The 113,351-nt window shown below is 58.8% G+C and carries 106 protein-coding genes and 2 pseudogenes (1 of these 108 cut by a window edge); 63 read left to right on the top strand and 45 right to left on the bottom strand.

What is annotated here, in order from left to right; translation table 11 throughout:
- Positions 1 to 2, top strand: partial view of an NUDIX hydrolase gene (locus tag ACYZTS_RS18625; RefSeq protein ID WP_461991121.1) — a 2-nt sliver only. 361 nt of this gene lie to the left of the window's left edge; only 2 of the gene's 363 nt are visible here; the start codon falls outside the window, past its left edge; only part of the stop codon is in view: it crosses the left edge, with 2 bases visible at positions 1 to 2.
- A gap of 7 nt (positions 3 to 9) precedes the next feature.
- On the opposite strand, the gene ACYZTS_RS18620 is transcribed toward ACYZTS_RS18625, so the two are convergent.
- Genes ACYZTS_RS18620 through benA form a run of 4 tightly spaced genes read right to left on the bottom strand, consistent with a single transcriptional unit; the run spans position 10 to position 3,668 of the window.
- Positions 10 to 783, bottom strand: a complete 774-nt coding sequence (locus ACYZTS_RS18620) for a 1,6-dihydroxycyclohexa-2,4-diene-1-carboxylate dehydrogenase (RefSeq protein WP_461991119.1) — start codon at positions 781 to 783, stop codon at positions 10 to 12.
- Positions 784 to 794: 11 nt separating this feature from the next.
- Positions 795 to 1,808, bottom strand: a complete 1,014-nt coding sequence (gene benC / locus ACYZTS_RS18615; RefSeq protein WP_461991117.1) for a benzoate 1,2-dioxygenase electron transfer component BenC — start codon at positions 1,806 to 1,808, stop codon at positions 795 to 797.
- A gap of 10 nt (positions 1,809 to 1,818) precedes the next feature.
- On the bottom strand, positions 1,819 to 2,307 hold the full coding sequence (gene benB, locus ACYZTS_RS18610) for a benzoate 1,2-dioxygenase small subunit (RefSeq protein ID WP_461991116.1): 489 nt from the start codon (positions 2,305 to 2,307) through the stop codon (positions 1,819 to 1,821).
- Positions 2,304 to 3,668: a benzoate 1,2-dioxygenase large subunit gene (gene benA, locus ACYZTS_RS18605; RefSeq protein ID WP_461991114.1), complete on the bottom strand. Its 1,365-nt coding sequence runs from the start codon at positions 3,666 to 3,668 to the stop codon at positions 2,304 to 2,306. Before benA ends, benB begins: the two co-directional genes overlap by 4 nt.
- 192 nt (positions 3,669 to 3,860) lie before the next feature.
- Here benA and ACYZTS_RS18600 point away from each other — a divergent pair, with 192 nt between their 5' ends.
- On the top strand, positions 3,861 to 4,346 hold the full coding sequence (locus ACYZTS_RS18600; protein WP_461991112.1) for an Hcp family type VI secretion system effector: 486 nt from the start codon (positions 3,861 to 3,863) through the stop codon (positions 4,344 to 4,346).
- Positions 4,347 to 4,646: 300 nt separating this feature from the next.
- A complete protein-coding gene (locus ACYZTS_RS18595) occupies positions 4,647 to 5,156 on the top strand; it encodes a hypothetical protein (protein WP_461991110.1) in 510 nt (169 codons plus the stop codon).
- 348 nt (positions 5,157 to 5,504) lie between these two features.
- On the opposite strand, the gene ACYZTS_RS18590 is transcribed toward ACYZTS_RS18595, so the two are convergent.
- The 5 genes and pseudogenes from ACYZTS_RS18590 to ACYZTS_RS18570 form a co-directional block, all read right to left on the bottom strand.
- Positions 5,505 to 6,667, bottom strand: a protein-coding gene (locus ACYZTS_RS18590) for an IS3 family transposase (RefSeq protein WP_461991109.1) whose coding sequence is annotated in 2 segments (ribosomal slippage) — positions 5,505 to 6,412 and positions 6,412 to 6,667 — 1,164 coding nt in all. Because the reading frame shifts where the segments join, the coding sequence is not laid out codon by codon here.
- Positions 6,668 to 6,979: 312 nt separating this feature from the next.
- A pseudogene (locus tag ACYZTS_RS18585) lies at positions 6,980 to 7,846 on the bottom strand (AraC family transcriptional regulator); the annotation flags it as partial.
- A gap of 144 nt (positions 7,847 to 7,990) precedes the next feature.
- Complete coding sequence (catA, locus tag ACYZTS_RS18580; RefSeq protein WP_461991107.1) at positions 7,991 to 8,920, bottom strand: catechol 1,2-dioxygenase; 930 nt, start codon at positions 8,918 to 8,920, stop codon at positions 7,991 to 7,993.
- Positions 8,921 to 8,971: 51 nt separating this feature from the next.
- Entirely contained in the window at positions 8,972 to 9,262 is a 291-nt protein-coding gene (gene catC, locus ACYZTS_RS18575) for a muconolactone Delta-isomerase (protein ID WP_461991105.1), read from the bottom strand.
- A 10-nt stretch (positions 9,263 to 9,272) separates the two neighbouring features.
- Complete coding sequence (locus ACYZTS_RS18570; RefSeq protein ID WP_461991103.1) at positions 9,273 to 10,421, bottom strand: muconate cycloisomerase family protein; 1,149 nt, start codon at positions 10,419 to 10,421, stop codon at positions 9,273 to 9,275.
- Positions 10,422 to 10,544: 123 nt separating this feature from the next.
- Here ACYZTS_RS18570 and ACYZTS_RS18565 point away from each other — a divergent pair, with 123 nt between their 5' ends.
- Positions 10,545 to 11,429: a LysR family transcriptional regulator gene (locus tag ACYZTS_RS18565; protein WP_461991101.1), complete on the top strand. Its 885-nt coding sequence runs from the start codon at positions 10,545 to 10,547 to the stop codon at positions 11,427 to 11,429.
- Between the two features lie 81 nt (positions 11,430 to 11,510).
- Here ACYZTS_RS18565 and ACYZTS_RS18560 read toward each other — a convergent pair whose 3' ends face one another.
- A complete protein-coding gene (locus ACYZTS_RS18560; RefSeq protein ID WP_461991099.1) occupies positions 11,511 to 12,410 on the bottom strand; it encodes a polysaccharide deacetylase family protein in 900 nt (299 codons plus the stop codon).
- A 128-nt stretch (positions 12,411 to 12,538) separates the two neighbouring features.
- Between ACYZTS_RS18560 and ACYZTS_RS18555 the strand changes: the two genes are divergently transcribed.
- Positions 12,539 to 12,940, top strand: a complete 402-nt coding sequence (locus ACYZTS_RS18555) for a hypothetical protein (protein ID WP_461991098.1) — start codon at positions 12,539 to 12,541, stop codon at positions 12,938 to 12,940.
- A 13-nt stretch (positions 12,941 to 12,953) separates the two neighbouring features.
- Here ACYZTS_RS18555 and ligD read toward each other — a convergent pair whose 3' ends face one another.
- From ligD to ACYZTS_RS18535, 4 genes are all read right to left on the bottom strand, one after another.
- Entirely contained in the window at positions 12,954 to 15,653 is a 2,700-nt protein-coding gene (gene ligD / locus ACYZTS_RS18550; protein WP_461991096.1) for a DNA ligase D, read from the bottom strand.
- Positions 15,650 to 16,642, bottom strand: coding sequence for a methyltransferase (locus ACYZTS_RS18545; protein ID WP_461991094.1), 993 nt, complete (start codon positions 16,640 to 16,642; stop codon positions 15,650 to 15,652). The genes ligD and ACYZTS_RS18545 overlap by 4 nt, the downstream gene beginning before the upstream one ends.
- 9 nt (positions 16,643 to 16,651) lie before the next feature.
- A complete protein-coding gene (locus tag ACYZTS_RS18540) occupies positions 16,652 to 18,037 on the bottom strand; it encodes an iron-containing redox enzyme family protein (RefSeq protein WP_461991092.1) in 1,386 nt (461 codons plus the stop codon).
- Between the two features lie 153 nt (positions 18,038 to 18,190).
- Positions 18,191 to 18,916 carry a tellurite resistance TerB family protein gene (locus tag ACYZTS_RS18535; protein WP_461991090.1) on the bottom strand — a complete coding sequence of 242 codons (726 nt, stop codon included), beginning with the start codon at positions 18,914 to 18,916 and terminating at the stop codon, positions 18,191 to 18,193.
- A gap of 241 nt (positions 18,917 to 19,157) precedes the next feature.
- Between ACYZTS_RS18535 and pcsA the strand changes: the two genes are divergently transcribed.
- The gene (pcsA, locus tag ACYZTS_RS18530; protein ID WP_028623478.1) at positions 19,158 to 19,877 is read left to right on the top strand and encodes a phosphatidylcholine synthase; all 720 of its coding nucleotides are present in this window, start codon (positions 19,158 to 19,160) and stop codon (positions 19,875 to 19,877) included.
- Positions 19,878 to 19,978: 101 nt separating this feature from the next.
- Here pcsA and ACYZTS_RS18525 read toward each other — a convergent pair whose 3' ends face one another.
- Positions 19,979 to 20,794 carry a class I SAM-dependent methyltransferase gene (locus ACYZTS_RS18525; RefSeq protein ID WP_028623477.1) on the bottom strand — a complete coding sequence of 272 codons (816 nt, stop codon included), beginning with the start codon at positions 20,792 to 20,794 and terminating at the stop codon, positions 19,979 to 19,981.
- Between the two features lie 299 nt (positions 20,795 to 21,093).
- Here ACYZTS_RS18525 and ACYZTS_RS18520 point away from each other — a divergent pair, with 299 nt between their 5' ends.
- Positions 21,094 to 21,555 (top strand): GNAT family N-acetyltransferase, encoded by a 462-nt coding sequence (locus ACYZTS_RS18520; RefSeq protein ID WP_461991087.1) that lies wholly within the window; start codon positions 21,094 to 21,096, stop codon positions 21,553 to 21,555.
- 18 nt (positions 21,556 to 21,573) lie between these two features.
- On the opposite strand, the gene ACYZTS_RS18515 is transcribed toward ACYZTS_RS18520, so the two are convergent.
- The 3 genes from ACYZTS_RS18515 to ACYZTS_RS18505 form a co-directional block, all read right to left on the bottom strand.
- Positions 21,574 to 22,785, bottom strand: a complete 1,212-nt coding sequence (locus tag ACYZTS_RS18515) for a cytochrome c biogenesis protein DipZ (protein ID WP_461991085.1) — start codon at positions 22,783 to 22,785, stop codon at positions 21,574 to 21,576.
- A gap of 91 nt (positions 22,786 to 22,876) precedes the next feature.
- Positions 22,877 to 23,128, bottom strand: a complete 252-nt coding sequence (locus ACYZTS_RS18510; RefSeq protein ID WP_461991083.1) for a hypothetical protein — start codon at positions 23,126 to 23,128, stop codon at positions 22,877 to 22,879.
- Between the two features lie 48 nt (positions 23,129 to 23,176).
- The gene (locus ACYZTS_RS18505) at positions 23,177 to 23,440 is read right to left on the bottom strand and encodes a DUF2790 domain-containing protein (protein ID WP_028623473.1); all 264 of its coding nucleotides are present in this window, start codon (positions 23,438 to 23,440) and stop codon (positions 23,177 to 23,179) included.
- Between the two features lie 305 nt (positions 23,441 to 23,745).
- Between ACYZTS_RS18505 and ACYZTS_RS18500 the strand changes: the two genes are divergently transcribed.
- From ACYZTS_RS18500 to ACYZTS_RS18480, 5 genes are all read left to right on the top strand, one after another.
- Complete coding sequence (locus tag ACYZTS_RS18500; RefSeq protein ID WP_461991081.1) at positions 23,746 to 24,486, top strand: response regulator; 741 nt, start codon at positions 23,746 to 23,748, stop codon at positions 24,484 to 24,486.
- Positions 24,483 to 25,796, top strand: coding sequence for an ATP-binding protein (locus ACYZTS_RS18495; RefSeq protein ID WP_461991079.1), 1,314 nt, complete (start codon positions 24,483 to 24,485; stop codon positions 25,794 to 25,796). Before ACYZTS_RS18500 ends, ACYZTS_RS18495 begins: the two co-directional genes overlap by 4 nt.
- A gap of 94 nt (positions 25,797 to 25,890) precedes the next feature.
- Positions 25,891 to 26,523: a CDP-alcohol phosphatidyltransferase family protein gene (locus ACYZTS_RS18490; protein ID WP_461991077.1), complete on the top strand. Its 633-nt coding sequence runs from the start codon at positions 25,891 to 25,893 to the stop codon at positions 26,521 to 26,523.
- On the top strand, positions 26,510 to 27,109 hold the full coding sequence (locus ACYZTS_RS18485; RefSeq protein WP_028623469.1) for a lysophospholipid acyltransferase family protein: 600 nt from the start codon (positions 26,510 to 26,512) through the stop codon (positions 27,107 to 27,109). The genes ACYZTS_RS18490 and ACYZTS_RS18485 overlap by 14 nt, the downstream gene beginning before the upstream one ends.
- The gene (locus tag ACYZTS_RS18480) at positions 27,106 to 28,053 is read left to right on the top strand and encodes a phosphatidate cytidylyltransferase (RefSeq protein ID WP_461991075.1); all 948 of its coding nucleotides are present in this window, start codon (positions 27,106 to 27,108) and stop codon (positions 28,051 to 28,053) included. Before ACYZTS_RS18485 ends, ACYZTS_RS18480 begins: the two co-directional genes overlap by 4 nt.
- Positions 28,054 to 28,155: 102 nt before the next feature.
- On the opposite strand, the gene ACYZTS_RS18475 is transcribed toward ACYZTS_RS18480, so the two are convergent.
- Together ACYZTS_RS18475 and ACYZTS_RS18470 are read right to left on the bottom strand one after the other, a co-directional pair.
- The gene (locus ACYZTS_RS18475; RefSeq protein ID WP_461991073.1) at positions 28,156 to 28,911 is read right to left on the bottom strand and encodes an HvfC family RiPP maturation protein; all 756 of its coding nucleotides are present in this window, start codon (positions 28,909 to 28,911) and stop codon (positions 28,156 to 28,158) included.
- Positions 28,904 to 29,728 (bottom strand): HvfB family MNIO-type RiPP peptide maturase, encoded by an 825-nt coding sequence (locus tag ACYZTS_RS18470; RefSeq protein WP_461991071.1) that lies wholly within the window; start codon positions 29,726 to 29,728, stop codon positions 28,904 to 28,906. The genes ACYZTS_RS18475 and ACYZTS_RS18470 overlap by 8 nt, the downstream gene beginning before the upstream one ends.
- Before the next feature lie 307 nt (positions 29,729 to 30,035).
- On the opposite strand from ACYZTS_RS18470, the gene ACYZTS_RS18465 reads away from it, so the two are divergent.
- Positions 30,036 to 31,082, top strand: a complete 1,047-nt coding sequence (locus ACYZTS_RS18465) for a class I SAM-dependent methyltransferase (protein ID WP_461991069.1) — start codon at positions 30,036 to 30,038, stop codon at positions 31,080 to 31,082.
- A 435-nt stretch (positions 31,083 to 31,517) separates the two neighbouring features.
- On the opposite strand, the gene ACYZTS_RS18460 is transcribed toward ACYZTS_RS18465, so the two are convergent.
- Positions 31,518 to 31,976 carry an REP-associated tyrosine transposase gene (locus tag ACYZTS_RS18460; protein WP_461991067.1) on the bottom strand — a complete coding sequence of 153 codons (459 nt, stop codon included), beginning with the start codon at positions 31,974 to 31,976 and terminating at the stop codon, positions 31,518 to 31,520.
- Between the two features lie 315 nt (positions 31,977 to 32,291).
- Between ACYZTS_RS18460 and ACYZTS_RS18455 the strand changes: the two genes are divergently transcribed.
- Positions 32,292 to 33,134, top strand: a complete 843-nt coding sequence (locus tag ACYZTS_RS18455) for an NAD-dependent protein deacetylase (protein WP_461991065.1) — start codon at positions 32,292 to 32,294, stop codon at positions 33,132 to 33,134.
- Positions 33,135 to 33,171: 37 nt separating this feature from the next.
- Here the strand turns inward: ACYZTS_RS18455 and ACYZTS_RS18450 are convergent, their stop codons facing one another.
- Positions 33,172 to 34,074, bottom strand: coding sequence for a LysR substrate-binding domain-containing protein (locus ACYZTS_RS18450; RefSeq protein WP_461991063.1), 903 nt, complete (start codon positions 34,072 to 34,074; stop codon positions 33,172 to 33,174).
- A gap of 200 nt (positions 34,075 to 34,274) precedes the next feature.
- On the opposite strand from ACYZTS_RS18450, the gene ACYZTS_RS18445 reads away from it, so the two are divergent.
- The 5 genes from ACYZTS_RS18445 (at position 34,275) to ACYZTS_RS18425 (ending at position 38,643) form a co-directional block, all read left to right on the top strand.
- Positions 34,275 to 34,973 (top strand): CoA transferase subunit A, encoded by a 699-nt coding sequence (locus tag ACYZTS_RS18445; RefSeq protein WP_461991061.1) that lies wholly within the window; start codon positions 34,275 to 34,277, stop codon positions 34,971 to 34,973.
- Between the two features lie 36 nt (positions 34,974 to 35,009).
- Complete coding sequence (locus ACYZTS_RS18440; RefSeq protein WP_150578775.1) at positions 35,010 to 35,675, top strand: CoA transferase subunit B; 666 nt, start codon at positions 35,010 to 35,012, stop codon at positions 35,673 to 35,675.
- 11 nt (positions 35,676 to 35,686) lie between these two features.
- The gene (locus ACYZTS_RS18435) at positions 35,687 to 36,868 is read left to right on the top strand and encodes an acetyl-CoA C-acetyltransferase (RefSeq protein ID WP_461991059.1); all 1,182 of its coding nucleotides are present in this window, start codon (positions 35,687 to 35,689) and stop codon (positions 36,866 to 36,868) included.
- A 345-nt stretch (positions 36,869 to 37,213) separates the two neighbouring features.
- Complete coding sequence (locus ACYZTS_RS18430; protein WP_461991058.1) at positions 37,214 to 37,999, top strand: hypothetical protein; 786 nt, start codon at positions 37,214 to 37,216, stop codon at positions 37,997 to 37,999.
- A gap of 77 nt (positions 38,000 to 38,076) precedes the next feature.
- Positions 38,077 to 38,643, top strand: coding sequence for a DcrB/PsbP domain-containing protein (locus tag ACYZTS_RS18425; protein ID WP_461991056.1), 567 nt, complete (start codon positions 38,077 to 38,079; stop codon positions 38,641 to 38,643).
- Positions 38,644 to 38,646: 3 nt separating this feature from the next.
- Here the strand turns inward: ACYZTS_RS18425 and ACYZTS_RS18420 are convergent, their stop codons facing one another.
- From ACYZTS_RS18420 to ACYZTS_RS18410, 3 genes are all read right to left on the bottom strand, one after another.
- Positions 38,647 to 39,363 carry an alpha/beta hydrolase gene (locus tag ACYZTS_RS18420; protein WP_461991054.1) on the bottom strand — a complete coding sequence of 239 codons (717 nt, stop codon included), beginning with the start codon at positions 39,361 to 39,363 and terminating at the stop codon, positions 38,647 to 38,649.
- A gap of 122 nt (positions 39,364 to 39,485) precedes the next feature.
- Positions 39,486 to 40,265 carry an ABC transporter substrate-binding protein gene (locus ACYZTS_RS18415; RefSeq protein WP_028623455.1) on the bottom strand — a complete coding sequence of 260 codons (780 nt, stop codon included), beginning with the start codon at positions 40,263 to 40,265 and terminating at the stop codon, positions 39,486 to 39,488.
- 151 nt (positions 40,266 to 40,416) lie between these two features.
- Positions 40,417 to 40,851: a rhodanese-like domain-containing protein gene (locus ACYZTS_RS18410; RefSeq protein ID WP_461991052.1), complete on the bottom strand. Its 435-nt coding sequence runs from the start codon at positions 40,849 to 40,851 to the stop codon at positions 40,417 to 40,419.
- 98 nt (positions 40,852 to 40,949) lie between these two features.
- Here ACYZTS_RS18410 and ftrA point away from each other — a divergent pair, with 98 nt between their 5' ends.
- Positions 40,950 to 41,924, top strand: a complete 975-nt coding sequence (gene ftrA, locus ACYZTS_RS18405; RefSeq protein ID WP_461991050.1) for a transcriptional regulator FtrA — start codon at positions 40,950 to 40,952, stop codon at positions 41,922 to 41,924.
- 55 nt (positions 41,925 to 41,979) lie between these two features.
- Here the strand turns inward: ftrA and cobF are convergent, their stop codons facing one another.
- Both cobF and ACYZTS_RS18395 read right to left on the bottom strand, forming a co-directional pair.
- Positions 41,980 to 42,735 carry a precorrin-6A synthase (deacetylating) gene (cobF, locus tag ACYZTS_RS18400; RefSeq protein ID WP_028623452.1) on the bottom strand — a complete coding sequence of 252 codons (756 nt, stop codon included), beginning with the start codon at positions 42,733 to 42,735 and terminating at the stop codon, positions 41,980 to 41,982.
- Positions 42,735 to 43,304 carry a histidine phosphatase family protein gene (locus ACYZTS_RS18395; RefSeq protein ID WP_461991048.1) on the bottom strand — a complete coding sequence of 190 codons (570 nt, stop codon included), beginning with the start codon at positions 43,302 to 43,304 and terminating at the stop codon, positions 42,735 to 42,737. Before ACYZTS_RS18395 ends, cobF begins: the two co-directional genes overlap by 1 nt.
- 368 nt (positions 43,305 to 43,672) lie before the next feature.
- Between ACYZTS_RS18395 and ACYZTS_RS18390 the strand changes: the two genes are divergently transcribed.
- The 6 genes from ACYZTS_RS18390 (at position 43,673) to ACYZTS_RS18365 (ending at position 48,750) form a co-directional block, all read left to right on the top strand.
- Positions 43,673 to 44,689: an arginine N-succinyltransferase gene (locus ACYZTS_RS18390; RefSeq protein WP_461991046.1), complete on the top strand. Its 1,017-nt coding sequence runs from the start codon at positions 43,673 to 43,675 to the stop codon at positions 44,687 to 44,689.
- Positions 44,690 to 44,750: 61 nt separating this feature from the next.
- Positions 44,751 to 45,785 carry an arginine N-succinyltransferase gene (gene astA / locus ACYZTS_RS18385; protein ID WP_461991044.1) on the top strand — a complete coding sequence of 345 codons (1,035 nt, stop codon included), beginning with the start codon at positions 44,751 to 44,753 and terminating at the stop codon, positions 45,783 to 45,785.
- A gap of 136 nt (positions 45,786 to 45,921) precedes the next feature.
- Entirely contained in the window at positions 45,922 to 46,791 is an 870-nt protein-coding gene (locus tag ACYZTS_RS18380) for an isocitrate lyase/PEP mutase family protein (protein WP_028623448.1), read from the top strand.
- 226 nt (positions 46,792 to 47,017) lie between these two features.
- The gene (locus tag ACYZTS_RS18375; protein WP_461991042.1) at positions 47,018 to 47,218 is read left to right on the top strand and encodes a hypothetical protein; all 201 of its coding nucleotides are present in this window, start codon (positions 47,018 to 47,020) and stop codon (positions 47,216 to 47,218) included.
- A gap of 90 nt (positions 47,219 to 47,308) precedes the next feature.
- Positions 47,309 to 48,088: a hypothetical protein gene (locus tag ACYZTS_RS18370; RefSeq protein WP_461991040.1), complete on the top strand. Its 780-nt coding sequence runs from the start codon at positions 47,309 to 47,311 to the stop codon at positions 48,086 to 48,088.
- The gene (locus ACYZTS_RS18365) at positions 48,085 to 48,750 is read left to right on the top strand and encodes a transposase (protein ID WP_461991038.1); all 666 of its coding nucleotides are present in this window, start codon (positions 48,085 to 48,087) and stop codon (positions 48,748 to 48,750) included. Before ACYZTS_RS18370 ends, ACYZTS_RS18365 begins: the two co-directional genes overlap by 4 nt.
- Here the strand turns inward: ACYZTS_RS18365 and ACYZTS_RS18360 are convergent.
- A complete protein-coding gene (locus ACYZTS_RS18360) occupies positions 48,726 to 49,796 on the bottom strand; it encodes a diguanylate cyclase (RefSeq protein WP_461991036.1) in 1,071 nt (356 codons plus the stop codon). The genes ACYZTS_RS18365 and ACYZTS_RS18360 overlap by 25 nt on opposite strands.
- Before the next feature lie 177 nt (positions 49,797 to 49,973).
- Here ACYZTS_RS18360 and ACYZTS_RS18355 point away from each other — a divergent pair, with 177 nt between their 5' ends.
- The 3 genes from ACYZTS_RS18355 to hglS all read left to right on the top strand — a co-directional run bounded on the left by ACYZTS_RS18355 (position 49,974) and on the right by hglS (position 53,924).
- The gene (locus ACYZTS_RS18355; protein ID WP_461991034.1) at positions 49,974 to 51,428 is read left to right on the top strand and encodes a flavin-containing monooxygenase; all 1,455 of its coding nucleotides are present in this window, start codon (positions 49,974 to 49,976) and stop codon (positions 51,426 to 51,428) included.
- A gap of 38 nt (positions 51,429 to 51,466) precedes the next feature.
- On the top strand, positions 51,467 to 52,423 hold the full coding sequence (locus ACYZTS_RS18350; protein ID WP_461991032.1) for an alpha/beta fold hydrolase: 957 nt from the start codon (positions 51,467 to 51,469) through the stop codon (positions 52,421 to 52,423).
- Between the two features lie 109 nt (positions 52,424 to 52,532).
- Complete coding sequence (gene hglS, locus ACYZTS_RS18345; RefSeq protein WP_461991030.1) at positions 52,533 to 53,924, top strand: 2-oxoadipate dioxygenase/decarboxylase HglS; 1,392 nt, start codon at positions 52,533 to 52,535, stop codon at positions 53,922 to 53,924.
- Between the two features lie 52 nt (positions 53,925 to 53,976).
- Here the strand turns inward: hglS and ACYZTS_RS18340 are convergent, their stop codons facing one another.
- Positions 53,977 to 54,654 (bottom strand): type 1 glutamine amidotransferase domain-containing protein, encoded by a 678-nt coding sequence (locus ACYZTS_RS18340; RefSeq protein WP_461991028.1) that lies wholly within the window; start codon positions 54,652 to 54,654, stop codon positions 53,977 to 53,979.
- Positions 54,655 to 55,058: 404 nt separating this feature from the next.
- On the opposite strand from ACYZTS_RS18340, the gene ACYZTS_RS18335 reads away from it, so the two are divergent.
- The 6 genes and pseudogenes from ACYZTS_RS18335 to ACYZTS_RS18310 all read left to right on the top strand — a co-directional run.
- Positions 55,059 to 55,574, top strand: a complete 516-nt coding sequence (locus tag ACYZTS_RS18335; protein WP_461990698.1) for an Hcp family type VI secretion system effector — start codon at positions 55,059 to 55,061, stop codon at positions 55,572 to 55,574.
- Positions 55,575 to 55,705: 131 nt separating this feature from the next.
- Complete coding sequence (locus ACYZTS_RS18330) at positions 55,706 to 57,754, top strand: type VI secretion system Vgr family protein (protein ID WP_461991027.1); 2,049 nt, start codon at positions 55,706 to 55,708, stop codon at positions 57,752 to 57,754.
- Positions 57,755 to 58,627, top strand: a complete 873-nt coding sequence (locus ACYZTS_RS18325; RefSeq protein ID WP_461991025.1) for a DUF4123 domain-containing protein — start codon at positions 57,755 to 57,757, stop codon at positions 58,625 to 58,627.
- Positions 58,624 to 62,046 (top strand): toxin VasX, encoded by a 3,423-nt coding sequence (locus ACYZTS_RS18320; protein ID WP_461991023.1) that lies wholly within the window; start codon positions 58,624 to 58,626, stop codon positions 62,044 to 62,046. Before ACYZTS_RS18325 ends, ACYZTS_RS18320 begins: the two co-directional genes overlap by 4 nt.
- Positions 62,039 to 63,226 carry a hypothetical protein gene (locus ACYZTS_RS18315; RefSeq protein WP_461991021.1) on the top strand — a complete coding sequence of 396 codons (1,188 nt, stop codon included), beginning with the start codon at positions 62,039 to 62,041 and terminating at the stop codon, positions 63,224 to 63,226. The genes ACYZTS_RS18320 and ACYZTS_RS18315 overlap by 8 nt, the downstream gene beginning before the upstream one ends.
- Before the next feature lie 130 nt (positions 63,227 to 63,356).
- Positions 63,357 to 63,617: pseudogene (locus ACYZTS_RS18310) on the top strand (contractile injection system protein, VgrG/Pvc8 family); the annotation flags it as partial.
- Positions 63,618 to 64,135: 518 nt separating this feature from the next.
- On the opposite strand, the gene ACYZTS_RS18305 reads toward ACYZTS_RS18310, so the two are convergent.
- The 5 genes from ACYZTS_RS18305 to ACYZTS_RS18285 all read right to left on the bottom strand — a co-directional run bounded on the left by ACYZTS_RS18305 (position 64,136) and on the right by ACYZTS_RS18285 (position 70,508).
- A complete protein-coding gene (locus ACYZTS_RS18305; protein ID WP_461991019.1) occupies positions 64,136 to 64,378 on the bottom strand; it encodes a hypothetical protein in 243 nt (80 codons plus the stop codon).
- Between the two features lie 61 nt (positions 64,379 to 64,439).
- Complete coding sequence (locus ACYZTS_RS18300; RefSeq protein WP_461991017.1) at positions 64,440 to 65,507, bottom strand: lipocalin-like domain-containing protein; 1,068 nt, start codon at positions 65,505 to 65,507, stop codon at positions 64,440 to 64,442.
- Complete coding sequence (locus ACYZTS_RS18295) at positions 65,497 to 67,968, bottom strand: ABC transporter permease (RefSeq protein ID WP_461991015.1); 2,472 nt, start codon at positions 67,966 to 67,968, stop codon at positions 65,497 to 65,499. Before ACYZTS_RS18295 ends, ACYZTS_RS18300 begins: the two co-directional genes overlap by 11 nt.
- Position 67,969: 1 nt before the next feature.
- Positions 67,970 to 68,638 (bottom strand): ABC transporter ATP-binding protein, encoded by a 669-nt coding sequence (locus ACYZTS_RS18290; RefSeq protein ID WP_461991013.1) that lies wholly within the window; start codon positions 68,636 to 68,638, stop codon positions 67,970 to 67,972.
- A 172-nt stretch (positions 68,639 to 68,810) separates the two neighbouring features.
- A complete protein-coding gene (locus ACYZTS_RS18285; protein ID WP_461991012.1) occupies positions 68,811 to 70,508 on the bottom strand; it encodes a sulfatase-like hydrolase/transferase in 1,698 nt (565 codons plus the stop codon).
- Between the two features lie 388 nt (positions 70,509 to 70,896).
- Between ACYZTS_RS18285 and ACYZTS_RS18280 the strand changes: the two genes are divergently transcribed.
- The 22 genes from ACYZTS_RS18280 to ACYZTS_RS18175 all read left to right on the top strand — a co-directional run bounded on the left by ACYZTS_RS18280 (position 70,897) and on the right by ACYZTS_RS18175 (position 98,811).
- Positions 70,897 to 72,246 carry a UDP-glucose dehydrogenase family protein gene (locus tag ACYZTS_RS18280; RefSeq protein WP_028622111.1) on the top strand — a complete coding sequence of 450 codons (1,350 nt, stop codon included), beginning with the start codon at positions 70,897 to 70,899 and terminating at the stop codon, positions 72,244 to 72,246.
- Complete coding sequence (locus ACYZTS_RS18275) at positions 72,243 to 73,301, top strand: NAD-dependent epimerase (RefSeq protein WP_461991011.1); 1,059 nt, start codon at positions 72,243 to 72,245, stop codon at positions 73,299 to 73,301. The genes ACYZTS_RS18280 and ACYZTS_RS18275 overlap by 4 nt, the downstream gene beginning before the upstream one ends.
- Positions 73,298 to 74,044 (top strand): sugar transferase, encoded by a 747-nt coding sequence (locus ACYZTS_RS18270; protein ID WP_028622109.1) that lies wholly within the window; start codon positions 73,298 to 73,300, stop codon positions 74,042 to 74,044. Before ACYZTS_RS18275 ends, ACYZTS_RS18270 begins: the two co-directional genes overlap by 4 nt.
- Positions 74,045 to 74,692 carry a CpsD/CapB family tyrosine-protein kinase gene (locus tag ACYZTS_RS18265; RefSeq protein WP_461991008.1) on the top strand — a complete coding sequence of 216 codons (648 nt, stop codon included), beginning with the start codon at positions 74,045 to 74,047 and terminating at the stop codon, positions 74,690 to 74,692.
- Between the two features lie 22 nt (positions 74,693 to 74,714).
- Positions 74,715 to 75,740: a polysaccharide biosynthesis/export family protein gene (locus tag ACYZTS_RS18260; RefSeq protein WP_461991006.1), complete on the top strand. Its 1,026-nt coding sequence runs from the start codon at positions 74,715 to 74,717 to the stop codon at positions 75,738 to 75,740.
- A 17-nt stretch (positions 75,741 to 75,757) separates the two neighbouring features.
- On the top strand, positions 75,758 to 77,350 hold the full coding sequence (locus ACYZTS_RS18255) for a GumC family protein (RefSeq protein ID WP_461991004.1): 1,593 nt from the start codon (positions 75,758 to 75,760) through the stop codon (positions 77,348 to 77,350).
- Positions 77,347 to 78,450 (top strand): glycosyltransferase family 4 protein, encoded by a 1,104-nt coding sequence (locus tag ACYZTS_RS18250; protein ID WP_461991002.1) that lies wholly within the window; start codon positions 77,347 to 77,349, stop codon positions 78,448 to 78,450. Before ACYZTS_RS18255 ends, ACYZTS_RS18250 begins: the two co-directional genes overlap by 4 nt.
- Positions 78,447 to 79,814, top strand: coding sequence for an O-antigen ligase family protein (locus ACYZTS_RS18245; protein WP_461991000.1), 1,368 nt, complete (start codon positions 78,447 to 78,449; stop codon positions 79,812 to 79,814). Before ACYZTS_RS18250 ends, ACYZTS_RS18245 begins: the two co-directional genes overlap by 4 nt.
- The gene (locus tag ACYZTS_RS18240; protein ID WP_461990998.1) at positions 79,811 to 80,779 is read left to right on the top strand and encodes a glycosyltransferase; all 969 of its coding nucleotides are present in this window, start codon (positions 79,811 to 79,813) and stop codon (positions 80,777 to 80,779) included. The genes ACYZTS_RS18245 and ACYZTS_RS18240 overlap by 4 nt, the downstream gene beginning before the upstream one ends.
- On the top strand, positions 80,772 to 81,908 hold the full coding sequence (locus ACYZTS_RS18235) for a glycosyltransferase (RefSeq protein ID WP_461990996.1): 1,137 nt from the start codon (positions 80,772 to 80,774) through the stop codon (positions 81,906 to 81,908). Before ACYZTS_RS18240 ends, ACYZTS_RS18235 begins: the two co-directional genes overlap by 8 nt.
- A 15-nt stretch (positions 81,909 to 81,923) precedes the next feature.
- Positions 81,924 to 82,925 carry a polysaccharide deacetylase family protein gene (locus ACYZTS_RS18230; RefSeq protein WP_461990994.1) on the top strand — a complete coding sequence of 334 codons (1,002 nt, stop codon included), beginning with the start codon at positions 81,924 to 81,926 and terminating at the stop codon, positions 82,923 to 82,925.
- Positions 82,922 to 84,226: a lipopolysaccharide biosynthesis protein gene (locus ACYZTS_RS18225; protein WP_461990992.1), complete on the top strand. Its 1,305-nt coding sequence runs from the start codon at positions 82,922 to 82,924 to the stop codon at positions 84,224 to 84,226. Before ACYZTS_RS18230 ends, ACYZTS_RS18225 begins: the two co-directional genes overlap by 4 nt.
- The gene (locus tag ACYZTS_RS18220) at positions 84,223 to 86,142 is read left to right on the top strand and encodes a hypothetical protein (protein WP_461990990.1); all 1,920 of its coding nucleotides are present in this window, start codon (positions 84,223 to 84,225) and stop codon (positions 86,140 to 86,142) included. The genes ACYZTS_RS18225 and ACYZTS_RS18220 overlap by 4 nt, the downstream gene beginning before the upstream one ends.
- A gap of 86 nt (positions 86,143 to 86,228) precedes the next feature.
- The gene (locus ACYZTS_RS18215; RefSeq protein WP_461990989.1) at positions 86,229 to 86,921 is read left to right on the top strand and encodes an N-acetyltransferase; all 693 of its coding nucleotides are present in this window, start codon (positions 86,229 to 86,231) and stop codon (positions 86,919 to 86,921) included.
- 4 nt (positions 86,922 to 86,925) lie between these two features.
- Positions 86,926 to 88,131 carry a GNAT family N-acetyltransferase gene (locus ACYZTS_RS18210; protein WP_461990987.1) on the top strand — a complete coding sequence of 402 codons (1,206 nt, stop codon included), beginning with the start codon at positions 86,926 to 86,928 and terminating at the stop codon, positions 88,129 to 88,131.
- Positions 88,103 to 88,903 carry a ChbG/HpnK family deacetylase gene (locus ACYZTS_RS18205; RefSeq protein ID WP_028624562.1) on the top strand — a complete coding sequence of 267 codons (801 nt, stop codon included), beginning with the start codon at positions 88,103 to 88,105 and terminating at the stop codon, positions 88,901 to 88,903. Before ACYZTS_RS18210 ends, ACYZTS_RS18205 begins: the two co-directional genes overlap by 29 nt.
- 104 nt (positions 88,904 to 89,007) lie before the next feature.
- Positions 89,008 to 89,700, top strand: a complete 693-nt coding sequence (locus ACYZTS_RS18200; RefSeq protein WP_461990985.1) for an N-acetyltransferase — start codon at positions 89,008 to 89,010, stop codon at positions 89,698 to 89,700.
- A 282-nt stretch (positions 89,701 to 89,982) separates the two neighbouring features.
- Positions 89,983 to 91,983, top strand: a complete 2,001-nt coding sequence (locus ACYZTS_RS18195) for a type VI secretion system Vgr family protein (RefSeq protein ID WP_461990984.1) — start codon at positions 89,983 to 89,985, stop codon at positions 91,981 to 91,983.
- Positions 91,980 to 92,846 carry a DUF4123 domain-containing protein gene (locus ACYZTS_RS18190; RefSeq protein ID WP_461990982.1) on the top strand — a complete coding sequence of 289 codons (867 nt, stop codon included), beginning with the start codon at positions 91,980 to 91,982 and terminating at the stop codon, positions 92,844 to 92,846. Before ACYZTS_RS18195 ends, ACYZTS_RS18190 begins: the two co-directional genes overlap by 4 nt.
- Positions 92,843 to 96,439 (top strand): toxin VasX, encoded by a 3,597-nt coding sequence (locus ACYZTS_RS18185; protein ID WP_461990980.1) that lies wholly within the window; start codon positions 92,843 to 92,845, stop codon positions 96,437 to 96,439. Before ACYZTS_RS18190 ends, ACYZTS_RS18185 begins: the two co-directional genes overlap by 4 nt.
- On the top strand, positions 96,423 to 97,553 hold the full coding sequence (locus ACYZTS_RS18180) for a hypothetical protein (RefSeq protein WP_461990978.1): 1,131 nt from the start codon (positions 96,423 to 96,425) through the stop codon (positions 97,551 to 97,553). The genes ACYZTS_RS18185 and ACYZTS_RS18180 overlap by 17 nt, the downstream gene beginning before the upstream one ends.
- Positions 97,554 to 97,851: 298 nt before the next feature.
- Positions 97,852 to 98,811, top strand: coding sequence for an EamA family transporter (locus tag ACYZTS_RS18175; protein ID WP_461990976.1), 960 nt, complete (start codon positions 97,852 to 97,854; stop codon positions 98,809 to 98,811).
- Between the two features lie 174 nt (positions 98,812 to 98,985).
- Here ACYZTS_RS18175 and ACYZTS_RS18170 read toward each other — a convergent pair whose 3' ends face one another.
- The 4 genes from ACYZTS_RS18170 to ACYZTS_RS18155 all read right to left on the bottom strand — a co-directional run bounded on the left by ACYZTS_RS18170 (position 98,986) and on the right by ACYZTS_RS18155 (position 102,626).
- Positions 98,986 to 99,915, bottom strand: a complete 930-nt coding sequence (locus ACYZTS_RS18170; protein WP_461996477.1) for a FecR family protein — start codon at positions 99,913 to 99,915, stop codon at positions 98,986 to 98,988.
- A gap of 17 nt (positions 99,916 to 99,932) precedes the next feature.
- Positions 99,933 to 100,478, bottom strand: a complete 546-nt coding sequence (locus ACYZTS_RS18165) for a sigma-70 family RNA polymerase sigma factor (RefSeq protein WP_461990974.1) — start codon at positions 100,476 to 100,478, stop codon at positions 99,933 to 99,935.
- Between the two features lie 122 nt (positions 100,479 to 100,600).
- A complete protein-coding gene (locus tag ACYZTS_RS18160) occupies positions 100,601 to 101,170 on the bottom strand; it encodes a YceI family protein (protein WP_461990972.1) in 570 nt (189 codons plus the stop codon).
- Positions 101,171 to 101,267: 97 nt separating this feature from the next.
- A complete protein-coding gene (locus tag ACYZTS_RS18155; protein WP_461990970.1) occupies positions 101,268 to 102,626 on the bottom strand; it encodes an MATE family efflux transporter in 1,359 nt (452 codons plus the stop codon).
- Positions 102,627 to 103,065: 439 nt separating this feature from the next.
- On the opposite strand from ACYZTS_RS18155, the gene ACYZTS_RS18150 reads away from it, so the two are divergent.
- A complete protein-coding gene (locus tag ACYZTS_RS18150) occupies positions 103,066 to 103,338 on the top strand; it encodes a hypothetical protein (RefSeq protein ID WP_461990968.1) in 273 nt (90 codons plus the stop codon).
- 158 nt (positions 103,339 to 103,496) lie between these two features.
- On the opposite strand, the gene ACYZTS_RS18145 is transcribed toward ACYZTS_RS18150, so the two are convergent.
- The 3 genes from ACYZTS_RS18145 to ACYZTS_RS18135 all read right to left on the bottom strand — a co-directional run bounded on the left by ACYZTS_RS18145 (position 103,497) and on the right by ACYZTS_RS18135 (position 105,374).
- Complete coding sequence (locus ACYZTS_RS18145; RefSeq protein WP_028624550.1) at positions 103,497 to 103,808, bottom strand: cupin domain-containing protein; 312 nt, start codon at positions 103,806 to 103,808, stop codon at positions 103,497 to 103,499.
- A 186-nt stretch (positions 103,809 to 103,994) separates the two neighbouring features.
- Complete coding sequence (locus tag ACYZTS_RS18140; protein ID WP_461996475.1) at positions 103,995 to 104,963, bottom strand: zinc-dependent alcohol dehydrogenase family protein; 969 nt, start codon at positions 104,961 to 104,963, stop codon at positions 103,995 to 103,997.
- A gap of 246 nt (positions 104,964 to 105,209) precedes the next feature.
- Entirely contained in the window at positions 105,210 to 105,374 is a 165-nt protein-coding gene (locus tag ACYZTS_RS18135; RefSeq protein WP_152635598.1) for a hypothetical protein, read from the bottom strand.
- 213 nt (positions 105,375 to 105,587) lie between these two features.
- Between ACYZTS_RS18135 and ACYZTS_RS18130 the strand changes: the two genes are divergently transcribed.
- From ACYZTS_RS18130 to msrA, 3 genes are all read left to right on the top strand, one after another.
- A complete protein-coding gene (locus ACYZTS_RS18130) occupies positions 105,588 to 106,370 on the top strand; it encodes a nuclease-related domain-containing protein (RefSeq protein ID WP_461990965.1) in 783 nt (260 codons plus the stop codon).
- 548 nt (positions 106,371 to 106,918) lie between these two features.
- Positions 106,919 to 107,167, top strand: coding sequence for a hypothetical protein (locus ACYZTS_RS18125; RefSeq protein ID WP_033051031.1), 249 nt, complete (start codon positions 106,919 to 106,921; stop codon positions 107,165 to 107,167).
- Between the two features lie 310 nt (positions 107,168 to 107,477).
- Positions 107,478 to 107,984 carry a peptide-methionine (S)-S-oxide reductase MsrA gene (gene msrA, locus ACYZTS_RS18120; protein ID WP_461990963.1) on the top strand — a complete coding sequence of 169 codons (507 nt, stop codon included), beginning with the start codon at positions 107,478 to 107,480 and terminating at the stop codon, positions 107,982 to 107,984.
- 87 nt (positions 107,985 to 108,071) lie between these two features.
- On the opposite strand, the gene ACYZTS_RS18115 is transcribed toward msrA, so the two are convergent.
- On the bottom strand, positions 108,072 to 109,082 hold the full coding sequence (locus ACYZTS_RS18115; RefSeq protein WP_461990961.1) for an NAD(P)-dependent oxidoreductase: 1,011 nt from the start codon (positions 109,080 to 109,082) through the stop codon (positions 108,072 to 108,074).
- 112 nt (positions 109,083 to 109,194) lie between these two features.
- Here ACYZTS_RS18115 and ACYZTS_RS18110 point away from each other — a divergent pair, with 112 nt between their 5' ends.
- On the top strand, positions 109,195 to 109,806 hold the full coding sequence (locus tag ACYZTS_RS18110) for a TetR/AcrR family transcriptional regulator (protein ID WP_461990960.1): 612 nt from the start codon (positions 109,195 to 109,197) through the stop codon (positions 109,804 to 109,806).
- Between the two features lie 36 nt (positions 109,807 to 109,842).
- On the opposite strand, the gene ACYZTS_RS18105 is transcribed toward ACYZTS_RS18110, so the two are convergent.
- Positions 109,843 to 110,301: a metallophosphoesterase family protein gene (locus tag ACYZTS_RS18105; RefSeq protein ID WP_028624541.1), complete on the bottom strand. Its 459-nt coding sequence runs from the start codon at positions 110,299 to 110,301 to the stop codon at positions 109,843 to 109,845.
- A 33-nt stretch (positions 110,302 to 110,334) separates the two neighbouring features.
- Positions 110,335 to 110,760 (bottom strand): winged helix-turn-helix transcriptional regulator, encoded by a 426-nt coding sequence (locus ACYZTS_RS18100; protein WP_028624540.1) that lies wholly within the window; start codon positions 110,758 to 110,760, stop codon positions 110,335 to 110,337.
- A 112-nt stretch (positions 110,761 to 110,872) separates the two neighbouring features.
- Here ACYZTS_RS18100 and ACYZTS_RS18095 point away from each other — a divergent pair, with 112 nt between their 5' ends.
- Positions 110,873 to 112,084, top strand: coding sequence for an MFS transporter (locus ACYZTS_RS18095; RefSeq protein ID WP_461990957.1), 1,212 nt, complete (start codon positions 110,873 to 110,875; stop codon positions 112,082 to 112,084).
- A gap of 40 nt (positions 112,085 to 112,124) precedes the next feature.
- Here ACYZTS_RS18095 and ACYZTS_RS18090 read toward each other — a convergent pair whose 3' ends face one another.
- Positions 112,125 to 113,333 (bottom strand): sensor histidine kinase, encoded by a 1,209-nt coding sequence (locus ACYZTS_RS18090; RefSeq protein ID WP_461990955.1) that lies wholly within the window; start codon positions 113,331 to 113,333, stop codon positions 112,125 to 112,127.
- Between the last annotated feature and the right edge of the window lie 18 nt (positions 113,334 to 113,351).

The following is a 113,351-nucleotide window of genomic DNA, read 5'->3' as shown; positions in this document are numbered from 1 at the left end:
AGTTCCCGGTCAGCCCTGATCCCCGCCGCCCACCGGCATGACCATACCCGTGATGTACGAGGCCTCGTCGCTGGCCAGAAACAGGATGGCCGCCGCCTGCTCATCCAGGGTGCCGTAGCGTTTCATCAGACTGCTATCCAGCGTCTGATCGACGATTTGCTGATACCAGATCTTTTCCTGAGCAGTCTGTTCGGTGCTGTTGCGCGGGATCTGCCGCGGCGGCGCTTCCGTACCGCCGGGTGCGGTCGCATTGACCCTCACGCCGCGCCCGGCCGTCTCGAATGCCAGGCACGCCGTCAGCGCATTCACCCCACCTTTCGCGGCGCCATACGGCACGCGGTTGATGCTGCGCGTGGCAATCGACGAAACGTTGACGATGGCGCCGCTGCCCTGCTTCAGCATGAACGGCAGAGCCGCATGGCAGCACCACAGCGTCGGGAACAGCGAGCGGCGGACTTCGGCTTCGATCTGCGCCGCTTGGTAATGCTCGAACGGCTGGGCCCAGATTGTGCCGCCGACGTTGTTGATTAACACGTCAAGACGTCCGAAGCGCTCCACTGCGGTTTGCATCACACGATTGCATTCTTCGTATTGCTCGAGATCGGCCGTTAACGCCAGCACCTGGCCCGCCGCCCCCAGCTGCTTTTGCACCTCGAACACCCGCTCGGAGCGATCGACCAGAATCAGTCGCGCCCCTTCCGCCGCCATGCGTTCGGCGACGCGCAGGCCAATGCCTTGCGCAGCGCCGGTGATCAGCGCGACTCTGTCTGTGAACCTGTTCATGGTCGCTCCGTTCACGCCGCGCTGGCGGAAAATTTTTCATAATGGAAATTCGCCGGCGCGATGCCCTGTTCGCGAATGAACTGACTGACCGCCTCGACCATCGGCGGCGGGCCGCACAGGTAAACGTCGACGTTGCCATCGTTCAGGTGCTTCGGTTCGATGTGCTGAGTCACGTAACCTTTGAGCGGGTGCTGGCTATCAGGGCTGGCGACGCAAGCGCTGAAGCTGAAGTTGGCAATGCGCACCGCGAAAGCTTCCAGGCGGTCCATTTCCACCAGATCGAAATCGTGGGTCACGCCGTAGATCAAGTGCAGCGGATATTCGCTGCCCTGCTCGGCGATTTTCTCCAGCATCGCAGTGAAAGGCGCCAGCCCGGTTCCACCAGCCAAAAGCAGTAGAGGACGCCGAATCTCGCGCAGATAAAAACTGCCCAGGGGCCCGGCCAGGCTAATGCTGTCGCCCGCCTTCGCCATGCCGGTAAGAAAACTGCTCATCAAGCCACCCGGCACGTTGCGGATCAGAAAACTCACCTCTCCATCACGCTGCAAAGAGCTGAAAGAATAAGCGCGCGTCTGCTCGCTGCCGGGAATCCCGAGGTTGACGTATTGCCCTGGCAAAAATGCGAGGGTGCTCAGCGATTCGCCTTTGATCGACAGCGCGATGGTGCTGTCGGACAACTGACGCACAGCGCTGATTGTCGCCTCGTAGCTGGCCTGACGGGTGTGGCAGACTTGTGATGAGGTGGGCACGCGGATCACGCAATCGCTCCGGGCGCGCATCTGGCAGGTGAGGACAAAGCCCTGCTGCGCCTCTTCCGGGCTGAGGGCGTCTTCGATGTATTCCTCGCCCAAGTCATAACGCCCGGCCTCGGCAAAACATTTGCAGGTGCCGCAGGCGCCGTCGCGGCAATCCAGCGGAATATTGATGCCCTGGCGGTACGCGGCATCGGCCACGGTTTCGCCGTTATTGGCGTCGATGAAACGGGTGACGCCGTCTTCGAAATTGAACGCGATGGAATGAGTCATGACGGCCGCCTCAGAGGTGGTAGACATCGATGACCTGTCGAACGTAGTCGTTCTTCAGGATCACTTTCTTGGCCTTGATCAGCGGGTTTTCACCGCGCATATCAAGGGTGTAGAAACTGCTGCCGAAATAGCTGTCGACGGTCTTGTAGCGAAAGCTCAGGGTGTGCCAGTTGAAGCGCACCTTGCACAAACCGCCGGCCTGTTCCAGCAGCTCGATATTGCTGATGTTGTGCGAGGTGCGTGTGTCCGGAATGCTCGCGCTGGAACGCTCGGTCTTGATGCGGAAGATGCGGTCTTCGAGGCCGGTGCGATTGCCGTACCAGATCAGCGAGATTTCCCGCTGCGGGTCTTCGGTCAGCTCGTCATTGTCGTCCCAGGACGGCATCCAGAACGTCGCGTCCGCTGCGTACAGCTGCAGCCAGTCGTCCCACTGTTTGTCGTCGAGATAGCGCGCCTCGCGATAGAGGAAGTCGCGCACGGCATCATGCGAAAGGGTCATTGCACGGCCTCCACTGCGATCAGTTCGGACTGCTGGGCGGCGAGCGCCTTGAGCATGGTTTCCTGCCAGTATTTGTGTTGCAGCACGAACAGGCCTTCGTCCTCGGTACGCACGCCGCTGAGCAGCGGGTGCAGGTCGATTTCCCTGGCGGCTTCGTCGGCCCCTTCGATCCAGTGCTCGGCGCCGCGGGACATGTCGTTCCATGTGGTGACGCTGCCCTCGTAGCTGGTCTGGCAAGAGCGAAACTCTTCAAGATCGTCCGGCGTGGCCATGCCGCTGACGTTGAAAAAATCTTCGTACTGACGAATCCGGCTCGAGCGCGCCTGGTCGCTTTCGCCTTTGGGTGCGATGCAGTAGATGGTGATTTCCGTGCGGTTGACCGAGATCGGCCGGGCGATGCGAATCTGTGAACTGAACTGGTCCATCAGGTACACGTTCGGGTACAGGCACAGGTTGCGCGAGTTCTCGATCATCCAGTCGGCGCGGGCCTTGCCGAAATCTCGCGCCAGCTCGTCACGGCGTTCGTACAGCGGGCGATCCTCGGGGTTGGACCAACGCGTCCAGAGCAGCATATGGCCCCTGTCGAACGAGTAGAAACCACCGCCCTGTTTGGCCCAGGTGCCGGCGCTCATGGTCGGGTTGCTATCCCCCGCTTCGCGCTGTTTGCGTTGATTCTGCGTGGCGGCGTAGTTCCAGTGCACGGAGCTGACGTGGTAGCCATCGGCACCGTTTTCGGCGGTGAGTTTCCAGTTGCCTTCGTAGATGTAGCTGGACGAACCGCGCAGCACTTCTAAGCCATCGGCGGACTGGTCGACGATCATGTCGATGATCTTGGCCGACTCGCCGAGGTGCTCGACCAGCGGCTCGACATCGGCCTTCAGGCTGCCGAACAGAAAGCCGCGATAGGATTCGAAACGGGCGACTTTGGTCAGGTCGTGGGAGCCGTCACAGTTGAAGCTGGCCGGGTATCCCGCTTGCGCCGGGTCTTTGACCTTGAGCAGTGTGCCGGAGTTGTTGAAGGTCCAGCCGTGGAACGGACAGGTGTAGGAACTCTTGTTGCCGGATTTATGCCGACACAGCGTCGCGCCGCGATGGCTGCAGGCGTTGAGGAACGCGTTGAGCACACCGTCTTTGTTGCGCGCAATGAGAATCGACTGGCGCCCCATGGTGGTGGTGTAGAAATCGTTTTTGTTAGGGATCTGGCTTTCGTGGGCGAGGTACAGCCAGTTGCCTTCGAAGATGTGTTGCATCTCGAGATCGAACAGGCGCGGGTCGGTGAACATCTTGCGCTTGCAGCGGTAGATGCCGGTTTCTTTGTCATCTTCGAGCAGGGAATGAAGATATTCGGGTCGCAGGGTCATGGCCGCCGCCTCCATTGTTATTGTTCAGGCAGGGCCATGCTAGGACGGGGCAATGGGGAGGACTATCCGCGGGGTGCAGACCTTTGTCCGATTAATGCAGCACTCATTCCACATCAGCATTTTCGGAATCGGACTACATAACTGCTTACATGTTTTACATAGACTGTCTGCCTGACTACAAGAAGTGGTTCCATGGCTAATCTCGGTTACATGACCATAAATGGCACAGCCCAAGGATTGATTTCAGCAGGCTGCTCGACCCAGGATTCCATTGGCAACAAGTATCAGGCAGCGCACACAGACCAAATCATGGTGCTCGCCTACACCCACAACATCACCACGATCGGGAACCTCAATAGGTCAACACACAACCCGATCATCATCACGAAAGCCGTCGACAAATCATCACCGCTACTTGCTCAGGCGCTTTCCAACAGAGAGGAGATCAACTGCACGATCAGTTTCTACCGAGTGTCACCCGCCGGAATTCAGGAGAAGTTCTATACCGTTTCGATCAATGGCGGGGTTATTGCCGACCTGACGCTTGAGATGCCTCATGCCATTTTTCAAAACGACGCAGAGCCCCAAGAGCAGGTGGCGATTCGTTACCGCGATATCAGCTGGACCCACCATCTGGCGAAAACGGCCGGATACAGCTCGTGGGGCGAGGAGGGATGAATTCAAATCATGACATCAGGGAGGTCAACAGTGCGGCAGGCAAACTTACAGCACAGGCCCGGACAATCAGCGCCCGTCACTTGGTACACGGTGTGGCACGCGAGCGGTTCAATAGAGAAGTCGCTCTCTATGCCAAGCGCATAGCAGATGATGTCGCGCAGGGCCACCGAACGCCGGTGCACGGTTTACATGCCCTACAGCAAGAACAACTGGACTTGATCATCCAATCGCAAAGCCGGGACGCTGATTGTTCTCAGTGATCCAGACAATCATCTCTGTACCTTCGAAGATGCGTTGTTAATGCAAGCGGCGGAAACCGTAAATAAAGCGCTGGAGCCGCTCAGCGCGGAAGAGGCCGACTTCATGGCTCGCCACTATGACGAAATCGCGTTCCTTGTTTCCAAAGGATCGCTCGGAGCCAGCGCCGGGCTGGCGATGTTCTCGAAGAATCTGAATGACGTGGATGCTGTGTTGCGTGCCATCGATAAGCTGCACACAAAAACGTTTCAAGCAAACGGTCACCTCAACTGTCCTGATTTCTATGCCGAGCGCAAACGCCTGCTGACTCAACTGGATACCCAACTCACCAAACTGACAAGGAAAAGCATCGGGTTTCCGGATCATCCCAACCTGAAAAACGTGTTGGGGCTATCGACTAAAAGCCTTGTCCATCGCTGGAAGAAAGCCGGGGCGGCTGGACAGATCCCCGGTTATGCCACGCATATTAATGCTGTTTCCAGGGCGGCGAAGTATGTGAAGTATGGCGGTTTGGGTTGGTACGACGGTGGGCGGTGGAGCGTCAGCGCTTAAGGTTCAGGGTGTTAGTACAGAAGGGAATGTGGAGGCTTGTGAGAAGGTGAAATTCACAGAAAGTGGAGCTTTTTTGGGAGGAGTGTTGGGTGGTGTAACTGCTGGATCAATGTTGACGGCGCCCTTAGCGGACAGTCTATGCGCTGCACTTTCCATACCTACCGGAGGAACGGTCGGCCTGGTGTGTGGCTTATTAATTGTTGGGACCGGATCCTACATGGGTGGTTCTATCGGGGGAATGTCCGGAGAGAGTGCAGCGGAAGTAATATACGAGAATCTAAAATGATCACTAGTCAGCTTGTCTTAGGATTGCTATCCGCGGGTGTATTTTTATGCATGTTGTAGTGGTCAACTAATCCCGGACACGACGTTAAGTTTTTCTTCGGCCCGAGCTGGCGCCAGTCCACCGTTGAATTGATGGGGTCGAATCCAGTTGTAGCGATGCATTAAGAAATGGCTGATATCGCGCTGGGCTTCTTGAGCAGTTCTGTAGCCCACGGTCGGTATCCATTCAGTTTTCAAGCTGCGGAACACCCGCTCCATCGGCGCGTTGTCCCAGCAATTTCCTCGACGACTCATGCTCTGACGCATGCGATAACGCCAGAGCCGCTGGCGAAACAGGCGGCTCGCATATTGCGACCCTTGATCCGAGTGAAACATTAGCCCTTGAGGCCTTCCACGCTGTTCGTAGGCCATGTCCAGCGCCTTGATCACCAACCCAGCATCTGGTTTTTCTGACAATGCCCAGCCCACTATCCGGCGCGTAAAAAGATCCAGCACGACTGCCAGATAGTGCCATTTCCCCTGGGCCCAAATGTAAGTGATGTCGCCGCACCACACCTGGTTGGGTGCCGGGACATCGAACTCCCGATTCAAGATGTTCGGGATATCCAACCGTTCAACCGTTGCTCGTTTATAGGCATGAGAACCAGGTTGTTTACTGACGAGATCAAGCTCGCGCATCAAGCTGCGCACTTTGAACCGACCGAGTTGCTCACCATCATCACGCATCAGCGAGAGAAGGCTACGGCTGCCGGCAGCACTGCGACTTTGTGAAAACAACTCGCTCACCCGGCTGCGCAACCGAAGCCGTTCGACATCAGGCGTTCGCCGCTTGAGGCGGTGGGCGTAGTAACTTGAGCGGTTGATTTCAAACACTTGGCACAGCCAATCAACCGGCTCGTGGACGCTCAGCTGATTGATCAGCGCGTACGCTCGTGATCTTCCGACATCAAGAGCGCGGTAGCCTTTTTTAATATCGATTTTTCCCGTTCAAGACGGGCGATCCGGGCTTCCAGCTCCTGGATTTTCTGCTGCTCCGGTGTCAGCGCTTTGCTCTGCGGAGTGACGCCTTGGCGTTCCTTCTGAACCTGGTCAACCCAACGGCGCAGGGCCGACTCGCCGACGCCGAGTGAACGGCTGGCTTCGATGTAGCTGTAGTTTTGCTTGAGCACGAGGTCGGCAGCCTCGCGTTTGAACTCAGCGGAAAAGGAACGGCGTTGTTTGGTCATCTGACACCTCGATCTGGCGAGCATTCTCGCCTAAATGGGTGTCCGGTTTCATTAGACCACTACATGTTTCTTTGGTGCGGAGTGGCGTTCTATATGGCTTGTAGAAAATTTGAAATGCTTTTGAGCTTATTCCCAAATAGCGTCGGGGTGAAAACTATAACTCCTTTACGGCACGCGGGAATTTGGGGGAAGTTGATGGTGATTGGGGGTATTACCGGTTACGTCGCCTTTCCAAAACTCTATTTGAAAAATGGGCAATTAAGTATTGAAGATCTACAAGCCATTCCAAATTCACTGAGACGAAAACTATTAATCCATGGCGATCTCCGTAACGTTGCGCACGTTGCAGGTCGGGTCGCTGAGGCAGGCGTTGATCCGTTCGAGGCGTTTTTGGCGGATATAGTTTTTCGGCGTAGTGCCGGCGTGGCGCTCAAACAACCCGTACAGTGAACGCAGGCTCATCCGGGCCTGGCGCGCCAGTTCCTCGCTGTCGATGTCGTGCTTGAGGTGGTCGGCGATGTAGTCTGCCAATACGTCGAACGTGGCCGTCCGTGAGCTTAAGCTTATGCGGCTGACATTGGTCTTCATCAGGCTGAGCATCTTGCTGACGATGATTTGCGCGTAATGCTCCTGCACTTTGGGCACCTGATCGGTAGCTTCGGCTTCCTGGCAAATCATCGCCAGCAATCCGACAAATCCTTCCAGCTGATCAAGCTGATAGCGGTTTTCCAGAAACCGCACGCCCTGCCCCGGATAGCGCCAACGCTGCTCCTCACAGACTGACTGGAGCAGATGGGTGGGGATTTTCAGGATGAATTTTTCGCAATCAGCCGAATACGTCAGGTCCACCGTATCGTCGGGATTGATCAGCAGTAATTCGCCGGGAGCGAAGTAATGTTCCTGACCGTGACCGCGCGACAGGCAGTGACCGCGCAGCAGCACTTGCAGGTGATAAACGCTTTCCAGCGCGCCCGATGTCACGCGCACGCTGGCCCCGTAACTGATGCGGCACAGGTCGAGGCTGGCGAACTTGCGATGATCGAGGCTGGCCAAGGGTCGCCCGACCCTGGGCATCCGGATGCAATGATTGCCGACGTGCTGGTTGACGTAGCCCGACACCGCGTACGGGTCGGCATGGTCAAATATTCTGCTGCGCTGACTCAGTAACTGCGCTTGCATCGTCGGGTCACTCTCATTGTTGTTATGGGGTTTCATTGGCAAACACTGTGGGAGCGAGCCTGCTCGCGAAGGCGCAGTTTCAGTCAACATGGATGTTGTTGCTGAACGCCTCTTCGAGAGCAGGCTCGCTCCCACAGTGCGCTGTCAGTCCTCGAGCGCGCGAACCCGCTCGATGCGCTGTTGCTCTTCGGGTTGCGCGGAGCTCTGCAGGGTGAAGTCGAAATCGATTTCGGCAAAGCGCCCGCTCACACCGTACGCCGCTGCACGCTGCTGATCGTCGCTGAAGGTGATTTTCGCAATCAGCTCATCACGTGTGGCGTAGGCGAAATCGTCGTGCAGGTACTGGTCGCCATCCAGGTTGATCTGGGTGGTCAAGTGACGATGATCCGACGCGGAGATGAAGAAATGGATGTGCGCGGGACGCTGACCATGTCGGCCCAGTTGGTCGAGCAACTGCTGGGTCGGACCGTCCGGCGGGCAACCGTAGCCCGACGGCACGATGCTGCGAAAACGGTAACGTCCTTCGGCATCGGTGACGATGCGGCGACGCAGGTTGAACTCCGACTGCGTGGTATCGAAATACGAATAGGTGCCGCCGGTGTTTGCGTGCCAAACATCGACGACCGCCCCGGCAAGCGGCTCACCGGCCGTGTTTTTCACCTGGCCCTGCATGAACAGCACCACGCCAGGATCGACGCCGTCATCCAGGCGCGCTTCGAAATCCGACAACGGCGCACCCGCCACATACAACGGCCCTTCGATGGTCCGTGGTGTACCGCCGGCCGTGCCGTTCTGTTCGTCTTCGGCATCCATCAAGAGGTCGAGGTAGTGCTCCAGACCGAGCCCGGCGACGACCAGTCCGGCCTCCTGCCGCGCACCCAGCACGTTCAGGTAGTTCACGGCTTTCCAGAATTCTTCCGGGGTCACGGCGAGGTCTTCGATGATATTCACCGAGTCGCGCAGGATGCGATAAATCAGTGCCTTGGTGCGCGGGTTACCGGCATCGTTGCTCAGCCCGCTGGCCTCTTCGAGAAACTTCTGGGCGCTGGCAGTGTGGGAAATCTTGACGTTCATGGTGGTTCCTCATCTTGTAATTATTAGCGTAGCGAACTGCACAGGCTCGGTTCAGCGGTCATCCTCGCGAATGGAAGAAGGATGCCGACACATTGCGGTGACTTCGACCGCCATGTACGGGTAAAGCGGCAATTGCATCAGCAGGTCGTGCAGTTCCTGAACGCTGTCGACATCAAACACGCTGTAATTGGCGTAAAGCCCGGCGATGCGCCACAGATGGCGCCACTTGCCCTGATCCTGCAGGCGCTGGGCCAAGGCTTTTTCTTCAGCCTTCAGACTGGCGGCCGCTTCGGGATTCATGTCGACCGGTAGATTCACGGTCATTTTTACGTGGAACAGCATGATGCTCTCCTTAGACTTGATGGACGACAGTAGTTGACTTGTCGCGACGGAAAAACGCCAGGCGCTCTTCATCGAGATTCAGGCCCAGGCCCGGTGTTTGCGGCACGTGCAGCTCGAAATCGCGGTAGATCAGCGGTTCGCCGAGAACATCCTCAGTCAGCAGCAACGGCCCGAACAGCTCGGTGTCCCAAGCCAGTTTGTTCAGGGTGATGAAGGCGTGCGCAGAAGCCATGGTGCCGAGGCCGCCTTCAAGCATGGTGCCGCCATACAGGCCAATGCCGGCAGCTTCGGCAATCGCGGCGGTACGCAGCACGGCGCGTGGGCCGCCGTTCTTGGCGATCTTCAAAGCAAACACCGACGCAGCGCCTTCGCGCGCCAGATTGAACGCGTCCTCCACACACTCGATGGATTCGTCGGCCATGATGGGCGCCAGGCTCATCAGGTTCAGACGCGCCATGCCGGCGCGGTTGTTGCGTGAGATCGGCTGTTCGATCAGGTCGATGCCGTTGCTGCCGAGGATCCGGCACGCGCGCGAGGCAACCGCCTCGTCCCAGGCTTGATTGACGTCGACCCGCACACTGGCACGATCGCCCAGGGCTTTTTTGATAGCGATGACGTGAGCCAGGTCGTGATTGACCTCGCCGGCGCCGATTTTCAGTTTGAAGATGCGATGTCGGCGCAGGTCGAGCATCTGCTCCGCTTCGGCGATGTCCTTGGCCGTGTCGCCGCTGGCAAGGGTCCAGGCCACCGGCAGCGCATCGCGAACGCGGCCGCCCAGAAGTTCGCTGACAGGCAGGCCAAGGCGTTTACCTTGCGCATCGAGCAACGCGGTTTCGATGCCGGATTTGGCAAACGTATTGCCACGGATGCTGCGCTCCAGGCGCAACATCGCAGCGTTGATGTTGCTCGCGTCCTGGCCCAGCAGCAGCGGCGCAAAATGTCGATCAATGTTGGTCTTGATGCTTTCCGGGCTTTCATTGCCATAGGCCAGGCCACCGATAGTGGTCGATTCACCGAGGCCTTCGAAGCCGTCGGCGCAGCGCACACGAATGATCACCAGCGTCTGGTTCTGCATGGTGTGCATCGCCAGCTTGTGTGGGCGGATGGTCGGCAGATCGACAATGATCGTCTCGATCGATTCAATGGCTGTTGCACGCATGGCGATACCCGTCAGGTTCTTAAAATTCTTGAACCGATTCTCGTACGGCTTTTTCCGGGCGGCCAATATAGAATTGGTCTGACTTGATACCTTTAAGGTATGCAAACTCATCTCGGAGGTCCCATGGAACTGCGTCACCTGCGTTACTTCCAGGTGCTGGCTCAAACCCTCAACTTCACCCGCGCCGCCGAGCTGCTGCACATCGCTCAGCCGCCGTTGAGCCGGCAGATTCAGCAACTGGAGGATGAACTGGGCGTGCTGCTACTGGAGCGCGGGCGGCCATTGAAGCTGACTGATGCCGGACGGTTTTTCCACGAGCATTGCACCGCGCTGCTCGAACAACTGGGCAAGGTGTGTGACAACACCCGGCGCATCGGCCTTGGCGAAAAAACCTGGTTGGGCATCGGTTTTGCGCCATCGACTTTATATGGTGTGCTGCCGGAACTGATACGCCGGCTGCGCAGCGGTGAGCCTCTGGAGCTTGAGCTGGGGCTGTCGGAAATGACCACGCTGCAGCAGGTACAAGCGCTGAAGGCCGGGCGCATCGATATCGGCTTCGGTCGAATCCGCATCGACGATCCGGCGATCATTCAGACGGTGTTGACCGAAGACCGCCTGGTTGCCGCCCTGCCCGCCGGTCACCCGTTACTCGCCGGCCCGATCAGCCTGCGGGAACTGGCCAAAGAACCTTTCGTGCTCTACCCCGGCAATCCGCGCCCGAGTTATGCCGACCATGTGATCGCCTTATTCGAATCCTGTGGTGTGAGCATCAACGTAGCGCAATGGACCAACGAGCTGCAAACGGCCATTGGTCTGGTGGGAGCCGGGATCGGCGTAACGCTGGTGCCGGCCTCGGTGCAACTGCTGCATCGCGACGACATCGGCTTCACGCCTTTGCTGGAAGACAATGCCACCTCGCCGATCATCCTAAGCCAGCGCGTGGGCGACGTTTCGCCGGGGTTGAAACATTGTTTGCGGATGATTGAGGAGTTGTTGCCCCGCCAGTGAACTTTTCGGCCCTCCCAACCCTTGTAGCAGCTGCCGAAGGCTGCGTCAGCTATCAAACGATCTCTCTGTTTCAGGAATCACTCAACGGTTATCACTGCCCCAGATCCAGTTCCACATCCCCGGCAATGCCACCGGTTCTGAACTGTCGCGAACCGTGCGCGCCATGGCGGCTCGCTGCAGTTCGGCGTGATCATCGTAAAACGCTTTAGGGGCAAGATTCACGCCAGTGGCCCGGGCACTGTCGATCAGTATCTGCAGGTATTCGCGCAGGTGGCGGGCGGTGTAACGGTTGAGGTCGTGGAAGGTCACGACCACCGGGATCACCCCGTCCACCACAGGCAACTCACCCCGCGCTACCCGCTCGCGCACTTCGGATAACTGGCGCAGCATGTTGGCACGTCGCCGGGGGCTGGCGTTGAAACCCCAGATTTTGCCGTCATGGGCGCTCAGGTCGGTCAGCAGCACATGCAGGCCATGGCGTTGATAAGCTGCGAAGGTGCGTTTGTCGTAGTTCCAGAAAGGTGGGCGAATCAGGCTCGGCGGCGATCCGGTGATTGACGCGATGTCCGCGCGGCCATACCCGAGCGTTTCTTCCAGTTCTGCCGGACTCAGCAGTCGATGGTTGCTGTGGCCGGATGTGGCGGTGTGCAAACCCAGGATATGGCCCTCAGCGTGCTCGCGGCCCATTAGCTCGCGCCCCTGCTCACTGCCGCCCGCGCGGGAAGCGCGAGTCTGGACGAAAAACACCCCTTTGATAGCGGGCTGCAGCGGATTAAGCGCCAGGCTATCGAGCACGGTTGCGGTCGGATTCCACCAACTGGACGCACTGGGGCCATCGTCAAAGGTCAGCAGAAAGCGGCTCGGCGGTTGCTCGCGCAGACGCTGCTCCGTCTGTGGCGTCAGGTCGATGGGCGCAGCAATGCATCCAAACAGGCTGAGTGCCAGGGCGAACATCGAAATAACTTTGAACAACTGCTTCATGTGTACCGTGCGCCCAGATTTTCGTGCGGGTCAGAACAGGGTACACAGATTTCGTTCGTTTTCGGGAGAGATGAATGGGCTTCAGCGGGGATGGGCAAACCCGGGGGCAGCGCTCTATGATTGGCTGCATGACAACCCCGCTTTCGATCCGCCAACCCTGCCCGCCCGGCGCTTGCAACTGCGAGCGCGAACCGCTGCTGGAAAAGCCGGATGCAGACATTCGAATTCTGTTGCTGACGCGCAATGAAGAAAAGCGTCTGCTCGAGCGTCTGGAGAATCTGCAGAGCCTCAGCGATCTCGAACGGCTGCAACAGCGCATGTTTGAACAGCTGGGGATCCGGGTCGCGATCGCGCCCGGTTTCAATGAAGTGCGTACCATGCGCGGCATCGCCATTTCCATCGACGAACTGCCGGGGATGTGTCGCAAGACCCGCCAGGCGATCCCGGCGGCCATCCGTCGCGGCCTCGAAAAGCGCCCGGAAATCGCCTACGAATTGCTTAACGCCAACGACTTGCTGCGCGACGCCTGAGCGGCCATTCCCACTATTTTTTCATCCCGACCCGACGGCGCATCTCAGCGGTGATTGTCTGCCTGGCTTTCTTCCAGTCCGCCCACGGCTCGTTGCCGACCTCGACCAAACGCTCATGGGCGTTGTGCACGTTCCACTGATTGCCGCCCTTGAGCTCCGCCACTTCTTCGCGAAAGATCGGCATGGACACCGGCAGGCCTTCGCGCGTGCGGGCCGCGTAGGCGCAAATGGTGGTCGCGCCCAAGCCGTTGCGCAGGTAATCGATGAAGATCCGCCCTACCCGGTTCTTTGGCCCGGACACGGCGGAAAAACGGTCTGGCAGCAGCTTTGCCATATGGGTGACGATGGCGTGGCTGAAATCCTTCACCTCATCCCAGCCGGCCTTGCGAGTCAGCGGCACCATCAAATGGATGCCCTTGCCGCCGCTGGTCTTGAGAAATGCCGTGAGCCCCAATTCGTCCAGCACTGTGAGCGTAAGTTGCGTCGCCTCGACCATGCTTTTCCACGGCAGTGCCGGGTCCGGGTCGAGGTCGAGAACGAAGCGGTCCGGTTTGTCGAGGTTGACCGAGGTAGCGTTCCAGGTATGCAGCTCGACGGTGCTCATCTGCACCGCGCCGATCAGGGCTTCAGGATTATTGATCAGCATGACCGGCTGACCAGTCAGCGCTTTGTCCAGCGTGCTGATCCCCGGGATCGCCAGGCGCTCGGCGTTCTTTTGAAAAAACAGTTCGCCGGCAATCCCGTCCGGGGCTCGCACCAGCGCCACCGGGCGATCTTTCAGCTCGGGCAGGATCCACTCGGCAACGCTGGCGTAGTACTCGGCCAGCTGCAACTTGGTGGTACCGCTGCTGGCGTCGATCACCCGGTCTGGATGGGTAATGCGCACTTTGCCACCGCCGAGCCCAAGCTGTGAGGGCGCGGTGTCGGCCTTGTCGGATTTCTTCACGGGAGCGGCAGCGGGTTTGTCTGTGCTGGTCTTCTTTGCCGCAGCGGACTTTTTCGCCGCAGCAGCGGGCTTTTCGGCGGAAGACTTTTTCGCCGCAGCAGCGGGCTTTTTCGCAGGATCGGCTTTCACGGCTTTCGGACGCTCCTCAGTGATGTCTTCGGCAGGCTTGTCGTTGCGCAAACCATGGAAAACGGCGTGACGCACCGAGCCCTCTTTGGTCATTTCCGCAAAGGCGACCTCCGCCAGCAGCGTTGGTTTGAGCCAGTGCACGCCTTTAGCCTCGAAGCCGGTCGGCGGGTTGGCCACCGCCGGTTTCTTCGTCTGCAACGGTTTCAGCTGTTCGTAGATTCGCTTGAGGGTCGACTCATTGAAACCGGTGCCGACCTTGCCGGCATAGCGCAACTCGCCGCTATCGCGGTCATGCAGGCCCAGCAGCAACGCGCCGAAAGCGTTACGCGATCCCTTGGGATCGGTAAACCCGACAACGACGAATTCCTGCCGATGTTTGCACTTGAGCTTGATCCAGTCATTGCTGCGCCGCGACACATAAGGCGAGCCGAGACGCTTGCCGATCAGCCCTTCCATTTGCATCTGACAGGCACTGTTGAGCAGCGCTTCGGGTTCTTCGCCAAACGAATCGGAAAAACGCAGCAGCGGGTCCTCATTCGGCTTGAGCACCGTGGACAGCGCCGCCCGCCGCTCTTCCACCGGCACTTCGCGAAGGTCCACGCCGTTGAGGTACGGCATGTCGAACAGGTAGTAAATGATGTTGCCACTGCGTCCCGAATCGAAGGCGTTTTGCAGTGCCTGAAAGTCCGGCACGCCTTGCTCGTTGGCCACCACCATTTCGCCGTCAAGCCAGGCCGATTCAAGGCCTAACGCCGTCAGCGCCTCGGCCTGCTTTGGCAATTTGTGGGTCCAGTCATGGCCATTGCGCGTGAACAGTTTGACTTCACCGTGATCCAGGCGCGCCATGATGCGATAGCCGTCAAACTTGATCTCATAGCTCCACTCGCCGCCCGGGGCTTTTTCCACGAGGGTCGCCAGTTCAGGTTTCAAGGTGTCCGGCAACTTGGCTTTATGTGCGCCGGTCAATGGCGTGGGCTTGGGCTTGGCCTTGGCCTTGGCCTTGGCCTTGGGCGCAACGGCGGCCGGTTTTTTCACCGCTTTAGGTTTGGCCGCTGCTGTTTTCGATTTTTTCGGCACGATGGTGCGATCGCTGAGCACGCTGTCTGGCGCTGCGACTACCACGTCATAGTCACTTTCAGGTTTGGCGGCGCTGTCCTGATGTTTGATCAGAAACCATTGCTCTTGCTTGCCAGGCATGTGCGTCCGCACCAGATTCCATAAACCACCGAGCTTCTCCCCCTGCAGCTCGAACTTGAGCTTGCCTTTGGCATAGGCCGTGGCGGGGTCCTCCTGAGGAATCCACACGCCCCGGTCCCAGACGATCACATCGCCGGCACCGTAATGACCTTCAGGGATGCTGCCTTCGAAGGTGGCATAGTCGAGCGGATGGTCCTCGACATGCACGGCCAAGCGTTTGACGTGCGGATCCAGCGACGGGCCTTTGGGCACTGCCCAGCTTTTCAGCGCGCCGTCGAGCTCCAGGCGGAAGTCATAGTGCAGACGCGAGGCGTCATGTTTCTGGATGCAAAATTGCAACGCATGGTCTTTCGCGGCTTTGCGCTTGGAAGGCCTGGCGGCCGGTTCCGAGGTCGCCGAGAAATCGCGCATGCGGTTATAGTCATCCAGATTTTTGCTCATGGCGCACCTGCCGATTCAACGCTGCCCCCGATTCCGGGGCCGATACGGGTGACGATCAAGGCGACCACCGCAATCCTTTCCACCCGTTGATAGCCGGGGGTCAGTAGCTCTTCGCCGAATACATCGGGGTCGAGCTCACGGTAGGTCCAGGCGAACAGTGGTGATTCCAGGCGCGGAATCAACGCGTCGAGAAACGGATCGCGACCGTCGATCATCGCCACACCGGTGTACAGCACCAGAGAACCGCCCGGAGCCAGTCGATTCATGGCTTGCTCGACGATGCGCAAAGACAGTTGCTCGCCAAATTCGCCACCGCCGTGACGGTAGGCGCGCTCGGCGGGATCGGCCATGTACGGCGGGTTGGCAACGATCAAGTCGAATTGACCGTCGACATCCTGAAGCACGTTGCTGGTCTCGATAGTGAGGTTGGCCAACTCCGCCAGCGCAGCATTGACGGCCGTCATGCGTAGAGCCGCCGGGTTGATGTCAACCGCCAACACCTCGGCTTCGCGACGGGCGCGGGCAATCACGATCGCGCCGACGCCGGCGCCACAACCGATGTCGACGGCGCGCCGCACGGGCGCGAAACTGTGCTGCAAATGAGCGTGGATCAACCGCGCGAACCGGTAGGAGTCCGGACCGAAAAACACCGCATCGGCTGCTTCTGTGGGGAACCCGGAATGGGCGAACAGCAGGTCGTCCAGACTCGACCAGCGCACGAGGCTTTTCAGTCGTCCGTTGCTCTCTTGAAGAATCTCCGCTTGCGCGAGCTGACGCTGTTCATCCACCGACAACAACCCCGGTTCAAATGGGCGCGACCAACCGAACACCTCGCGCAGGTTGCGCGCGGGGTGCCCGAAAGCTCGGTCGTTTACGCGCTGATGAGTGAGCGGGGTTGGAGTGATAAAACGGTAACCATCAGCCTGCAAACGGCGGCCCAATTGCAATAATGCGAGATCGGCGCCGCCGAGTTGTTCTTCCTGATTCATGCAGTGCTCCTAGCGCAGACTGGATTTGAGTTCGATAAATCGTCGCGTGGCCATCAGCCCGGCAGGATGGGAGTGGCGGCGCGCCGTCAGCCAGGGAATCAACGCCTGCATCTGGTCATGGGCGGACACGCCTTCGAGTGCCGACTGCAGGCTTTGAATGTCTGGATCGTTGGCAGGCAGCGCAGGTTCTACAGCGGCGCATGTTCCCCGACGCGGCACAGAAGGCGAACGCTCGGGTTTCCAGTCACCGGCAATCCAGTCTTGCAGGAGTTGTTTTTCGTAAGGGCTGAACACGCCGAACATGGCCGCGCCGTCTCCATCGATCAACTGCCAGAAGCGGCTTTCCTGCGGGTCCTGATGCCGCTTGATCCAGCCCTTGTTTTCCATGGCCGTAAGAAAAGCGGGCAGTTGCTCTGGCGAAGACAACCACTCGTTGACGGTCTTGCCTTCGAAGCGGCAATAGTCGGAATGCATGTGCTGACCGAACGGGCGTTTGCGCTCAAGCATGTTCAGCACTTCGCCGTACAGATCGAATGACTCGATGATCGCGCGACTGCCCTGCCCCAGGTCATTGAGCCGATAACCCAGCGCAACCCTGCGCATGAAATCTTCGCGGTCGCCTTCGATGGGCAGCAATTCAAGGACCGACTGCACAGCTTTGTGCGCATGGCCGGTGCTGGCATTGTCGATGGTCACATGGAGCGTGAAGTAATACGGGTCGATGCCCAGCTCGCTGAGTTCGTAAGAACTGATCAGCAGGTGCAACGGCAGTTGCTCGTAGCCGAGGTTGTAGCCGATGACTTCCGGCAGGAAGCTGTCCGTGCATTCACCCAGAGCCAGTTGAATGGCGCCCTGCAGGTAGTGTTCGTCGGCAATCACGCCGTTGTCTTGCAAGCCGTGTTCGGCAAGCAGTTTGCGATAGATCACCACATGGTTCTGCGCGGGGTTGCCATCGCCCAGCTCTTCCAGATAGGTGCAGATCAGGCCTTCGAAACGCGGGTCGCGCCAGTGTTGCAACAGGCCATACAGCCATGCGCCATCCACCAGTTTGGTCGGTCCGACGGCTTGCAGGAAAAACAACGCGTGGGATTTGTTGCTGAAGAACTGCCGCGGCCCGCCCGCCTTGCGTTGTTGCAGGTAGTCGGCGTATTGGCGGGCGACGTCAGCGCTGTGCTGTTCAACGAAAGACTGCAAGGCCGACAGGTCCCGGGGCATGTCCTCGGGCAGCTGCGCGGCTTCGAGTATCCGTGATTCCAGAAAGCTGTGGGCCAACGCGCAGCGGTGCTCGGCGTGGTCGCTCTGCAGCAGCTGTGCATATATTTGCTTGGTCGTGCCGGCGCCAGGAATCGGGTGTTCGTGGGCGGGCCGGGATTCAAGTCGGGTCAGGGCAGTCATGGAAATATCTCTTGGTCTGAGGCCAGTGGCAGGACGCTGGATCAGTTCGTCTCTACATCAGCAGAGCGATGCTTCCCAAGAAAAATTCCATTCGGGTTGAAAATGCCCTGACAGACGGCTTTCAGAGCGATGCCGGGATTGGGGTGCAATCACTCAGGCGAGTTCACCTTTGGCCTGGTTTTCCAATTGCACCTGCAACTGCGGATCGATCTTCAGAGCAGCGGCGAGTTCGTCCAGATAATTGCGCTCGGTATCCTGCTGATCACCTACCAACATGACGCTGGCCAGGAACATTTCGGCGGCCATCGCCGGATCCGTCGCGGCGCGAGCCACATCGGCCACGTCCAGCGGCCGCGCCACCTCGGCGTCCAGCCATTGCTGCAATTGCGGGTCGTCCGTATGCCGACGGATCTCGGCGCTGATCATCTGCTGCTCGGCGTCATCGATGTGGCCGTCGGCTTTGGCCGCTGCAATCAATGCACGCAGGATGGCGTGGCTATGCTGCTCGACCTCCGGGCCGGACAACAGGTCCACGGTGCGCGGCGTCTCCTGCGGTGCTGTTGCCTGGTTGCGTTGCCAGGCTTGATAGGCTTTGAAGGCCATCATGCCCAGTGAGGCCAGTGCCGCGTAGTTGGCCCCGCCGCCCGAGCGGCTACGGCCCGTTGCCGAGCCGCCGCCCAGCACACCACCGAGCATGCCTCCCAAGCCACCCGCGCCGGTGCCTGAACGGGCACCGCCACCCAGCAGACTGCCGAGCAAGCCACCCAAACCGCCCAAGCCATCGAGCCCGCCCGGGGCCGCTGCATTGCCGGCGCCGCGTTGCGCCGAGGTGCCCTGGCCGCCGCGCAAGAGTTGTTCGAGCAGATCGCTGGTGTTCATGACGAGGCCCTCTTCGATAGTGTCAGGCAACGATAGTCTTCACAGGCGATTGCGCCACCACCGTTTGGCCGACACAAAGGCACATTTATCCGCAGGTTTTTGCCGCGACCCAGCTAAGATTCATGAGTGATGAACCTTATTCGCGAATTTTCGGTCGATACCTGCAACCCGACCGGTTTGCCGCCGCCCTCAATCATCGAGGGTGATGACCGGCTTGCTTTACTTTTTGGAGAACACCCCCGTGATATCCACCCTACACATCGCCAGGCTCAAAGCATGGGGCGCCCATGGTTTTACCGCCACAGGCGTGGTCACCGCGTTCCTCGCCACCCTTGCGTTGCTGGAAAACCAGCCGATCAATTGCCTGCTCTGGCTGGGCGTCGCCCTGATTGTCGACGGGCTCGACGGCGCACTGGCGCGCAAGGTTAATGTGCAATCGGTGCTGCCGAGCTTCGACGGTTCAATTCTCGATCTGGTTATCGATTACCTGACTTACGTGTTTATTCCGGCGCTGTTCATTTACCGCTATATACCCTTGCCGGACTATACCCTGCTGCTGACGGTGTCGCTGATTCTGGTGTCGTCGCTGTTCTGCTTCTGCAACGTCAACATGAAAAGCAAAGACAACTACTTCCAGGGCTTCCCCGCTGCCTGGAACGTGGTCGCGCTGTGCCTGTACATTATTGGCCCGTCTCCATGGATTACCCTTCTAACCGTCATCGGCCTGGCGCTGCTGACCGTGACCCGGATGAAATTCCTGCACCCGTTCCGCGTACGCAAGTTCATGCCGATCAACATCGCCGTGACTGCGATCTGGTTGCTCTGCAGCATGTCGCTGGTGATCAATCATCCGGTGATCAACCCGATGGTAATGGGGCTGTGGTTGCTGATGTCGGCCTACTTTTTGGGCATCTGCATCTGGCGTACCGCGATGGAATGGTTCGATGGTTCGCGGTCGTAGGAGCAGGCTTGCTCGCGATAGCGGTGGTTCAGGCGACATGGATGCTAAATGTCCCGCCCTCATCGCGAGCAAGCTTGTTCCTGCCAGGTCTCGGGGTGTCATCAGAGCCGTCGGTTGATAACCACCTCAAGATATTCGCTCGGGACTACCAGTGAATTCTCCCCTGCCCGGTTCAGGCTGTTCAACAATTCGGTCAAATCGCCTTCCAGTAGCGTGGCGCCTTCGGGTGGCAGCGTGGCGAAAGCTTTGTGGACCGGGCCGTACCAGTTGCGGAAGGTGTCGATGAAATGCGCGGCGGAACGGTAGCGAAAGTTGAAATGCCGACGCGTCACCTGGGCCAGAAAGTCGCTTTCGTCGAACTGCGAACGCAACCAGTCCTCCCGCCCCCAGTTCGACGGTGGTTGCGCCCCCGCCGGAGGTGGCAGGTGCTGACCCAGCGTCTTGAACATCTGCCCGACGAAACCTTCCGGCGTCCAGTTGGCCATGCCGATCCGGCCACCCGGCCGACAAACCCGCCCCAGCTCTGCCGCTGCCTTTTCCTGATCCGGCGTAAACATCACCCCGAACGTCGACAGCACCGCGTCAAAACTGGTGTCCTCAAACGGCAACGCCTCGGCATCGGCCACTTGAAAGGTGACATCAAGGTTTTCCGCCCGCGCTCTATCCTGGCCTCGCTCGAGCAGCGCGGCGACATAATCTGTAGAAGTAACGACGCAACCCCGCCGCGCCGCTGCGAGTGTCACGTTGCCGTTCCCCGCCGCGACGTCCAGCACCTCTTCGTCGCAGAGCAAGTCGCAGGCTTCGGCCAACTGCTCGCCGACAATCTGCAGAGTGGTGCCAATCACGGCGTAGTCGCCACTGGCCCAGGCGGCCATCTGCCGGTTTTTCAAAGCGGTGAGATCAATGGGGGTACTCATAAGATCTGCTCCGTAAGAATGCACGCCCCCGGCTTATTCTGCCGTGGTGGGATCAATGATTGTCGTGACGCGAGAAACACTGTTCGCAGGTAAACCCACCCCGATTCCTGTTATGGATGACAGGGTCGACAACATCACCCCTGCTCGCTGACTATCGCTCTGGAGCGCATCATTGGCACGACCGGTGGTCCGGCCGCATGACGAAACCGTGCATTCGCCGATAGGCGGCGCTGATCTGTTTCAGCGACTTAACAACCGGCGCATCGAGGTGCAGGAAAACTTCGAGAAAGGATTCACAAATGACAATTCGCTTGATGTGGCTGGCTGATCAGATGCAACACAGCGACACCTTCGCCGCATGGATTCACCAGCAGTTTCATTACGAATATGCCGAGCAATCACTTATCGACTGGCAACGGGAGTTTGCTGGTGGCCAGGCCAACGAGCAATGGACATGCCTGATCGCGCTGGACGGGGATCGACTGTTGGGAGGTGCGGCATTGGCCAAGTCGGATCTGGCGCGGCGACCTGATCTCGGACCATGGCTGGCTTGCGTGTTCGTAGCGCCGGACGCGCGTGGCCAAGGGCTGGCCGAGCGTTTGATCAAGGGCATTTGCGCGCAGGCGAGCATTAGGGAGGTAGAGCGCATTTATCTGCACACGCAGGACAAACGCGACTATTACGCCCAACGCGGGTGGACGGTGCTTGAGGTTTTTGAAGCCTGGGGGAAAGCACAATGGCTCATGGTCCGTCACCTTTGAGCCATTGTCTTTCAGCATTTATGCAGCAGGCGCCTTGGCCTCCTCCAGCAACTGCTGAATCATCTTCTCCTGCGCCTCATAGCGCCCTTCGCCGAAGTGAGTAAACCGAACCTGTCCTTTGGCGTCGATCAAGTAGTGCGCCGGCCAATACTGATTGTCGAAATTGCGCCAGATCGCGTAGTTGTTGTCGATGGCCACCGGGTAGGTGATGCCGAGTTTTTTCACCTGATCCCTGACGTTGTCGATGATCCGTTCATACCCGTATTCAGGGGTGTGAACACCGATGACCACCAGGCCGTCCTTCTGGTATTTTTTCGCCCAGTCCTTCACGTACGGCAAGGCGCGCTGGCAATTGATGCAGTCATAGGTCCAGAAATCCACTAGCACTACTTTGCCCTTGAGCGATTCAGGGGTGAGTGCCGGCGAGTTGAGCCATTGCACGGCACTGTCCAGCGATGGCATCGCGCCGTGGGCGTTATCCATCGACGTGTCAGCCTTGACCTTGCTGACCAGGTAATCGACCACCTTTGGCACGGTTTCGAGCACCTGAGTTTCGAGGCTGCTGATGCCCTCGGATGAAGTGCTTGCGAGCAGATTTTTGTCCGCGCCAGTGCTGATTACCGCAGCCGCAGCCAACACGGCCACGCCGGTACCTCGGCGCAACCAGCCGGTCACGGGAATCGAGGCTTTCAGGCGATTGACCAGGCCGCGACCGGCGAAGATCAGCGTGCCGAGGGCCAATGCGCTGCCGAGTCCGTAAGCCACCAGCAACAGGCTGGTTTGCGGGTTGGCACCTTGCAGCATGGCGCTGGTGAGGATCACGCCGAGGATCGGCCCGGCGCACGGCGCCCACAGCAAACCGGTGGCGACGCCGACCAGAATCGAGCTGAGCGGACCGGACATTTTTCGACTGTCGGGGTCGATGCGATTGCCCAGCAGCACGAACGGACGCGCCAGCCACTCACCGACCCGCGCGGAAATCAGCGACAGGGCAAACAACACCATCACGATCAACGCCACGTGACGACCGGTGTTGCTGGCCTGCACCACCCATTCGCTGCTGACCACGGCCAGGCTGGAGATCAACGCGAACGTCAGGGCCATGCCGCCGAGGGTCAGCAGGATGGATGAACGCGTGCGGTCGACGCCGGCGAACAGGAACGGCACGACCGGCAGGATGCACGGGCTGAGGACGGTCAACAAGCCGCCCAGGAATGCGATCAGTAACATGGGATTCACCGGATGCGAATGAAGTGGTGGTTTACGCGATTGTGTGGGAGCGGCGGTTCGACCTGCTCGCTCCCTCATTCAAGCCCGGCCTTCAAACCGTCTGGCTCTCCAGCCACTGCCCTTGCGGCGTACGGTCGGCGCCGTTCTCGGCGACCCGTTGGCCCTGGGTTGTACGGCTCGCGCCGTCTTCGGCGATCAGCCCGTTGCCGCCCTTCGCTACCGGCGCCAACTGAAAACACGTGTGGCTGCCACAGTGACTTTGTTCAACAGCCGCATTGGCATGGGCGGCCGCGCCGGCCAAGGCGAAAACACTGGCGGTCAAAAAGCGTGTGAGGTTTTTCATGATGTTCTTCCTGTTTCGAATGGGATTGGCAAGGCTTCAACTGGCGGCTCAGTTACCTTCGTTGCAGCTGTCGGCAAATTTGCGATAGTCCAGCACCTGGGTTTTGCCGCTGGAATCCAGGTAGGTCATCTGCGCATTCACCACCCCACAGGAAGGTGCGGCATCCTCTGTCAGCGACACGACTTGCTTGATGTCCAGATGCGTCCCGTAGGTGTAGGTAGTCGGCGTCACGTCGGCTTCGGCGCGGGCCGAGAAGGTGCAGATATTCAGTGCGGCAAACAGGCAAGTGGCGTAGATGGCTTTAGTGTTCATGGTGGTGTCCTCAAGGCTTCAATGGGTAGGTCGTTCAATTGAGCCGAGGCGGTTTGGTTTGCCTCGATGGAGCTCATTAGAAGCCCGCGAGGTATCTCGTCTGTGTCAAAAACAGGCGCGGATAAATCGGTTCGTATCAGAACCCCGTTCTGATACACAGCCATACAAAACCCCTGAAATTTTCCGTTTTTGCCTCTGCATGTATCCCTCGTCAGAGCAGATACACTGCAATACAAACCGCAGCGGGCGAACGGATGAAGGCTCTATAGACTGAGCAGCAATCCCCATTTACAGAGGCTTGGCCCATGGAACACGTTGACCACATTCTCATCGTCGACGATGACCGCGAGATCCGCGAGCTGGTAGGCAATTACCTGAAGAAGAACGGACTGCGTACCACCGTCGTCGCCGATGGACGCCAGATGCGCTCGTTTCTGGAATCCACGCCGGTGGACCTGATCGTGCTGGACATCATGATGCCCGGCGACGATGGCCTGATGCTCTGCCGTGAAATCCGCGCGGGTAAGCACAAGGCCACGCCGGTGCTGATGCTGACCGCCCGCAACGATGAAACCGATCGCATCATTGGCCTGGAAATGGGCGCCGACGATTACCTGGTCAAGCCGTTCGCCGCCCGTGAATTACTCGCACGCATTAAAGCCGTGCTGCGCCGCACGCGCATGCTGCCGCCCAACCTGGTGGTGACCGAAAGCGGCCGGCTGCTGGCGTTCGGACGGTGGCGTCTGGACACCTCCGCCCGCCATCTGCTCGATGACGACGGCACCATGGTCGCCCTCAGCGGTGCGGAATATCGACTGCTGCGGGTGTTTCTCGATCATCCGCAGCGCGTGCTCAATCGCGACCAGTTGCTCAACCTGACCCAAGGCCGCGACGCCGACCTGTTCGACCGCTCCATCGATCTGCTGGTCAGCCGCCTGCGCCAACGCCTGCTCGACGATGCCCGCGAACCGGCCTACATCAAGACCGTGCGCAGCGAAGGCTACGTGTTCTCCCTGCCGGTGGAAGTACTTGGAGCGCGAGCATGAAAATCTCCATGCGCTGGCCTCGCACCCTCGCCTCCCGGCTATCGCTGATTTTCCTGATCGGCCTGCTTCTGGCTCAGGCGCTGTCTTTCGGCGCGCAATACTACGAGCGTTACGAAAGCGCGAAGACCACCATGCTGGGCAACCTGGAAACCGACGTGTCGACGTCCGTGGCCATCCTCGACCGCTTGCCCGCCGAAGAACGCGCAGGCTGGCTGCAGCAGCTGGATCGGCGCAATTACCGCTATCTCCTGAATGAAGGATCGCCCGGCACACACATGAGCGACACGCCCATCGCGATGACCTCGATCAAGGACGCCATCGGCATGGATTACCCGATGACTGTCACCGACATTCCCGGATCGCAGAAGCACTTTCAAGTGCACCTCAAGCTGTCGGACGGCAGCCCGCTGACGATCGACGTGCGACCGGCGATGGTGCCGTTGTCGCCGTGGTTGCCGATGGTTTTGCTGGGCCAATTGGCGTTGATGATTCTCTGCACCTGGCTCGCGGTGCGGATCGCCATTCGCCCGCTTACCCGCCTGTCTCAAGCGGTTGAAAGCCTGGATCCCAACGCCCATGCCGTACTGCTGGACGAAAAAGGCCCCACCGAAGTCGCGCATGCCGCCAGGGCGTTCAATGCCATGCAGGCGCGAATTGCCGCTTATCTGAAGGAGCGCATGCAGCTGCTCGCGGCGATTTCCCACGACCTGCAAACGCCGATCACGCGGATGAAACTGCGTGCCGAGTTCATGGATGATTCCAGCGAAAAAGACAAACTGTGCAACGACCTCGGCGAGATGGAACATCTGGTGCGCGAAGGCGTGGCGTATGCCCGCAGCATCCATGGTTCGACCGAGGAAAGCCGGCGCACCGATCTGGATTCGTTTCTCGACAGCCTGGTGTTCGACTATCAGGACGTGGGCAAGGATGTGCAGCTCGATGGCAAGAGCGGCGCGGTGATCGACACCCGTCCGCATGCCCTGCGGCGAGTTCTGGTGAACCTGACCGACAATGCGCTGAAATTCGCCGGTGCAGCCGAGTTGCAGGTGGCATCGAAACACGATGGCAGTCTGTCGGTGAAAGTCCTGGACCGTGGCCCGGGGATCGCCGAAGCGCAACTGGCGCACGTCATGGAGCCGTTTTACCGCGTCGAAAACTCGCGCAACCGCAGCACCGGCGGCACTGGCCTTGGGTTGGCCATTGCGCAGCAACTGGCGCTGGCGATCGGTGGATCGCTGGCATTGAGCAATCGCGAAGGCGGTGGATTGTGCGCAGAGTTGACATTGCCAGCGCAGAACGCGCCGCACTAAACAGCCGCAAGGACGGGGGAAAGCCTTTATATTGTCGGACGCTGCGGGCGCGTCACGGCCGGCTGCAATTTTCATTTATAGGGACATTGGCTGAATGGATGACAACAGAAGACCCATCAAAACGCGTTCTGCGGGTTGGGCGAAAGGCTTTACCGGGTATCTGGTGAAAAAGGACATCTCCCCCAATCAGATTTCCGTGTTCAGCATCGTATTCGCCGCGGCGGGCGCCGTGGCGCTGAACATCGACACCGGGATCGCCGGATCAATCCTGTGTGCTCTGGGCATACAACTTCGCCTGCTGTGCAACCTCTTCGACGGGATGGTCGCCATTGAAGGCGGCAAGAAATCCGCCATCGGCAGCCTCTACAACGAATTCCCGGACCGCATCGCCGACAGCGTGTTGATTGTCGGGCTTGGCTACGCCATCGGCCAGCCCGACCTCGGCTGGTTTGCGGCGCTGGGGGCAGCATTGACAGCGTATGTTCGGGTGTTTGGCGGTTCGATCGGGCTGAGCCAGAGCTTCATCGGACCGATGGCCAAGCAACACCGGATGGCCCTCATGACAGTGGCGCTGGTGCTTAATGCGATCGAAGTGTCGATCTACGGGAGCCATTACGCGCTACTTGTCGCGCTGGCGGTGATCGCCATCGGCTCAGCCGCAACGTGCGTGACGCGCACACTCGCGATTTCCCGGCAGCTTAAAGGAGCCGTCCATGTGGATCAGTAATGCGTTGATCTCTGTGCTGCGTTTCGTCATTGGCGTCACGGCACGTTGGGAAAGCCCGCCGGACCTGTCGCGCCAGCGCATTTATTTCGCCAACCACACCAGCCACATGGACACGCTCGCGATCATCGCCGCCCTGCCCCCCGAGGCCAGGAAAGATGTGAAGCCGGTGGCAGCCGCCGATTATTGGGGAAAGAATCGCTTCCTGTCTTACATCTCGCAGAAAGGCTTGAACGCCGTTCTGATCGAGCGCAATCCAGCCCCCGGCACCAACGTGCTGGAGCCTATTTTCGATGTGGTCCGCGCCGGTCACTCGATCATCATTTTTCCGGAAGGCACGCGTTCCAGCCAGGCATTGCCGGGGGAGTTCAAGTCAGGGATCTACCGCTTGAGCGAAACGTTCCCCGATGTCGACCTGGTGCCGATCTATCTGGAAAACCTGCATCGCTCCATGCCCAAGGGCAAGCACGTGCCTCTGCCGATCATCTGCACCATCCGTATCGGCAACCCGATAGAAAGGATTGCCGGGGAAGACAAACAGCAGTTTCTGGAGCGGGCGCGTGACGCCATTGTGAGGCTGTCGAAATGAGTCTTGAAGCAAAGTTCATGTGGTTCTTTTTTGCCATTGCCTGCCTGTTGGCGGTTGCCTCGATCACCGGCCGGGTATTGGCGGGACGTGCGAAATCCGAGGCATCGACCGCCACCATCGAAAACCTCAACCAGCGCGTGAACGCCTGGTGGGGGATGGTGATCATTTTCTTCGTGTCGTATCAGTTGGGCGGCAATGCGACGGTGGTGCTGTTTGCTTTCATCTCGTTGTTCGCGCTTAGGGAATTCATCACCCTCACGCCGACCACACGCGGTGACCATAACGCCCTGTTTTCCGCGTTTTTCATCCTGATCCCGCTGCAATATGTCTTGATCGGCACGCACTGGTATTCGATGTTCACCCTGCTGATTCCGGTCTATGCATTCCTGCTGCTGCCGGCGATTGCGGTGCTCAGCCAGGACACCGAAGGGTTTCTGGAACGCACGGCGAAAATCCAGTGGGGGGTGATGATTTGCATCTATTGCATCAGCCACGCGCCAGCCTTGTTGTTGCTGGACCTGCAAGGCTTCACTGGCCAGAACGCATTGCTGCTGTTTTACCTGGTCTTCGTCGTGCAATTGAGTGACGTGTTGCAGTACGTTTTCGGCAAGCTTTTCGGCAAACACAAGGTTGCGCCGCTGGTGAGTCCGTCAAAAACTGTCGAAGGGCTGGTAGGTGGCGGTTTGTCGGCAACGTTGATCGGCGGCTGCATGTTCTGGATGACACCTTTCAGTTTCTGGCAATCGCTGTTGATGTCGTTTGTGATTGTGGTGATGGGCTTCCTCGGTGGCCTGGTGATGTCGGCAATCAAGCGCAGCCTGAGCGCGAAGGACTGGGGCACCATGATCAAGGGTCACGGTGGCATGCTCGATCGAATGGATTCGATCTGCTTTGCGGCGCCGATTTTCTTTCACCTGACGCGGTATTTCTTTTCGGCCGTGTAAGCGCCGGAGCCGGCTTGCTGGCGATAACGGACATTCAGTCATCCTTTGTGGCTGAATAAATGGCCTTTGTCGCTTGCAAGCCACCGGTCATAGGGATAGCGGTCAAGCGACGCTGAGTACCCCTTCCGTGTGCATCTGCCGCAACAACTGCGCGCCGTTTTCGATGAAATCCGGCGAACCGGTGGCACCCGCCTCCCGCGCCAAGCCCTCCAGTTGTTCGCCGCCGTTCAGCTCAGGCAATTCTGCTATCCGCTGCAATAAACGCCATGCCAGCGGGTTCAATTCGGAAAACTTCACACGCCAGTCCGCCGCTCGTCGAACCAATAACAAGGTCGGCTGAGCAGGCGCTGTTGGCGGCTGGAAGTCTGGACCAACCAAGTGCACCGGCCAGGCGTAGGCCAACGGCCATGCCAGCGGTGAAATCAGCAAGGATTGCTGCAGCAGACGCTCTGCAGACCCAGACGGCAAGGGCTCAGCGTCGGACTGTTGCAGGACCATCTCGACCCATTCGTAATGTGCCAGTTCGACCATGAACCGCGGCCAGGTACCTTCCTTCAACGCATCCGGTTCAGCAGCGAGAAACTCGACAAACTCGTGCGCAATCTCACCGAATTTTGGCGTTTGGGCGCGATGATCCCGCAGGAAGATTCGCATCAGTGAACGCCATTGGTCATCGCCAATAATTTTGATCAGGACGGGAAAGGTGCCGCTGAGCAGCGTCGAAAGATTCCGCAATACCAGATCGCGATAGACCTCGACCCGTGCCAATGGCATTTCGGCCGGTGGCGCGTTGTGCTCGGGATCGCGCAGATAGAGACCCAGCGTGGTCTGTTGTTCCTGCAGCGTGCGCTTAGCCACGGTTCACCTCCTGATCTTGCAAGCGGCGGATGGTGCGCAGCTCAAGAACCAATTCGGAAAACGCCGGGAAATTGAAATCCCGCTCCAGCAGGGTGGGTTGCGCTCCGAAACGGCCATACGCCTCGGCCAGTAACGCCCAGACCACCGGTTTAACCGATGCGCCGTGGGTGTCGATTTTCAACGTGTCGGACTCATCAAAATGGCCGGCGACATGCATCGCCACCACCCGGCCCGGGTCGATGCCCGCAAGAAAGGCCTGAGGATCCAAGCTGTGATTGATCGAATTGACGTACACATTATTGACGTCCAGCAACAGGTCGCAGTCGGCTTCGCGCAGTACCGCGTTGGTGAATGTGAGTTCGTCCATGTCTTGCTGCGGCGCGGCGTAATACGACACGTTTTCCACCGCCAGGCGCCGCCCGAGAATGTCCTGGGACTGGCGGATTCGCGCGGCGACGTGATGGACTGCTTCTTCGGTAAACGGCAATGGCAACAGGTCGTAGAGGTGACCGCCATCGCTGCAGTAACTCAAGTGTTCGCTGTACAGCGGCACGTTGTAGCGATCGAGAAAGCCACGCACTTCACCGAGGAATTTGACGTCGAGCGGCGCCGACCCGCCAAGCGACAAAGACAATCCGTGACAGGACAAAGGATAGCGTTCGGCCAAGGTCCGTAATGCGTGACCATGGGCACCGCCGATGCCGATCCAGTTCTCCGGCGCGACTTCGAGAAAGTCAAAATCGCCTGCCCGTGCGGCTTGCAGGTCTTTGATCAAACCGCGGCGCAGGCCGAGCCCGACGGTTGATTTCGTTGGCATGACGGGGGTCTGCATGGTGTCGATCTCAAATTGTCTGAACGGAAGTCCAGTTGAGCAAAGCGGTGTATCGGCGTTGTGTTCCGGCCCTGCGCAAATACGCTGGAAGTGTATCGCCGAGGGGTCTGTACACAGTGTGATACTCGCTGCACTTTCGTCGCCTCGACCGACACAGCACGGCCCGCGAACTAAAATTAATCCACGCAGGATGCGCCGAGCGTTTCCTGCTCATTCCCACGACCACAGCCCAGAGGTGCAAGCCTCGACCAAAACGCCTCTGGACCGTGATCCTGCAACAGGAGCACAGGTGATGGACGAGGCCAGACTTAATGATTTCATGGGCAAACTGGTGAACGACATGGGCGGCGCCGCGATGCTCGCCAACGTCATTCTCGGCGATGAGCTTGGCTTGTACCGGGCCATGGCCGACAGCCAGCCAATGACCCCGCAAGCACTCGCCGATAAAACCGGCTGCAACGCCCGCCTGGTGCGCGAATGGCTCAGCGCCCACGCCGCTTCCGGCTACATGGAACACCGCGACGGCCAGTTTCGTCTTCCGGAAGAACAGGCGCTAGCCTTGGCGATCGAAGACTCGCCGGTCTACATCGCCGGTGGCGTAAGCGTGGTTGCTTCATTTTTTCATGACAAGGACAAGCTGATCAAAGCCATGCGCGGCAACGGCGCCTTGCCCTGGGGCGATCATCACCCGTGCATGTTCAATGGCACGGAACGCTTCTTCCGTCCCGGCTACAAAGCGTTCCTGGTCGCCGAATGGTTGCCGGCGCTGGAAGGCGTGGTCGCCAAACTGGAAGCCGGCGCGAAGGTCGCGGACATCGGCTGCGGGCATGGCGCATCGACCGTGATCATGGCCCAGGCCTTCGCCAATTCGCGCTTCCTCGGCTTCGACTACCACGCGCCTTCGATCACGGTTGCCAGCCAGCGCGCCGAAGCCGGTGGCGTGGGGGAGCGGGCGCAGTTCTTTCAAGGCACGGCAAAGGACTATCCCGGCAACGACTACGACCTGGTCTGCTACTTCGACTGTCTGCATGACATGGGTGACCCGGTGGGCGCGGCGAAACATGCCTATCAGACGCTGAAGCCAGATGGCACGGTGCTGCTGGTGGAGCCGTTCGCCAACGATTCACTGGACGACAACGTCACCCCGGTGGGCCGGCTGTTCTACGCCGCCTCGACGTTTATCTGCACGCCGAACTCGTTGTCTCAGGAAGTAGGATTGGGACTCGGAGCCCAGGCCGGTGAAGCGCGATTGCGCAAGGTGTTCACCGAAGCGGGCTTCAAAATATTCCGCCGGGCGACCGAAACGCCATTCAATCTGATTCTGGAGGCGCGAAAGTAGAGCCCCGCGATCGCCAGCAAGCCGGCTCCTACGGATTGGGGCCTTACCGAAAATCGGCGACCACCTGCGATCTGTAGGAGCTGGCTTGCCAGCGATGGCGGCCTCACATTCACCATCGCAATCGCTAACGCGATCGCCAGCAAGCCGGCTCCTACGGATTTGGGCCTTATCGAAAATCGGCAACCACCTGCCATCTGTAGGAGCTGGATTGCCAGCGATGGCGGCATCACATTCACCATCGCAATCGCTAACGCGATCGCCAGCAAGCCGGCTCCTACGGATTTGGGCCTTATCGAAAATCGGCAACCACCTGCCATCTGTAGGAGCTGGATTGCCAGCGATGGCGGCCTCACATTCACCATCGCAATCGCTAACGCGATCGCCAGCAAGCCGGCTCCTACGGATTTGGGCCTTACCGAAAATCGGCAACCACCCCTACAGCCATTTGGCGTCCCACAGCGGGTAGTCATGTACTCGGCTTACAAGACCGGCACGTATAGGGTTCGCGATGACGTAACGCGCTGTTGCCAGTAAATCTTCTTCATAGCGAATGGCACGGTCGTGGAAGCCTTTTTGCCAAACACTTCCTGTACGTCCCAAGTGAGCATTGATTGATCGTGCACTGCGGGATTTGGTAGCCAGCATCACTGCCGGCAGGGTGCTGTTTTTCAGCTCGACCAACCAATGAAAATGATCAGGCATGATTACCCAGGCCAAGGAATCCACTAAGTCATCGGCCTGAGCCTGCTGGAATTGCCGTACCAAGAGCCGCCCAGTCAGCCAATTGGTGAATAGCGGTTCTCGATTGCGGGTCACCGCGGTCAGCAGATAAATTTGCCCGGTTTGCGAATAGCGCCCGGCGCGCAAGCGCTTAGCGTGGGGAAGATCAGGCATTCCATTGCCCTCCTGTGTTCCAACCGAAACACAAGGCTAGCGCGCGGGTTCGAGGAGCGTAGTCACAGTTTTGTTCCGGATGTGACAGTACGGACACCATCGCCAGCAAGCTGGCTCCTACGGATTACGTCGTACAGAAATTCTGCAACCAACTGCGATCTGTAGGAGCTGGCTTGCCAGCGATGGCGGCATCACATTCACCATCGCAATCGCAATCGCAATCGCAATCGCAATCGCTATCGCCAGCAAGCCGGCTCCTACAGGTTTTGCGGGTTGTCAGGTAGATTGGTGTCACCTGAACCCGGAGTGCGGAACATGCTCGACAGCCCTATCCGCGAACAACTTGAGCAACTTCAGCGACTCATGGCCGATCAACCCTTTGTGGTCCTGACCGGCGCGGGCATCAGCACCCCTTCGGGAATTCCCGATTACCGTGACAACCAGGGCGTGCGGCGGGGTCGGCAGCCGATGATGTATCAGGAATTTCTCGCGGCCCCGGAATCACGTCGGCGCTACTGGGCGCGGGCGATGCTCGGTTGGCCGCGCGTGCGCCAGGCCCGGCCCAACGTAGCGCACGAGTCGCTGGCCAGTCTGCAACGCTCGCAGTTGATCGGCGGCCTGATCACTCAGAACGTCGATACTCTGCACGATCAGGCCGGCAGTCATGACGTGATTGAACTGCACGGCAGCCTGCATCGGGTGCTGTGTCTGGACTGTGGCCAGCGTGCCGGTCGCGATTCGATTCAACACGTGATGGAGGCGCAGAATCCGTACCTGGCCGGGGTTGATGCGGTACAGGCGCCGGATGGCGATACCCTGCTGGATGCGGCGTTCGAGGCAAGGTTTCAGGTGCCGCATTGTCCGCATTGCAAGGGCGAGCGAATGAAGCCGGACGTGGTTTTTTTCGGCGAAAACGTCACCCAGGTCACGGCGGCCAAAGCAATGGCGGCGGTTGATGAAGCCGCAGGTTTGCTGGTGGTAGGCTCTTCGCTGATGGCGTATTCGGCGTTTCGCTTGTGCCGGGTGATGGCGGATCAGGGGAAGCCGTTGATTGCGATCAATCTGGGCAAGACCCGGGCGGATGACTTGCTCGATATGAAAATTGAAGCGTCCTGCGAGCAGTTGTTGCCGATATTGGCCCAGCAGCTGACCCGCTAGCTGCAGAACCCGACGCCTGTGGGAGCGGGCCATGTGTTCAGCGTGCGGACCCTCGCTCACCCAGGTTTTCCTCTCGGAAAATATCAAACAACGCCTGAGCCGCCGCCGACAGCTCCACGCCAGGCTTGGTCAGCACGCCAATTGCCCTCTCCACCACCGGATCATTCAACGTCAAACAGCGCGCGCCCAACTCGCGCATCTGCCCGGCACACAACGCCGGCACTGCGCTCACGCCCAACCCGCTGGCAACCATCCTGCCCACGGTCGCCAATTGATGACTCTCAAACTCCACCGGTAATTTCATCCCGCGCGCCTGAAGGTGTTCTTCCAGCATCACCCGCACGGTCGACGGGCGTTGCAAGGTAATAAAGGGTTCTTTGAGCAACGTCTGCCAATCGATGTCACTGCGTTGCGCGAGCGGCGAATCTTGCGGCACCACCGCCACGAAGCGGTCCACATACAACGGTGTGAAGTGCAGCGACGAGCTCTGCAATGGCTCGAACGCCACACCCAGCTCCACCTGCCGGTCGCGGACCATTTCCAGCACTTGCTCGTTGATCACGTCGTTCACCGTGACATTGACTTTGGGATAGCGGGCGCGGAAGGTCTTCAGGATTGGCGGCAGTAAATTACCGGCGAACGACGGCATCGCTGCCAGGGTGACGCGCCCCCGCTCAAGGGTGAATCGCTGACGCAATTCGTCTTCGGCATTGTCCCAATCCGCGATCAGACGACGCGCCAGCGGCACCAGCGCCTCGCCTTCGGGCGTCAACGCTACATTGCGCGTGTTGCGGGTAAACAGCCGCCCGCCCAGCCCGTCTTCCAAGGCCTTGATAGTCAAACTCAGCGCCGATTGCGACAAGTGCAACCGCTCGCAGGCCACCGCAAAGCTCAAACTCTGCGCTACGGCCAGAAACGCCCTGATCTGCTTCACTGTCATGTCTGATTGCCTGTAGGTGCAAAGCTTGCGCGCGATGAGACCGCTATAAACATCATCACCACTGCGCTATTGCAAAAAATCATATTCGTGAGTTTTATCTATCAATCGAATGCAAAAATCAACTTAACAAATCAATCGTCCAGCGAGACACTCAACCCATACGGCTAGCCAGCCGCCCACAAAGAATAAAAGAGGTGCATATGGCAGGTTTTGACAAGCGCGTGAGTTCCTACGAGGAAGCTCTGGCAGGACTCGAAGACGGCATGACCGTAATCGCCGGTGGGTTCGGCCTGTGCGGCATCCCGGAAAATCTCATCGCCGAAATCAAGCGAAAAGGCACCCGTGAACTTACCGTGGTTTCCAACAACTGTGGCGTCGACGGTTTCGGCCTGGGCGTGCTGCTGGAAGATCGGCAGATTCGCAAAGTGGTCGCCTCTTACGTCGGCGAGAACAAAATGTTCGAGGAGCAATTGCTCAGCGGCGCGATCGAAGTCGACCTCACCCCTCAAGGCACCCTCGCGGAAAAAATGCGAGCGGGCGGCGCTGGCATTCCAGCATTCTTCACCGCCACCGGCGTCGGCACCCCGGTTGCCGAAGGCAAGGAAGTGCGCGAGTTTCACGGTCGCCAGTACCTGATGGAAGAATCCATCACCGGCGACTTTGCCATCGTCAAAGGCTGGAAAGCCGACCATTTCGGCAACGTCATCTATCGCCACACGGCGCAGAATTTCAATCCGCTGGCCGCCACTGCCGGCAAGATCACCGTGGTCGAAGTCGAAGAAATCGTCGAACCCGGCGAGCTGGACCCGTCGCAGATCCACACCCCCGGCATCTACGTCGATCGGGTCATTTGCGGCACGTTCGAGAAGCGCATCGAACAGCGCACCGTGCGTAAGTGATTCCCTGCCCCCGGACCGAATGAAGGAATAACAACAATGGCACTCTCCCGCGAACAAATGGCTCAACGCGTCGCCCGCGAAATGCAGGATGGCTTTTACGTGAACCTCGGCATCGGCATTCCGACCCTGGTCGCCAACTACATCCCGGAAGGCATGGAGGTGATGCTGCAGTCGGAAAACGGCCTGCTTGGCATGGGTCCTTTTCCTACCGAAGAAACCATCGATGCCGACATGATCAACGCCGGCAAGCAAACCGTGACCGCGCGGATTGGCGCGTCGATCTTTTCTTCCGCCGAGTCCTTCGCGATGATCCGCGGCGGCCACGTCGACCTGACCGTGCTCGGCGCCTTTGAAGTCGACGTGCAAGGCAACATCGCTTCGTGGATGATTCCCGGAAAAATGGTCAAGGGCATGGGCGGCGCCATGGATCTGGTGGCTGGCGCCGATAACATCATCGTCATCATGACTCACGCGTCCAAGGATGGTGAGTCCAAGCTGTTGTCCCAATGCAGCCTGCCGCTGACCGGCGCCGGGTGCATCAAACGCGTGCTCACCGACCTTGCCTACCTGGAAATCGATAACGGCGCGTTCATTCTCAAGGAACGTGCACCGGGTGTCAGCGTCGAGGAAATCGTCGCCAAAACCGCGGGTAAACTGATCGTGCCCGATCATGTTCCGGAAATGCAGTTCGCTGCCCAGTGAGGAATCATTCCATGCAAGAAGTCGTCATTGTTGCCGCCACCCGCACCGCCATCGGCAGTTTTCAGGGTGCCTTGGCCAACGTATCCGCCGTTGATCTGGGCGCTGCGGTGATCCGCCAGTTGCTCGAGCAAACCGGCCTGGACGTGGCTGAAGTCGATGAAGTGATCATGGGCCAGGTGTTGACCGCCGGCGCCGGACAAAACCCGGCGCGCCAGTCAGCGATCAAGGCCGGCCTGCCGTTTACCGTGCCGGCGATGACCCTGAACAAAGTCTGCGGTTCGGGCCTCAAGGCGCTGCACCTGGCAACCCAGGCGATCCGTTGCGGTGATGCCGACGTGATCATTGCCGGCGGTCAGGAAAACATGAGCCTGTCCAATTACGTCATGCCCGGTGCGCGCACCGGTCTGCGCATGGGTCACGCGCAAATCGTCGACACCATGATCAGTGATGGTCTGTGGGATGCGTTCAACGATTACCACATGGGCATCACTGCCGAAAACCTGGCCGAGAAGTACAACCTGACGCGCGAGCAGCAGGACGCCTTCGCCGCGGCGTCTCAGCAGAAAGCTTCAGCGGCCATTGAGGCCGGGCGTTTTGCCGACGAGATCACGCCGATTCTGATTCCTCAGCGCAAAGGCGATCCACTGGCCTTCGCCACCGATGAGCAACCAAGGGCCGGCACCACCGCCGAATCCCTCGGCAAATTGAAAGCCGCTTTCAAGAAAGACGGTTTGGTGACAGCAGGCAACGCGTCCTCGCTGAACGACGGCGCTGCGGCTGTCATCCTGATGAGCGCCGAAAAAGCCAAAGCCTTGGGTCTGCCGGTGCTTGCAAAAATCGCTGCGTACGCTAACGCAGGTGTGGACCCGGCGATCATGGGCATCGGTCCGGTCAGCGCCACGCGCCGTTGCCTGGACAAGGCCGGCTGGTCGATTGAACAACTCGACCTGATCGAAGCCAACGAAGCCTTCGCCGCGCAGTCGCTGGCGGTGGCCAAGGACCTGGAATGGGACTTGAACAAGGTTAACGTCAATGGCGGTGCCATTGCGCTGGGCCACCCGATCGGCGCATCGGGCTGCCGCGTGCTGGTGACCTTGCTGCACGAAATGATCAAGCGCGACGCCAAAAAAGGCCTCGCCACCTTGTGCATCGGTGGCGGCCAGGGCGTGGCACTGGCCATCGAGCGGGCATAAAGCGTTCAACGGTCGGCGCGGGGACCCACGAAGATCCGCGCCGTCCGGCACCACCCCCGGTGCGACCCAGTCGCACTGGGCTTTTCCACGCATCCGTAGCAGCTGCCGAAGGCTGCGTCAGGCTCGGGCAGCGATTTTTCTGTTGCAGCAGATAAGCCGGTTTAGGCCGGTAACGCCGCCGGACGCAGCCTTCGGCAGCTGCTACAGGTTTCAGGTTGATCGCGCGGCATCGTCATTAGGCTCCAGCGAATTCAGGCGAAAACCTTGTATACAATATTGACTAATCGATAGAGCAATCCAACCTCCACAGTGCTACCGTTGCCCTCTCACATTGGAGGTGTACGCGTGCTGTTGCTCAAACTGCTGGTCATTCCCGGATTCCTGTTGCTGATTTCCCTCGCTGGTAAACGTTGGGGCCCAAGCGTAGCCGGGTGGTTGGCGGGGCTGCCGGTGGTGGTTGGGCCGATTCTGTTTTTTCTCGCCGTCGAGCAGGGCGAAGTTTTTGCCGCCCACGCAGCGACCGCAGCGTTGTCGGCAATGTTCGCGATGATCGCGTTCTGTGTGACTTACGCCCAGGTTGCACAGCGCACCGGATGGCCCCTGGCGTTGGCGTCCTCCTTATTGGTCTGGGCTGCGGTGGCGGTTGGCTTGTCGGTGATTCCGCCTTCGCTGGCGTTATCGGTGAGCGCCGCTACTGCCGCGTTGCTCGCTGCACCCTATCTGTTTCCCAAAGTGCAGCCTATCGTCGCGGGGCCGGCGCCGAAGTCGGATAAATTGTTCATGCGCATGCTCGCTGGCGCCCTGTTGACCCTCGCGGCGACCTTGTTGGCCAGCACGGTCGGCGAACGCTGGAGCGGTCTGCTCGCGGTTTTCCCGGTGCTCGGCAGCGTGATGGCGGTCTTTTCCCAGCAAACCCGAGGCCCGGCGTTCACCGCTGCGTTGTTACGCGCTACGGCCACAGGCATGTATTCGTTCGCCGCGTTTTGCCTGGTGGTGGCACTGACGCTGCCTGATATGGGCCTGGCCGCGTTCGGTCTCGGCGTTGCAGTGTCTGTGGCGATGCTCGGTGTCACCAAGCGCTTGCTGGCCAAACCGGCTGCTGTCGCCGCCCCCGACATTCACAAAGCGTGAACACGGTCGCGGCTTCACAATTCACGATTCCATGGGATGATTGAGCCCACCGCGTCGCCATCCCTGGAGAGTTCCGAATGTCATTGTTGAGTAAAAAAATTGTCGTCCTGTTGCTGGCGGCGGTCGCCAGCCTGGGTGCATTGAATGCCTACGCGGCGAAGGCCACACCTACAGGCACTGAACTAAAAGTCTCGATGCTGGGCGACAAACTCAAATTCACCCTGCCCAAAGGCTTCAGCGCCAACCCGCTGCCCGCGAGCCCGACCGGAGCGAGCGGCACCATGTACACCAACGAGACCACCAAAACCGTAGTGATCGTCGCCGAAAATACTATCCCCGGTGGCGTCAACGTCAAGGATAACGACGGTGCGTTTCTCGACTCCGCAGCGGCCGACTTCGCCACGGAGCAGGCCAAGGCACTGCCCGATTTCACCAAAATCAGCGAGAAAAGCCTGACTCAAAAAGGCACCGGCCTGGGCATTCGCCAGATCGACAGCTCGGCCACTCAGGGCGGCGGCAAAACCCTCGACACCACGCTGATGGCCGCGTCCGGCACGCGCATGGCACTGGTTCAGGTCATTTCTCGCCTGAGCGACAATGCCGGTCACGACACACTGGTCAAAAAAATCATCAGCGGCAAATAAGCCTCATGGGTTCAAGCGTTGCAGCCAGCGCTGCAGATCCTGCAGCTCCACGCCACTGATGCTGTGACCAACGCCAGGATAGGCGTGAAATTCAGGCTTGAGTGACAGGCTCTGCAGCAGGCTGTCAGCCTCGGTACCGTCGTTGAAAGGCAGACGTTGATCCAGCGTGCCGTGGCCGATGAATATCGCCAATGACTGGCGTCGTTCATCGGGTTTCAGTTCGGCCTTGAGCACCGGCAGAATCCGCCCGCTCAGCGCCGCAATGCCGCCCACTGCCTCGGGGTGCCGCAGCGCGACCTCATAGGACATGATCGCGCCCTGGCTGAAACCCACCAGGAAAACCTTGTTGGGTTGGGTGCGATATTTCTTCGCAGCCTGTGCGATGAATTCCAACAACAACTGAGCACTGGCCTTCAGATCCTCGGTCTCCCCGTCGTAGCCCGCGTTGCCTTTCTCGCGAAACCACTTGTAACTCCCCTCCTCCATGACCATGGGTGCCCGCACGGACACATAGTTGTAATGCGAGGGCAGTTCATCCTTGATGTCAAACAGGTCTTCTTCGTTACTGCCGTAACCGTGGATGAAAATGATCAGCGGCTGGCCAGCGGATTCAGCGTGGGTTTGCGCCAGATATTTCAGCGGCAGGTCAGCGTGCAGCGGGGTTTGAGCGTGGACGGCGGCGGACGCCAGGAGTGTGATCAGTGCCAGAAACTTCAACATGAGCCTTCCTTCACAAGTGCAGGATTCACCTCAGAGCCTAACACTGTGCAGTAGGCGTCCGAACTGTGAGGCAAAAAAATGGCCTCCGTTTTAGCGGAGGCCATTTTTTTCAAGCGGTGCGATTAATGACCGTAAACGTCAAAGTCGAAATACTTGTCCTGCACTTGCTTGTATTTGCCATTCGCGCGGATCTCGGTGATCGCCGCGTTGAATTTGTCTGCCAGCTCCTTGTCGCCCTTGCGCACGGCGATACCGGCACCGCCGCCAAAATACTTGGCGTCTTCATAGGTGGGGCCGACAAAGGCAAACCCTTTACCTGCGTCGGTTTTCAGGAAACCGTCGTCGAGGGTGACCGAGTCGGCCAGCGTCGCGTCGAGGCGACCCGAAACCATGTCCAGGTTGGCTTCTTGTTGGGAGCCGTAACGCACCAGGAAAATGCCGGCCGGTTGCAGCACTTCAGTGGCGAAGCGGTCGTGGGTACTGGCGCGCAGTACACCGACTTTCTTGCCTACCAGTTCTTTCAACGGGTCTTTCACGTCGGTGCCTGCCTTCATCACGAAGCGGGCCGGCGTGTGGTAGTACTTGATGGTGAAATCGACGTTTTTCTTGCGATCATCAGTGATGGTCATGGACGACAGGATCGCGTCGATCTTCTTCACCTTGAGTGCCGGGATCAAGCCGTCGAATTCCTGCTCGACCCAGGTGCACTTGACGTTCATCTGTTCGCACAGAGCGTCGCCGATGTCCACATCGAAGCCGGTGAGTTTGCCGTCCGGGGTTTTCATCGAGAACGGCGGGTAGCCTGCTTCGATACCGATGCGAATCGGTTTGGCGTCCTCGGCCACAGCGGTCAGGGACAATACCGACAGTGCCAAGGCACCGAACATCATTAGCTTCTTCATTTATAACTCCTGTAGGCGGAGACTTTTATTGGCAGCATTCGATAGACAGCATTCGGCGAGAACGCCGACGTGGCCGGCAGTCTAGAGCGGCTCCAGGAGTTCGAACAGTGTTCAGGCGACAAATTTCCTTAAATCCGCGCCTTTGTCCAAATCAGCATTCGCATCCGATCGGCTGGCTGTTCGCTCGCGGCGCGGCAACGCTTAGTTCAAATCCTTCATCCAGCCATCCGGTCACACCTCCGATCATTTCCTTGACCGAATAACCCAGCGCCGCCAGTTTCACCGCAGCCTTGTTGGCGCCATTGCAGTGCGGCCCCGCGCAATACACCACAAACAGCGTTGATTGCGGATAGGCGGCCAGCGCTTCAATAGTCAGCAATCGCCCGGGAATGTTGATCGCGCCAGGCACGTGGCCTCGTTCGAACGCCAGCGGACCGCGCACGTCCACCAGAGTAAAATCTCCAACGCCGGCCTGTTGGCTGCCATGCACGTCAGAACAATCGGTTTCAAAGGTCAGACGGTTGCTGAAATGCATCAAGGCAATCGCCGAAGGGGCTGCGGGAATTTGACGGACCAGACTGGTCATGGGCGGTGCTCCGTTTCGGTAGGTGTATGGCGACTTTATCGGCGTCAGGCTTGGCGCTACAGTGGCGCACAGGACACTCACCGGGAATTTTCAGCCAAATGCACACATACCCTGGATCAGTCGCGATTCTGGCCTACGATGGCCTCTGCACTTTCGAGTTTGGCATCGCCGTAGAGATATTCGGTCTGGCCAGGCCTGAGTTCGATTTCCCCTGGTATGAACACTGCATTGCCGCCGTCGATCAGGGCCCGATGCGCGCTATGGGTGGCATTCAGGTGCTGGCCGACGGTGGCCTGGACCTGCTGAATGACGCGCGAACGATCATTATTCCCGGCTGGCGGGACCGTAACGCGCCAGTGCCAGCGGAGCTGATTCTGGCCCTGCGACGAGCGTACGAGCGCGGTGCGCGTCTGCTATCGATCTGCTCAGGTGTATTTGTACTGGCGGCAACCGGCTTGCTCGACGGCCGCGGGGCCACAACGCATTGGCGTTATACCGCGGAACTGGCCGAGCGTTTTCCAGACATTCGGGTGGACCCGGACGTGCTGTATGTCGATTCAGGCCAATTGATCACCTCGGCGGGCAGTGCCGCGGGCATCGACGCCTGCCTGCACCTGGTCACCCGCGATTTCGGTACGCAGGTGGCCAACTCGGTGGCACGGCGGCTGGTGATGTCGCCGCAACGGACCGGTGGCCAGGCGCAGTTCATTCCCAGCCCGGTCAGCCCTGCGCCGCGCAGCGATCTATCGCGCGTGATGCAATGGGCGCGGCAGCGTTTGCACGAACCGCTGGAAGTGCGCGAACTGGCCAGTGAAGCCGCGATGAGCGAACGGACATTCTTGCGTCGATTTACCGAAGCGACCGGCATGCCGCCCAAAGCCTGGTTGCAGCATGAACGGCTCGGACGCGCCCGTGAGTTGCTGGAAACGACCTCATGGAATACCGATCAGATCGCCCAGCGCTGCGGCTACCGGTCCGTGGAGAGTTTCCGCGTCGCCTTTCGCAGCGTGGTCGGCGTGCCGCCGTCGGTGTATCGACAGAGATTTGGTCGGGAGATGAAGGCGCGGCTCTAGACGCCCGGCTTGCCCGCGATGGCGGTTTGTCTGCTGGCGCCAGTGTTGAGGATGTCTAGGGCTTGCGCAGCAAATAGGTGTCCATGATCCAGCCATTGGCCACTCGGGCCGCTTTGCGTACGCGCTCGATTTCATCCGCGACATCGTTGAGCTTGCCGCTGATGAGGATCTCATCCGGTGTTCCCAAGTAGGCGCCCCAATAAATCTGTGTCTCCTGATCAGCCACCTGGTGGTAGGAATCTTCCGCGTCCAGCATCACCACCAGGCTGTCTGCATCGCTCACCTGCCCCGCCGCCAGTCGCCGTCCCGTGGTGATCTCAATCGAACGGCCAATGCGATTCAGCGGTACTTTGTGCTGCGCCGCCAGCGCTTGAACGCTGGTGATACCGGGGATGACTTCAAACTCAAATACGCATCGCCCTGACGCCAGAATTTCCTGGAGGATTCGCACAGTGCTGTCATACAACCCAGGGTCACCCCACACCAGGAAACCCGCGCATTGGCCGTCAGACATTTCGTCATCGATCAGCCGTGCAAAAGTCTGCTGTTTGACCAGGTTCAGCTCTTCGACAGCCGACGTGTAGTCAACATCACCGCGCGCTCGCTCCGGGCTACGCGCCTCGACGAAGCGCCACGCGTCATGAGTGATGTAGCGCTCGCAGATTTCGCGGCGCAAATCGATCAGTGTGTCTTTGCTGCTGCCTTTATCCATGAGGAAAAAAACATCAACGCTGTTGAGTGCTTTCACGGCTTGCATAGTGATGTAGTCCGGGTTGCCCGCACCGATGCCGATAACCTTGAGCTGTTTCATCAGATCTCCTGCGCTTCAACGCTGCTTAAACGTAACCGCCAACGCCCGTTGAACCGGAGTTCGATCGACGACAAGGGTTCGACGTCGATGTCGTTAAACGCTGCACTTCCCAACACCTGTGTCAGTGCGGCGCGAATGACATAAGGATGGGTGACCGCAACAATGTGTCCCGGCGTCGATTCCAGCGTTGCCAGCCATGCGCCAACACGGTTGCAAAGCTGCACCCGCGATTCACCACCATGTGGCGAAAGTTGCGGGTTTTCAAGCCAGGATTGCAGGGCCGCCGGCTCGGACATTTGCAGTTCTTTGATCCGCACGCCCTGCCACCGTCCGATATCGTAATCGCGCAATGCGCTGACAATTTCCACTTCACTCCCGAACAACTCGGCGGTCTGTCGTGTTCGCAGCTCTGGACCACACACTAATCGAAAAGCTTTCTTGAACACGTGTCTTCGCGATTCTCCCACCGCATGCCGATCCATCTCGACGGGCTCATCCGCAGGAAATTGCGCCATTTTTTGTGCGTCGGTTCGAGCGTGACATATCAGGGTTAGACGGGTTGCCTGCACGAAGAACTACTCGGTGATAAAGATGGGCCGGCACCAGGCCGGCGGTCATCGAGCAATTGTGCCGTATTGTAGGGCGTCAGCGATGTTTCCCGTCGGTCAGTGACAGAAAGTCAGTAATGTCCGACACAGTTGTCAGTCAGAACCTACACCCACTATCGACATTGACGTAGGCCCCGGCTTACGGGCATCCCGCCCTGTTTTTGACGCTTGAAAAACGCATGAAATTTAACTAGACAGGAATCGCGGGTTGCATAAATACTTGTTTAAAAGCTGAATAAAAATAAACGATATCTCATCAGCACGCGTGGAACTGACAGTGATAGTCAGGTTTGGCCAACAGCCAGATCCATTGATACAGGAGTGCATCCATGCTGGTCTTTCGTCCAGTTGATCCAGGCGACCTGCCCCAGTTGCAGCGGCTTGCCCAGGAAAGTCTCGTTGGCGTGACTTCGTTGCCCGACGACAGTGAACGCTTACAACGAAGAATTCTCGACTCATGCAATTCGTTGACCGGCGATGTGCAGAACCATGGCCCGGAGAACTACTTTTTCGTGCTGGAAGACCAGGACAATCAGCGACTGGCCGGCTGCTCGGAAATTCTCGCGACAGCGGGTTTCAACGAACCGTTTTACAGTCTGCGCAATCGGAAATTCACCAGCGCCTCGCGTGAGTTGAACATCGAGCACGGCGTTTCGGCGCTGTCACTGTGTCAGGACCTCAACGGTCATACCTTGCTGCGTGGTTTTCATATTGAAGCGCAATTGGAGCGCTCCGCGTACTGCGAGTTGTTGTCACGGGCAAGGCTGCTGTTTATCGCTGCTCACCCGCACCGGTTTGCCGACGCAGTGATCAGCGAGATCGTTGGTTACAGCGACGATGAAGGTTGCTCGCCCTTCTGGGATGCGGTGGGCAAGCATTTTTTCGACCTGCCTTATGCGGAAGCCGAACGCCTCTGCGGGCTCGAGAGCCGGACTTTTCTTGCTGAACTGATGCCGCATTACCCTATTTACGTGCCCATGCTGCCTCCCGAAGCCCAAGCCTGCATTGGTCGGGTTCACCCCAATGGTCAGCCAGCCTGCGATATTCTCGAGCGCGAAGGGTTCGAAACCAACAGTTACATCGACCTGTTCGACGGCGGCCCAACGCTGTACGCGCGCGTCGCCGCCATCCGCTCCATTGCGCACAGCAGAACGACGACCGTGGCAGTCGGCGCATGCATCGATGCGCGCGGGCGTTACCTGGTCAGCAACGATTCGTTGCACAACTACCGAGCCATCGTAGCCGACCTCGACTACACCGCAGGGCAACCCGTCGTCCTGAATAGCGAAATGTGCGCAGCTCTGAACGTCAGCGAAAACAGCCCGATCCGGGTCATCGAACTTTGAGTGTTACCTGGCACGCAACCAGAGCTCAGCGCCCGAGCATGCGCTTCAAGGGATCTTCGCAATGATCGTCCGACCGGTTCAGGGCACCGACCTGCCGGCCCTCATGGCACTGGTGCAGCAGGCGGGTCCAGGTTTCACCTCGTTGCCGGCCAGCGAAGACCGTTTGGCCCACCGGGTGCGCTGGGCGCAACGGACCTTCGCCGGACAGGTCGAGCGGGCCGATGCCGATTACCTGTTTGTGCTGGAAGATGACGATCAACAAGTGGTCGGGGTCAGCGCCTTGACCGGGGCCGTGGGGCTGCGCGAGCCCTGGTACAACTATCGGGTCGGGCTGACGGTCAACTCATCAGCGGGTCTGGGCATTCAACGCCGCATTCCGACATTGTTTCTCAATAACGAAATGACAGGCCAGTCGGAAATGTGTTCGCTGTTCCTGCGAACTGATCAACGCCACGGTCACAATGGTCGTCTGCTGTCGCTGGCTCGTTTGCTGTTCGTGGCGGAATTTACCGAGCTGTTCGGTGACAAGCTCATTGCCGAGTTGCGCGGCAGCGCCGACGAGAACGGCTGTTCACCCTTCTGGGACAGCCTTGGCCGGCATTTTTTCAAGATGGAATTTAGTCACGCCGATCATCTCTCGAGCCTGGGCAGCAAATCATTCATCGCAGAACTGATGCCACGTCAACCGCTTTACACCTGCCTCCTCACCGAACAGGCACAGGCGGTAATAGGCAAACCTCATCGTAATACAGAGCCGGCGCTGAAAATCCTCACTGATGAAGGGTTCGCTCACAATGGCTACATTGACATTTTCGATGCAGGCCCGGTCATCGAAGCTGAGCTCTCGAGCATCCGCACCGTTCGTGACAGCCAGTCTTTGTTACTTGCCATCGGCGCACCGGACGAGCAAGCCCCGGTCTGGCTGATTCACAACCGCCGTCTGGAAAACTGCCGAATCACCGCAGCGCCCGCGCGCCGGGATGCCAACACGCTGGTGGTCGACCGACTCACCGCCAAACGCCTGCAATTGCAACCGGGCGATTCCATTCGGGCGGTGCCGTTGCCTGATCGGCAACGTCGAGCTGTGGCGGCCTGATTGCCGCAAAAACCTGCTGCCGGGCAGGCTACCAGGTAAATTCGTCATCATTCCCGCCCCTCTTGCGTGATAGCCTTTTGTTTCTTCGGCGTTGACACTTTTGCTCAGGCCTTCCATTCCATTGGTGGAACTCTCTATGTCCCGGCTTTCTCATCAAGATTTGCGCCGCAATTTTCGTGAATTGTTTGCATCCAATACTTGCTATCACACGGCTTCGGTTTTTGACCCTATGTCGGCGCGGATCGCCGCCGACCTGGGTTTTGAAGTAGGCATCCTCGGCGGTTCGGTAGCATCCTTGCAGGTACTGGGCGCACCCGACTTCGCCTTGATCACCCTCAGTGAATTCGCCGAGCAGGCCACCCGCATCGGCCGCGTGGCCCAGTTGCCAGTAATTGCCGACGCCGACCATGGCTACGGCAATGCGCTCAACGTGATGCGCACCATCGTGGAGCTGGAGCGCGCCGGCATCGCGGCACTGACCATCGAAGACACGCTGCTGCCCGCCCAATTCGGACGTAAGTCCACCGATCTGATCTCGGTGGCAGAAGGTGTCGGCAAAATCCGCGCGGCCCTCGAAGCCCGCGTCGATTCGGAGATGGCAATCATCGCGCGCACCAATGCGGGCATCCTGCCGGTGCAAGAAATCATCAGCCGCACCCAGCAGTATCAGCGTGCCGGCGCCGACGGAATCTGCATGGTGGGCGTGCAGGATTTCGAGCAACTGGAAAAAATCGCCGAACACCTGAGCGTCCCGCTGATGCTGGTGACGTATGGCAATCCGCTGCTGCGCGATGACAAGCGTCTGGCGGAACTGGGTGTACGAGTTACCATCGACGGTCACGGTGCTTACTTTGCCGCGATCAAGGCCACTTACGACAGTTTGCGCGAACAGCGACAGATTTTTACCCAGGCTTCGGATCTGAGCGCGACGGAACTTACGCACACTTACACCCAGCCTGAAGAGTACATCCGCTGGGCAAAAGAATTCATGAGCGTGAAAGAGTGATATTGCTTTAGCCTGGTGTCCTGACCCACTGGGTCACACCAGGCCTTTGTCACGCCTGCATACATAAAACATTACCCACTCCCACTTGGGCACATTAACTCTGGCTTGATTCGGAAACACATCATTTAACAGCGATCCGGTTGCAGCACCTGTTTTGCGGTGGAACTATAGTGTTGTTTATGGGCATCAAACACAACACACTAACTTCCAGAAAAGCGAGACTGTTATGGATTACGCACTCAGTGAATGGAGTAGCACACCGTTATTTCACGCCAGCACCAATGTGATCAATACTTCTACCCAAACAAGCTCAACCAGTTCCTGCGCAGGCGGCGGATTTGTGCCACGCCTCAATGTAGGTAACATTCATGAAATAAAACGCTTCTGGCAATTGCCGAACGTTCCCCAGGACAAACAGCACAATTGATGCCAACTTGCCGCGGCAAACGCCAGGCGTCCTGTGTACGTCAGGCGTTCATAACCTGTAGGAAGCCGATTGATATTAGTGGGTACTTTTATGATCGATGTATTTCTCGACTCAGATCTGAGCCCAGATCAACTTGTGGTCGCTATTAAAGCAACAGACATGACCGCCGAGGTCAATCATCTGATTGAGCGACTGCACCATCAAATCGATATACAAACAGAAATCAACCAGAAGGGTCTCCTTCTCGACGCTACCAATGTTCATACCGGAACGGTTACATTGTTTTTCAACGATAAAGGCAATATCAGTCTTAAAGCTCCGGACAGCACACCACCGTTTCCGCAGCTCTATTCGATCCCCGGTTACAGCGTTTTATTTGCCATAAACGGCGAAGCGTATCCTGTTCAACTTTACGCATTGGATGGTGATCAACTGACCCGAAGCGCACGAGTCATCGTTGATGCCGAGCACCCCTTGCTCATCGATGGTGCCGGGTTCTTGTATGACAGCAACCCTGATGGCAAAGGGCATCCGGCTTTCATTGGCAGCGTGAATCTACCGGACAGGAAGATGGATATTCACGTCTTCGACCGTGCGTCATTGCTCGAATGCGCATGGTTCCCCCACGACAACAGCGCCGCACGTTATCTGGTCAGTCTGAATCTGCTGGAAGCAATACAGGATCCGGACAGGGTGAAAGTTGCAGAGGAATTGATTTATCACTATCACCCCGCCGTTGCCTGGAGTGCGCTCCTGCTGATGTACCGCGCGGCCCCGGACAACGCGCATCGTCATGTGGCGCAACTGCGGAAATTCGAAAACGCGCGTATCAACGCCCTGCTTGACCTGCACGAGGGCAAGGTCGCATGAACTTGCAGACGTTCATCGAGCGTATGGATAGCCATGATCTGGAGCGTGACAAAACGCACATCGTCGCCGACCTGCGCCAACTCGCAAGCAACCGGTCGTTGCTCAGCGAACATCTTTACCACACCCTTCAGCGCGACGGTTTCAATACCGAAAACAGTCTGTACAACGCTTATGCATTCGTGCTGCATTCCTCCCAAACCTACACGATTCGATTAGGGTTCTGGGCACCAGTGACCAGCAAGGACGAAAGCCAAACCTTCATCTATCACTTGAACCACACCCACGATTTTGAAATGTACGCTGTTGGCTACAGCGGCGACGGCTACACCACCATCAAGCGCGACATTCTGCAACGCACACCACTTCGAGTTGGCATTCGTCCGCTTTTGGGGGAGGAAACAACACACAAGCTTGCGCCAGGTGAAGTCCTGCATATGCGAGCGTTATATGAAGTGCACCGGCAACTTCCGCCGCGAACCTTGTCTTCTTCGCTCAGCTTGTTGATCCATCCGCAAAAGAAACGCATGACTGATCCGGCGTGGTGCTTCGACGAGCACTATTTGCCCACTTATCCCGGGATCGCCGCGCAAGAAACCGAGCTCTATGAGCGCACGTTAGCCCGGTTGAAAAAGCAGAATCAAACCGAGTTGAGCAACGCATGATGCGGCCTATCGCTGCAACATATGACGCGATTGCGCCCCGTGGTCTTGGCTTCGTACAGCGCTTCATCGGCATCGTTTAGCCAAAGCATTGCATCGTCGTGCGCCGGGTTGAACGCTGCCAGACCAATGCTCAGGCTCACTTTCAGCGCCGGGTTCTGCTCATAACCGAGTGTGGCAAAACGGTCGCGCAAAGCGTCCATTGCCGCCGCGGCACTGCTGAGCGGAAGGTCGGGAAGGATCACGCAAAATTCATCGCCGCCATAACGCCCGGCGATGTCAGAGGCCCGCAGGTTGTGCTTGAGCATCTTGCTCAGTTGCCGCAGCACGATGTCGCCGGCAACATGGCCGTAGGTATCATTGATGGTTTTGAAATGGTCGATGTCGATCAGCGCGATGGCCGCGCCCCGATGCTGACGCTTGCAGCGCTGGTATTCGACTTCCAGCTGATCCTTCCAGGCACCATGATTCAAGAGGCCAGTAAGGCTATCGGTACGGCTCAGCGCCAGCAGCTCGCGCTTGCGCCTACCGAGCGTAGTGGCCTGTTGAAAACTGATCCACCCCAAGGCCAGCGGGTAAAAAACCAGTAGCGGTAAGCAAGCATAGAGCTGCAGCGGGCTGGTTTGCGCGACGAACGCTGGCGTGAACACCAGCCAGCCGACGCCAAGCCCGAGGATCTGCGCGGTAGTACCCACCAGCAAAAAGCGCAAACCGCCGATCGCCACATTGTTCATCGCCATCATGGACAGGGTGGCGGCAGCGGGCAGCGGATTGAAGTGCATCGCCGCGACCCAGAATCCGCCAAGAAACGCGTCTACCAGAATATTCCGATGCTCGGCGTGGAACGGAACCCTGGCCCGGCGCGCCCATAGATAAGCAACATGCGGCCAGAGCAAGCCGTTAAACAGCATCAGCCCCCATACCCACGCTGCCGGCTGCAACGGGTACATCGCGGCGCCAACACATAACAGGCCCAAAACCAGGCCAAGCGTGCGCGATGCGTAGAGCCTTCTCGCCAGCGAAAGTCCTTTTCCTCCGGGTTTTTCCATGGGGGACACCTCTGCGCGAGACCTGATGACACCGGGGCTGGCTGGCGTGTTGAAAGTCTATCAGGGCAACGTCAATTAGCCATCACCGACGGGCAGTCTGAATGAATAAGGGCGACACGCCAGAGTTTGGCTATACATGAAGGGGGCGTCCGCTTGGCTGGCGTTAAAAGGAGAGGCATGCAGACTTTTCAAGTATTGATCATCGGCAGCGGTTTTGGCGGGCAATGCGCGGCAATCAACCTGCTCAAGGCAGGCATCGACGATTTCCGGATTCTGGAGCGACGCAATTTTTTCGGTGGCACCTGGTGCCAGAACACCTATCCGGGTGCCGCCGTCGACGTGCCCTCTCCTCTCTATTCACTGTCGTTCGCACCCTACCGCTGGACACAAATGTTCGCCGCACAGGCAGAACTTCATCAGTACACGCAGCACGTGATCGAACGATTCGGTTTGCGCGAGCGGGTGGAATTGGACGCTGAAGTCGAACAGGTTGAATGGGACGCGGCCGGCAAACGCTGGACCGTGCAAACCGCCGGCAAAGGCACGTTCCATGCGCAGTTCCTGATCAACGCCAGCGGGCCGTTGAGTCAGCCGGTTATCCCACATTTCGAAGGGCAGGAACGCTTCCAGGGCAAGACCTTTCATACCAACCACTGGGATCATTCCTACGATTATCGACATAAGCGCGTGGCAATCGTCGGCAGCGGTGCCAGTGCCGCTCAAATCATCCCGACGATTGCGCCGCAGGTCGCGCACTTGCACGTCTTCCAGCGCTCGCCGCACTGGGTGCTGCCACGGGCCGACCGCTTATTTGGCCCGTTCCAGCGCTGGCTGCTGGGTCTCAAACCCGCCTATAAGCTGCTACGCTGGATGATCTATTGGCAATTCGAAACACGAGTCATCGCTTTCAAATATTCGAAGCCGGCGATTCGCATGGTCCAGCAACACGCACTGCGCTTCCTGCAACGGCAGGTGAGTGACCCCGAGCTCAGAAAAAAACTGACCCCGGACTACGTCATCGGCTGTAAGCGGGTCATCGTGTCCAGCACGCTGTATCCGGCGCTCACGCGCAGCAACGTCAGCCTGCACACTCGCGAACAGGGCATCGCGTCCATCGATGAAACCGGCATCGTCATGCAGGATGGCGAACATCTCGACGTCGACCTGATCGTCTGGTCGACCGGTTACGACGCCACAGACGGTGTTATTTCCTACCCCGTGAGCGGAAAAAACGGTAAACAGCTCAGCGATTTCTGGTCGATCTACCCCCGAGCCTATCTCGGCACCAGCCTGCCGGACTTCCCCAACCTGTTTATCGTCACCGGGCCTAACACCGGCATTGGCCACACTTCAGCGCTATTCATCATCGAATCGCAGATGAACTACATCGTCGATTGCATTCGCACGATAAAAAAGCGCGGCCTGCGCAGCATCGAAGTACGCGCCGAAGCGGAACGTACCTACACTGAAATGATCCACCGGGAGATGGAGCGCACCGTATGGAAATCCGGCGGCTGCCACAGTTGGTATCAAAGCAAGAGCGGTCATGTGATTGCGATGTTTCCGGGATTCAGTTTCAGTTACTACCGGTTGACCCGGGCGCTGAAACCCGCCGATCACATTCTGTCCTGACTTTCTCAAAAAGAGCGATCTGAAAAGGGAGGCGCACGATGCTTTTACTGTTGGCTGCATTGGCGGTATTCGTGGCTTGGAGCTGGTTGAGCTATCCGGCGATCGGTTACTGGCTGTATGACTTGAGCATGGCGGCTGAGGCCAGGCTTTATCGCCTGCACAAGATTGTCGTGCCAATCTCCGAGATGACCGTCTCGACCTGGCAAGGCGGGCCCTATGAAGCGTCCAGCAGCGTTTTGATGCTGCACGGCTACAGCGCCGACAAAAACCTGTGGCTACGTTTTGCCCGGCACTTCGTGGGCACTCATCGAGTGATCATCCCTGACATTGCCGGGCACGGCGATACTGGCTTCAAAGCGGGCGGCGGCTATGACATTCCGTTGCAGGCCAAACGGATGATTCAGTTGCTGGATGTGTGTGGAGTGGAAAAGGTCCATGTCATCGGCAACTCCATGGGCGGCTACATGGCGGCGTGGCTCGCGGCGACCTATCCGGACCGCATCGCATCAGTCGCTTTGATCGACCCGGCGGGCGTCACCGCGCCTGAGGCCAGTGATCTGGAGCGGCATTTGGCCAAGGGGCACAATCCGTTCCTGGTCCATTCGCGTGAGGAATTCCGCCAGTTCTATGAAATGACCATGGCTCAGCCACCGTGGGTGCCCGGCGTCGTGCTGGACGCGGTTGCGCAACGCTATCAACGCTGCCGCGAGGAGCTGGAAGAGATCTTCCGGGATTTTCGCGCGAGCCCGCCCATGGAGCCGATGTTGCCGGAGATAAAATGCCCGGCCCTACTGGTGTGGGGGCGCAAGGACCGCTTGATCGATGTGAGCAGCGTCTCCGTCTGGAGCAAGGGCATTGAGGACCTGCGCGTCGAGGTGCTGGAAGGCATCGGTCACATGCCCATGGTGGAAGATCCGTCAGGCACGGCGAGCCTGTATCGAGAGTTTCTGGCATCCCGACGCCTCGAAAGCCCGCAGGATCAGCGTATGCGTTGAGCAACCAGTCCTTTGCAGAATGAAGTCCGTAAGATTCTTCGTTTGTCGGCGTCGCTGAAGGCTGCGATCTTTTCTCGCAACCTCCATGTCACCGCGCCAGGAATTTTCCATGAGCCACCCGAGCTTCGTCAGCCCTGACCTGATCCGCCAGCGCTTCTCCAAAGCGATGTCCGATATGTACCGCGAAGAAGTACCGCTGTATGGCGCGCTGATGGAACTGGTGGAGCAAACCAACCGTCATGTGCTGCAAAGCGATCCGCAGATCGCCGGTCAGTTGAACAGTACCGGCGAAATTCAGCGTCTTGACCTGGAACGCCATGGCGCCATTCGGGTTGGCACCGCCGTGGAACTGGCCACCCTCGCCCGGCTGTTTGCGGTGATGGGCATGCAGCCTGTCGGCTACTACGATTTGACGCCAGCCGGCGTGCCGGTGCATTCGACCGCGTTTCGCGCAGTGCATGAAGCCGCGTTGCAGGTCAGCCCGTTTCGGGTATTCACTTCGCTGCTGCGTCTGGAGTTGATCGAGGATTCGGGATTGCGGGCTTTTGCGCAGTCTGTGCTGGATAAACGCTCGATCTTCACGCCGTCGGCCTTGGAGCTGATCGAGCGTGCCGAGGCTCAGGGAGGCCTCAGTGGACAGGATGCTCAGAACTTCGTCGAGCAGGCACTGGAAACCTTCCGCTGGCATCACAGCGCCACCGTCACTGCCGAGCAATACCAGCAACTCAGCGCTCAACATCGGTTGATTGCCGACGTGGTGGCGTTCAAGGGCCCGCACATCAATCACCTGACGCCGCGTACCCTCGACATCGATATCGTCCAGGCTCAAATGCCGGCACATGGCATCACTCCCAAAGCGGTGATCGAAGGCCCGCCCCGCCGGCAGTGCCCGATCCTGTTGCGGCAAACCAGTTTCAAGGCGCTGGACGAGCCTGTTGCATTCACCGATCAAGGCAAAACGCACGGCAGTCACAGCGCCCGTTTCGGTGAAATCGAACAACGTGGCGCCGCCCTCACCCCTAAAGGCCGCGCGCTTTATGATCGCCTGCTTAATGCCGCTCGCGACGAACTGCAGGACTTCCCCAACGAAGCCAATGCCGCACGTTACAACACACTGATGACGCAGCACTTCAGCGAATTCCCTGACACCGTCGAGGGCATGCGCTTACAGAAGCTGGCGTACTTTCGCTATTTCGTGACGGAAAAAGGCCTGTCAGCGGACGGCCTGTGTGATGCATCGCTTGAGGACCTGCTGCGCGATGGTCATGTGCGGGTGGAACCGCTGGTGTACGAAGATTTCCTGCCCGTCAGCGCGGCAGGGATTTTTCAGTCAAATCTGGGCGATGCGGCACAGACACATTATGGCGAGCATTCCAATCGGCAGGCGTTTGAAACGGCGTTGGGGCGGCCTACCGTTGATGAGTTGGGTTTGTACGCCGAGACTGAGCAACGTTCGATCGGCGATTGCTATCTGGCTCTTGGTATTGCCATAAGCAGGTGATGGGCGCTTGCAGCGGCTGACGCAGGCTGCGCCAGCCGCTACAGGGGCGGTGCTACTTCAGTTTTGCCAGCAATGCTTGCGCCGCAGCCTCCGACGACGCCGGATTCTGCCCGGTGATCAGCAGGCCGTCGGTCACTGCAAAACTGGCCCAATCAGCGCCCTTGGAGTAGTCGCCGCCCTTCTCCTTGAGCATGTCTTCCACCAGGAACGGCACGACATCGGTCAACTGCACCGCCTCTTCCTCGCTGTTGGTGAACCCCGTCACCCGCTTGCCTTTGACCAAAGGCTGACCTTCTGCGTCTTTGACGTGACGCAGCACGCCCGGCGCATGACAGACCGCCGCCACGGGTTTGCCGGCCTGGAAAAACGCCTCGATCAACGCGATCGAAACCGGGTCTTCGGCCAGATCCCACAATGGACCGTGGCCACCCGGGTAGAACACCGCGTCGTAGTCATCCGCGCGCACGCTGCTCAGCAACCCGGTGGAGGCCAATGCCGACTGGGCGGCGGAGTCCTGGCGGAAACGGTCGGTCGATGCGGTTTGCGCATCCGGCTCATCGCTTTTCGGGTCAAGCGGTGGTTGACCGCCCATGGGTGAAACCAGTGTCAGCTGCGCGCCTGCATCCTTGAAAGCAAAATACGGTGCGGCGAATTCTTCCAGCCAGAAGCCGGTTTTCTTACCCGTGTCGCCCAACTGATCGTGGGACGTCAAGACCATCAGGATTTTCATGTCGCGCTCCTTGAATAGGAAGGTGTTCGGTTAGCCTGGCGCTGGGTTGGACCTTCGGGCTGCGCCGTTCGTTGCACGTTTCAGCTGGTTGTTTAGTGCGAACGATGCGCCAGTCAGATGACCAGGCCTAAGTGATGGCTCTCAGCCATGATGCGCAAGAAGTTGCGCAGTTGATCGTAATATTTAGCCGCTCCAACGCCCTGCACGCCTTCATCTACGTGGCCTCTTGCGCACTTGGTTGGGCGTTTTCCCTTGAGAATCACCCAGGCGATTGAAAAACTTCGGCCATCCCCCCGGTTTATATAGCCCGCAAGATTTCTGGCACGCTCCTTGATAACTGTCAGACACCCACCGGGCGATTTCGCCTCCCGGGCACTCTTATTTATTCAGCAAGGAGCACACCCATGGCTACACCAGCGTACATGTCGGTTACCGGCGAAAAACAAGGCCTGATCACCGCAGGCGCATTCACCGCCGACTCCGTTGGCAACACCTATCAGGAAGGTCACGAAGACCAGGTCATGGTTCAGGCTTTCAGCCACGACGTGATCATCCCGCGTGACCCGCAATCCGGCCAGCCAACCGGTCAGCGCGTACACAAGCCAGTCTCGATCACCAAGGTCTACGACAAATCTTCGCCACTGCTGCAAGCCGCACTGACTTCCGGCGAGCGCATGAGCGAAATCGTTATCCAGTGGTTCCGTACTTCTGCTCAGGGCACCCAAGAGCACTACTACACCACCAAACTGGAAGACGCGATCATCGTCGCCATCAACAACAAGATGCACAACTGCCAGGACCCAGGCAACTCGCACTTCACCCACCTGGAAGAAGTGCAGTTCACCTACCGCAAAATCACCTGGACCCACGAAGTATCCGGTACTTCGGGTTCCGATGACTGGCGTTCCCCAGTCGTTTAATCGCGGCTGATCGTTACCCGCATCGGCCAGCTCTGCTGGTCGATGTCGTTTACGCCCTTTCAGAATTTTGCGTCTGCTGATTCCTTATTCAGGTCTTGGCAAACGCCGCAGTACTGCACGAGGAACAAGGGATGTTCGCGCCGGCCAATCAGACTCACTTTGCCCTGACCATTGAAGGCATTGCCCACGACTTTCAGGTGCTTGCCCTGCAAGGTCGGGAAGCCATCAGCCAGCCTTTTGTGTTCGAGGTGCAACTGGTCAGCGAAAAACCGGCCCTGGACCTCGAAACCATCCTGCACAAACCCGCCTTCTTGCAGCTATCGCCTGACGGCAGCGGCATTCATGGCCAGATCTATCGTGCGGCCCAGGGTGATGCCGGCAAACGCCTGACCCGCTATGCGGTGACCCTGCGCCCGCAACTGTCGTACCTGGCGCACCGCATCAACCAGCGCATTTTCCAGAACCTGACGGTGCCGAAAATCATCGCCAGTGTCCTCGAAGATCACGGCATTCAAGGCAATGCCTACGCCTTCAAGGTCGGGGCGGTTTATCCCGAGCGCATCTACTGCGTTCAGTACGACGAGTCAGACCTGCAGTTCATCCAGCGCCTGTGCGAGGAAGAAGGGATTCACTACCACTTCGAGCACACCACCACTGGCCACAAACTGGTGTTCGGCGATGACCAGACGGTGTTCCCGAAACTGTCCCCGGTGGCCTATCAGCAGGACTCCGGCATGGTCGCCAGCGACCCGGTGGTCAAGCGCTTCGACCTGCGCCTGGAAACCCGTACCAGCAGAACGACCCGTCGCGATTACGACTTCGAAAAACCCCGCATCACCCTCGAAAGCGAAAAGCGCGGCGACGCCCTGCCCGACCTCGAAGACTACGATTACCCCGGCAGGTTTGTGGACCGCGAGCGCGGCAAACACCTGGCCAACCGCGCCCTTGAGCGCCACCGTAGCGACTTCCAGCTGGCCGAAGGCAGAAGCGATCAGCCGATACTGGTCAGCGGCCATTTTCTCGCCCTGACTCAGCATCCAAAAGCCAAGTGGAACGATCTGTGGCTGCTGACTGAAGTGCTGCACGAAGGCAAACAGCCGCAAGTGCTGGAAGAGTCAGTCACCAGCGACACCACCGCACTTAAAGACGATTTCCATCAGGGCTACCGCAACCGCTTCCAGGCGACGCCGTGGGACGTGCCCCACCGCCCGCCCCTGACCCGGAAAAAACCGCGCATCCTTGGCAGCCAGAGCGCCGTCGTCACCGGCCCCAAAGGCGAAGAAATCCACTGCGATCAATACGGCCGCGTCAAAGTGCAGTTTCACTGGGACCGCGAAGGCCAGGCCGACGACAAAACCAGTTGCTGGCTGCGCGTCTCCTCGGCCTGGGCCGGCGCTCACTACGGCAGCATCGCCATCCCGCGCATCGGCATGGAAGTACTGGTCACCTTCCTGGAAGGCGACCCCGATCAACCTCTGGTCAGTGGTTGCCTGTTCCACAAGGAAAACGTCGTCCCCTACCCTCTGCCGGCCAACAAGACGCGCACCACCTTCAAGACCCTCAGCTCCATGGGTGGCGGCGGCTACAACGAACTGCGCATCGAAGATAAAAAAGGTCAGGAACAGATCTACCTGCACGCCCAACGTGACTGGGACGAAAACGTCGAGCACGACCAGAAAATCCGCGTTGGCAACGAACGGCACGACACCGTTGAAAAGAACAGCTACAGCGAGTTCAAGGCTGAAGAACATCACACCGTTTATGCCGATCGCAAGGTCGAGGCGCGGGCCAATGACCACCTGACTGTCGGCGTCAATCAGCACATCAAGATTGGGACTGGGCAGTTCATTGATGCGGGGCAGGAAATCCACCTGAGCAGCGGCATGAAAGTCGTGCTTGAGGCGGGGGCGGAACTGACGCTCATTGGTGGCGGTAGTTTTATCAAGATCGACGCCGGCGGCGTGACCATGAGCGGGCCGGTGATCAACATGAACTCCGGTGGTAGTCCGGGCAGTGGCACGGGCGCGGCACCGTTGTTGCCGGGGCCGTTGAAGCAGGCGGATGCGGATAAGGCTGGGCAGGTGTTGGTTCCGGTGCAGCGGCAGGCGTTGATGCAGAAGAAGCCGATTTGTGCAATTTGTGAAGCCGCGAAACTTGCTGCAGAAAAGGAGGTGAGTTAAATGATCGAATTACCACCACTCCCGAATGATCTGCCGTGGAAGACACCTGCCTACTTGCTGCTGGACGGCGTTAGCGTTCCCAATCTCGCGCAACAGCTATTTCAGTGGGACAACCAGGCATACAGCCTGTATCAGACCACTCGCTGGCAGGACCTGTCAGACATTTCGCCCTATTTGATCGAATTGAAAGGCGCCAGTGATCCGCTTTTGGCGCACTACAGGAAGTATGCATCCGAGGAGTGGGGTTATCTGCTTTTCAGCGACGCTGATGCTCATTCGTTGTGGGGACATTGGCGCCACTTGCTTAGCGTAGAACACCCCAGCGGTGTCGAGGTCATGCCGCGGATTGCCGATCCTGCGGTCATGCATCAGCTGTTTGGGCTAGCGGAACAAAACGGCAGCGTGCGCTGGTTTGGCCCGGTCACACATGTCTGTTTGCCGGACGGAGTTGAAGTCAACTGGCAACGACACTCGCGGCCTGAACCCGCCACTGCTGAACCCGAAACCTATTGTCTGACAGATCAGGAACTCACCGCGCTGGGTGAAATCGAGTTTCGTAACTTCGTCTCAGGTCTGAATGAGCACTTGCACACTTACTTCGCAGATTTCATGGCGACGTTCGCACCCGAGGATCAACGCCCGTATGCGCAAAAACTCGCAGACGATGCCTATAAAAAGGGCTTCGCTTCTGAACAGGAAATTACCCTCTACGCGAACGTTTTCGGTTATCTGGCCGGTGAGCCGGTCACTGACCATCCCGACATCGTTCAGCTACTGACGGAATCGACGCCTGACGCACCACTGAAACGCGTGGAACGCGCTGCGGAACTGGCAGAACGCCGTGCCGCCGATCGACAAGGAAGCCTATCGTGACCGCTCAACAACTGCCAAAAGCCAGCGCCAACACCGCCGCGATGGCCAAGCCGGCCAAGGACACTCGCGTGCCGATGGGCGTATGCCCGTTGATGAACAAGAAGGTGCAACTGCTGCCGCTGCGCTACGGTCTGGTTCAGCACCTTGATCCGGCTTCCGTGCTGTCCATGCCATACAAAACCAAAAGCCAGCCGTTAGGCATCCGCTTGCTGCGCGACGGTTACCTGTACATCGTCAATGGGACCACCGGTTACTTGCACGAATACCGCATCGAGAAAGGCCAGATCAGCAAGCTGCTGTGGAACAGTCAGGAAGTGTCGGGCGACACTCGAACAAGTTCGGTCGGTAAACCGCATCTGGTGTTCACGCGCCAACATACCTTGTATGCCTGCTACTCCGAAATTCAGTGGACCGCCTTCAAATGCTCGCAAGTGCTCAAGTCCAAGGAAGAGCGCAAGCGCTTGATGCAGCAACTCGAACTGGCGAGCGCTTGCCCGGAAAAGGGTGGCGAGCACTTGTTGAGCAAGCAGCAGGCGGAGAGTTGGCTGGCGGAGGTGAAAGAAGATCAATCTCGATCCGATGCCAAACCAGAAGGTTCAAATCAACAGGAAAGCGTGGCCTATCACTGGGAGGACCAGCTACTCTTCAAGCAAACCACCATTGAAAGTCTGACCAGCCACGTGCAGGGTCCCTACAAGGATGATTACTTGTTTCTGGTACTGCGCGACGACATCGGTGTCATGCGAGATCTGGCCAGTGCCCAGTTGAAAGTGGCTGACTGGATTGAGCAATGGAGTGCGGATGACAGGTGCCAGGCTCAATACCTGACAGGTTCCTATGTTCAGTCTTTGTATGACGTCAACAGTTCGCGCCTTGAAGCCTTGAGTCAAACCGACCCAGAGATCAAGGCTTTGAAGGATGAGACCAACGAAGAACAGCAATCGAAGATCTACGAGTTTCTGAAAGTTCGTCGCGATCATAGGCATCCCGGCGCTTTTGGTACCGAAGAACACTGGCGAAGAGCGGCCAAAGTTAATGTCTATGCCCGCGCTTACGTGGATATGACAGACGCTTTAGGGGTTGAGCTTTATCAAAAGCACAAAGACACTATAAACAAGCTTAGCCTGCAGAGTTGGCAGACCCTGCATGGCAAAGACCTCGGACAGCGTGGCGTCGACGATCTGATCAATCGGACAGAGATGGAAGCCTTTGTCACAAAGCAGCAAATTCTGCTGAGCCATTGGCACACCCGACTTCGGAACATCCGTGACGACCGCCTCACGATGTTCACCAGCGGCTACTTCCACGGTGCTGCCTGGTATTACGATTTCAAACTTGATGCGCAAATCCAGCATCGCCTGGAAACCGAGTTTGTCTGTGTCGCTGCCATGTGTGCAGATCCGGCGGCCGTGGCGAAACTCGCGGCTTACATGGAAGCCAATTTGCTGACCCTCGTGCCAGGGCTCGACACCCTGACCCTGGCAGCACAAGTTGACGTCGCCAAAAAACTCGCGGACTTGAACAGTTTCACGATCAACGTGATTTCCGCCAAGGAAAACCTGGCCAACGTCAACGTGTTGACCAACCAGTTCCACAGTCTAATGACCGACCGCCTGCCCAACTACGCTAAATTAAACACCCAGTTCATGGGTATGCAAAGCATGCTGGACGAAGCCTACAACCCGGCTCGACAGTTGAGAATTGCCGATCAACTGGACAAGGCCCACGTCGCCTTTGCACGCGCACAAACCGTTGACCCCAATAGCTACATCCGCGACATCGGAGCGCCTGCGCGCTTGCAGTTACTGCACGAGTTCTCCCGACAAGGGCTGACGTTGCGTGCAGCGACTGCCGCCGAAATCAGCGCTTTCAATCTCGCCCGCGATCAGGCAATGAACGTGCGCAGCCAACTGAAGGAAACCTACAAACTGCGCAATCGCGAATTGTCCCGGCAATCCAGCGGCTCCGCCATGCCGGGCAGTGAAGCACCGTACAACCAACGAATTACCCAGATCAAAGCGTCCCTTGTGCCTTTGGAAGAGAAGCTCACCGACGCCCTCAGGGTGGGAGGGGACGGCCCAGCGAAAATCGGCACGGTAATTGACGGACTGGATCCGCAGTTGCGCTCCGAAATGGGCAGAACCGTGCGAGACTTCCGGGCCACCGGGACTTTCAGCAAGCCGCTTGCTGGGGCCATTAAGTCGAAGGGTGATGGGATTGCTTTTGCGTTGTTTGTGATTCAGGGGCAAAAGTTTATTGAAGCGATTCGTGAATTCACCAAAAAACCAAATCAATCTTTAGCAGACTGGTTAGCCGCTGGAGAATCCCTAATTGGCATGTCGGCTGCCGGATTTGCAATGGTGCAAGGTCTGTCGGTAACAATATTTCAGGCTCACATCGAGCAGATGGAAAGCACCGCCGGAAAATTGAATACGATGAGCCGCTTGGGCCGCTGGAGTGGTATTGCTGGTTTTGGGGCCTTTTTGTCTAGCGGAATCGCCGCTGCATTTGACCTGGGTAAACACTCTCTGCAATGGGGCAAAGCTCTAGCTGAAGGCGACTACAAAAGCTTGGGCGCCACAACGTTACAAATAACTGGCGATGCAACGCTGGTTGGCACCAATACATGGGCAGCCAAACATACCGGTTCCGTCGTTAAGAACATTATGAAGACACCGGCGGAGCTACGGGCGTTGGCATGGGCCGAAGCGAGTCCCAGACTCTTAGCCGTAGGGGCGCGCGCCAATCTGATAGGATTGATCGCAACGGCCCTGCAATTGGTAGGCGAAGGTCTTTACAACTATTTCAACATTGACGATCTGCAAAAATGGATGGAAAGCAGTGTCTGGGGTAATAAGAGTAAACTCCGCAACGTACAGGACGAATGGAACGAGCTCGCCAAAGTCGTGCAAAAACCGACCTGCGAGCTGATTCGTGATGACAAGCACACCTATGTGAAAGTGATAATGCCTGGAGTTAAAACCCTGGAAATGGACAGCCGTAAATTGCAGCTGCAGGCTTACCAGCAATATCGCGACACTCCCGAATACAAGGGAGGTTACAGCCCCGGCCCGTTCCCACTTCGCTGGAAGGAATGTACCGCAACGTGGGCTACTCGTTTCATCGTAGCCAGTGCACACAAAGAGGCATTGACACTCCACCTGCCAATCAGTGATTCGTTGCAAACCACGGATTTCGCCCTCGCGCTCAACATTGCCTACCAATTAGAACCTGAACGCGATGTTCTTCACCAAACCTGCTTCGTCCTACGCAATCTCCATATCATCAATACGCACGGTGTACGAGTTATGACCAAGGGCGCTTACAAGGTAGATTCAGTAGAAACCCTACCAGTCGGAACAGGCAAGGCCCAGTTCAAGCTTTTCAATCAAGAAGACTTGGCGACTGTAAATGCTTAATAAATTATTCCAACGTAGAAGCAAATCAGTATCCAACGAGACTGCACCCGACATTCGTAGCCAACGCCCCCGAGCAGGAGAGGTCCGAACCAAGGGACTTAATGAAACCCTGTTTCTTTCACCTCTACCGGTTTACACAGGCCAGACACAATCATCGCGCCGCAACTTTTCGGAGATGAATGAAACCTTCCTGGAACTGGGAGGAAATAACTGGGGAATGGTTGAGCAAGGAAAAATACTTGCGGCAGGCATTTGGATGCTCCTAACTCTCGCTTTCATTGCGCCAGCACTTATCGTTTTGTATGGAATGCTTTCCTACCCTGAGAATTTCCCAAACCCATTGAAGGATTTGGTGATGGGTGTGCAGGTATTCTCAGGCTTTGCTCTCTTGGGAATTCTACCGTTAGGCGCCTATGTCTACGGAATGTTCTCCGATATTTTCAAAGGAACAAAAACCTATCCGGTCCGCTTCAATCGTCAACGCCGCGAAGCCTGCTACATCGACAGCAAAACCCATCGAGTCCTGATCGTGCCTTGGGAAAGCGTCGTTGCCTGGGTCTCCAACACCCAAGGCGTCACCAGTTATGGCGCCACTCGCCAATACACTTTCGGCATGGGCCTGGAAGATGAAGAAGAGGACAAAGTGCAGTTTCTCCTGCTGCCACAACCCAGCGATGCACATGCTCTAGGGATGTGGACGTCGATTCGCAATTACATGGAAGACGGTCAGTTAGTCGATGTACCTAACCCCATGCTCAAAGCACTGGGGCTGATACCAACCGGAGATCGGCTAAAACCGTACGAAGGGCTGCACACCTTTGAAATCGAACGCGAAGACGCACGCGCAATGGGTTCGCTCGACGATGGCGGAGACGAGCTGACGCCCGAACAGCGGGAGCATTATGGCTTCTCGAAAAAATCCTTTTGGCCACTGCGCCGCTGGTACATGTGGCGCGTGCTGAGTTTCTGGAAGATGCCTTACATGCTTGCCGAATGGGCACATCGCAAGGGACGTCCTACGCTTCCCGAGCAAGTGCAAAGATGGTCTGAGCCGTTGCCGGCAGAACAGTGGGCAAAACCTAGCGCCGCATTGGTGAAAGCCAATCAAATGGTCAAGACCGCAATGGACAAAAAGGGCGCAACGTTCGTCGATGCCTGCAAAGCGGCGGGCTTGCGTTGATAAAATGTCAGCGCACACATTCGGCGGCTTCCGATGCTTAGAAATCAGCTCAAGCGGAGAGATTTCTCGAATACCAAATCTCGTAACCTACTGAATACTTGCGTCTTGGTCTTGTGAAAAGGGCATTATAAACGCGCACAAACTGGTGTTCGGCGATGACCAGACGGTGTTCCCGAAACTTGCGCCCGTGGCCTATCAGCAAGACTCCGGCATGGTCGCCAACGACCCGGTGGTCAAGCGCTTCGATCTGCCCCTGGAAACCCGCACCAGCCGCACCACGCGCCGCGATTACGATTTCGAACAACCGCGCCTGACGCTGAAAAGCGAAAACCGCGGCGACGCCCTGCCCGACCTTGAAGACTACGACTATAGATGGCAGTTCAAAGAGCGACTCGCGTTTGGCTGAATACTCGTGACACAGTCCAAGCCTATGTGACAAAAGCTGACACCGACTTTGTTACGATGAGAGCTTACCGATATGTGAACAGCCCGCATTCAAAAGAGCACGTCTATACATTAGCGTAAGCGGAAAACAGATTTATCTTACGTTTCCATTCACCAAAGACGAGGATTTTCTTGATGTATGGAAAGGATATCTGCTGATCCGCAAACGCCAACTGGATGAACTGTACTTCAGGAACTGAGGCGCTATACCAGTACGATAGAACCCTCGCCCAACAGTACGTGACGGAGGACATTTCGAGTGCTTTCCTGGAAAAACCACTCAAGACCTATCCGCAGTCTCCTGCGCCGTAGACTCCCCACTCTCAGTCCCCTTCCCGCTTCCCTCGCGCTGCTTCGGATCAGTCTTCCTCAACGCATCATTATCCCGCTCCACCTCTCCCGGCGGATACGGTTCTTCAGGATTTTGCGCTGTGTCTTTCGGTTCACGACTCATGGTGATTCTCCTCAGGCTTCTGGATCGTCGACTTCGCGGGCGACGTTCTCGGCAGGTGAGTTTTTGTGGGATTGCTCGGCCTTGGCTTTCAGCGTCTGCCACTGTTCAAGGTCGACGGCGCCCTGCCCCAGCAAGTCATCGGCCACGCGCAACAACTCGGCGTAGTGCGCGTCGGGCGATTGCTGCCGGTAGGCCTCGTCGTCGAACAGGCGTTGCCAAGTGGCGCGGTCGGGCAGTTTGAGGTCATCGCTCATGGCGAACTCCTGTGTTCGGGCTTCTACACTTAGGAGGACGCCGGACGGACGAGAGTTCCGATCAATAGCCGGTCATTTCCAGATAGCCCTGGCCTGCGTGGCTGCCACTCAGGCGCACCGGGCCTTCCCAGTACGGAATGCGCAAGTTCATCCATGCATTGGGATTGAGCGCGTCAACGCTGATGTCGAGATGTTTGCCGGGAATTTTCACTGACCAACGAACGGGCATCGAACGGCCTGCAACTTCAGCGGTGTCCTGCGGGATGAGGCTGATGTCGGACGCGTGCAATGTCTGGGTCTGGCCCTGAGCATCTATCCAGGTGCCGGTAAGGTAAGGCTCGCCGGTCTTGTGGCGCATGCGATAGAGCATGACTTCTTCGCCGCCTGCCAAGTGCAGCGAGAACCAGTCCCAACCGGTCTGATTCGCGGTGAGCGGCCGGCTGCTCCATTCGCGGTCGAGCCAGGCCGGGCCGCTAACCTGGTAGGTCGTGCCGTCGATTTCCACGGTGCCGGTCGCTTGAAAAAACGGCTGGCTGTAGTAATAGGATGCCTGACCTTGCTCGGATTTCTGGCTGAAGCCGTTATCGCCTTGCAGCACCAATGGGCGCGTGGACGTCAGGTGCAATCGGTAGCTGAAATCCCTGTCGCGGGCGCTGAGTTGCAGATCGGTCAAGGTGTTTGAATTCTGGCTGCTGAATTGCCAATCATCGATCCACGCGCTGAACGGCCCCAGGCTGACACCCGCCTGGCCGACGCCGCCACGGGCGTAGCGTTCGGCGGCGCGGTGCTCGGTCGCCGACGTTACGGCCGCATGCCCGAGCCAGATCAGCTGACTGCCCCAGCCGGGCACTTCGGGAGTGGCTTTTAATGCACTGCGAAACAGCGTCCATTGCACACCGAATTCGCGACCTTGATCGTCCCTGAGGTTGGCGGTGACATACCACCATTCAATGCGAAAACCGTCGTGGGGTCCGTGATCCGCCGGGAAACTGAAGACCCGTCCGGGCACCACCGGCGTGAACGCAGCCGCTTCGCCGCCCAAACCTGCGAAGCCTTTTTCGACCGGTGCAGAGTCATCGCAGGCGCTGAGCAGCAGCGCCAGCAGTAACACCAAAAATCTAATCCTCATGGGCAAACGTCCTGAGCAGATCCGCCGGTTGCGTGCGATACAACGAGTACAACGGCCACGCAGACGCCAGCAGTGTCGCCAACAACGCGAGCCCCATCAGCTGCAGCAGTTGCAGCGGGAACACGCGCAATGGCAGGCGCCAACCGAAGGCCTGAACGTTGATCACGGTGTCCAGGCACCACGCCAACGCGATACCCAAAGGCAATGCCAGCACCAGGGTCAGCACGGCCAGCAGCCACGTTTGCCCCAGGTTCAGAAGCATCAATTGCCGACGCGTCACGCCCAGCGCCCACAGCGGGGCGAGTTGCCCGAGACGGCTCTGGCTCTGGGTCAGCAGGCTGATGAACAAGGCCACGCCCGCGACGGCAAGGGTCAGGCTGTTGAGAGCTGCGGTGGCGGCGAAGGTGCGTTCGAACACTTGCGTGGACCAGCCCTTGAGCCGCGCCTGATCGACAATGCGACTGTCATCGAGCGCGAAGCGTGCATCCAGCTCCTTCAAAAAATCCGCGATCAATGTCGGCTCGATGCGCAGGTTGAAACGGTCGGGCGTCAGCTGCGGCCAGCCACGCAGCAGGTGCTCGACATTGACCAGCACATGACCTTTGGGATTACCGTAATCGGCGTAGATCCCGATGATCTGCGGTGCCCACGTGCCGCCAGGCGTTGGAATGGTCAGGTGATCGCCGAGCCTTACCTTGAGGCGCCGCGCCAGCTGCTCGCTGAGCATCAGCGTGTCGTCTTTCGCCAGGCGACTCCAAGGGTCATCACCCAGGGCTTCAAGCAGCGGCCAATGCTGGCGATAGGTCGGGTGATCGATCACACCGAAGACGTCCGCCGGCCAACCCTGCAACTGGACGGAAACTTGCCAGTTGGGCAGCACGGCGGTGACCTGCGGTTGCTGCTTGAGCCAGCCTTGCATTTCGCTGGCCTGGGTCGGGTTTTGCGGGTTGAGGTAGAGCTCGGCGGTCAGCCGTTGCTCCAGCCAGTCGTTGAAGGTTTCGCGAAAACCGGCGGTCATGCTGCCGGCGCCGATATTGGCGGCCATTGCCAGCAGCAGCGCCATCAATGCCAGGCTCAAAGCAGGCAATTGCTGTCGGCAGTCGGCGAGAAACCATTGGCCAAGCACCGAGCGACTGCGCCGTAGAATCAGTCGTAGCAGGCCACTGAGTAGCACCGGCAACGCCAGCGCGGCGCCGATCAACAGCGCCGCCATCAGCACAAAACCGGCCGAGAGGCTGTCGCCGAAAAGCCATGCCAGCAGTGCAATCACGCCCGCCGTCGCGGCGACCCAACCTTGCCGACGTAACCAGCGCGCGTGGGCTTGATGCCAGGCTTGTGGATCGGCTAGCGCCAGCAGGGGCAAGCGCGCCGCGCGTAGCAGGCTATTGACGCCGGCCAGCAATGCGCCGAGCAGACTCAGGCCTATCCCGCTTAACCACCACCAGACGCTGAGGTGCAACTGCCCCGCCACTTCTGCACCGTATAAACCCCGCAAGCTGGCGGCGATATCCGGCAATAACACGCCCGCGAGCAGGTATCCGCTGACGACACCGAACAGGCCGCCGATCAGTGCCAATGCGCCCAGCTCAACCGTTAGACAAGTGATCAGCATTCGCGCGCTGACGCCGCAGGCACGCAGGGTTCGCAGCAGACCGCGACGCTGCTCCAGCGCCAGACCGATCGCGGCGTGGACGATGAACAGGCCGACCACGAACGAGAGGAAACCCAAGGCATCGAGATTCAGGTGAAAGCTTTCGGTCAGGCGCGCGAGGTTGTTTTCTTCGTCGCTGGTTTTGAGTTGCAGCACGCCTTTGAATTGATCAGGCAAGGTCGCGCTGAAATCTTTTGGCAGCAGCAGGCGCGAGAGCTGATCCGGCAATTCGAGAATCTGTTGGGCGAAGCCGATGTCGACCAACAGCATGCCCGGCGCCATGTCACTCTGGCTGCGCAGCGGTGGCAGCTTCACACCGTTGGCATTCAGCGGCTGGTCGCCTTCACTCAGGCCCAGGGCTTGCAATGTCTGCGGTGAAATCCAGGTGCTGCCGGGCGGCGTGAAGAACTCGACAATCTGCTCGATGGGCAGAGTCTGGCCGGCCACTGCGGAGCCGGCCGGCAACGACACCGGTTCGATGCCCATCAATTGCAAGCGTTGCGCTTCATGGCCCTGCAGCGTGACCCGACCTTGCAACACCGGCGACACGGGCCAACCGGCGCGGCGCAGGTCGACGAACAGTTGCTGGGGAAACGTCGCGCTACTTGGGGTGGCGAGGCTGGTCTGGGGTTCACCGCCAATCAGCTGACTGGCGCGGGCGTAGCTTTCCCGCGCCTGACTGTTCAGCGCCTGCACGCCGGTCAGCAGGCTGGTGGCAAGCCACAGCCCGGTCAGCACGCTGAAAAATTGCACCGGATGCTGTCGCCAGTGGCTGAGCAGCGCGCGCAAGGTCTCGCGAAAAACCCGCATGTCAGCGCGCGTCTGCGCTGGCCAGACGGCCACGCTGGAGAACCACTTTTTCCGCCAGTCGCGCGGCGACTCTGTGGCTGTGAGTGACCATCAACAAGGTTGTCGGGCTGTCGTCGAGCAGCTCCAGAAGCAGCTTCAGCACTTCGTCGCTGGTGCTTTCATCGAGGCTGCCGGTGGGTTCGTCGGCCAGCAGCAGCTTGGGTTTGGAGGCCAGCGCGCGGCCCAGTGCGACGCGCTGTTGCTGGCCGCCGGACAGTTGCTCGGGATAACGCTCGAGCAAATCCGCCAGGCCCAAGCGCTGCACCAGATGCGCTTGCCACTGCGGATCATGGCGGCCGGCGAGGCGCGCCTGAAACGCCAGGTTATCCGCCACGCGCAGACTGCCGATGAGGTTGAACTGCTGAAACACCAGGCCAATTTCGGTGCGGCGCCAGTGGGCCAGTTGGGCTTCGTTCATTTCTTCGAGGTGATGGTCGCCGCTGCGGATGCTGCCGCGATCGACCTTGTCGAGACCGGCGATGAGGTGCAGCAAGGTGCTTTTTCCGCTGCCGGATTCGCCCATCAGCGCGAGGCTGCTGCCGGGTTTCAGGGTGAGGTCAATGCCTTGCAAGACCGGCAACGGGCCTTGGGGAGTGGCGTAGCTTTTGAAGACGCCTTGGACCTGAAGCATGGGGAGAGGCTCGCTGGATGCAGTGAGCCTAGGATAGCGGATGGCAAGGGGACCGCGTCATCGTTCTTCGCGGGCAAGTCGGACCGCCGCATCGCACGCTCCCACAGACGACCCCAATCCAATGTGGGAGCCGGGCTTGCCCGCGAAGGCGCCCGCCCAGCCTGTGCAAATCTCACTGCCCCACCACCACATCCGCAGGCGCCTCGGTCGGCGTGACAATCCTGTTCAAGTCGATGTGCTTCCACTCCGGTTTCGCCCCCAGCCTCGCATTGAAGCGATAGTTGAAGGTGAAATCATCCTCCGTCGGCACCGTCAGCGGTTTGCCGTACACCGATTCGATCCCGCCAAGGTCATAGCCCATCAGCTGCAAAAGCGTCGGGAAAATATTGTAGTGGCTGGAGCGATCCTTGTTGCCATGCAACTGGGCTTGCCAGTCGAAGGTCTTCAAACCGCTGCCCTGAATCACCACCAGCGGCACCAGCCCCTCCTCCTCCACCGGGTTACCGCCGCAATGGGTATTCAGCCCGGGATTGCCGCGCTCGTGCAAATCCTGGCCATGGTCCGAGGTGTAAATCACCACGGCTTTGTTCAACTGGCCCTGGGCCAACAGCCGCGAAAAGAACTCGCCGACGTTCCAGAGCAACGTGTTTTTGTAGGCGTTGCGATACAGGAGCCAGTCATCCGGCTTGCCATCAAAACCATCACGTTTGCCGGTTTCCGCCACTTCCACAAACTGCCCGCGGGGCAGCGTCGGCCGGTACGCCATGAACGCATCCGGAAACTTGTCATGCACCGGAAAGTGCGCGCCCACCTTGTTGATCACCACCAGTTGCGAGCGCTCATCGTTGATCAATTCGATCAGTTTCGCCGCGGCCGCCATATCACGGTCAAGCACGCTGGTTTGATCGAACTGCACAAACTCGTCGATGTCATTTTTTTCGCTGTCTTTCATAAGATTCTGCAGATGACCGCCAGTCGTCTGCGCATCGATATACACCGTGCTCAAACCGGCTTTTCTGGCGTACTGCCAGATCGACGGCAGCGTGCTGTTGATGCGCACGTAGTCGGTGCGCGTACCGCCGTAACGCAGGGTGACATTGGTGTCGACGCTGCAGTTGGCAATCGAAGCCGCATAACCGTAATTGAAAATCTCAACACCGGGCGGTGGCAACTTGAGGTTGCTGTGCACCCCGAACGGCGCGTTGATGTCCAGGTAATTGCCGGAGATGCTCTCATCGATGATCAGCACGATGTCGTGCCCCACCGGGCGATCAGCGCGGGCCAGGGTCACCGGCTCCCGCGGGCCGACGGTGTTGTGCAGCGATTCATAGGCAAACAGATTCAGGTACGCCAGCGGCGTGAACATCACCGGCAGGCCGCGTGCACCTTCGCCAGCGCGGACGAACAGCACGGCGCTCAGCAGCACCACTCCGAGCACCGGCGCTGCCACCAACAGGCTGCCAGGCAAAGGCATGCGTCGGCGCGGTTTCAATGCAATACCAAACAGCAGCAGCAAGCCACTGAGCAGCCCACTGTAAATCGCCTCGCGGTACTGGTACGCCGCCTCCTCGATGAAGCCGCCGGAATAGACCAACGAAACGAAGCTGCTGTAGGTCAGGTAATCGGCCGTGACGCGGGTGTAAACGTCGAAGAACACCGCCGAGACAAACATCGTCAGGGCAAACAGATAGCGAATCAGCGTTTGACGAATGTACGCAGTCATGAAGAGCGCCACCGTCAGCACCACGAACATACCGCCGTAAAGCAGCACCGGAAAACCAATGCCCATGGCACTCAAGCGTTCAAAATAGTAGTCGTAAAACTTGATCAAATAGGCAACTAACAGCAGCTCTTTGAAGTATCGAATCATAGTCTTTCCGAAGTTCGCCAGTGCACGCGGCCAAGAGATTGTCGGCCATTTTTTGACACTAGCACCGGGCCACTAAAGAGCAAGCAAAGACGGACATTTTGGCAAAGCGTCAAAAAAACGTTGACTCAAAACTGACACACTCAATCGTCTGTAACCCTAACGTTTCAGGGCCTATGACCGTTTATCGCATTGTTGAAACTCCTAAAAATCCTTCAAAAATGCGGCAGATCCAGCTGTGGCAAGCCCTTGATGGCCAATCGCCGTCTAAACGCGCCCGTAAGTACCACTAGAACATGTCATTTTGCTGACACGTTTTCCTGAGGCTGGTCTATACCCCTTTTGACAGTCCCAATTCTGATTTCTCCACCGTCTTACGAGGCACGCCAATATGGACGTGAGCGTATTTGGTACGGGCTACGTTGGCCTGATACAAGCAGCGGCACTGGCCGATGTCGGACATCGAGTCCTGTGTGTCGACATTGATCCGAACAAGATCAAACAACTGCAACAAGCGGTACCGCCGATCAGTGAACCGGGCCTGTCCGGCACGCTGGAAGAAAACATAAAGGCCGGTCGTTTGCTGTTCACCACCCAGGCCAGTGACGCCGTCGAGCATGCCGAGCTGATCTTTATTGCAGTCGGCACGCCAGCCGATGAAGACGGTTCCGCCGACCTCACCCACGTGCTCAACGTTGCCCGGCAGATCGCCAATCACATGGAGGCTGATCGCACGCTGATCATCAAATCCACCGTGCCGGTCGGCACCGCAGACCAGGTCACCGCAACCGCCAACGAAGAACTGCAGCGCCGCGGCAAATCCCTGAAGGTGCGAGTGGTCTCCAACCCGGAGTTTCTCAAGGAAGGCAGTGCCCTCGCCGATTGCATGCGCCCCGATCGGATCATCGTGGGCACCGATGACGAGCAGGCCCGCGAGCAGTTGACCGAGCTCTACGCGCCCTTCTGCCGCAACCGCGAAAAATTGATGTTCATGGACAACCGCAGCGCCGAGCTGACCAAGTACGCGGCGAACGCGATGCTGGCCACGCGCATCAGCTTCATGAACGAACTGGCCAACCTCACCGAATTGCTCGGCGCCGACATCGAAGCGGTGCGCAAAGGCATCGGTTCGGACCCGCGCATCGGCTACCACTTCATCTACCCCGGCTGCGGCTTCGGCGGTTCGTGCTTCCCCAAGGATCTGCGCGCGCTGCTGCACACCGCCGAACACAACGGCATGCCGCTGCGTTTGCTGCGCAGCGTGACTGATGTCAACGACAGTCAGCGCCACATCCTTTTCGGCAAACTCAAGGCGCAGTTTCCTCAAGGATTGGCCGGCAAGTCCATTGCGATCTGGGGCCTGGCGTTCAAACCCAATACCGATGACATGCGCGAAGCGCCCAGCCGCTACCTGATGGATGCGCTGTGGGCCGAAGGCGCAAGCGTACAAGCCTACGACCCGGAAGCCATGTCCGAATGCCGACGCATTTACGGCTACCGCAACGACCTGCACCTGTGCGCCACCCGCGACGACACCCTGGAAGATGCCGATGCGCTGGTGATCTGTACCGAGTGGAAAAATTTCCGCGTGGTCGACTTCGACCTGCTGGCCGGCAAGTTGCGATCGAAGGTGATCGTCGACGGCCGCAACCTCTACAACCCTGAACACGTAGCAGCGGCGGGCTTGCATTACAGCGGCATCGGCCTGCGCCACTTTGCTCCTGAGGCTTTGCGACCATGAAGATTCTTGTAACCGGAGCCGCCGGCTTCATTGGTGCCCACTGTGTGTTGCGGCTGTTGCGCGACGGGCACGAAGTCATTGGCCTGGATAACTTCAATGATTACTACGACCCGCAACTCAAACACGATCGCGTGAATTGGGTGCAGGAGCAGGTCGGCCCTTTCCAGCTCGCCAAAGTTGACCTGGCCGATGCCGCCTCCATGGAAAAATTGTTCGCCGAAGAAAAACCCGAAGTGGTCATTCACCTCGCGGCCCAGGCCGGTGTGCGTTACTCGCTGGAAAATCCGCGGGCCTATGTCGACAGCAATCTGGGCGGTTTCCTCAACATCCTCGAGAGCTGCCGCAATCATCCGGTCAAGCACCTGATCTACGCCTCGTCGAGCTCGGTCTACGGCGCCAACCAGACCACCCCTTATTCGGTGAAAGACGGCGTCAATCACCCGCTGTCGCTGTACGCGGCGACCAAGAAAGCCAACGAGCTGATGGCGCACAGTTACGCCCATCTGTTCAATATTCCCTGCACCGGCCTGCGCTTTTTCACGGTGTACGGGCCATGGGGCCGGCCGGACATGTCGCCTATCCAGTTCGCCCGGGCGATTGCCGAAGGCACGCCGCTGAAACTGTTCAACTACGGCGAGCACCAGCGCGATTTCACTTACGTTGACGACATCATCGAGAGCATCGCCCGCCTGATCGACCTGCCACCGCACGCCGCGCCCGAGTGGGATCGCGAGCAACCGGACCCGTCGAGCAGCATGGCGCCGTGGCGGATCTACAACATCGGCGGCCAGCACCCGGTGGAGCTCAAGGAATACCTGGCGCTGCTGGAAAAACACCTCGGACAAAAAGCCGTGGTCGAGTTGCTGCCGATGCAACCCGGCGATGTGCTGAACACCTGCGCCGATGCCAGCGATCTGGCCCAGGCCACCGGTTTCCAGCCCGGTATCACGCTGGATGAAGGACTCGGGCGCTTCATTGCCTGGTTCCGCGAGTACTACCCACTGCCTATCGCCAATGCGCCGCTCGCGGCTGAACTTCAGCGGAGGAATCCATGACTGGACATGAACAAGGTGTACCGCTCCAACAGCTGCGCCGCGACAAGCGCCTGGATCCCGAGCACCGAATGCGCCTCGATACAGCGATCCACCGGCAGGGCCGTGGCTGGATGACCGGTCGCGACGGCGGCCGACCGTGGACACTGTCGCGCACCAACCGGGTGGTGGCGTGCGTGGGTGCCGTGCTGATCCTGCTGGTGATTTCACCTGTGCTGCTGGGCCTGGCCCTGGTGATCAAATTCAGCAGCCCGGGGCCGGTGATGTTTGTGCAAAAACGCACCGGCTACCGTGGCCGCAAGTTCGGCATGTACAAGTTTCGCACCATGGTCGCCAATGCCGAGGAGCTCAAGGAGTCGCTGCGCCACCTCAACAAACACGGTGCCGACGCCATCGATTTCAAGATCGACAAGGATCCGCGCATCACCCCCATTGGCGGATTTCTGCGGCGCAGCAGCCTCGACGAGTTACCGAACCTGATCAATGTAGTGATGGGCGACATGCGCCTGGTCGGCCCCCGACCAACCTCGTTCACCAGCTATCGCTACAAGGACAATCACCTGGCTCGCCTGGCCATCTACCCCGGCATGACCGGTCTGTGGCAGATCTCCGGGCGCAGCAATATCGACTTCGACCAGCGCGTTGAGTTGGACCTCAGCTACATCGCCGAGCAGAGCCTGCTGCTTGATCTGAAGATCCTGTTGAAAACCCCCTTCAAAGTATTCAGCGGCCACGGAGCGAGTTAAATGGACGGTTCATCAGCCAAAAGCCTCACCATCGCAAACCCGAGCGAGTCCAATTTGACTTCGACTGTGCTCGATCAAGATCTGCGGATCCTATTCCTGACCGCCGCCAATCCCGGCGCAGGCACCACCACCAGCGCCCTGGCACTGGCGAGCCAGCTGGCGCAAATGAGCAGCGGCGATGTGCTGCTGGTCGACGCCAGCCATTCGGCGACCAACCTTTCCCAGCAACTCGGTTTGAGCAAGGAGCGCGGCTTGCGCGATTTGCTCTTCAACACGCAGAGCCCGCCGCTGTTGCAGGACTGCGTGGTGAACGTCTCGAGCTTGCCGTTCCATGTGATGCCCAACGGCCGCTTTGTGCGCGGTAACGAACACCTGACGCCGGAACGCCTGCGCCCGTTGCTCGACCAGCTCGGCGGCCAGTACCGCTTCGTCGTGATTGACGGCGACGCGGTGTATTCGGCCGCCGACACCCTGGTCATCAGCACCCAGGTCGATGGCGTGATTCTGGTGGTGCGCTCCGAAGACACCCGCTGGGAGGTAGCCCAGGCCGCCGTTCAGCGCCTGACTCAGGCCGGCGCGAAACTGGTGGGCAGCGTCTTCAACCGACGCAAGTACTACATGCCGAAATGGCTCTACAAAAACCTGTAAGCCACCGCAAAAGGATGACGCCATGAACGCCAAAATGCTTGTCCTGCTGTTGCTGCCGCTTGCGGGTTGCACCAGCACTTCCGAAACGCAAAACATGCCGGTCAATATCCTCACCGCCGCGCCAGCCAACGCCCAGGCCACCGATATGCCCCGGGTCGAACAGACCCTGCGGCCACAGGATGTGCTGGACGTGATCTTCCGCATCAGCACCAGTGGTTCGGACGCCTACCGCGTGCAGTCCGGTGACCAGATCGGCCTGAACTTCACCGCAGCCAGTCAGCTCAACGGCAGCCAACTGGTGCTGCCAGACGGCACCATCGAACTGCCCGGTGCCAACACCTCGGTGAAAATCGCCGGGCTAACCAGCGAGGAAGCGCGTCAGGAAATCCAGCGCGCCTATCAACGCAAACAGCTGTTCCAGCCCAACCGCAACCAATTGTCGGTGCAAGTCATCAGCCCGCTAAGCAATGAGGCCAACCTCAAAAGCGCGCTGACCCACCCCGCCACCGGCATGAGCCGCGAGATCACCGTGGGCACCGATGGCTATGCAAGCTTTCCGGAAATTGGCTCCGTGCCGCTGCAAGGCATGACGGTCAATCAACTGGAAACCTTCCTCAACAAACGCTACGCCGAACTGCCGGGCCGGATGAGCGTGGACGTGTTGCTCAAATCCACTGCCGGCAACGAAATCTTCGTGCTCGGCGAAGTTGCCCAACCCGGCTCTTACCCGATCCGTCGGCCGGTCTCGGTACTTGAGGCGTTGACCCTGGCTCGTGGCACCAACATCAAGGCCCGCCTTGATTCGGTGGTGATCATGCGCCGCAACGGTAACCAGGTTCAGGCGCGGCGCTACGACGTCGAAAAAGCCTTGTCGGGCGATGCGTCGCAGATCGCCTACCTGCAGCCGGACGACATGCTGTACGTGCCCAAGACCAAACTGGCCAGCGCCGGTGAACTCGCGCGGCAACTGGCAGACGTGGTGTTGTTCCAGGGCGTGGGCCTCAGCTTCGGCTATCGCCTCGACGACAAAGACAGTGACAGCAACTAACTCTCAGGTGAATCGACATGAATCCAAAGGAAAACTACCTGCATGAGTTCTTCAGGATCTTCTTCGCCAACAAGCAGTTGGTGAAGCGAGTCTTCCTGGTCTTTGCAGTGATCGCGCTGGCCTTGCCGCTGATGCTCAAACAGAGCTTCGATATCACCGCCCAGGTAATCGTGCAGTCTAAAAAACTCTCGCAGGGCGACGCCACCACAACCCTCAATCAGGAGAACGCCTCGTTCATTCCGCCGTCTCTGGCAGACATGGAAACCGAGAGCAATATCCTCCGCTCCCCGGCGCTGATCCGGCAGACTGTCATTGACTTGAACGAGCAAGGCGAATACACACCACCGCCGAGCGTGTTCAACAAACTGGTGACAGAGCCGTTCAAACGCTATGTGGTCAATCCGCTGCGCGCCAAGGTGATCAACCCGGCACGTGATGCGCTCGGGCTTGAGACCGATCCGATGCGTGACACCACGCTGGACTCGCTCACCGATCAGGCCATCGACAGCCTGAAAATCGAGACGCTGCCAGGCTCCAACGTGATCTCTATCGTTTACAGCTTTGGTGATCCGGCACAAGGCACCAGGTTCGTCGCAGCCCTGTTGCAGAACTACCTGGCCAGCCGCCAGGCCCTGCAATCGATTGACTTGCCGCAGAGCTTTTACGAGACCAAGAAGATGCAATACCAGGTGCGCCTCGATGGCCTGGAAGGCAATCGTCTGGGGCTGCTCGAAGGCGTCGGCTCGTCCGATCCCAAGGAAGAAATCACCTTCCGCCTGAACGCCATCAACACCGAAGAGCAAGCGCTCAACCTGTACCGCGACCGCCTGCTGCAAAGCCAACGCTGGCTGGAATACCTGAAAACCAGCCTGGCCGCCGCCAAAGATTCGAAACTCAACGATTACACCTTCCCCTACACCTTCACCACCACCGTGGACAACGTGGCCTTCGAAGATCGCGAGATCAAGCAAATGGGCGAGGCGCTGACCACCCAGGTCAGTCGCTACATGAACGACCTGGCGATCTTCCAGCCGGGCAGTGAACCGATGCTGCTGACCCGCGAGCAAATTGCCCGCACCCGCCAGCAATTCCTGAAAGTGGTGAGCAACCGGATTCAGGAACGCACCAATGACATCGCCATCGTCAGTTCGGTGATCGAGCAGAAAACCGCACGCATCGCCGAGTTCAAGGAACGCATCCACCAGCTGCAAGTCACGCAAAGCAAACTGCGCCAGATGGACACCGAGATCAACGCGTTGCACGCGGCGTTCTCCACCTACGCTCAGCGTTTTGCCGAAAGCAGCAGCGCCCGCGCACTGGACAGCGACCTGTCCAACGCCCGTGTGCTCAGCCCACCGTACGAACCGACCGAAGCAGCGTTTCCGAAACCGATGCTGATCATTCCATTCGGCTTGCTCGCTGGCCTGTTACTCGCAATCGCTTTGGTCTATGTGCGTGAGTTCTTCGATCATCGCTTCAAGCATCCTGCGCAAATCAGCCACGAGCTGGACCTGCCAGTGCTGCTGGTGATCAACGACCAAAACACGCTGCCGTCCAACCCACACAGAAGCATTTCCATGCGTGGCTTTGCGCACTGGGTGCGCAATTGAACGCGCCGCTCAGCGCCACCCGTCACACCAGCGTCCTGCCGATCATTCACTTGCTCAGCAGCGGCGGCTTCTATGGGGCTGAGCGGATGCTGCTGGACCATTGCCTGGCGACGCCGGGGCAGCACCAGGTGCTGTTTCTCGATGCGCCGCCAGACCTGATCGCGCGGTTTCGCGAAGCCTCGGTGGACTGCCGAGGCTGCGCGGGCCTGGGGGAGTTGCTCGGGCATTTGCGTCAGCGGCGCGCTGAACAGCCGTTGATCAATACGCACAATTTCAAAGGCCTGTTGTTTGGCTGGTTCGGCGCGACGTTGTTGCGCCTGCCACTGGTGATTACGCAGCACGGGTTCACGCCGCGCAGTCGCAAGCAAAAGTTTTACACCTGGTTGAGCTTGCAGCTGTGCCGCACTGCCTCGGTCAATCGTGTGGTTTGCGTTGCCGAAAGCATCGCGGCGCTGCATCGCAAAGCCAGCGTTCACGCCGACAAGTTGCAGGTGATTCCCAACGGTCTGCCCGCGGCCAACGGTTTGTGCTCGCACACCGCCGAAGGCCCGCGCTGGCTGGCCGGATACGTGGGGCGCCTGAGCAGTGAAAAGGGTCCCGATCTGTTTCTTGATGCGCTGATTCCGCTGTGCCTGCAACACCCGCGACTGGACGCCGTGATGCTCGGCGACGGCCCCGAACGCGACAGCTTGCAGGCGCGTATTAAATCGGCAGGTTTGCAGGCGCGCATCACGTTGCCGGGGTATCAGACCGACATGAGCGTTTGGTGGCGCCAACTCGATGCGCTGGTGATCAGCTCGCGCACCGAGGGCACGCCGATGATTCTGCTGGAAGCGATGCAAGCCGGGGTGCCGGTAGTGGCCTTCGGCGTCGGCGGCATTCCTGATGTGCTGGAACATCGGCACAACGGGCTGCTGGCGACCCCCGCCGACAGCGCCGCCCTCGCCCGGCAAATCGGCACGTTGCTGACGGACCCGACGCTGGCCACCGAGCTGATCGCCAACGCAAGACGTACGCAACTGGATCGCTACGACCTCAAGGCGCTCGCCGAACGCTGGTCGCAGCTTTATATCCGTACTGCACGGGAGGCTCGCGCGTGATATTTCCACTCTCGATCGTCAGTTTGCTCGCCCTGGTCTGCCTCGGTTTGCTGGCCAGCCCTTATCCGTTTCTGGCACCGGCTGCGGTGCTGGGCCTGGTCGGTGTCTCGCTGCTGTACCGAAAGCCCACTTGGGGTTTGCTCGGGATTGCAGTGCTGGTGCCGTTCGAAGGTTTCTTCAAGGAAAACGCTTTTTCCGGCACCAAGTTCATTGGCGTGTCGCTGGCCGTGATCCTGATGCTGCAACTGGCCATCCACCAGATTCCCTCGGAGCGCCTGCGCAGCAATATCTGGCGCTACCTCGTGTGGTTCATCGCCTTGTACATGCTCAGCTTGCTGCTCACCGACAACCTCGGCATGTCGATGAGTCACCTGCGCGAAATCAGTGTCGGCCTGATTCTGTTTGTGATCACGCTGCTGATCGGTCGCGAATTGAACATGGACCTGTTTGCCCGGTTCGTGACGCTCAGCGTGACCGCGACTTGCGCGCTGGCGATGTTCTCCGCCAAATACCAGGACCAGGGGCGCGCCGCCGGCCTGCTGGAAGACCCGAACGCCTTCGCCATGCTGATCGCGTTCGCGGTGCCGCTGGCTTTGTGGCTGGTGATCAGCAGTCCAAAAATGTTGCACCGGTTGTTTTGGGCAGGCTGCTTCATTCTGCTGCTGGGCGGCATGACCAAGACCGAATCGCGCTCCGGGCTGGTGGTGCTGTTTCTCAGCCTGATGATTGGCGTCTGGCACTACCGCACTGAGCTGGCCCGCATCCGCCCCCGGCATTTGGGCTTTGCCATGCTCGGCGCAGTGATCGTGATCCCGCTGGCGATCTATGCGATGCCGGCCGGCTACGTCGAGCGCATCAAGTCCTTGAGTATTCTCAGCGCCGGCGCCCGCAGCCAGGACGCATCCCTCGGTCGTCGCGCCTCCTACATCGTGGTCGGCAGCGAAATGATTCGCGAGAACCCGCTACTGGGCACCGGGCCGGGGACCTTCCCGCTGCACTACGCCACCACCGGTTACGCCAAGGCCTTTTCGGCCAACCGCAAGATTGGCGACCTGTACCGGCGCGCGCACAACACCTACCTGGAAATCTTCAGTGAGCTGGGCATCCCCGCCGGGCTGATGTTCGTCGGCATGCTGGGGCTGGGCCTGTACAACCTGATCCGCGCGCGAAGCGCCTGGCTGCTGCGACGCAACGGCCCACAGGCGGATCTGTTGACGCACCTGAGCATGAGTTTCCTGGCACTGACGCTGTTCCTGATGTTCCTCAGTGCGCCAAACCAGAAGTACGTGTGGATCATGCTCGCCCTGACCAGCGTGCTGCGTTTGAAAGCCGAAGAAAGTCCGTTGCCGGAGGCCAAGGCATGAGTCGAATCAGTATTGTCATTCCGATGTACAACGAAGCGAAGCACATCGGCCGCACGCTGCTCGCTGCACAAAAAGCCGCCCATGCCGCCAACCTCGACTGCGAGTTGATCGTGGTCGACAACGGCTCCAGCGACCAAGGCCCACAGATTGCCCGACAGTTCGGCGCGCAGGTGCTGGTGGTGCCGGGGGTGCTGATCGGCGCGCTACGCAATCGCGGTACGGCAATCGCCACGGGGGAATGGCTGGCCTTTATCGACGCCGACGTGGAAGTGCCGGAAGACTGGCTGCGGCGCTTGATCGACCTGGAAAGCGCCGGTCAGGCGGATGTCTTCGGCCTTGATCTGCACACCCCGGCCCAGGCGCCGTGGTACGCCACGGCCTGGCAACGGCGCACGTTGCGCCCGTACTCTGACGCCGTACGCAAAGTCGACTGGCTGCCCAGCAACAATCTGTTGATGCGCCGCGGCTGGTTCGACCAGGTCGGCGGTTTCGACGAACGCCTGCGCACCGGCGAAGACAAGGATTTCACACTGCGTCAGCATCTGGCCGGCGCGCAAATATTGGCGATCAATCAAAGCGTCGCCCTGCATTGGGGCTATGAGGCCAACTGGCGCGAATGGTTGGGCAAGGAACTGTGGCGTCAAGGCAGCCATCTGCAATTGCTGCGCAACAACGGTGTCAGTCTGCGTCTGCTGCGCTTTCCGCTGTTATCTCTGGGTGCCTGGCTGCTGGACTTTCTGGCGATATCGGCGCTGATGGGCGGTTTCCTTCATCACGCATTGCTGATGCTCATGCTCTCCACCCTGCCGGCCTTGGTGATGAGCGTGCGGCAGAGCCACAAGCACCGCGACATCGGTCTGACCCTGCAACTGTGGGGTTTGCATTGGGTGCGTTTACACCTGGCCGGCGCTGCGTTTGTCTTGAGCATGTGTCGTTGGACTGCCAGGAGGCCTGCCCGTGGCTGAATTCATTTTCTGGACTTGCCTGTTGCTGCCCGCGTACGCCTACGTCGGCTACCCATTACTGCTGACCGTGCTGGCGCCCCTGTTTTCGGCGCGGCGCATCACGCCCCCGGCGCCAATGAACATCAGTATCGTGATTGCCGCGCACAATGAGGCACGGCACATCGAACACAAGTTGCGCACCCTGCTCGCCCAGGATTATCAGCCGGCGTCGCTGCAAATCATTCTGGCCAGCGACGGTTCCACCGATGACACCGTGGCCTGCGCGCACCGGGTGGTCGACCCGCGCATCACCGTGCTTGACCTGCCGCGTCAAGGCAAGGCCGCCACGCTTAACGCCGGGGCAGCATTGAGCACTGGAGACATTCTGGTGTTCACCGACGCCGACAACCAATGGTCGCGCGACACCCTCGGCCATTTGCTCGCGCCCCTCGCCGACCCCGACGTCGGTGCCTGCGCAGGGCACATGGTGATCCCGGTGACCGGCGGTGGCTTGAGTGTCGGCGACAGCCTCTATCGGCATTACGAAGGCTGGCTGCGCAAGGTCGAAAACCGCACAGGCTGCATGGTGTCCGCTGACGGTGCCCTGCTCGCGCTGCGTCGCGAGTTGTTCCAGAACATCCCGGCGGAGGTCAACGACGACTTCTTCATCAGTACCTGCGCGCCGGTTGCGCACAAACAGATCGTCTATGTGCCCGAAGCTCAGGTGATCGACCACGGTGTCGACGAAGCCGACAAGCAATTGCGTCGCCGTCAGCGCGTCACCGTTGGCGGCCTGCAAAGCCTGGCCCAACGCAGCGAGCTGCTCAATCCGATGAAACATGGGCTCTATTCGATTGCTTTGATCAGTCACAAGCTGATCCGCCGACTGGCGCCGATCCTGCTGCTGCCGTTGCTGCTGAGCAATTTCTGGCTGTGGCAAGAACACGGTTTCTATCGCCTGAGCCTGATCGCGCAGCTGTTCGGGTACACCGTGGCGATCGCCGGCCTGATGGACTCCAGACACCGCTTGCCCAAACCCTTCCGCCTCGCCGCGTTTCTTCTGGTGACCCTCGCCGGGATGAGTATCGGTCTGTGGCAGTTCCTGCGTGGCCAGCGCTATGCGCAATGGAATCCGGAACAGAATCGTTGAAAAAAGGAGCGTGCCATGGCGATCAGACAACTGTTAAAACGCACCAGTGGCTGGCTGTACCTCAACTCGCCGGTTGGGCGTAATCAGCTGCACGGCGCGGGAGTGATTCTGATGCTGCACCGGGTGTTGGCCGACGACAACGCCGCCTCCCTGCCCCATCGCAATGAATTGTGTGTCGGGCCGAATGCCTTCGAGCACCTGCTGATCTGGCTGAAACGCCATTTCGACTGCGTGCCGCTGATGGATATTCTGCAACCCGGCACGCTGCGCTCCGAGCGGCCGAAAGTCGCGCTGACCTTCGACGATGGCTGGCGCGACAACGCTTTGAATGCCTTCCCGCTGCTGCAAAAACACCGGGTGCCGGCGAGCATATTTCTCTCCACCGATTTCATCGGCAGCCGGCAGCGGTTCTGGTGGGAAAGCATAGGTGAAACCCTGTGGGGCAGCCATGGCGAGAAAGCCCGGGCGCACATCATCAACCGTTTGAACATGGCCGGTCGGCCGGTGCCTGCACAGCTGGGTGAAGGTCATGTGCAGCATCGCAGCCTGGCGCTGCTGCAGTATCTGCAAACGCTGAAAACTTTTGCGCCACATGACCTCAGTCGCCTGACTGATGACTGCCCGCGGGAGTCGATGCCGCAAGCGCTGGACTGGCATCAGGTGCGCTCGCTGGAGGCTTCCGGACTGGTGCGATTCGGTCCGCACGGCGCCAGCCACGCGATTCTCACCGGGCTTGATGATCAACGGCTCGACGAAGAACTGAAGCGCAGCCGCGATGCGCTGTTGAACGGCTGCAATCGGCCGCTGCCGGTCTATTGCTACCCCAACGGCGACAACGACGCGCGTGTCCGCCAACACGTGGCGCAACACGACTACGCGTTCGGACTGGGCACCGGCACCGGCCTCTACCGTGGCGTCGAAGATCCGCTCGCATTACCTCGTTTCGGCGTCAGCCAGCGCACCGCGCGCAACCCGGAATTGCTGTCGTGGCGCATTTATCGCGGGACACGTCCATGAGCCGCAGCACCTACCTCAAACACTTGGCCATGAGCATGGGCACCAAGCTGGCGATGATCGCTCTACGCTTGCTGCGCAACGTTTTGCTGGCGCGGATATTGGGGCCGAGCGAACGCGGCCTGTTCGCGCTGCTCAGCGTCCTGCCCGACCTGATCAGCGCCGCCACCAGCGGTGGGCTCAATTCGGCGGTCGGGTTTCAAGCGGCCAAGCAGCGGCCGATGGGGTTGTTGCTCAGTCAGGTGTTGGTCTTCGGCTGCCTGCTGGCCGGTCTGCTGACGTTGCTGGTGGTGACGCTGACGCGCGAGTTCGGCGCCGAACTCGACATCACCATGCAACTCGGTCTACTCGCCTGGTTGTTGCTGCTGGCGGTGCCGTTGACCGTGCTCAAAAGTGGTCTGCTGACGTTGCATAATGCCTCTGGCGGGATCATGGCGTTCAACGTCCTGCGCCTGATCGAGTCCCTTGCGCCGCTGCTGTTGTTTCTCGCCCTGTTCTGGATGTGGAAAGACGCCGCGCTGGAAGCCGCATTGATCAGTTGGCTGGCGGGCATCAGCCTGGTGGTGCTGGCGGGCTGGTTCTGGCTCAAGCGCGCGCAGCCATTGAAACTGCAATGGGACCGCGCCAGCCAGAACGAACTGCTGCGTTTCAGTGCCCGCAGTCATCCTGATCTGCTTTTCCAGCAAGTGATCCTGCGTTCCGATTACCTGTTCATCGGCGCCCTGCTCGGCAGCACCGCGCTGGGTCATTACGCGATGGCCAGCGCCGCCGCCGAATTGCTGCTGATCGTTCCGGAAGCGGTGACCACACCGCTGATGAAACGCCTGCTGCAGCAGGATGAGGGCATGGACAAAGTCACCCCGCTGGCGCTACGCCTGACCGCGACGGTGATGCTCGGCGCCTGCCTGACCATGGCGGTGATTGGCGAATGGCTGATCGTCACGCTGTTCGGTGTCGCCTATCAACCGGCATACCCGGCGTTGCTCGCGCTGCTGCCGGGCCTGCTCGGCCTGTGCTACGCGAGCATCCTGCGCCTGGACTTGCTGGGCAAAAACCGCCCCGGCACGATCTCGTTGCTGATGGGCCTCGGCGCCTTGCTCAACCTGGCGCTCAACCTTGTGCTGATCCCCCTGTACGGCATCGTTGGCGCCGCAACGGCTTCGTCCATCGCTTATCTGGCGGTGACCGTGGCGCTGCTGGTGATGTATTGCCGATTGAGCGGTGTGCCGGTCTGGCAAACCCTGGTCATCCTGCCCAGCGACTTCAGCCCGATGTTGCAAATGCTGCAGCGGAAGTCGGCATGACACGCCTGATCCTGCTCTTCAGCCTGGGCCTCGCTGTGAGCGCTCAGGCAGCGCCCATGCGTTGGGCGGACATACGCGATGGCAGCCTTTTCCTGCAACCGGATCGGCCCGATACATTGACTGTCCGCTGGGTCCCGGCATGGCAGGCGGATGCCAACGAAGAGCGTATTTACCTGGTCGATGGCCAAGGCAAATTGCAGGGAGAGCGGCTGATTGCCGCCAGCGAAAGCCGTGGCACTCAGAGCTGGCCGCTGGTGCCGAGCGCGGCCAGTTATCGACTGGAGATCCCGGGTTACAGTTTCCGTAGTTATCGCATTGAGCATGACGCCCACACCGTGGCGTTGTTCGCCCCGGCCAAGGTGCATTTCAGCGCTGAAACCCGCAGCGGTGACGAGTTGTATTTCAAAGTCGCGCCTGGCGAACGTGCGGTGCTCGCCGGCAAATTTCACGGTGGCGTCAGCGCTTTGCAGGCGCAGCGCGTAGGCGATAACCAACGCGTGGCTCTGGCGCTCAAACCTTATCGAGCCTACTGGCAGTTTGATAAAGTCGAGTTACCCGTCAGCCCGCAAGAACAGGTCTGGCGCCTGCGCCTGCAAGGCAGCGGCAAAGCGGCATTCTGGCTCGACGGCACGGCGAACCTGTTCGCGCAAAACCCGCAGCAGCTCAAACCCGTGCGTGAAGACGACGGCCAGACCCGTTTGACGTTGCACAAAAAAGTCCTCGGTAAAACCCCGAACCTGGGCATCGCCCTGCCCTACGTGCTGCCGCCGCCCGCCAGCTTTGCGACCCTCGATGCACTCAATCTGCAAGCGGCGACCTTCTACAGTTTTGTCGACATCACCGCCAACGATCCGCAGTACGAAGATGCGTTTCGGGCGCTGTACCAGAACCGCTTTGGCATCACTCAGGACCTGACCTTGCTGGCCGGCAGCAAACGCCAGGCCGATCTGCGCGCCGACACCATGAGCAACTCCGGCCTCGACGCCTGGCTCGCCGCCACGCGCAAACTGGGCGGCAAAGGTACGCACTACATCGGTTTCGCCGACGAACCCAACCTCAATTACGCCGATTACGCCAGCTATCAAAGCATCTTCAACAGCATGGCCCGGCAAGTGCGCAGCGACCCGGCCAATGCCAAGGCCGGCGTGCGCATTGCCATGCCCGCCACGTCGCGCCTGATCAACGGGCCGTTTGCCGACAATGCGGCCGACAAGCGCGGCATCGATTGGGCCAAGCGCCTGCTGGCGGAATCCCCCGACCAGATTGACGCGTTGGCGTGGCACGAGTGGATGATTCGCGACCTGCTCGCAACGCGTGTCTACCGCGACAGCGTTCGGCGCGCCGCCGATCTGGTCGGGCTCGACGCCCAGGGACGGCCGCGCAAGGCGTTGCTGCTGGACCAGACCAACATGTCCAGCGGCTCGAGCCTGAGCCCCTACGATCAGGAAACCCATTTCGCCGCGCTGTGGTGGACTTCGGTGGTCATCAACTCCGCGCAGGATGGCTTGCTCGACATGTTGAGCTGGTTCCAGGCAGCCGATGAACCGAACTACCCCAAGGGCATGCTGCGCGTGCTGGGCGAAAACCGTTTCGAACTGAAACCGGTGGGCCTGGCCCAGCAATTCATCCAGCAACACTGGCTGCACAATGTGCTTGGGCTGGAGAACGATGCGTTCGAGGTCGACGTGCTGGCCATGGCCGAGGACGCCAAGCGCAGCCTGCTGGGGGTCAACAAAGGTACGCGACGCCAGCAGGTGAATGTGGGTGCAATCCCCTGCACGCTCGCCGACGCGTCACTGCGGTACTTCGGCGCCGACAATCGCGCCCGCGACGCACCGTTCAGTTGCCGCGACGGTCGCGTCAGCTTCGATTTGCCGGGGGAAACTCTCTTTGCCCTGAGCTGGAGCGCCTCATGATTCCTCATCGCATGGTTTGCCGCGCAAGCATTTGGCCGCACGGTAAGCCTCTCCATCCACGGTCAACACCGTCAGGAGCCAGTCACATGAGTGTTTTTTTCAAGAAGCTTGCTGAGCACATCAGGCAAAAAGGTTGGCGCGCTACTGCCGCCAAAGGCTGGAAGCGTCATGTTTTTTTCCACTGGGAATTGTTGTGGATGGAGCGCGACCTGGTCACGCCGATCCCGCCGCATAAATTGCGACCGTACCCGCCGCTCAAAGTCCTCACCATCACGCCGGAAAACGCCGTGGCGTTCACGCGCTACTTTGGTGATCGCGTGGAGACCATGGCCGAACTGGCCCGTGAAGGTTTCACCGGGCAGATGCACGTCGACGGCGCCGGTGACGCAGTCGCCTTCATCTGGGGCGCCACCCGCGACTATCACGACAAGCACCACTACGGCTGCAGCTTTGCGGTAAAACCCGGCGAGTTTTTCGAGTTCGGCGGCGAACTGAGCCGCGCTTACTGGGGCACCCGGTTGTCAATGGACCTGCAGACCCGACTGTGGAGAACCATGCAGGCGCAAGGCTGCAACACGGTGGTGGATGTGTGCGACTCGAACAACATTCCGGCATTGAAGCTGCACATCCGCACGGGCTACAGAGAACAAGGGCGGGTCATGAACGTCTACGGGTTGTTTGGCCGTTGGCGCTTCTATCGGGAAACCCGTTACAGCGGTTCGCGCCTTGATGCCCTGCGCAAACCGGAACGTTCAACCGTTACAGCATCGGTGACCTGAGCTTATGGCAGCGCGATTCGAATGGCGCACTTCATTGTGCGCAGCAGATTTTCCCGCAGCGGCTTACGAAGCGCTGCGTCTGCGAGTGATGGACCACACGCCATTCAACGCGCTCGCCTGGATGTGCGCATCCGAACAGGCGCTGAGCGGCGCCGATCGCTTGCACGTGCTGCTTGGCTGGCAGGGCATCGAACTGGTGTTTTGCCTGCCGCTGGTGGCCTCGGTCGAGCGCTTCGGCAGGTTGCCGTTTCGGGTGCTGCATCATCTCGGCTATCCGCTGACTGACCGTTTGGCATTGCTCGCTCGCGTAGACGCCGACGACATGCGCAAGGCGTTGATCGAGATCCGCCGACGGTTGCCGCATGCCCTGCTCCAGCTCAACGAACTGTCCGAACCGATCGGCGCCGAGAGCGCGCTGACCGAATGGATGGCTCACAGCTCGACCGGCGAACGGCGCCTCAGCTGCCGCGTGCCGGTGCACTTGATCAGCGACGCCGATCGCCAGGAAGTGTCCGGTGACCCGCGTTACAAATTGCGGCGGGCGCGCAAACGGATCGTGGCCTGCGGCGCTGAAGTTCGCCGTATCACGCCTGACGCGTCGAGCATGGGGCCGTTGCTGCAGGCCATCAGCGAAGTCGAAGCGGTCAGCTGGAAAGGCGATGAAGGCGTGGGGATTTTCTCCGATGATCGTCATCGCCAGTGGATGGATAGGGCCTTCACCGCGCTCGCCGCGCAAGGTCTGGTACGCGTGGTGGTGCTGGAACTGGACGGCCGTTGCATCAGCTATCGACTGGGTTTGCTGGAACAGGGTCGGCTGTACGATTACAACCTGGCGTTCCTGCCGCAACACGCCGATCTGGGCAGTGGTCGGGTGCTGCTGGAAGAATGGATTCGCTGGGGGCTGGACGACAACTGGCGCTGGATCGATGCGTCGCGGGTCAGTCTGGAAAACTCCAGCCATCAGTTGCATGAACGCATGAGCGGCCAGCTTGAGCATTGGCGCTGGAGTTTTTATTCGTGGCGACCCAGCGGCCTGGCACTCGGATTTGCCCTGCGCAGCTGGCAGCGATGCAAACCCTGGCTGCAAAAATGGCGTGCCAGACGGGCAACAGCGGCGCCAGCGGTACCCGTGCCGCACGCCAAAGTGACCGCCACCATCGAACCTCAACGGGAGAGCGAACATGCCGCGCCAAGTCATAGTCAACGCTGATGACTTCGGTCTCAGCCCGTGCGAGAACGCGGTGATTCTGGGTGCGTTTCAAGCCGGGGTGATCAGTTCTGCCACGGCGATGGCCAACATGCCCGCATTCGAAGCAGCCTGCGCCATGGCTCGCCACCCGTTGCTTGAAGGTCGTGTCGGGCTGCATTTCAACCTCACTTATGGCCGACCTTTGAGCCAAAGCATTCTCGCCCGTGCAAATTTCTGCGACAGCGCCGGAGTCTTCGACCTGAACCTGCCGCGTCACCGTTTGCGGCTCAATCGTCAGGACCGCGATGCCGTGCTGGAAGAACTCGAAGCGCAATGGCAACGCTGCCTCGACAACGGCGTGCGGCCCAGCCATCTGGATTCCCATCAGCACGTGCACAACATTTGGCCGATCGGTGAAATCGTCGCGCGTTTCGCTGCGCGTCAGGGCGTTGCCGTGCGGCTGGCGCGCAACGTAGGGCAAAACCTTAATCTGCCTAAACGGGTTTTCAAGGAACTGCTCAACCGGCGTTTGCGCAGCCTGGCGGGCACCACGGCGGATTACGTCTGCACGCCTGTCGGCTTGCGCGACGGTGAAGTGCCAACCGATGGCGTGCTGGAAATTGTCGCGCACCCGACCCAGCTAGGCGCTGATTTCGGCGACGCTTACCTGTCGCCGAAAGAATCGCTCAAAGCTCTGCTGATGCAGCGTCTGCCGGGCGTTCCACGTGTTTGCTATGGCGTCCTCGGCGCGGCGGCGGAGGGCCGTGCGGCGTCACTGGAAAGGTCTACATAAATTGCAACATATTCAAAGCTGGCGCTTTGATATGAGTCCCACCGCGTGATCTATACCCAACAAGAATGTCCCACCACACCTTGGCTCCGGCTTTGGAGAGCGTCATGAAAGTCATCGACAAGCTTCGCGAACAAATCAAACAAAAAGGCCTGAGCCGCATGTTTCGCACGCTGTGGAGGCGCTATGTATTTTTTCATTGGGAGTTGCTCTGGATGGAGCGCGACCTCGTCAGCCCGGTTGCGCCGCACAAGTTACGCCCTTATCCGCCCGTACGAATGGCGGTGATTACCCCGCACAACACCAGCGCGTTCGCCAAACACTTCGGCGACCGCGTCGGCACCATGGCCGAACTCGCCGCCGACGGGCATACCGGGCACATGTACCTGGACGAGGAAGGCAATGCCATCGGGTTCATCTGGGCCAGCACCCGCGACTACCATGACCGCCACTATTACGGCTGCTGGTTCCCGGTCAAACCTGGCGAGTTTTTTGAGTTCGGCGGCGAAATGATCCGCGCCTTTTTCGGCACCAGTCTGTCGGTGGACGTGCAGGTCGCCCTATGGGAAACCATGGCCGCCAAAGGCTGCAACAAGGTGGTGGATGTGGTTGAAACCCACAACATTCCGGCAATGAAACTGCACATCCGCATGGGTTATCAGGAACAGGGCCGCGTGACTCACGTGTACGGTCTGTTCGGCTTGTGGAAATTCTATCGGGAGACTCGGTACACCGGCTCGCGCCTCGACCCGCTGCGCAAACCGGGTCGGCCGGTCGTAACAGGGGCGGCAAGTGCGTGAAGTGTGGTTGAGAAACGCTTGATTGGCGTCGCCCCGCTTCCAACGTCGCGACGGTTGATTCAACAAGAGCAGGCTTGCCTTGAAACCTGTTATTCAACAAGCCTGCTCACCCGCCACACCGCGCTCTGTCAGCCATTTCCTACTTTTTACGGGCGTGCTTCGCGTCTGAACGCGCGCAGCGCAGTCAGGGATGTGCCCTACACCAACTTATGAAATGTCCTACTTCGCTCGTCTGCGGCTCCACGTATTTTTCGTATCCTCAATGGACACAAGGATATGTGGATGTTCACTGCCGGCCCCCACACCGCATTCAGACTTCAGATCCAGGATTTCCCCTCTGACTTTCAGGTGTTCAAGTTTTGCGCCACGGAAGCGCTGAACGAACCGTATGAAGTGAAACTCGAGCTGGTCAGCGAGCGGGCGGACCTTGACCTTGAAGACCTGATGAATCGCTCGGCTTTCCTCACGATCGGTGCCGACGGTGCCGGCTTCCACGGGCAAATCCATCAGGTTGCGCAAGGCGATTCAGGCAAGCGGCTGACGTGGTATCAGATAATCCTGGTGCCACATCTCGCCTATCTGGCGCATTGTCATAACCAGCGGATATTTCAGCACCTTAGCGTGCCGCAAATTATCGGCAAAGTGCTGACATCCCATGGCCTGCAGTCCGACGCCTGGCGTTTCCAGCTGAGTGGCGAATACAGGCCTCGCCTCTACTGCGTCCAGTACGAGACTGGTCTGCACTTCATCCAGCGGCTGTGTGAAGAAGAAGGGTTGCATTTTCATTTCCAGCACAGCGCCTCTGCGCATGTACTGGTCTTCGGTGACGATCAGACCGGCTTCGCGAAACCGGGCAGCGCGACCGCATACAAGCCAGGCACTGGCCTGGTCGCCGAAGCACCGGTCATCGACCGTTTCAAACTGCGTCTGGTAACCCGCCCGACTCATGTCAGCCGTCGTGATTACGATTTCGAGAAACCTCAGTTGCAACTCGACAGCGAGAGCAAAACCGCGCTGCAGCCGCATCTTGAGGACTACGCCTTCCCAGGCCGGTTTACCCACCGCGACCAGGGTAGACGCCTGGCCAATCAGGCACTGCAAAGTCACCGCGCCGACTACCAGCAAGCGGACGGCCGCAGCGATCAAAGCGCATTGCACAGCGGTTATTTCCTCGATATGAGCGAACACCCACGGGCCGAGCGCAACGGTCTCTGGTTGGTGACTGAAGTCCGGCATATCGGGATTCAGCCTCAAGTGCTCGAGGAGTCGATGGTCGACTGCGATCCGCAGGAAGATTTCAGTCAGGGTTACCGCAACCATTTCGTCGCGATGCCTTGGGACGTCATCTTCCGACCGGCGCTCAAACATCCCAAGCCGCGGATAACGGGCCAGCAGCCGGCAATCGTGACCGGTCCGCCCGGCAAAGAGATCCATTGCGATCGTTACGGCCGGGTGAAAATCCAGCTGGCCTGGGACCGCGACGGCGAGCACAACGAACACTCGAGTTGCTGGCTGCGAGTTGCGACAGGCTGGGCTCATGACCGTTATGGCAGCGTGCAGATTCCGCGCGTCGGCATGGAAGTGCTGGTGGGTTTTACCGAAGGTGATCCCGACAAACCGTACGTCATCGCTTGTTTGCCTAACGCATTGACTCCGGTGCCATTGGACCTCCCGGCCGAACACACACGCAGTATTTTTCGCAGTCAGAGCAGCCCGGGCGGCGGCGGTTACAACGAGCTGCGCATCGAAGACAGAAAAGGCGCCGAGGAAATTGCCCTGCGCGCCCAGCGCGATTTCGTCCAGCTCGTTCTCAACGATGAGCGTCTCCAGGTCGACAACCAGCGCACGGTGGTGGTCGGCGGCATTGCCAGTCACGACTTGCGCGGTGAAAAGCGCCGTGTGACCCATGGCAATCGTCTGACCGAGCTCAAACAGGATGAACACCTGACTGTTCATGGCACCTGCCACGTGCAGACAGGTAACCACCTGCTCAATGCGGCCGAGCGCATTCACCTCGCCGCCGGGGCTCTGATCGTCATCGACGGTGGCAGCCATCTCACGCTCATGGCGGGCGGTCAGTGGTTGACACTGGGTCCGGAAGGCATTTTCAGCAGCGTAGCGATTCAACAGGGTGGCTCACCGGCAGCGATTGGCCCGGCCGAACCGCGGGTGCCCGGAGCTTTGCCGCTTTTGAAAGTGAGCGTCCATGCGGCACAACAGCGCCGCGCACTGATGTCTTCCCGCAGCTCGCGCTGCCTCATCTGCGAGGCAGCCCAGGCATGAAGCTTTCAGTCGCCTTGCCAGCCGACCTGCCATGGTCCCGGCACCACGCCTGCCTGTTAGTCGACGGCACGGCTGTGCCCGATTTACCAACTCGTCTGAAGCAACTCAGCGCCAGTGTGAACACCGTTGCGCTGTACGACAGCTCGCCGTTCAAAGCGCTGCGGGATATCTCGCCGCTGCTGGTGGCCATTCAGGGCGTCGATGATCCTGTTTTTCAGTTTTATCTGGAACAGGCAGAAGAAGAGTGGGCCGTTTTGTTATTCAGCCATTCTCCTGCGCTGGGGGTCGCGCAACATTTACGCAAGTTGCTGACGGTAGCATTGCCGGAAGGTCAGCAAGTCGCCCTGCGGCTGGCGGATGCCGCCGTGGCAAACGCTCTGTTTGCCAGCGCTGACCAGTGCTTGTTCGGGCCGCTGTCCTGCGTGGTGGCAGCCGATTGCGTCAACGCCACCTGGCATCGCCATCAACCTCGCCAACCGCAACCTCCAGAACTGCCGACGCCGTATCGGCTGAGCCATGAATTGAACGCCGCGCTGGACGATGTGGACCACCGCCGGGCTCTGCTGGACCTCGATGCTCATTTGCTCAAGCACTTTCCAGAACGCCACCTCGGCGCTGGCATTGCCCAGCGTTGGCCAAGGCTGCAACAGCTGCAAGTGCAGGCCAGCACCTTGGGGCTGAGCAGCCAGTCCGAGCTTTTTTACTACGCCAACCTGATGACCTGGCTCAACACCTCCACGCTCGAAGAACATCCCGAAATCGCCCGATTGCTCCACTCACCGTCACTTCAACCATTGGGTGAGCGTATTGCGCTGGCCGCCAACCTGGCCGAGCGCAAAGCCAACACAGGAGGTCACCCATGACCCATCCCGCCAATCTCGACGCGGCCGCTGCGTCCAAAACCACCATCGGTTCGGTCGGTGCCTGTCCCTTGCGGCAAACTAACGTACAGCTGCTGCCTGTGCGGTATGGCCTGGTGGATAAACTGCTCGATCCAGGTGCGGAACTGAAGCTGCCCTATTCATTAACGGCGCGACCTTTGGGCATCCGTCTGCTGCGCGATGGCTGGTTGTATGTGATCGATAGCCTGACCGGTCACCTGCATGAATATCGAGTGCTCAACGGGTTGGTCAGCGCTCTGCTGCATAAAGGCGCGAGCGTCGACAGCGGTGCGCGCGCACCGATCGAAGAAAATCCCGCGCTGGTGTTTTCGCGGGGCAGCACCCTGCATGTGACGTTCGCTGAAGTGCAATGGACGGCCGCCAAATGCAAGCAGGTGCTCGACCACGGCGAAGAACGCGAGCACTTCATGCAACCCGTCGAGCTCGGCGAGGTGGATTGCGAAACCGGCGGCACCCATTTGCTGACAGTCGAGCAAGGACGACAGTGGCTGGCGGAAGTAGCGACGGGGCCTGATGGTCATTCGCCTGCCGCAGCATCGGGCACCGTGCAGGTCAGCGATGCTCCCGCGCACGAACGTGAGCCGTATCTATGGGAGCAACCGCCGCGCTTTCGCCAGGCGCATATCGGTGAACTGCTGGGTCAGGTACGTGCGCCTTATCAGGACGACACGCTGTTTGTGCTGATCAATGATGATCTCGGCGTGCTACGAGATCTGGCCGAGTATCAGGACACCGTGGTCGGCTGGGTTGAGGAGTGGAGCAATACCGACCACAACGAACGCGACTATCTGCTGGCGTGTTACATCGAGTCCCTCAGTCAGCTCAGCGTCGAGGATATTGGGGCGCTCTCCAAGGTGGAGCAAAACCCGGCGACGCAGGCGTTGTTTACTGACCTTGAGCAGCTGCCGGAACCGGATCGCGAACAGACCCGCCAGGCCTTGGTCGATTACCTGAACAAGGGCGGCAACGTTGTGCCTGTGGATGCTCCCGTAACGCCTGAGCTGGAAAAATCACGCGGCGACGCTGTCCACTCTGCTCGCGAACTGAACCGGTTCGACAGCATCACTCCCGATTTCACCGCTGAGAGCCGCGCCGTCGAAGACGCTGACCGGCGTTACTACACACGCGAGCATTTCAACCCTGCGCCCAATGCCTTCGTCGAGCGCCATTTACAGACGCTGATCAACCTTGGGCAAACGCAGAACCGGCATCTCGATAACCAGCTTGAAGGCTCATGGTTGAGCGGCAAACGCGGGATCAACGACTTCATCGATCGTCCGGCCATGGACGCTGTGCTCTGGCAGCATCGCGACGACCTCACGCGCTGGAATCGCCTGCTCGATCGCATCACCGCCGACCGCACGCTGTTGGTGTGTGAAGGGCGTTACCATCGCGCGGCCTGGCCCTACGACGGGCAGGATCCATTGCAATTGGGTCAGGCTTTCAGCGCCGAATATGCCTGCCTCAAGGACATTTGCCGCAGCGACGTGGCCAGCGAGGCCTTGCTCGGCTATCTGGAAGAACATCCGGAAATGACCCGGCCGCTGTTCTACACCCTGCCCCTGCAACTACAGCCGCAGTTGATTGCGCAATACACGGTGGTCTCCAATGCGGGCATGGGTGTGGTCAATAATCTGCAGCCTTTGCTGCAGGACCTGAAAGAAATCGAGCAAGCGCATCTCCCCGCCCTCGATGAGTTGCCCGAGCACACCCGCACGTTGGCCGACGCGGCCCAGCACAGCCTGAGCCCGGCATTGAACCTGGGCATGAGCCGCGCGCTGGAAGCGTTCAATCTGACCGGCGAGAAAATTCCGGACCTTGATGAACTGTTCCGGCGCCTGCCCAAAGCCCTGCCAGCCCGGATACTGGATGCGGCGAGAACCACCGGCGTGACGTTTACCGTCGCCAGCCCGGCAGAACACGCCGCGTTGCAATCGACCATCAAGGAAATTCTGCGCGAGCGCGAGTATTTGAGCGAGCTGACCCGCGAGCGAAACCAGATCACCCACAATAAAAATCGTCAGGGCCACAAGACGGCTCGGGCCGTGGAGTTGCAGGCCGAAATCGTTCGCGTGCGGGCTGAGCTCAAGTATCAGGAAAGCCGCTTGGCGGGGGCGCTGAGCCCGATTGCCGAACTGCCGGATCAGTCGGTGCGGCTGCGCGGAGCAACGCCGGCCCGGGCGGGTGTTACCGCGGTTTTTCCACCGCAGCAGCAGATGGAAGTGCGCAGTTTGCTGAAGGATATTCGGTTGGGCGTGCGCTCGGTGCCGAATGGGCAGTTGATTAGAAGTGAGGGGATGGGGTTGTTGGTGTTTTTGGCGCAGGGGGTGAATTTGGTGGGGGCTTATCGAGAAGTGATGAGCCAAGAAAGAGATAAAAAGAAACGAGGTGATTTTTTCGCTGCACTCGCTGCGACCGGTGCTGCTGGATTTTTGGCCGCGCAAAGTCTGGCGGATACAGCTTTGCAGGCGCGCAGCACGGCTCTCGTTGCCGGCCTGCAGCATCACACATTGCAGAATGTGCATGTGCGGATGGGGAAGTTGCATATTGGGTTAGGAGCTTTTACCTACGGCTTTGGATTAGTCACATCCCTGTCTATGCTAGATATGCAAAGCCAAAATTGGCAGCATGCGACCCGCAGTGGCAACCTCTCTGCACAAAGCAGTACGGGGCTTGCGATGGCCGGCGCGAGCGGCATGGTCGCTGTCAACGCTTACGGCCTTAGCAATACTATTCAAGCCACTTTCGCTGTAATTAATGCTAACAGCGGTGCAGCGAGAACCGCTGCCTGGGCTGCCGCGGGCACCAGGCTCTCCACAGTCTTTTTCCGCTTCAACCTGGCCGGAGCCCTCTTCACCGTATTGGAGTTCACCGGATCCTGGCTTTTCAACTACTACAACATCAATGCCCATGAGAAGTGGCTGAAAACCACACCATGGGGCTTGGGCGCCGAAGGTCCAGGAGATTATTCACTCGAAGATTACCAGCGTTATCTGACCTACCTGCTTCACGCTCCTTACGCTCAACTCGGCGCAAATGAGCATGACTCATGGGTGAAGCAACTTGTGCTGAAAGCCAAAATCAGCGACATCCACCTGGTTATTCCTGGCCTTAACCTGAGTCACTTTCAGCCCCCGTTGGACGGCCAGCCAAGCCATCGACTCGGCATTGGCGCCAATCGCATTTCTGCCACCTTCCACGGTGGCGGCGCGCGACGCGAAGCCAGGGAAGCCGTCAGCAATGAAGTCACCGCCAGCTTGCGTTTGGTGCAATCAGCATCCAGGCACCTTGTGCTGTGCCTGCAATTCCCATCAGATCCACTAAACCCCGACGCCCAGTTGCCACCCACAATCGAAACACTGGAATTGGTCGTGTGCATAGAGACCCTCAACAGCAGCGGCGCGTGGATCTCACAAAAATACATCATTCATTTGAAACCTCGCAAAGAGGGCCATTTTCCGGCGCTGCCTCCTGACGCGAACACTCAATACCCACCTTTGCTACTCGTTGAAACTCATTTGCTGGAGATGGCCGACCATGCCGAACACCCTTGACAGCGCGCTGGTAACACCACTCCTGAAGCCGCCTAAAAGCGCGGGAGATATTGAGCCCTTTATTGGTGGGAAAATTACCTACCTTGCGCCATTGCCTCTACCGACACCATTGCCTCCACACGGCTCTCACATTGGAGAGCTCAATGATGCTCATATGGACTTTGGGCTGGGCTCGCCCCAGATTTTTTCGTGGCAGGTGATTCTCGGTGGTCCGTTTAGCGTGGCTTTCACTATAACGATCCTGTTTCCAATTTTTACTGGGTTTCTCGGGATTGTGTTTGGCTATGGCTGGGCAGAAATCTGGGAATCAATGGTCGGCATATTCGAAGAAGGTCGCGGATATGCAGTTGTAACGGGCATTTACTCCTTGCTCATTGGCGTCGGCGTCTGGCATCACAACCACAAAAAACGGCTTCGAATCATCCCCACCCGCTTCAACCGCCAACGCCGTGAAGTTTGCTTCATGCCCGATGGCGAGACCGAGCCGCTGTTCGTCCCTTGGGAGTCCCTCTCCGCCTGGGTCATCGAAGCACAAGGCGCCACTCAATACGGCATCCATCGCCAATACGGCATGGGCCTGGGTTTCCAACACAGTGAAACCCTCACCAGCCTGGAGTTTTCCTGCGCCAGCCTGCCGCTTGCCATCAGCCACTGGGAAGCAATTCGCGGCTACATGGAATACGAAGTCAACGACCTCAAATCCATTCAGGACTTGCAGGACCTGCAAGGTCCCGACGATCCACCGCACGAAGGCCTGCACACTTTCCGCAACGCCCGCGCGCGCATGCATCAGCAAATTCGCGACGGCCAGCGCAGCCGGCTTTCGGGACTCTTCTGGTACCTGTACCACGTGATGACGCTCTGGACGATCCCCAACTACCTCACCGAATGGGAAATCCGCCGGCTTGCAAAAATGGGCGAGCGCGCCCTGCCTGAGTCGATGCGTGAGTGGTCGCAGCCGTTGCCGAGAGAGCAATGGGCAAAGCCGAGTGAAGAACTGCTGAGTATGAGTGAGCAGGTTCGCACCTTGCACAAACGACAGCCGCGTCGCCCAATCACCGAAATTTTTGCTGAGGTGCAGCGGTTGAATCCAACGGACAAACGCCACGCATGAATGACGATTACCAAGCGAGTGCTAGTACAACAAAAAGGTTGGACGAGCATGCTCGCGAATGCTCTTCGCGATCAGCCCCCCAAGCATCAAAAATAAAGTCATACGATCTCTCTGCAACAATGTCCGAGTCAAGCGATGACCCGTTCAGTCGCGCAACCCTTAATTCCAAAGGCTTTAAAAAACCACGTACCCTTGCCCACCCCATCCAATTCCGGTAAAACTCAAGAGGTTGTACGATGACCTAATAAAAACACGAAGCCATCCTGGAAGATGGCACGCACCCTTTTGAGAACCTGCCATGACCCGCCCCGCCCTCGCTTCATCCACCCCAACACCTTTTCCCCGTCACATCGCCGTACTCATTTTGTTGTGCATGGGCTGCGCATTCGCCGGCAATCATGTGGCCGCCCGGGTTGCCTTCGATGATGGCGCCGGGGTGTTGCTGGCGATCCTGATGCGCTCGGGCGGAACGCTGTTGGTGCTTGCTGCGCTGGTGTTGTGGCAACGACAAAATCTGCGTTTGCCGGCGGGCGCCTGGCGCTGGCAATTGCTGCTGGGCTTGCTGATCACCGCGCAAAGCCTGTGCCTTTACTCGGCCGTCGCGCGGGTGCCGGTTGCATTGGCGTTGCTGGTGGCCAACGTCTTCCCGATTCTGCTGGCGCTGCTTACCTGGGCGCTGGGTGGAGCACGGCCGACGGCGCGCACGGCGGCATTGATGGGGTTGATTCTGGTGGGGCTGGTGTTTGTGCTCGACGTGCCCGGGCGCCTGTCCGCCAACGCCAGTGTTGGTCCGCAATGGCTGCTCGGCGTCGGCCTCGCGTTTTGCGCCGCCACTGTATTCGCCTGCGCGCTGTGGATTACCGATCACAAGTTGTCTCAGGTGCGCGGTTCGGTGCGCAGCCTGCTGACCATTTTTATCGTCTTCAGCAGCGTCAATCTCGCGGGTTTGACCGGCGCACTTCCCGGCGGCCTGAACCTGCCTGCGACGTCGACCGGTTGGCTGGCCCTCGCGACGTTGGTGGTGCTGTATGGGACGGGGTTCATCGTGCTGTTCATTTCCGTGCCGCGTCTGGACATGCCGCGCAACGCGCCGGTGATGAACATCGAACCGCTGGCAACATTGCTGATGGGCTGGATTGTGCTGGATCAGATGCTGAGCGCGGGCCAGGTGTTGGGCGGCGTGATTGTCGTGACGGGCATTGTGCTGCTGACGTACCGCAAGGAAACACCTAAGGTCGAAGCGAAAGCCGCGGCTTGATCGACGAGGTCGTTCAAGCAACCGTGGCACCTGCGTCCTACACCAATCACCTGTAGGAGTGAGCCTGCTCGCGATGAGGCCCGCACATCCGACATCATTGTCGCCCGTGAAATAGCCATCGCGAGAAGGCTCACTCCTACAGTGTCCAACATCGATCGCCACTGAAGGCGCAGGTCAGCGCGGTTTGACCACAACCAGCAGATCCGTGAAATGCTCAATGCGGATCGGCAGGTTATCCGCCAGTGTCGCCAGCGCGGCATCGGTATCGTCGAGGCGGAATACGCCGGAGACCCTTAACGCCTGTAACGATTGTTTGTCAAACCGCACCAGGCCATGACGGTAGCTGGCTAACGCCTGCAGCACTTCGCTAAGTGGTTGGTCGTCGACTTTCAGCAAGCCGCGTGTCCAGGCATCAGGGTCAGCGTTGGCGATGGCGTGCGGTGTTTGCACCTTGCCCTCTTTCATTACAATTTGCTCGCCGGCCTTGACGTTCGCCACGTCGAATCCATTGGGTTTGGCGGCAACGACCGATTCGAGCACGCTGACCACCGTTGAGCCATCCGCTTCGCGTTTCACCATGTACCGCGTGCCACGCGCCGTCGCGGTGCCTTGGTCGGTGCGCACCATAAACGGACGCTTGGCATCCTTGGCTACCTCCACCCACAACTCGCCGGAGAGCAACTCAATCACCCGTTGCTGCCCGTCGAATTTCACATCCAGCGCTGAATGGCTATTAAGTTGAAGATGGCTGCCGTCCGACAACATCACCTCGCGCCGCTCACCCACGCCGGTGCGCTGATCGGCCATCCAGATCGGCAGGTTGTCGACACCAACCCAGCCACACACCAGCACTGCCAGCAGCGCCAACGCCTGAGCGCCACGACTCGCGACGGATCGACCCGGTCGCGCAAAAGCCTGTTTCAACGCAACCCGCGCAGGCGCGGCCGGCAGTTCATCGAGGCTGGCCCATAAGCCACGCATGCGTTCAACGGCAAGCGCATGCCGTGGATCGGCTGCGCACCAGGCATCGAATACTGCTCGGTCGGTGTTGCTGGCAGAGTCGTCATGCAGCAGTGTCAGCCAGCGCGCGGCCTCGTTAATCATCTGCTCGGAAGGTGGTGTCACGATGGCTGATCCGCCCCGTACAAAGTGTTGTAACAATGCACCAGTGCCGCCGAGACGTAGTTTTTCACCGTGCTGGCCGATACCTTCAATTCCAGCGCGATCTCGCTGTACGTCAGCCCATCGAGCCGACTCAGCAGGAACGCCTCACGGGTCTTGGTTGGCAATCCTGCGAGCATCACGGCGATTTTTTCCAGTGCCTCAAGCGCGACGTGAATCGCTTCGGGGTCCGGCATGCCGGCATCACTTGCCTGAATAGCCAGCGCCTCGAGATACGCCTGCTCGATCCGCCGACGCCGGGCGCCATCGATCAACAGTCGCCCGGCCATGGTCGCCAGAAACGCCCGGGGTTCCTTGATGGTGTGCGGATCGGTCAGTGTCAGCACCCGGATAAATGCGTCTTGCGCCACATCGGCCGCCCGTTGCGAACAGCCGAGTTTCTTCCGCAGCCAGCCATGCAACCAGGAGTGGTGATCGCTGTAGAGCTGGGTGAATGTCCGGTGACGGCTCGCCAGATCGTCATCAGCCACGGAAAAGTCGCGCATACGAAAAAATTTCTCAAATAAGAAAGATTACCAGTAGCGACAACGATGACAGCAAATCTGCGGCAGAGCAAGCCACCAACGGGGGCGAATTTTCAGAAGAGGCTCAGATTTTGCGATCGACGTCAGTGCTCCGGCGCGACCATGCGGAACCTGATATTGATCTCGCTGGAAACGAAGCTGTCCGCCCATTCGCCCTCGCCCAGTTTGAAGTCGGCGCGCCTGAGGATCAACTCGCCATCGAAGATGCCGATGGCGTCCTCGGACTTCAGCACCACCGGCACCTCCACCGTGCGCGTAACGCCGCGTAATGACAGCGTGCCGCTGATCAAATAGCGATCATCGCCCAGCGCTTTTACAGCAGTCGACTGGAAGGTCGCGCGCGGATAAGCCGCCGTGTCGAACCAGGCAGGTTTTTTCAATTCGTCATTGGCGTCGGTGCTGCCGGCATCGATACTGCCCAGTTCGATGACCAATCCCGCCTGGGAGACGGCAGGATTCTGTGTGTCGAAAGTCAGCGTACCGCGAAAGGTGGCAAAGGTGCCATACACCCGCGAGCCCATCTGGTAATAGGTGAAACTGATGGTGCTGGCGGTGTCGTTGACCTCGGTGTACTCGCGCGCTTGGGCGCACGGCAACGCTCCGAACAACAGGGCTGCAACCCCTGCGGCAGAACGCAGGAATCGATGGTTCATGGGTTTCTCCGATAACGCGGTAACAAGACTTAAGCAAAGATTCGCCGTGGACGCGAATCCCGCTAGCGCTGAACCAGAAACCCGGTAACCCGTCCCGCTAAACCAGACGCTGGATTTTCTGATGTTTCCACACCAACTTGTAATACAGCGTCTGCAACACCAGCATGCCCAGATACGCCACCGGGAACGCCATCCACACGCCTTGCAACCCGAAGTGCCCGTCCAGCACATAGGCCACAGGCAGTTGCACCCCGACCACGCAAAAAATCGAAATAGCCATCGGTACCAGCACATTGCCGCTGGCGCGCATGATGCCGCCGATGATCGCCTGGAAGCCAAACACCAACAGACTCCAGAGCATGATGTGCAACAGGTGCTCAGCCTTCGCCCGCGTCAAGTCATCGGTCAAGAACAGGCCCAACAACCAGTGCGACAGTAGGTAACCCAACACCACCAGGCCACCGGTCAGGCACACGTTGATGAGCAGACCCGTGCGTAGAATCGGCCCGATCCGCTCGACCCGCCCCGCACCAATCGCCTGTGCGCCGAGGATCGAGGCAGTGATCGCAATCGACAGCGCCGGAAACTGCACGTAATTGACGATCTGCGTCACCGCGCCATACGCCGCCGTTGCCTGCGAACCGTGCTGATTGACCAGCGCCAGAATCACCAGCTCCGAGACCGACAACACCACCATCTGCAACCCGGTCGGCAAACCGATGCGCAACACCTTGCCGAGAAGCACCCGGTCCAGACGCATCGCCGCGAACATCTCACGATCCGGCGCAAGGGGATGCCCGCGCCGAATCAGTCGCCAAGACAACCAGCCCATCGCCGACAGATTGCCCACCAACCCCGCATACGCCGCGCTCTGAATCCCCATCATCGGCAGCCCCAGCCAACCGCGAATCAACGCCGGCGTCAGCGCCAGCCCGATACACGTCGACACCACCAGCGCCACCAACGGCGACACCGTATCGCTCACCCCGCGCAGCAGCTGCGTAAACAGCACGTACACCAACAGCGACGGCATGATCCACATCATCACGTGGGCATACGCAACAGCGTCGTCCAGCACGTCCGCCGGCGTGCCCAAACCCTGCAACGCTGGCCGCGCAAACACGCTGCCCAGCACCGCCGCTGTCAGGCCAATGATTGCGCCCAAGAGCAACGTCGTACCGGCAATGGCTTTGACCAGATGCGGTTCGCGCGCGCCCCAGGCCTGACCGATCAATACCCCCGCCCCGGCGCCGAGGCCGATCACCAGCGCGATGAAAAAGAACACGATGGGGAACATGCCCGACACGGCGGCCAGCGCCTGTGTGCCCAGCATCTGGCCGATGTAAATGCTGTTGATGGTGCCCGACATGGACTGCAGAAAATTGGAGAGAACCATGGGCGCAAGGAAAAGCAGGTAGGTTTTCCAGAGGTGGTGATCGGTGGTCGGGGTTTGCATTGGTTGAAGATCCGGCTCGACTGCGGGGTACGGTTTCAAGGATAGCGTCAGCGGCGATGAACACGGTGAAATGATGGATCAGGGTGTGTCCGGTGTTTTTGCGCGACAGGGAGTAGACGTCGTAGGACCGCTATAAAGTTCCTACGCAAAGCTCGGAATCGCTCACCTTGTCGGGGGATGCGATGAGGCTTATAGTCCGGTCCGTCGTCCGGATGGACGATTCGGGTTTGGCGACCTGATCACAGAGAATGCGAAGGCTCCAGGCTTTGTTGCAGGGGTCGTCGCACCCGCAAAGCCGCTGTCATGGCGGCTGTGCGCGGGAGACCTTCGGGTCTGCCGGTTTTCTCTGTTGCCGGTTCGCCAACCTGCGCACAGCTGCCACCCAATCGTTTGGCGACGACTGAGTGACGGCGTTAGCCAATCAAACAGAGATCTTCATATGAATCGATACATGCCCCTCACCGGAATCGACCTGGTCCCGGCCTCCCTGCTCATCGACACCCAAGCCCCACTCGACGTCCTGCAAGCCATGGCCGACTACCGCATTCGCTCGGTCACGCAAGTGCTGGAAAACATCGCCTACCGCGCAGAGCTCGGTTGCGACACCGTGGTGCTGACGGACTTTTCTCAGTTGCTGGTCATTCCGTTGAGGGATGGGTGTGATTTGATGGATGTGATCGGGCGGCGGTTGCGGGCGCAGGTTGCGGAGTGAGTGATGAAAACGGGCGCTGAAATGCGCCCGTTTTTTGGGTGAAAAAGCTTCGATGTTGCGAATGACGGATTCACTCCAGGTCCGCTTGTCTCCAATACCCGTATTGATCCTGAACGGACTGGCGGAGCACTGGCAACGATGAGCAAAAGCCTGGGCAATCAAACGCTGCCTTCTCGTTCGATGACCAGAATCCGCGCTTCTCCACGAGGATGCGCAACATGTTCACATCCAACCCCTGCGAAAAACACGTCGCCAACCACCAATGTCACGACGCGTTCGATGCCTGACTCGCGATAATGCATATCTACCGTGCCGTCGAGGACTGCGAATACCTCCTCACCATCATTGATATGCCACTTGTATGGCTGATCGGTCCAGTGGAGGCGGACGGTGGTTCCATCCATGTTAGCGATGTGTTCAGCACCCCAAGCGCGAGTGGCGGTGAAATCCTTGCTACGAATAACTCTCATTGATCGTGGGTCTCGAGAAGGTAGTGATTTGCTCCAATTTATCAGAACCGTTGGCCGCCCACTGCTGACCGAAAAGAATGCCTGGATTTGAACGACCTCCAGGCCTAAGCAGTAAATGGCTATAGATGTATTGTCCTTACGCCAAGGGGATGTTTATCAAGCGGATGGCCACAACGGCAGTCAGCCTCAGGAAACCTTGATAACCACTTTGCCAAACGCCCCACGCGCCAGATGTTGGTAGGCCTGGTGCGCGTCTTCGAATGAGTAGGTCTGATCAATCACCGGCCGAATGGCATGCTGGTTCAGAAAGTCATTCATGCGGTCGAACGACGAACGAGGAGCCACCGCGATGCCGCGAAGGGTTGTCTGCCGGAATATCAGCGGCATCAGGCTGAGCGTGGTGGTCTGCCCGGTCAGGAAGCCGATCTGGGCAATACGACCCGCAGCCTTGGTTGCTGCGATGGACTGGTTGAGGCCCTCTCCGCCCGCAACGTCCAGCAGAAGGTCTACGCCCTTGCCGTCGGTGAGTTTCAGAACTTCTTCTTCCCAGCGTGGGAAGGTTCGATAGTTGATGCCGGCAACGGCCCCGAGCTTCTTCACCGCATCCAGATTTTCGTCACTGCTGGAGGTGACGATCACCCTGGCTCCCAGAGCGGTCGCCAGTTGCACGGCGAAGATCGAGACACCACCCGTGCCCTGCACGAGCACGGTATGGCCTGGCTGGATCTGGCCGTAATCCACCAACGAGTACCAGGCTGTCAGCGCAGCTATCGGCAGGGTCGAGGCTTCTTCGTCAGACATGTTGTCCGGTGCACGAACTGCGCTTTCTTCGTGGATGATCATGTATTCGGCCAGGCCACCTGGAAGCGGCATGCCAAAGCAGTAGGCGGGCTCGTTGGGGCCCGGCTCACCGTCAATCCAGCGTGAATACAGATGTGAGTTGACGCGGTCGCCCACCTTGAAGCGGTTGACGCCTTCGCCGACGGCAACGACAGTGCCCGCAGCGTCGCTGACCGGGATCAAATCTTTGGGCACCAAGTGCGGTTCGTAAATGCCATCGACGATGGCCTTGTCGCGAAAATTAAGTGAAACGGCGCCGACCTTCACCAGCAACTCGCCGGCTTTAGGCTCGGGTGCGCGCGAGCGATTCCCGATTCTTTATGGACGCTGGCTGGAGAAGTAATTGAGCGATTGTTACCAGGAAGCAGCCGTCGGCGAGTAACGGCTTTCGGCCGATAAAGGCCTGAATCAGACATCGCCTGACAGCATGATATCGGCAGCATGGACATCCGCTGTTTGCTTGTGCGATTGAGGGTAGAAAGTGATTTAGCGGCAAAGCAGCGGCTGCTGACATCAGCCAGCGCCGCCAAACGGCAGTCTCCAGATCAGGTTACTGCCTGCTCAAGCCTGCTCGTCTTGCTTGTCTTGCTTGTCATCGTCATCTTTGAGTGCGGGCTTCATACCAGGCTGTGGCGTGTGCTCGGCATTCGGCGCGATTTCTTCGCCGTGGTTCTTTTTCTCTTGCTGTACTTTTTTGTCGTGGGCAACATTACGTGGGTCGGTCATGGGGATTCCTTGATTTGGCAGATGATTCGAACCCATCGACGCGATGCGCTGCATGTGAGCGTCGGGGTAAAACTTGGAGTCAAGGTCGGTCTCAAGCGTTCATTACTTCTCGAGCTGCAACGAATTCTGTCGGTAGCGAAGACTGGAGTCAGGCGATAGGTGCTTCACTACAATCGAATCACAGCCACCCTCCACACCGCAAAGGATCGCACTGTGAACACCACCCTCCTCCTTCAACCCATGTTCGACATGCTGAAATGGCTGCTCCCATTGATGCTGTTCATGTCTTTACTAAAAACCCGCCTGGTCAAAGGCTGGTTCGGCGAACAGCTAGTCCGTCTATCCACGCACTTCCTGTTGAACCGTCGCACCTACCAACGCCTGCATGACGTGACACTCCATACCTTGGACGGCACGACGCAAATCGATCATGTGTTTGTTTCGCCCTTCGGCATTTTTGTGCTGGAGACGAAGAACATGAGCGGGTGGATTTTCGGCGGTGAAAAGCAGGCGCAGTGGACGCAGCAGTTTCCTCGAAAGCGTTTCCAGTTTCAGAACCCCATCCACCAAAACTACAAGCATGTGAAGACGCTGCAAAGCGTACTGGGCGTCGGGCCGGAGCATGTGCACTCGGTCATCACGTTCGTGGGCGGCAGCACGTTCAAAACGCCGATGCCGGCGAGCGTCACTCAAGGTGGGGGACTGGTGCGGTACATCAAATCCTTCGAGCAGCCGGTTTTCACCGACGCGCAGGTGATGTCCATGCTGGAAATTTTGAAGGCAGGTCGCTTGGTTCCGACGTTCGCGACGCGACGTGAGCATGTGCAACGTCTCAAGCTGCGCGATGATCCTACGGCCGCTCGGCTCTGCCCACGCTGTGGCAATGCACTGGTGGTGCGCACCTACAAAACCGGCAATAAAAGCGGCCAGCAATTTTGGGGCTGCAGCACATATCCTAGATGCCGGACGATGCAGCCGATTGCCGCTGATCGTTGAATCCTATTTTCGGGTGTCCAGGCCCCGGATTGTTCGCATGAAGCAACCTACTTACCGCTAGTGAATTCAACGGATGCTGCTTTGAAGATAGTGAAATCTACCCGCTTTGATGATGTCGACCACGATGCTGGATATGAGTATCGTGGTTTCAACTACGACATACAGAGCGACGAAGATGTTTTCCTTGTCCGAACTTACGACGACGAACCCGGGCGGGCAACGGTAATTAGTCCGAGTTCGATGTCTAAAAACGCCAATCTGAGGAAGCTTGTTGAATTCTTACGATCTGCGCTAGCAGTGTCCAGAATCCATCTCTTTAGGGGCGGATCGGGGTCCTACGCCGAGATCGATCTTGATAGCTTGGCATTCTGTAAATGACCACCTCTCCATGATGCCCGGCGCCCAGCAACTATCAGCGCATCACCCACGCCCATCCCAACGCATCAAAATAATTTGAACCGCTTTTGTACGCGCTCGCCTAATGATCAGCTTGTGGAGAATCGCACAGGCATTTTGCCAAGACCGGCATACTCCGAGAGGTGGTTAACGTGGCTAAAGACGACAAGAAAACCAAAGACGACGCTTCGAAAGCCAGCAAGGATTTGAAAGACAAAAAGTCCTCACCGGCAAAGAAATCAGCTGCGGCTTCGGCTCTTTCGAAATCTTCCGATAAGAAAGATAAGAAAAAGGATGCCGAACCAAAAAAATCTGCAAAAAAAGCTGATAGCAAGCCAGAAAAAGCCAAGAAATCAGAGAAGTCCGAAAAGGCAGATAAGCCTGCTAAAAAGAAAAAGTGATAGCTGCTGTCCGCTAGGGCTTTACGCCCTAGCTCTGCCAGCCTGTGATGCAATCGCTAGCCCGGCGGTGATCTGCTCGGACGTATGAGCTTCACACCGCACTGTTATCCAGTCGTTTATTCTCAAGTAAAAAATACAATCCAGCACCGTCAAGCATGACCGCTTTGAGTCATTTTTGGCCTTGCGAACCTGACAGCTATCGGTCGACTGCAGCTCACCTCAAGCTCCATTCCCGCCATTTGACTTGGAATCCGCCAACCCGCCTCCATAACATACCTACACCCAACATCCCCAAGAGGAAGCACCCACCATGACCAGTCAAACCGAAACTGCCATTCTCGCAGGCGGCTGCTTCTGGGGCATGCAGGACCTGCTGCGGCGCTACCCCGGTGTGCTGCATACACGCGTTGGTTACACCGGCGACGATTTGCCGAACGCCACGTACCGCAATCATGGCAATCACGCCGAAGCCATCGAGATCGTGTTCGACCCTGCCGTGATCAGCTACCGACAGATCCTTGAATTTTTCTTCCAGATCCACGACCCCAGCACAGCCAATCGTCAGGGCAACGACCTCGGCGCCAGCTATCGGTCGGCGATTTACTACCTCAGCGAACAGCAACGCGACATTGCCGAGGACACTGCCGCCGACGTCGACGCGTCAGGCCTGTGGCCCGGTCGTGTGGTGACTGAAATCGCACCGGCGGGAGCGTTCTGGGAAGCGGAGCCGGAGCATCAGGATTATCTGGAGCGTATTCCCAACGGCTACACCTGCCACTTCATTCGTCCGGACTGGAAGTTGCCGAAGCGTACCTAAGCGCGATTGATGGACTCCATTAGCCAAACGGAAAAATGAGAAAACCGGAAGTCTGTCTCAGACAGATCTTCCGGTTTTGGCTGATGTCTACCCGAGCACTGGCAGCTCGCGCAGCTCGCCCCCTTCTTTGCCAAGGCGCTGGAGATACGCGGCGGCATCGAGCAATTGATAAGGAAAGTACAGGCCTGCCGAAGTGGGTGGTTGACCATCCAGCCCCAGCAGTCGCTCAAGAAGCATGGCGACGCTAAGGCCGGTCAGCGCCGCAGCGCCTGCCGGGTGAACGACGGCATGACGCGTGTGCAACGGCGCACCCTGCAAATCCTCGCCAGTGAGTTCGATGAGGATCTCGGTAGACATTGGCCGACCTTCGCGCCGGGAAGAGCTCATCCCAACGGCCAGATTGAACTGAACGTTGGGCGCACCCGTCGCAGCCGCCAAGCCAACGACATCGATGGACGAGAAACCATTGGCCTCCATCTTCGTACCATCGACCGCATGGAAGCTGACCTTGGCATCCTCCCCTTCTCGCCAGACGTACACGCCATCGCGCCGCGTCAAGGCGGCGGGGAGCATCTTGTTCAAGTGTTCGAAATCCGTGGCGACCGTTGGGCCTCCGCCGTCCTGCTCATCGACCAGTGCATTGATGGTGATGTCATGCAACCGGCCAAACGCCTTCGCAATATTCAGCGTCGAGACTGTCGTCGCGCCGACCATCCATTCATAACCCAGAACAATAGGCGCCGCATCGGGCGTATGGATGTAGGTGGCAATTTGCGGAGCGATTTCGAAAACCCCAGAGGAGATGCTGAGGTGAGGCACGCCGCGCTGTTGGGCGAAACGCAGTCCGGCCAGGGCATGATCCATGTAGAAAACCACGACGCCGCTGACCGAGCGATTGCCCAGGCCCAGGTCGTCTGCGCCAGGGTCAATGACCACGCCCTGTGCCCCGCCGATTTGCTCGGCGGCTTGCTGAGCTTTGGCCAGGTCGCGGCCACCGATCAGCAAAGGCACGTCGGGATGCGCGGCGCGCAGAGCCCGGGCCGTCTGGTGGCCGATCGCGCCAGAACCGCCCATTAACAGGATAGGATGAAGTGACATTGTGTATTCTCCTCGTTGTTTGGGTTGCAACCTACTCTTGGTAGACACCCTAACATGAGCATCGCTACACTCTCCTACCATTGGTAGGTTTTATTGTTTCAGGGTTGATTAAGTGCAAAAAGACAGCGACAACTCCACTACTCCCGCAGCCACGCGGCGCCTTGCGAAAGCCGACCGCAAACGACAATTGCTCGATACAGCCCTACTGATCGTGCGCGAAGAAGGCGCGGACCGACTCACCCTGGGACATCTGGCCGTCCGCGCGGGCGTGTCCAAACCGGTGGTTTACGATCATTTCGCCACTCGGTCGGCCTTGTTGATCGAGCTCTACAAGTGGATCGATACCGAGCGGGTCGATGCGTTCCGTGACGCCATGGCTAAAACCACCCTGGGTCTGGAAGAGACCGCACTGATTCTCGCCGACGCTTACATCCAGTGCGCGGCAAATCACACTGACGAGTTTCACGCGGTGGGCGCGGCTTTGGCAGGCAGCGAAGAAAAGTCGGCGGTTTTTCAGGAGTTATTGGATAACTGCGTGCAGATGTTCGTGACAGTGCTCAAACCTCAAGCCGCCCCGACAGTGTCGGCGGCCGAACTGGAAATACGCTGCATCGGCCTGATCGGCGCGGGCGAAGCACTTTCCGGCGCGTTGGTTCGGGGGCGGCATGACAAGGACCAGATGATTGCTTCTTTTGCGTCACTGATACGGGGTGCATTACGCTGATGTACTTGCTTTAAAGGCGTTGCCGCTACCCAGCGTTCAATTCAGAAGGTGCACCAATCGTGGTTCCAGAGAAGTTGCACTGACTTCCAGTATCGCCAACGTCACTGGCAGCTTGAAGCGCCGTCGCCCCGCGCTGCCAGGATTGAGATAAAGCACCTCATCGTGCCATTCCATGCTCGGCTTGTGGGAGTGACCGGTGATGACGAGTTTTGTAGCCGCATCAAGCTCGGCGGGCACATCGGCGATGTCATGCACCAGGAATGCCTGCCAACCGTTAATCTCGAAACAGGTCAGATCTGGCAGATGGTCGGCCCAGCTACTCTGCTGGTCGTTATTGCCGCGTACGACATGCAAAGGAGCAATGGACGCAAGTTGATCGAGAATCTCCGGGCTGCCAATGTCACCCGCGTGAACAATCAGCTCACAACCTTCCAGCGCAGTCAGCGCTTCAGGTCGCAGCAGGCCGTGGGTATCGGAAATTACGCCGACTTTCATGTTTGCTCCGAGAGGCGTCTTTCGTTCACTGTCTTAACCGTCTTCCAGGGTGCGTTCGGCGCTGGACGATTCGAGGACCGTTTGTACAACGGCCATATTAGCTTCCAGCTCGTCCAGTGCCTCCTGGTGATCCGCCCCCCAGCGGTAGAGCATTTCAACTGCTTGAGCGAACGTCTTGCCCAGCGGCGTTAGCTCGTATTCCACCTTGGGCGGCACGACACTGTGCACGTGGCGCGCGACCAATCCACGAGCCTCCACGTCGCGCAGCGTCTGCACCAGCATTTTTTTCGAGATGCCTGGCAATGCTCTCTGCAGTTGCCCGGTACGACAACGCCCGCCCGGCCAGCGATCAAGTGCGTGCAGCACCAGGCTGACCCACTTCACGGTAAACAAACCCATGACCCTGCGTGGGGCGCAACTGGCGTCAAAAACCAACTGGGTGTCGTCAATTTTAGGCATTGCATGGTTACCAATGGGTGTCTATGTCCCCAAATAGTACCTAATTTCCAAAAAAGCTCCAGGTCTCTAGTATTCCCCATCGACTACGCAATTCAATTGAGAGGGACTGTTCATGCCTGCTGCCATTTGGGCACTGGCCATTGCCACCTTCGGCATTGGCACCACCGAGTTCGTCATCGCCGGCCTGTTGCCCGGGATTGCGGCCGAGTTCGACATTTCCTTTTCCGCTGCCGGTTACATGGCGACGAGCTATGCATTAGGGGTGTTTGTTGGCGCGCCATTACTGATCATTTTGGGCGCCCGCGTGCCGCAGAAAGCCATGTTGATATCACTGATGGGGTTCTTCATCGCCGGCAATTTGTTGACGGCCCTTTCGCCGACTTTCGCCTGGGCCTTGACCGGTCGAGTCCTTACATCGCTGACACACGGCGCCTTCATTGGGATCGGATCAATTCTGGCGTCGGAACTGGTGGCGCCCAACCGCCGTACCAGCGCCATTGCGTTCATGTTCAGCGGCCTGACGCTTGCCAACCTGATCGGTACACCGGCGGGTACCTGGCTGGGACAGATGATTTCCTGGCGCGCGACTTTTATGGCGATCACCGTGATAGGTGCGGTGGCGATGGTGGCTGTAGCGTTGCTGGTACCCAAGGGTAAACCGCATCAGGTGCCCAGTTTGCGCCGGGAGTTCTCCGCTTTCGTCGATGTACATGTGTTGCTGGCCATGGGCATTACTGTGCTCGGGCCCGCTGCGTTCTTTACCTCTATCACCTATATCTCGCCAATGATGACGGAGTTGACGGGGTACTCGAACAACGGCGTGACCGGCATTCTTTTTCTGTTCGGGCTGGGACTGTTTATCGGCAATTTATTGGGCGGCAAGCTGGCGGACCGCGCCCTGATGCCTTTGTTGTATGTCACTCTGGCGGGGCAGGCACTGGTGCTGTTCGTATTTTTCTTCGTCGTGGAAAGTCGCTTGGCGTCAGCGCTTTGCGTCTTGCTGATGGCTGGCTTCGGCTTTGCCAGCGTGTCGCCCATTCAGCGCCTGGTGATGGACAAGGCTCGGGCAGCCGGGGCACCGAACCTTGCTGCGTCCGTCAACATAGGCTTGTTCAATCTCGGCAACGCTATCGGAGCCTGGCTGGGCGGTTGGGTGATCGCGTTGGGATTCGGTTACGCGGCACCCAATTGGGTTGGAGGCATTCTGTCAACGTGCGCACTGGTGCTGGCCATCGCGTCCGGCTGGCTCACGGTTTCTCATGTTGCAAAACACAAAGCAGCCATGCCCTGCCCCGCGACTGCGGGTTGTCATCCGGGCAGCTGACGCCCGCTCGCTGACAATTGCGAGGGAGTGATTGGGCGACCTAGCCGAAATGCAGTTCTGCCAAAGTCTCACCTTCAAACGTGGAGGAAATCGTCAAGGTCCAGCCGAACCGCTCGCAAATTCGTCGAGTGATAAACAGACCCAGACCTTGTCCTCCGCCCTGTTTGCTCGAATCGCGCAACGCTCGGGTATAGCGTCGGGCGGCCTCGGCAACATCGAAGCCTCCCGTGCTGTTGAGGATCCTCAACGTGTTGACTGCCAGAGATATTTTGATAGGCCCTGCGCTGCTGTGCTCAGCCGCATTACGCAGCAAGTTGCTGACCACAATACGAACCATGGCTTCGGGACAATCAAGCACCACGGGCTGAAATTCACCTATCTCGAATGCCGCGCCGGTGCCCTGCAATAAATGCTCATGATCGTCGACCAGCGCCGCGGTCAGCCTGTCAAGTCGGGTGGTTTCAGCGCAAACCTTCGCCTCGGGCTCCCGGGACAGAAACAATAATGCCGACATGATTTCCGTCAGATTGCCTATTGTCGACTCGATGCGAGCCAACGGTCGATCGGCTTCTGCCGGCAGCTCATACAGTTTGATTACGTCGACCGCGCCTGCAATCACGGCGATGGGCGTGCGGAACTCATGGCTGGCGAGGTCCAGAAGGCTGCGCTCGCGTTCAATGAATCGCTCTACGCGGTCAAGGTGACGGTTGACGATGACGGCAATGTCGTGCAATTCGCTTAAAGCGAAATCGGTAGCGAGACGTTGGGACGGCTGCGCCGGGTCCAGATCGTCCATCCGTTGGGCCAGTGACTGGATCGGTCGCCTCAACGTGCGGTAGATCCAGACAATCGCGCCCACGATCATCAGGCTGCTTAATATCGCCATGAGCACGCTCAGCAGTGCGGTCATGTTTTGATAATTCTCCAGGTCTGTTATGTCTACCGACATAACAATGCGCCCCTCCCCGATCGGCGTTACCAGTACCGCATAACTGCGGTCGGTATCGTAGGCGTCCATCTGATGTTCATCGTGGTATCCGGGGTCGAGCAGCGCGAAGTAGTGCGGCATGTCCGCTGGCAAAACATGCCCGTGCAGATGCCAGCCCCGGACAATACCCGTCGATGAAAGATGTTTTTCCGGGACAGGTCGTCCATCAGACAAGTATTGGTCCGTACTCGACTGTAAAAGCTCACGCCAGATGGGATGAACGACCATCTGCTGGCTCAAGTTGCCCTGAATGGTCAGCACTGCCGCCAACGTGAGGCC

Source organism: Pseudomonas sp. TMB3-21 (genome assembly GCF_054898145.1).
This window is presented reverse-complemented; position numbering and strand designations above follow the sequence as displayed.

Coding starts and splice junctions, on each gene's coding strand:
- ACYZTS_RS18620 (WP_461991119.1), bottom strand. CDS start 783: ATGAACAGGTTCACAGACAGAGTCGCGCTGATCACCGGCGCTGCGCAA.
- benC (WP_461991117.1), bottom strand. CDS start 1,808: ATGACTCATTCCATCGCGTTCAATTTCGAAGACGGCGTCACCCGTTTC.
- benB (WP_461991116.1), bottom strand. CDS start 2,307: ATGACCCTTTCGCATGATGCCGTGCGCGACTTCCTCTATCGCGAGGCG.
- benA (WP_461991114.1), bottom strand. CDS start 3,668: ATGACCCTGCGACCCGAATATCTTCATTCCCTGCTCGAAGATGACAAA.
- ACYZTS_RS18600 (WP_461991112.1), top strand. CDS start 3,861: ATGGCTAATCTCGGTTACATGACCATAAATGGCACAGCCCAAGGATTG.
- ACYZTS_RS18595 (WP_461991110.1), top strand. CDS start 4,647: ATGCAAGCGGCGGAAACCGTAAATAAAGCGCTGGAGCCGCTCAGCGCG.
- catA (WP_461991107.1), bottom strand. CDS start 8,920: ATGAACGTCAAGATTTCCCACACTGCCAGCGCCCAGAAGTTTCTCGAA.
- catC (WP_461991105.1), bottom strand. CDS start 9,262: ATGCTGTTCCACGTAAAAATGACCGTGAATCTACCGGTCGACATGAAT.
- ACYZTS_RS18570 (WP_461991103.1), bottom strand. CDS start 10,421: ATGCGTGCAACAGCCATTGAATCGATCGAGACGATCATTGTCGATCTG.
- ACYZTS_RS18565 (WP_461991101.1), top strand. CDS start 10,545: ATGGAACTGCGTCACCTGCGTTACTTCCAGGTGCTGGCTCAAACCCTC.
- ACYZTS_RS18560 (WP_461991099.1), bottom strand. CDS start 12,410: ATGAAGCAGTTGTTCAAAGTTATTTCGATGTTCGCCCTGGCACTCAGC.
- ACYZTS_RS18555 (WP_461991098.1), top strand. CDS start 12,539: ATGACAACCCCGCTTTCGATCCGCCAACCCTGCCCGCCCGGCGCTTGC.
- ligD (WP_461991096.1), bottom strand. CDS start 15,653: ATGAGCAAAAATCTGGATGACTATAACCGCATGCGCGATTTCTCGGCG.
- ACYZTS_RS18545 (WP_461991094.1), bottom strand. CDS start 16,642: ATGAATCAGGAAGAACAACTCGGCGGCGCCGATCTCGCATTATTGCAA.
- ACYZTS_RS18540 (WP_461991092.1), bottom strand. CDS start 18,037: ATGACTGCCCTGACCCGACTTGAATCCCGGCCCGCCCACGAACACCCG.
- ACYZTS_RS18535 (WP_461991090.1), bottom strand. CDS start 18,916: ATGAACACCAGCGATCTGCTCGAACAACTCTTGCGCGGCGGCCAGGGC.
- ACYZTS_RS18525 (WP_028623477.1), bottom strand. CDS start 20,794: ATGAGTACCCCCATTGATCTCACCGCTTTGAAAAACCGGCAGATGGCC.
- ACYZTS_RS18520 (WP_461991087.1), top strand. CDS start 21,094: ATGACAATTCGCTTGATGTGGCTGGCTGATCAGATGCAACACAGCGAC.
- ACYZTS_RS18515 (WP_461991085.1), bottom strand. CDS start 22,785: ATGTTACTGATCGCATTCCTGGGCGGCTTGTTGACCGTCCTCAGCCCG.
- ACYZTS_RS18510 (WP_461991083.1), bottom strand. CDS start 23,128: ATGAAAAACCTCACACGCTTTTTGACCGCCAGTGTTTTCGCCTTGGCC.
- ACYZTS_RS18505 (WP_028623473.1), bottom strand. CDS start 23,440: ATGAACACTAAAGCCATCTACGCCACTTGCCTGTTTGCCGCACTGAAT.
- ACYZTS_RS18500 (WP_461991081.1), top strand. CDS start 23,746: ATGGAACACGTTGACCACATTCTCATCGTCGACGATGACCGCGAGATC.
- ACYZTS_RS18495 (WP_461991079.1), top strand. CDS start 24,483: ATGAAAATCTCCATGCGCTGGCCTCGCACCCTCGCCTCCCGGCTATCG.
- ACYZTS_RS18490 (WP_461991077.1), top strand. CDS start 25,891: ATGGATGACAACAGAAGACCCATCAAAACGCGTTCTGCGGGTTGGGCG.
- ACYZTS_RS18485 (WP_028623469.1), top strand. CDS start 26,510: ATGTGGATCAGTAATGCGTTGATCTCTGTGCTGCGTTTCGTCATTGGC.
- ACYZTS_RS18480 (WP_461991075.1), top strand. CDS start 27,106: ATGAGTCTTGAAGCAAAGTTCATGTGGTTCTTTTTTGCCATTGCCTGC.
- ACYZTS_RS18470 (WP_461991071.1), bottom strand. CDS start 29,728: ATGCCAACGAAATCAACCGTCGGGCTCGGCCTGCGCCGCGGTTTGATC.
- ACYZTS_RS18465 (WP_461991069.1), top strand. CDS start 30,036: ATGGACGAGGCCAGACTTAATGATTTCATGGGCAAACTGGTGAACGAC.
- ACYZTS_RS18460 (WP_461991067.1), bottom strand. CDS start 31,976: ATGCCTGATCTTCCCCACGCTAAGCGCTTGCGCGCCGGGCGCTATTCG.
- ACYZTS_RS18455 (WP_461991065.1), top strand. CDS start 32,292: ATGCTCGACAGCCCTATCCGCGAACAACTTGAGCAACTTCAGCGACTC.
- ACYZTS_RS18450 (WP_461991063.1), bottom strand. CDS start 34,074: ATGACAGTGAAGCAGATCAGGGCGTTTCTGGCCGTAGCGCAGAGTTTG.
- ACYZTS_RS18445 (WP_461991061.1), top strand. CDS start 34,275: ATGGCAGGTTTTGACAAGCGCGTGAGTTCCTACGAGGAAGCTCTGGCA.
- ACYZTS_RS18440 (WP_150578775.1), top strand. CDS start 35,010: ATGGCACTCTCCCGCGAACAAATGGCTCAACGCGTCGCCCGCGAAATG.
- ACYZTS_RS18435 (WP_461991059.1), top strand. CDS start 35,687: ATGCAAGAAGTCGTCATTGTTGCCGCCACCCGCACCGCCATCGGCAGT.
- ACYZTS_RS18425 (WP_461991056.1), top strand. CDS start 38,077: ATGTCATTGTTGAGTAAAAAAATTGTCGTCCTGTTGCTGGCGGCGGTC.
- ACYZTS_RS18420 (WP_461991054.1), bottom strand. CDS start 39,363: ATGTTGAAGTTTCTGGCACTGATCACACTCCTGGCGTCCGCCGCCGTC.
- ACYZTS_RS18415 (WP_028623455.1), bottom strand. CDS start 40,265: ATGAAGAAGCTAATGATGTTCGGTGCCTTGGCACTGTCGGTATTGTCC.
- ACYZTS_RS18410 (WP_461991052.1), bottom strand. CDS start 40,851: ATGACCAGTCTGGTCCGTCAAATTCCCGCAGCCCCTTCGGCGATTGCC.
- ftrA (WP_461991050.1), top strand. CDS start 40,950: ATGCACACATACCCTGGATCAGTCGCGATTCTGGCCTACGATGGCCTC.
- cobF (WP_028623452.1), bottom strand. CDS start 42,735: ATGAAACAGCTCAAGGTTATCGGCATCGGTGCGGGCAACCCGGACTAC.
- ACYZTS_RS18390 (WP_461991046.1), top strand. CDS start 43,673: ATGCTGGTCTTTCGTCCAGTTGATCCAGGCGACCTGCCCCAGTTGCAG.
- astA (WP_461991044.1), top strand. CDS start 44,751: ATGATCGTCCGACCGGTTCAGGGCACCGACCTGCCGGCCCTCATGGCA.
- ACYZTS_RS18380 (WP_028623448.1), top strand. CDS start 45,922: ATGTCCCGGCTTTCTCATCAAGATTTGCGCCGCAATTTTCGTGAATTG.
- ACYZTS_RS18375 (WP_461991042.1), top strand. CDS start 47,018: ATGGATTACGCACTCAGTGAATGGAGTAGCACACCGTTATTTCACGCC.
- ACYZTS_RS18370 (WP_461991040.1), top strand. CDS start 47,309: ATGATCGATGTATTTCTCGACTCAGATCTGAGCCCAGATCAACTTGTG.
- ACYZTS_RS18365 (WP_461991038.1), top strand. CDS start 48,085: ATGAACTTGCAGACGTTCATCGAGCGTATGGATAGCCATGATCTGGAG.
- ACYZTS_RS18360 (WP_461991036.1), bottom strand. CDS start 49,796: ATGGAAAAACCCGGAGGAAAAGGACTTTCGCTGGCGAGAAGGCTCTAC.
- ACYZTS_RS18355 (WP_461991034.1), top strand. CDS start 49,974: ATGCAGACTTTTCAAGTATTGATCATCGGCAGCGGTTTTGGCGGGCAA.
- ACYZTS_RS18350 (WP_461991032.1), top strand. CDS start 51,467: ATGCTTTTACTGTTGGCTGCATTGGCGGTATTCGTGGCTTGGAGCTGG.
- hglS (WP_461991030.1), top strand. CDS start 52,533: ATGAGCCACCCGAGCTTCGTCAGCCCTGACCTGATCCGCCAGCGCTTC.
- ACYZTS_RS18340 (WP_461991028.1), bottom strand. CDS start 54,654: ATGAAAATCCTGATGGTCTTGACGTCCCACGATCAGTTGGGCGACACG.
- ACYZTS_RS18335 (WP_461990698.1), top strand. CDS start 55,059: ATGGCTACACCAGCGTACATGTCGGTTACCGGCGAAAAACAAGGCCTG.
- ACYZTS_RS18330 (WP_461991027.1), top strand. CDS start 55,706: ATGTTCGCGCCGGCCAATCAGACTCACTTTGCCCTGACCATTGAAGGC.
- ACYZTS_RS18325 (WP_461991025.1), top strand. CDS start 57,755: ATGATCGAATTACCACCACTCCCGAATGATCTGCCGTGGAAGACACCT.
- ACYZTS_RS18315 (WP_461991021.1), top strand. CDS start 62,039: ATGCTTAATAAATTATTCCAACGTAGAAGCAAATCAGTATCCAACGAG.
- ACYZTS_RS18305 (WP_461991019.1), bottom strand. CDS start 64,378: ATGAGCGATGACCTCAAACTGCCCGACCGCGCCACTTGGCAACGCCTG.
- ACYZTS_RS18300 (WP_461991017.1), bottom strand. CDS start 65,507: ATGAGGATTAGATTTTTGGTGTTACTGCTGGCGCTGCTGCTCAGCGCC.
- ACYZTS_RS18295 (WP_461991015.1), bottom strand. CDS start 67,968: ATGCGGGTTTTTCGCGAGACCTTGCGCGCGCTGCTCAGCCACTGGCGA.
- ACYZTS_RS18290 (WP_461991013.1), bottom strand. CDS start 68,638: ATGCTTCAGGTCCAAGGCGTCTTCAAAAGCTACGCCACTCCCCAAGGC.
- ACYZTS_RS18285 (WP_461991012.1), bottom strand. CDS start 70,508: ATGATTCGATACTTCAAAGAGCTGCTGTTAGTTGCCTATTTGATCAAG.
- ACYZTS_RS18280 (WP_028622111.1), top strand. CDS start 70,897: ATGGACGTGAGCGTATTTGGTACGGGCTACGTTGGCCTGATACAAGCA.
- ACYZTS_RS18275 (WP_461991011.1), top strand. CDS start 72,243: ATGAAGATTCTTGTAACCGGAGCCGCCGGCTTCATTGGTGCCCACTGT.
- ACYZTS_RS18270 (WP_028622109.1), top strand. CDS start 73,298: ATGACTGGACATGAACAAGGTGTACCGCTCCAACAGCTGCGCCGCGAC.
- ACYZTS_RS18265 (WP_461991008.1), top strand. CDS start 74,045: ATGGACGGTTCATCAGCCAAAAGCCTCACCATCGCAAACCCGAGCGAG.
- ACYZTS_RS18260 (WP_461991006.1), top strand. CDS start 74,715: ATGAACGCCAAAATGCTTGTCCTGCTGTTGCTGCCGCTTGCGGGTTGC.
- ACYZTS_RS18255 (WP_461991004.1), top strand. CDS start 75,758: ATGAATCCAAAGGAAAACTACCTGCATGAGTTCTTCAGGATCTTCTTC.
- ACYZTS_RS18240 (WP_461990998.1), top strand. CDS start 79,811: ATGAGTCGAATCAGTATTGTCATTCCGATGTACAACGAAGCGAAGCAC.
- ACYZTS_RS18230 (WP_461990994.1), top strand. CDS start 81,924: ATGGCGATCAGACAACTGTTAAAACGCACCAGTGGCTGGCTGTACCTC.
- ACYZTS_RS18225 (WP_461990992.1), top strand. CDS start 82,922: ATGAGCCGCAGCACCTACCTCAAACACTTGGCCATGAGCATGGGCACC.
- ACYZTS_RS18220 (WP_461990990.1), top strand. CDS start 84,223: ATGACACGCCTGATCCTGCTCTTCAGCCTGGGCCTCGCTGTGAGCGCT.
- ACYZTS_RS18215 (WP_461990989.1), top strand. CDS start 86,229: ATGAGTGTTTTTTTCAAGAAGCTTGCTGAGCACATCAGGCAAAAAGGT.
- ACYZTS_RS18210 (WP_461990987.1), top strand. CDS start 86,926: ATGGCAGCGCGATTCGAATGGCGCACTTCATTGTGCGCAGCAGATTTT.
- ACYZTS_RS18205 (WP_028624562.1), top strand. CDS start 88,103: ATGCCGCGCCAAGTCATAGTCAACGCTGATGACTTCGGTCTCAGCCCG.
- ACYZTS_RS18200 (WP_461990985.1), top strand. CDS start 89,008: ATGAAAGTCATCGACAAGCTTCGCGAACAAATCAAACAAAAAGGCCTG.
- ACYZTS_RS18195 (WP_461990984.1), top strand. CDS start 89,983: ATGTTCACTGCCGGCCCCCACACCGCATTCAGACTTCAGATCCAGGAT.
- ACYZTS_RS18190 (WP_461990982.1), top strand. CDS start 91,980: ATGAAGCTTTCAGTCGCCTTGCCAGCCGACCTGCCATGGTCCCGGCAC.
- ACYZTS_RS18185 (WP_461990980.1), top strand. CDS start 92,843: ATGACCCATCCCGCCAATCTCGACGCGGCCGCTGCGTCCAAAACCACC.
- ACYZTS_RS18180 (WP_461990978.1), top strand. CDS start 96,423: ATGCCGAACACCCTTGACAGCGCGCTGGTAACACCACTCCTGAAGCCG.
- ACYZTS_RS18175 (WP_461990976.1), top strand. CDS start 97,852: ATGACCCGCCCCGCCCTCGCTTCATCCACCCCAACACCTTTTCCCCGT.
- ACYZTS_RS18170 (WP_461996477.1), bottom strand. CDS start 99,915: ATGATTAACGAGGCCGCGCGCTGGCTGACACTGCTGCATGACGACTCT.
- ACYZTS_RS18165 (WP_461990974.1), bottom strand. CDS start 100,478: ATGCGCGACTTTTCCGTGGCTGATGACGATCTGGCGAGCCGTCACCGG.
- ACYZTS_RS18160 (WP_461990972.1), bottom strand. CDS start 101,170: ATGAACCATCGATTCCTGCGTTCTGCCGCAGGGGTTGCAGCCCTGTTG.
- ACYZTS_RS18155 (WP_461990970.1), bottom strand. CDS start 102,626: ATGCAAACCCCGACCACCGATCACCACCTCTGGAAAACCTACCTGCTT.
- ACYZTS_RS18150 (WP_461990968.1), top strand. CDS start 103,066: ATGAATCGATACATGCCCCTCACCGGAATCGACCTGGTCCCGGCCTCC.
- ACYZTS_RS18145 (WP_028624550.1), bottom strand. CDS start 103,808: ATGAGAGTTATTCGTAGCAAGGATTTCACCGCCACTCGCGCTTGGGGT.
- ACYZTS_RS18135 (WP_152635598.1), bottom strand. CDS start 105,374: ATGACCGACCCACGTAATGTTGCCCACGACAAAAAAGTACAGCAAGAG.
- msrA (WP_461990963.1), top strand. CDS start 107,478: ATGACCAGTCAAACCGAAACTGCCATTCTCGCAGGCGGCTGCTTCTGG.
- ACYZTS_RS18115 (WP_461990961.1), bottom strand. CDS start 109,082: ATGTCACTTCATCCTATCCTGTTAATGGGCGGTTCTGGCGCGATCGGC.
- ACYZTS_RS18105 (WP_028624541.1), bottom strand. CDS start 110,301: ATGAAAGTCGGCGTAATTTCCGATACCCACGGCCTGCTGCGACCTGAA.
- ACYZTS_RS18100 (WP_028624540.1), bottom strand. CDS start 110,760: ATGCCTAAAATTGACGACACCCAGTTGGTTTTTGACGCCAGTTGCGCC.
- ACYZTS_RS18095 (WP_461990957.1), top strand. CDS start 110,873: ATGCCTGCTGCCATTTGGGCACTGGCCATTGCCACCTTCGGCATTGGC.